The following is a 114021-nucleotide window of genomic DNA, read 5'->3' on the forward strand; positions in this document are numbered from 1 at the left end:
CTGCGCCCCGGCGGCACGGTCGTCGAGGCGACCAGTGGCAACACCGGTATCGCGCTGGCGATGGTGGGCGCCGCCCGCGGCTACCGGGTCATCCTGACCATGCCCGACACCATGTCCATGGAGCGCCGGGCCATGCTGCGGGCCTTCGGCGCCGAGATCGTGCTGACGCCCGGGTCCGAGGGCATGACCGGCGCGGTGAACAAGGCCCGGGCGATCATCGCCGAGACCGAGAACGCGGTGGCCGCCGACCAGTTCGCCAACCCGGCCAACGCCGAGATTCACCAGCAGACCACCGGCGAGGAGATCTGGGCCGACACCGACGGCGCGGTGGACATCTTCGTGGCCGGCATCGGCACCGGCGGCACCCTCACCGGCGTCGGCCGCGCGCTCAAGGCCCGCAAGCCCGGCGTGCAGATCGTCGGGGTCGAGCCCAAGGATTCGGCGATCCTGACCGGTGGAGCGCCCGGACCGCACAAGATCCAGGGGCTGGGCGCGAACTTCGTGCCCGAGGTGCTCGACCGCTCGGTCTACGACGAGATCGTCGACGTCGACGCCGACGACGCCATCGCGGTGTCCCGCGACCTGGGTACCCGGGAGGGCATCCTGGGCGGCATCTCGGCGGGCGCCAACGTGTGGGCGGCGCTGCAGCTTGCCGGCCGGCCGGAGAACGCCGGTAAGCTCATCGTGGTTATCATCCCGGACTTCGGCGAGCGGTACATCTCCACCGTTCTGTTCGACCACATCAGGGAGTGAATCGGATGTCTCTGCTGTCCGTGCTGCGGGAAGACCTGCAGAACGCGCGCAGTCACGACCCCGCCGCCCGCGGCGATCTGGAAAACGCCCTGGTCTATTCCGGCCTGCACGCCATCTGGAGCTACCGGGTGGCGCACCGACTGTGGGCGGTCCCGGCGCTGCAGGGGCTGGCCCGGGTGCTGTCGCAGCTGACCCGGTTCGCCACCGGCATCGAGATCCACCCCGGCGCCAGCATCGGCCGCCGGTTCTTCATCGACCACGGTATGGGTGTGGTGATCGGCGAGACCACCGAGATCGGTGACGACGTGATGATCTACCACGGCGTCACCCTCGGCGGGCGCAGCCTGAACAAGGGCAAACGCCATCCGACGCTGGGCAATCGCGTCACCGTCGGTGCGGGCGCAAAGGTGCTGGGCCCGCTGACCATCGGCGATGACAGCGCGGTCGGCGCGAACGCCGTGGTGACCCACCATGTGCCGGCCGAGTCGATCGCCACCGGCATCCCCGCGACGGTGCGGCACCGCACCGAGCAGCAGCGGGAGCCGGCCGTCGACCCAACCTCTTACATCGACCCGGCAATGTATATCTGAGCCCAATTGGTACAGCCGAGCCCAATTGGTACAGCTGAGCCGGATTGGCACAGCCGAGCCGGATCAGGCCGGCGCGGTGGGCGATTCGGGGTTGGCCGGGCGCGCGTAGCCGGGCAGCCCCAGGGCCAGCTCGGCGAACACCGCCTCGTTGAGCCGGAACGCCACCTTCACCTCATCGACGATCCGGGCGGCAACGTCGGCCGGCAGGTCCAGCGCGTCCAGTCGGGCGCGGTAGGCGTCCTTGTACGGCTTGGGCTTCGGGATCTGCGGGAAGTCGTAGAACGCCAGGCCGGCGCCGTCGAGTGCGAAGATCCGGTTCAGCGTCTTGCCGATCGCCCGGCCGCCGGACAGGTCACCCAGGTAGCGGGTGTAGTGGTGGGCCAGCAGCGCCCCGCCCCAGTCGGCGTCCCGCAGCCGGTCCGCGTAGGCCGCCGCGGCGACGCTGGTGGTTTCCAGCGGTTGCCCCGGCGCCCAGTGGTCCAGGTCGGCCTCCAGCGCGGCGCGCCGCTCCAGCGCGGGGTCATAGACCGCGGCGACCAGCGGATCATCGCGGTGCGCGAACACCGAGTCCTCCAGCGCGACGTAGACGGTGTGCAACCGGCGCAGGTAGGCGGCGTAGCCGGCCTCGTTGACCCGGCCGGCCAACAGTTCGGTGACAAAGCCGGAGTTCTCGGCGGACTCGTGCTCGGCGCGGGACCCCGTGCGCAGCGCGGCCGACAGCGGCTGCTGGGCGGATGCTGCGGTGATCGTCATCGGCGGCGCCACTACTTCTTGGCGCCCTTGTCAGCGGCCGCGTCGGTGGACAGCGCGGCGACGAAGGCCTCCTGCGGGACCTCGACCCGGCCGATGGTCTTCATCCGCTTCTTGCCTTCCTTCTGCTTCTCCAGCAGCTTGCGCTTGCGGCTGATGTCACCGCCGTAACACTTGCTCAGCACGTCCTTGCGGATCGCCCGAATGTTCTCCCGGGCAATGATTTTCGAGCCGATGGCGGCCTGCACCGGGACCTCGAACTGCTGACGAGGGATGAGTTCCTTGAGCTTGGTGGTCATCTTGTTGCCGTAGCCGAACGCCGAATCCTTGTGCACGATCGCACTGAACGCGTCGACGGCCTCGCCCTGCAGCAGGATGTCGACCTTGACCAGCGCCGCCGCCTGTTCGCCGGCCTCCTCGTAGTCCAGGCTGGCGTAGCCGCGGGTGCGGGACTTCAGCGAGTCGAAGAAGTCGAAGATGATCTCGCCCAGCGGCATGGTGTAGCGCAGCTCGACGCGCTCGGGCGACAGGTAGTCCATCCCGCCGAGCTCACCGCGGCGGGACTGGCACAGCTCCATGATGGTGCCAATGAACTCGCTGGGCGCGATGATCGTGGTCTTGACCACCGGTTCGTAGACGGTGCCGATCTTGCCCTCCGGCCAGTCCGACGGATTGGTGACGATCAACTCGGTGCCGTCGTCCTTGATCACCCGGTAGACCACGTTCGGCGAGGTGGAGATCAGATCGAGGCCGAACTCACGTTCCAGCCGCTCGCGGGTGATCTCCATGTGCAGCAGCCCCAGGAAGCCGCAGCGGAAGCCGAAGCCCAGCGCCACCGAGGTCTCCGGCTCATAGGTCAGCGCGGCGTCGTTGAGCTGCAGCTTGTCCAGCGCGTCGCGCAGGTTCGGGTAGTCCGAACCATCCACCGGGTACAGCCCCGAGTACACCATCGGCTTGGGCTCGCGGTACCCGGTCAGCGCCTCGGTGGCACCGTGGCGCGCCGTGGTGACGGTGTCGCCGACCTTGGACTGCCGGACGTCCTTCACCCCGGTGATCAGGTAGCCGACCTCCCCGACGCCCAGGCCCTTGGACGCCTTCGGCTCGGGCGAGACGATGCCGACCTCGAGCAGTTCGTGGGTGGCCCCGGTGGACATCATCGCGATCCGCTCGCGCGGGGTGATCTTGCCGTCCACGACGCGGACGTAGGTGACCACGCCGCGGTAGATGTCGTAGACCGAGTCGAAGATCATCGCCCGGGCCGGGGCGTCGGCGTCGCCGGTCGGCGCGGGCACCTTACGGACCACCTCGTCGAGCAGTTCGGCCACCCCCACGCCGGTCTTGCCGGAGACCCGCAGCACATCGGTCGGCTCGCAGCCGATGATGTGCGCCAGCTCGGCGGCGTAGCGCTCCGGGTCGGCGGCGGGCAGGTCGATCTTGTTGAGCACCGGGATGACGGTCAGGTCGCGGTCCAGCGCGAGATACAGGTTGGCCAGCGTCTGCGCCTCGATGCCCTGGGCGGCGTCGACCAGCAGCACCGCGCCCTCGCAGGCCTCCAGCGCACGGGACACCTCGTAGGTGAAGTCGACGTGACCGGGGGTGTCGATCAGGTGCAGCACGACCTCCTCGCCGGCCTGCTCGCCGGCCTGCACGGTCCACGGCAACCGCACGTTCTGCGCCTTGATGGTGATGCCGCGCTCGCGCTCGATGTCCATCCGGTCCAGGTACTGGGCGCGCATGGAGCGGTCGTCGACGACCCCGGTGAGCTGCAGCATCCGGTCGGCCAGGGTGGATTTGCCGTGGTCGATATGCGCGATGATGCAGAAGTTGCGAATCTGCGCCGGCGCGGTGAAGGTCTGGTCGGCGAAACTGCTGATGGGAATCTCCTGCTCAGGCGGGCGTCGTGCTGACCTACAGCGTATCCAGCCGGCGCGCCGCCGGCATAACGCGGCTAGTCTGAGTGCCATGGCATCGCAATGGAAGGCGATGCAGCGATTCGCCGAGCGTCTGGTGTTCGACGGGGCTCCCCGGCTCATCAAGCAATTGCAGGACCCGGCCCAGCTGCAGCGCAACGTTCGGCTCGGGCTGCAGCAGACCGCCGTACAGGCCCTGACGATCGGCATCGACGCGCTGGCCGCGTCGGCCCTCGAGCGGCCCGTCGCGCTCACCGCGGGCCGACCGGTCTCCCGCACCCTGGTGCCCACCGCGCACCGGGCCCGGCGGGTGGCCTACGCCCCCGACCTCGACGGCCGGGCCGATCCCGGCGAAGTGGTGTGGACCTGGGTGGTCTTCGAGGACGATCCGAGCCGCGGCAAGGACCGCCCGGTGCTGGTCGTCGGCCGGGACCGCGACACCCTGCTGGGGTTGATGCTCTCCAGCCAGGACCACCACGCCGACGATCCCAACTGGGTGCCGATCGGCGCCGGTTCCTGGGACTACGACGGCCGGCCCAGCTGGGTGCGGCTGGACCGGGTGCTCGACGTCCCCGAGGAGGGCATTCGGCGCGAGGGCGCCATCCTGGACCGGGTCAGGTTCGACACCGTCGCGGTGCGACTGCGCGCCGAATACTCCTGGTCCTGATCGGCTCCGCCCGGGTCCCGATCGCTATCCCTGGGTGATGTAGGCGTGCAGGTGTTCCTGGGCGGACTGCAGTTCCTCCAGCCGCGCCTTGACGACGTCCCCGATGCTGACGATGCCGGCCAGCCGGCCGTCGACCAGCACCGGGATGTGCCGGACCCGGTTGTTGGTCATCAGCTCGGAGAGCTCATCGACCGAGGACTCCATCCCGCAGCTGGCCACCACCGCGGTCATGATCTGGGCGACCGGAACGCCGAGCACCTCGGGCCCGTGCTCGTGCATCCGGCGCACCACGTCGCGCTCGGAGACGATCCCGGCGATCACCCCGGCCGAGCCCACCACCACCATCGCCCCGATGTTCTGTTCGGCCAGCCCGGCCAGCAGCTCGCGCACGGTGGCCTCCGGGCGCACCGTTGCGACGCCGGAGCCCTTGTTTCGCAGCACGTCTGAAATACGCATCGCCACCTCCGAAGTGTGATCCGGTTCACACCAGGGTAGGTCGAATCGAAGCTTTCCGAAAGCCCGTCCCCGCGCACCGGCGCCGTCGGGCCCGGCCCGCGACCACGGCCACATCCGGGCGATCACAGCCGCGCCCGGTCAGGCCAGCCGGGTGATTTCGACCATCACGTCCAGGTCGGTGGACCCCTCGCCGGAATAGATGCCCTTGAGCGGGGTGACGTCGGCGTAGTCGCGGCCGGTGCCGACGGTGGCGTGGCTCTGCCCCTCGACGGTCTCCCCATCACCGCATCGGGGTGCGGGTGCAGATAGCCCGACACCTAGCGGGCCAGGATGCCCATGCTGCGCAACAGGATCAACGTCAGGTGCGCGTAGTCCTGACAGACCGTTGCGGCGCGGTGGACGATGCTCGCGGGCTCACGGCGAATATGTTTCGGCGCAGGCCAGAAGCCTCAATTGGGCAGATCTCCGCCCGGCTGATAACCTGAACAACCGCTGCCCGTTTATCCGGGCGCCCGTATGCAACCCAGCTGAAATTCGCAAAGGAACTCACGCGTGGCCAACATCAAGTCGCAGCAGAAGCGCATCAAGACCAACGAGCGCCGCCGTCTGCGCAACCAGTCGGCGAAGTCTTCCCTTCGCACGGCTGTCCGTGGCTTCCGCGAGGCCGTCGATGCCGGCGAGAAGGACAAGGCCGCCGAGCTGCTGGTGTCGACCAGCCGCCAGCTCGACAAGGCTGCCAGCAAGGGCGTCATCCACAAGAACCAGGCCGCCAACAAGAAGTCCGCGCTGGCCCTGGCGCTCAACAAGCTCTGAGCCCCGGCTCCCGATAGGCCCCGCACCCGGGGCCTGGCACCGGCTCCCGGATCATCCGGTGGGCCGGTTTTCGGTTGTCGCGGCCCTCAGCGCTGCCCGCCGGCCGCCAGCTCGGCGACCCGGCGCACCGCCCGTTCCAGCGCGTAGTCGGCGTCGGCGGCCGCGCCCTTGACCTCGGCGTTGAGCGCAGCGACCAGCCGGATCGCCTCGGCGACGCTGTCCCGCGACCAGCGCCGGGCCTGCTGCTGCGCCTTCTTCACCCGCCACGGCGGCATGCCGATCTCCGAGGCCAGCCGGAACGGGTCGCCCCGGAGCGGACCGACCCGCGCGATCACGTGCACCGCCTCGGCCAGCGCATCGGCCAGCACCACCTGCGCCTCCCCGGCGAGCATCGCCCACCGCAGCGCCTCCGCGGCCCCGGCCACGTCGCCGGTGACCGCCATATCGGCGATGTCGAAGCCGCGCACCTCGGCCTTACCACTGTGGTAGCGCCGCACGGAGGCGGCGTCGACGCGGCCGTCGGTGTCGGCGACCAGCTGCGAGCAGGCCGCCGCCAGTTCCCGGATGTCCGAGCCCAGCGCGTCGAGCAACGCGGTGACGGCGTCGTCGGGAACCTTCACCTTCAGCGCCCGGAACTCCGCGCGCACGAACGCGGCGCGGTCGTCGGGCTTGGTGATCTTCGCGCACGGGTGCACCTCGGCGCCGAGGTCGCGCAGCGTGCTGGCCAGTGTCTTGGCCCGCCCGCCGCCGGAATGCACGACGACGAGCTCGGTGCCCGCGGGCAGGTCGGCGGCGGCCTGCGCGACCAGCGCGGCGGACTCCTTGCCGGCCTCCCCCGCGGCCTCCAGCACGACGACGCGCTCGTCGGCGAACAGCGACGGGCTGAGCAGTTCGGCGAGCTCGCTGATGCTGACCTCACCGGCCCGCAGCCGGTCCACCGGCACGTCGGGGGTGCCGGCCCGGTCCCGGGCCCCGCTCAGCACCCGGGCGACCGCCCGCTCGACGAGCAGCTGCTCCTCCCCGAGTACCAGATGCAGACCGGGGACCTGTTGACTCACCCCGCGATCGTGTCACGGCGTCCCGACAGCGCTCACACCCACCCGGCCACCGTCGCGGCGGCCAACACCACGCCGGTCGCGCCCACCGCCCGGGCCAGCCCGAGCCGCCGCCAGGCCAGCACCCCGGCCGCGGTGGCCAGTGCCACCAGGGCGAATCCGGCCGGCCCGGCGGGCACCGCGACAACCGCGCCGGGGACGGCGGCGGCGTGCCGGGCGACCCACAGCAGCGCCCACAGCAGCGGGCCGGTGAGCCGGATCAGCAGGTCCGCCGCCGGCGGCGACAGCCCGGTCAGCGCGGCCGCCGCGGTCCCGAGCACGGTGATCGGCGCGACGGCGGCGGTGACGGCGATGTTGGCGGCGACGGCGACCAGGCTCAGGGTGCCCATCGCCGCGGCGACCAGCGGCGCGGTGCACAGCTGAGCCGCCGCACACACGGCCAGCGCATCGGCCAGCGGTTTGGGCCAGCCGCGCGCGGTCAGCCGTCGCGACCAGGCCGGCGCGATCAGCACCAGCGCGGCCGTCGCAACCGTGGACAGCGCGAAGCCGATGTCCACGGCCAGGTGCGGCGCCACCGCCAGCAGCACCAGCACCGCGGCGGCCAGCGCGGGCAGCGCCTGCCTGCGCCGCGCCGTCAGCACCGCCAGCAGCCCGATCGATCCCATCACCGCGGCCCGCAGCACGCTGGCGCTGGGCTGCACGATCAGCACAAACCCCGCCAGCGCAGGCACCGCGGCCAGCACCGCCGTCCGGGGCCCGGCCACCCCGGCGGTCAGCAGCACCGCGCCGCACACGATGGTGACATTGGCACCGGAGACGGCCATCAGATGCAGCAGTCCCGCGGCCCGGAACTCGGCGACCCGCACCCCGGAGACCGCCGAGGTGTCACCGAGCACCAGGGCCGGCAGCACCGTCGCCTGATCACCGGGCAGGGCGCGGCGACAGGCCAGCGCGAAGCGGTCGCGGACCCGCTGGGCGAACCGCTGGGCCGGGGGTGCCCGGCCGGCTGTCGGGGTGCCGGCGACGGTCAGCACGGCCACGGTCAGGTCCGCGCGCATCGGCCGGGAAACCCGGGCCCGGAACGCCAGCGGCTGGCCCACCCCGTATTCGGCGAACGCCGCGGGCGCGAACACGGTGACCCGGCCGCCGGCGGCCGCGCCGCCGACCTCGCGCACCGTCGCCGGGATCAACAGCCGGGCGCCGCCGACCACGCGCGGGCTCTCCGAGGGCACCACCGTCACCGCGACGGTCTGACCGATCCGCCGGGTCAGCGGATGCTCGGCGATGGCGTCGGTGCGCAGCGTGACGGCGACCGCGAAGCCGGCCGCCACCGCGGCCGCGGCCGCCACCGCCCCGGCGATCGTCCGGCAGCCGGTGCTGCGCCGGCGCAGCACCAGGCAGCCGGGCACCAGCGCCGCCGCACCTATCGCCAGCACCGGCCCGCAGGACCACCGGATCCCCGCCGCGGTGACCGCCCACCCGGCCAGCGCGGCGGGCAGCAGCCGCACATCCAGCGCGGGCTCCCGGCCGTCCGGCGGCGGCGGGTCGGCGCGCGCCGGCGCGAGAGCGGTCACACCCGGACGAGGTCGCGCAGCCGGGACAGCCGGGCATCACCGATACCGTCCACCTCGGCGAGCTGGTCGACGCTGGCGAAGCCGCCGTTGGCCTCCCGCCAGGCGATGATCGCCGCCGCGGTCACCGGCCCGACGCCGGGCAGGGCGTCGAGCTCCTGGCTGCTGGCGGTGTTGAGGTTGACCGGCGCCGCCGGCGCCGTGGGCTTGGCCGGGGACCTGGGCTTGGCCGGCGTTTCGGGGGTGGTGCCCGGCGGTCCGGCCGGCGGTCCGGCCGGCGGGCCGGCGCCGACCGAGCTGCCCAGCGCGGCGGGGTGCCCGGGCGCCGCGGCGATCCCGACCAGCACCTGTTCACCGTCGGCCAGCCGGCGGGCCAGGTTCAGCCCGGTGGTGTCGGCCTTGGCCACCGTGCCGCCAGCCGCCGACAGCGCGTCGGCGACCCGGGCGCCGGGTGCGAGGGTCACCAATCCCGGGGTGTTCACCAGGCCGACGACGCTGACCACGATCGGGCCCTCGGGCGCGGCGCTGGTCCCCGGCGCGGAGCGCGGCCCCGGCGCGGCGGTGTCGGCCACCGGGGCGACCGGGGGCAGCTTGGCCGAGGACACCGGTGGGGTGTCCTCGCCCAGCAGGGTGAACACCGTCACCAGCACCGCCAGGGCCGCCACCGCGCCGAGCGCGATCAGCCCGGCCCGGCCCGGGTCCGCGCGCACCGACGCCAGCCACCCGGGATTCTCCGAGGTGTCCGGAAGCCAGTGCGGCAGCAGGGATCTCGGATCGTCGTCACCGGGTCCGGCTGCCGTGTCGGGGTCGGCTGTGGTGTCGAGTTCGGCCGCGACGTCGAGTTCGGCGCAGCCCGGCAGCGGGATCGGCGCGGTGTCGACGTCCGCACTCACCGGGGAGCCGGCGAGCCCGAGCCGCCGGCGCAGCCGGTCCGCGGTGGAGTCGGTCATGCCCCGACGCTAGGCCGACGGCGACGCGGCGCACCGCCGCCGGCGGGCGGGCTGTGCATGGATGCCGCGCTGTGCACAGCGCGCCGTGGTCAGCGCGCCGTAGTCAGCGCGCCGTGGTCAGCCCGCGGTGCTGACCACGACGCCCAGCGCCCCGGCGCCGACGTGCAGGCCCAGCACCGGACCGAGGTCGGCGATCAGCGCGGGCGGGCAGCCGGGGAGCCGCTCGGCCAGCGTCGCCGCGAGTTCGGCGGCCCCGTCGGGGTTCGCCACGTGATGCACCGCGAGGTCGGCGGGCCGGTCCCCGGCCAGCTCGCAGACCCGGTCGACCATGGTGGCGATCGCCCGGCTCGCGGTGCGGACCCGTTGTGCCAGCACGAGTTTGCCGTCCTCGACCTTGAGCAGTGGTTTGAGCGCCAGTGCGGTGCCCAGCCAGGCCGCGGCGCCGCCGATCCGGCCGCTGCGGCGCAGATTGTCCAGCCGCTGCACCACGATGAACCCGTGCGTGCGCGCCGCGACCGCCTCCGCCGCCGCGGCAACGGTGTCCAGGTCGGCGCCGGCGGCCGCGGACCGGGCCGCGGCCAGCACCGCGAAACCGGTTCCCATCGCGGTGGACCGGGAATCGAAGACCCGCACCCCGGCGCCCAGGTCGGCGGCGGCCAGGTCGGCCGCCGCGCAGGTGCCCGACAGCAGCCCGGACAGGTGCACCGCCAGCACGCCGTCCCCGGCACTGTCGGCCAGCGCCGCCCGGTAGGCCGCGGCCAGGTCGGCGGGGCTGGCCCCGGCGGTCGAGGCGTGCCGGTCGTAGATGTCTTCGGGGATCGGGTCGACGCCGTCGCTCAGGTCGGTGTTGTCGAGCAGGATGTGCAGCGGAACCACCCGGATGCCGTTTCCGGCGGCCAACTCCGCGGACAGTCCGGCCGAGGAGTCCGTGACGACGACGACGGTCATGGCTCAGTCGTCGCCGGGCACTGCGACTCCGGCCAGGCCCAGCGCCGTGAGCACCCGCGCGGCGACCGCGTCGTGCCCCTCGAAGTTCCAGTGGATCCCGTCCGGGTTCCCGCGGCCGGCGAAGATGTGCTCGGCGACCGCGGCCTTCAGATCGACCAGTGGCACGTCGTGTTCGGCACTCCAGTCGCTGATCGCGGCGACGGTGTCTGAGCGCCAGCGATGCGATCGGCCGTAGCTGTCGGCGATGTGCACGCTCGGCAGTGCGGCGACGACGGGAATCCCCGGCCGGTTGAAATCAATTGCGGCGCGGGTCATTTCGAGATATTCCGCGGTCAGGTGCGGCGGCAGCGCGGGCCGGGCCAGCGGCGAGAATCGCGGCTGCGCCCAGCCGTAGCCGTCGCGCACCCAGCGCCGCAGCCACGGCGGGCGGACGTAGCGGATCAGTTCGCGCACCGCGGTGGGCAGCGGCGAGGGCAGCGAATCCATCCCGCTGGTGGCGAAGATGACCGCCCCGGCGCGCGGCAGCGCGGCCCAGGACCGCGGGTCCTGGGTGGCCGCCCACCAGACGTCGCGGCTGGTCCAGCCGATCCGGCCGATCAGCTCCAGGTCCCAGCCGAGGCGCTCGGCGACCTGGTTCGGCCAGATCCGCGGGTCGTCGGACGGCAGCCCGCCGGTGGGTCCGTAGTAGGACAGCGAATCGGCGAAAACCAGCAGGGTGGGCCGCGCCGCGGACGGCGTGGGGTCAGCGGACGGCGTGGGGTCAGCGGACGCCATCGGTTCAGAGGACATCGTTGGCCACCTGCGCCGAGGCGTTCCAGACGTCGAGGCGCCAGGCGATGTCGTCGATCGCGGCCGGGTCACCGCCGACGGCGGTGTGCCCGGACAGCTGCACCCAGCTGGCGTTGCCCATGCTGCCCAGCGCCGGCCAGTTGTCCACCGGCAGCCGCAGCAGCCCGGCGGTCAGCGCCGCGATCAGCCCGCCGTGAGCCACCAGCACCACCGGCCGGTCCACGTCGTCGCGGCCCCACTGCGGCTGGGCGCCGACCAGCTCGGTCACCAGCGGAAGCACCCGTCGGGCGACGTCGACGCGGTTCTCCCCGCCGTGCGGCGCCCAGCGGGCGTCGGCACGCCAGGCCAGCCGCGCCCCGGGGGCCGCGGCGTCGACCTCCAGGTGGGTCAGGCCCTGCCAGTCCCCCAGATGGGTCTCGCGCAGCCGCGGGTCGATGGCCACCGGCTGCCCGGTGCGTTGACCGAGCGCCAGCGCGGTGTCGTGGGCCCGGCGCAGGTCCGAGGAGACGATGGCGATGGGCTGGCGCTTGGCCAGCACCGCGGCGACGGCCTCGGCCTGGGCCCGGCCCAGATCGGTCAGGTCGGTGTCGAGCTGGCCCTGCATCCGGCTGTCGGCGTTGAACTCGGTCTGACCGTGCCGCAGCAGCACGAGCCGACGAATCGTCATTCCCCGCCGTCCTCTGCGGCAGCGTCCGCTGCCCCGCCGCCCTCGGGTTCGGCCGGCACATCCTCGACGTCGACCGGCACCGTCGGGCAGTCCTTCCACAGCCGGTCCAGGCCGTAGAACTCGCGCTCCTCCTCGTGCTGGATGTGCACGACGATGTCGATGTAGTCCAGCAGCACCCAGCGGCCCTCCCGGGTGCCCTCCCGCCGGGCGGGCTTGTAGCCGGCCCGACGCATCTTCTCCTCGACCTCGTCGAAGATGGCGTTGACCTGCCGGTCGTTGCGGCCGGTGATGACGACGAACAGGTCGGTGATGGCCAGCTGCTCGGAGACGTCGATGACGACGATGTCGGTGCCGAGCTTGCCGGCCGCCGCGCGGGCGGCGACGGTGGCCATCGCCACGGCCTCGGGGGTGGCGCTCACTTGGTCTCCTCTTCGGGGATGGCGGGGTCGGCGCCCCGGGTGCGGTAGAGCCCGCGTTTGGACACGTACTGCACGACGCCGTCGGGCACCAGGTACCAGATCGGCCGGGAGTCGGCGGCGCGCCGCCGGCAGTCGGTGGACGAGATCGCCAGCGCCGGCACCTCGACCAGGGTCAGCGCGTCGGCGGGTAGTTCGGCCATCGCCTCGATGATGTGTTTGCCGCTCAGCTCGAAGCCGGGGCGGCTGACCCCGACGAAGCGGGCCATGGTGAACAGCTCTGCCCAGTTCTGCCAGGACAGGATGGCGCCGAGCGCGTCGGCGCCGGTGATGAAGAACAGCTCGGCGTCGGGGTGCTGGGCCCGCAGGTCGCGCAGGGTGTCCTTGGTGTAGGTCGCCCCGCCGCGGTCGATGTCGGCGCGGCTGACCGAGAACCGCGGGTTCGACGCGGTCGCGATGACGGTCATCAGGTAGCGGTCCTCGGCGGCGGTGACCCGGCGGCCGTGCTTCTGCCAGGGCTCGCCGGTGGGCACGAAGACCACCTCGTCCAGCTCGAAGCGGTCGGCCACCTCGCTGGCCGCGACCAGGTGGCCGTGGTGGATGGGATCGAAGGTCCCGCCCATCACCCCGAGCCTGCGTCGCTGTTTTCGCACGGTAGAGCAGCCTACTGGAGCCGGGATCGGTTCCTGCCGAACCGTCAGACCGGCAGCAGCCCGTCGATGACGGCGGCCAGCTGCTTGGCCGACCGGCACTCGTGCATCGGCAGCAGTTCGGCGTAGCGGGGCGCCGCGGAATCCCCGCTGCCCCACAGGTGCGCCGGTTCGGGGTTGAGCCAGTGCGCGTGCCGGCTGGCGGTCACCAGGTGCGCCAGCGCCCCCAGCTGCGGGTCCCGGTAGTTGGTCCGGCCGTCCCCGAGGATCAGCAGCGAACTGCGCGGTGAGAGCACCTGGTGGAAGTTGTCGGTGAACGAGGTGAACGCGTGCCCGTAGTCGCTGTGCCCGTCGCGGGTGTAGACGCCGGCCTCGCGGGTGATCCGCTGCACGGCGACGGCCAAGTCGGCCTCCGGCCCGAACAGGTGGGTCACCTCGTCGGTGGTGTCGATGAACGCGAACACCCGGACCCGGGAGAACTGCTGGCGCAACGCGTGCACCAGCAGCAGGGTGAAGTGGCTGAAGCCGGCGACCGAGCCGGACACGTCGCACAGCACGACGAGTTCGGGGCGGGCCGGGCGCGGCTTGCGCAGCACCACCTCGATCGGCACCCCGCCGGTGGACATCGACCGGCGCAGCGTCTTGCGCAGATCGATCTGCCCGGCGCGATGCCGGCGACGCTTGGCGGCCAGCCGGGTGGCGAGCATCCGGGCCAGCGGCGCGACGGTCTTGCGCATCTGCCGCAGTTGTTCGCCGGAGGCGCGCAGGAACTCGACGTTTTCGGACAGTTCCGGGATGCCGTAGGTGGCGACGTGCTCGCGGCCCAGCTGTTCGGCGGTGCGGCGCTTGGTCTCGGACTCCACCATCTTGCGGACCGCGGTGATGCGTTGGGCGGCAACGGCCTTGGCCAGTTCCTGCTGGGTCGGGGTGGGCGCGTCGCCGTACTGGGCGAGCAGCCCGGCCAGCAGTTTGCCCTCCAGTTCCTCCAGCGCCATCGCCCGCAGCGTCTGGTAGGAGGAGTACGACGGCCCGCGGCCGGACTGGTATTTGCCGTGCGCCTCGATGATCGCGGCGATCATCGCCAGCAGCCGGGAGTCCATCTCGGCGAGATCCTCGTTGGCCAACAGCAGGTCCGCCAGCATGGCGCGCATCGCCTCGAGGTCCTCGACCGGCAGCGCGGCGGGCCGGTCCTCGGCGTCGTCGTCGCCGGGCTCCTCGAGCACCATCCGCTCCCCGATCGCGGCCGGCCACCACAGGTCGAACAGCGCGTCGTAGGTGTCGCGGTGGTCGGCGCGGCGCAGCACCGCGCAGGCCAGGCCCTCGCGCAGCACCTCCCGGTCGCCGAGCCCGATGGTGGCCAGCACCCGCCCGGCGTCCACCGTCTCCGACGGACCGACGGCGATGCCGCGCCCGCGCAGCGCCTCGACGAATCCGACCAGGTGGCCGGGCAGCCCGTGCGGGGCGGCCGGTTGGGCGGGGCGAATGCGGCGGGCCGTCATGGCTAGTTGAGCCGCAGTTCCCCGGCGGCCCGGACCTGATCGGACTGGTGCTTGAGCACCACGCCCATGGTGGCGGCGACGGTGGCGTCGTCGACGGTGTCCATGCCGAGGGCCAGCATGGTGCGGCCCCAGTCGATGGTCTCGGCGACCGACGGCAGCTTCTTGAGCGCCATCCCGCGCAGCACCCCGATGATCCGGACCAGCTCAGCGGCCATCCGCTCGGGCAGCTCGGGCACCCGGGACAGCAGGATCTCGCGCTCCAGTTCGGCGTCGGGGAAGTCGATGTGCAGGAACAGGCAGCGCCGCTTGAGCGCCTCGGACAGCTCCCGGGTGGCGTTGGAGGTGAGCACCACGAACGGTTTGCGGGTGGCGGTGATGGTGCCCAGCTCCGGGACGGTGACCGCGAAGTCGGAGAGCACCTCCAGCAGCAGGCCCTCGATCTCGATGTCGGCCTTGTCGGTCTCATCGATCAACAGCACGGTCGGGTCGGTGCGCCGGATCGCGGTCAGCAGCGGACGGCTCAGCAGGAACTCCTCGCTGAACACATCAGTGCGGGTCTGGTCCCAGCCCTCGGCCTGCCCGGTCGCGGCGGCGTGCGAGCCGGCCTGGATCCGCAGGATCTGCTTGGCGTGGTTCCACTCGTAGAGCGCCCGGGCCTCGTCGACGCCCTCGTAGCACTGCAGCCGGACCAGTCCCGAGCCGGTTGCGGCGGCCACCGCCCGGGCCAGTTCGGTCTTGCCGACCCCGGCCGGGCCCTCCACCAGCAGCGGTTTGCCCAACCGGTCGGCCAGGAACACCGCGGTCGCGGTGGCGGTGTCGGCGATGTAGCCGGTCTCGGCGAGCCGGCGCACCACGTCGTCGATGTCGGTGAACAGTGGCGCGGTGGTGGCGGGGGTGTCCAACGGGTCTCCTGGCGGGCTGGGGCGGCGCGCGGCCGCCGGGGTCGTGCGGGGTGTCTAGACCGCGCGGATCTGGCCGTCGCCCCAGACAATCCACTTGGTGGAGGTCAGCTCGGTCAGACCCATCGGGCCGCGGGCGTGCAGCTTCTGGGTGGAGATGCCGATCTCGGCACCGAAACCGAACTGCTCGCCGTCGGTGAAGGAGGTTGCGGCGTTGACCATCACCGCGGCGGCGTCGACCCGGTCGGTGAACCGCTGGGCGGCGGCCAGGTCCCGGGTGACGATCGCCTCGGTGTGCCCGGTGCCGTACTCGTTGACGTGCGCGACGGCCGCATCGACCCCGTCGACGACGGTCACCGCGATGTCCAGCGACAGGAACTCCGCGCGCAGCTGTTCCTCGGTCGGCTCGGTGTGCACGGTGACCCCGGCGGCGGCCAGCGCGCCGAGCAGCCGGGGCAGCGCGGTGTCCGCGATCGCGGCGTCCACCAGCAGCGACTCGGCGGCGTTGCACACCGACGGGCGCCGGGTCTTGGAGTTGATCAGGATCCGCTCCGCGACGTCGAGGTCGGCGTCGGCGTGCACGTAGACGTGGCAGTTGCCGGTGCCGGTCTCGATGGTGGGCACCAGGGCGTCGCGGACCACCGCCTCGATCAGCCCGGCGCCGCCGCGCGGGATGGCGACGTCGACCAGGCCGCGGGCCTGGATCAGGTGCGTGACGGTGGACCGGTCGGCGGCCGAGAGCAGCGCCACCACGTCGGCGGGCAGGTTCTCCCCGACCAGCGCGTCGCGCAACGTGTCCACCAGCGCGGCGTTCGACGACGCGGCCGAGGAGCTGCCGCGCAGCAGCACCGCGTTGCCGGACTTCAGGGTCAGCCCGAACGCATCGACGGTGACGTTGGGGCGGCCCTCGTAGACGATGCCGACCACGCCGAGCGGAACGCGCTGCTGGCGCAGCCGCAGGCCGTTGGGCAGGGTCCGGCCGCGCAGCACCTCGCCGATCGGATCGGGCAGGCCGGCCACCTGGCGCAGGCCGGCGGCGATGCCGTCGACGCGCTGCGGGTTCAGCGCCAGCCGGTCCAGCATCGCCTCGGAGGTGCCCGCCGCCCGGGCGCGCTCCAGATCTTCGGCGTTGGCGGCCAGGATCGAGGCGGCCGCACCGAGCACGGCATCGGCGGCGGCGTGCAGCGCACGGTCCTTCACCGCGGTGCTCAGCGTGGCCAGCTCCCGGGATGCGGCGCGGGCCCGGCGGGCGGCGGCGTGCACCTGCTCGCGGAGGTCTGCCTGCTCGCGCAGGTCCACCTGCTCCCGGCGGTGCACCTGCTCGCGGCGGTCACTACCGGCGACGGTCTCGGCGTGGGCGGTCATCCTCGCAGCTTAGCCAATCAGGCGGGACGGTGAATGACCAGCGGGAGCACCGCGGCGGCCCCGCCGTCGCGCAGGTGCGCCGCGGCAACGGTGACCGGCCAGCCGGTCGAGCTGGAATCGGCGACCAGCAGCACGCAGCGGCCGGCGATCGCGTCCAGCAGCGCGTCGTCGACCCCGATCGCCGAGCGCCAGTGCGCGGCCTCCCCGGCCCCGGCGGTGTCCCGCCCGGGCGGGTCCCCGGCGGCGACCGGCATCCTCGCCCGGGCCAGCTTGCCGACCTCGGCGATCCGATCGGCGACCGGGCCGACCGGGGTGTCCGATCCGGTCAGCGACAGCGCGACCACCACCTCGGGGCGCGCGACCCAGTCCCGGCGCCACCGGCCGAGCGCACCGACCGCCGCCTCGGCGAGCTCACCGAGCGCACTCGCATCCCCGGCCCGGGCGGCCGGGATCACCCCGGTCCATTCCGGGGCGTCGGCGTGCACCAGCACCCGGCCCGGTTCGGCCGCCAGCTGCGCCGGGATCCGGCCGCGGGCGCCGAACGCGCCGCCGGGCCACATCTTGCGGGGCTCCAGCACCGCGGTGTTGGCCCGCAGCGCGCGGGCAACGGTGCGGGCGGTGTCCTCGCCGGCCGGTTCGCCCAGCGGGTCCGGGACGTGGCCCAGGCACACCGAGCATTTCCCGCACGCATCGGCCTGCGGGTCGTCGAGCGACTCGGTCAGCAGCGCCATCAGGCAGCGCCGGCCGCGGGTGTAGTCGGCCATGATGTCGGCCTCGCGGCGGCGGGTGGCGACGATTCCGGCGTAGTGCTCGGCGTCGTAGTGCCAGGGCTGGCCGGTGACCCGCCAGCCACCGTCGACCCGCTGCACCGCCCCGTCCACGGCGAGCTGCTTGAGCATCAGTTCGACCCGGGTGCGCCGGATCCCGGTCGAGGCCTCCAGCGCGACCGCCGAGGCGGGCTCCAGGCCGGAGGTCGATTCGTCGGCCAGCGCGCCGAGCAGGCCGGCCATCTGGTCGGGGTCGGGGATGGTGGCGGTGGCGAAGTAGTCCCACACCCCGGCGTCGGCGTCCGAGGGCAGCAGCGCCACCACCGCGTGGTCGATCGCCCGCCCGGCGCGGCCCACCTGCTGGTAGTAGCTGACCGGCGAGGGCGGTGAGCCGATGTGCACGACGAAGCCGAGGTCGGGCTTGTCGAACCCCATGCCGAGCGCGGAGGTGGCGATCAGCGCCTTGATCTGGTTGTCCCGCAACGCATCTTCGAGTCGGGCGCGGCTGTCCGCCTCGAGCTGGCCGGTGTAGGCGGCGACCTTGGCGTCCGGGTCCACCGCGTGGATGGCGTCGACGAGTCGCTGGGCGTCGGCGACGGTCAGCACGTAGACGATGCCGGAGCCGGGCAGATCATCGAGGTGCCGGGCCACCCAGGCGTAGCGCTGCAGCGGCGACATCGTCGGCAGCACGTTGAGCTGCAGCGAGCGCCGGGCCAGCGGTCCGCGCAGTACCAGGGTGGCCTCCCCCAGTTGGGCGGCGACGTCGGTGGTCACCCGGGCGTTGGCGGTGGCGGTGGTGGCCAGCACCGGGGTCTGCGGGTTGAGCCGGGTCAGCACATCGGCGACCCGGCGGTAGTCCGGCCGGAAGTCGTGTCCCCAGTCCGAGACCGCGTGCGCCTCGTCGATGACCAGCAGCCCCATGTTGCCCTCCAGCGCGGTCAGCACCCGAGCACCGAAGGCGGGGTTGGCCAGCCGCTCCGGGGACACCAGCAACACGTCGATCTCCCCCGCGGCCAGCTGCGCCTCGATGGCGTTCCACTCGTCGAAATTCGAGGAGTTCAGCGTGGCCGCGCGCAGGCCCGCTCGGCCCGCCGCGGCGACCTGGTCGCGCATCAGCGACAGCAGCGGGGAGACCACCAGCGCCGGGCCGGCGCCCTCGGCGCGCCGCAGCGCGGTCGCCACCCAGTACACCGCCGACTTGCCCCAGCCGGTGGCCTGCACCACCAGCACCCGGGCCCCGGGTTCCAGCAGCGCCGCGATCGCGCTGTCCTGGTCCGGCCGCAGCACGGCCCCGGGCCCGGCGAGGGCCTCGATGACCTCTCGGGACCGCTGCGCCCGGTCGCCGGTCAGGGTCTGCGTCATCATCTGCCTCCGCTCGGGGTGCTCGTGCACCACGACGGTATCGGCCGGCTCCGACACCGCGATCCGGGCCGGGGAACCCGCCCCCCACCCTCGGTCCGCTGGCTACGCTGAGCCGGTGCCGAGGGTCACCGTGGTGGGCAGCGTGAACATGGATCTGGTCTTCGACGTCGCCGAACTGCCCGGGCCCGGGCAGACGGTGCTGGCCACCGACCTGCGCCGCAGCCCCGGCGGCAAGGGCGGCAATCAGGCGGTGGCGGCCGCCCGGGTCGGCGCGACGGTCACCCTGGTCGCGGCGCTGGGCTCGGACGGCACCGGCGACGCGCTGGCCGCGCATCTGCGCGACAACGGGGTCGGGCTCGACGGGGTGGTGCGTCTGCCGCTGCCCAGCGGCACCGCGGCGATCCCGGTGTCCACCGCCAACGCGGAAAACATGATCGTCGTCGCCCCCGGCGCGAACGCCCACCTGACCCTTGACGATCCGCGGCTGCGGGAGATCGTCGCCGCGGCCGACGTGGTGTTGCTGCAGTTGGAGATTCCGGTGGCGACCGCGCTCGCGGCGGCCCGGCAGGCCCGCCACGCGGGCGCGGCGGTGATCCTCAACGCCTCCCCCGGCGGGGCCGACCCGGCGGCGCTGGCCGAGCTGGCCGCCGTCGTCGACGTGGTGGTGGTCAACGAGACCGAGGCCGCGCAGTGGCGGTGGCCGGTCCCGTATCTGGTCACCACCCGGGGCGCCGACGGGGTCACCGTCCTCAGCGACGCGCGGCGGTTCGAGGTGGCCGCGCCGCCGGTTGAGGCCATCGACACCAGCGGGGCCGGCGACGTGTTCGCCGGGGTGCTGGCGGCGAGCTGGTGTGCGATGACCCCGGAGCGCGCGGTGCGCCGCGCCGCGGCGGCCGGCGCGTTGGCCACCCTGGTTCCCAGCGCCGGAGATTGCGCGCCTACCGACGAGATGATCAAGGATGTGCTCGCCCGATGAACTACCCCGCGATTGCCGTCGTACTGTTGCTCATCTTCGGCGCCCTCGGCTTCGGGTGGCGCAGTTGGCGGCAGTTCCGCCGCACCGGATCGACCGGGTTCAAGGGCGTCAGCGGGTCGGTGGGCTCGGTCGAGTGGCTCGCCGGCGCGGGTTTTCTGCTGGCGATCCTGATCGCGGTGGCCGCACCGGTGCTGCAGTGGGCGCAGCTGCTGGCTCCGGTGCCGGCGCTGGTCGCCCCGTGGCTGCAGGCCATCGGGATCGCCCTGGCGATCGCCGGCAGCTGCGGCACCGTCTACGCGCAGATCGACATGGGCGACTCCTGGCGGATCGGGGTCGACCCAGGCGAACGCACCGCGCTGGTGCGCACCGGGGTGTTCGGCCGGGTCCGCAACCCGATCTTCACCGCGATGCTGGTGTTCGGTGCGGGCATCGCGCTGGTCACCCCGAATGTGTTGGCGCTGATCGGGTTCGCGCTGCTGCTGGTCACCATCGAGCTGCAGGTCCGGGTGGTCGAGGAGCCGTATCTGGCCCAGGTGCACGGCGAGCCGTACCGCGACTACACCGCCACCGTCGGCCGGTTCATTCCGGGCGTCGGGCGCTCCCCCAGCCGCTGAGCCTCAGGCCCCGCGCGGGATGTCCCGGTCGATCTCGGCCAGCCAGATCCGCGCGGACAGGTCCGAGGGCGCACGCCAATCTCCGCGCGGGGACAGCGATCCGCCCGCCGAAACCTTCGGGCCGTTGGGCAGGGCGGAACGCTTGAACTGGCTGAACGCGTAGAACCGCCGCGCGAACACCGTCAGCCAGTCCCGAATCTCGTTCAGGCCGTACTGCGTTCGCCGCTCCGGCGGGTAGCCGGGCGGCCAGTCGCCGGCCTCGGCGTCGCGCCAGGCATGCCAGGCCAGGAACGCGATCTTGGCCGGACCGAACCCGTGGCGCAGCACCTGGTACAGCGAAAAGTCCTGCAGCGCATAGGGCCCGACCGTCGCCTCGCTGCTCTGCACCGGCTCGCCCGCATCGGTGGGCACCAGCTCCGGGGTGATCTCGGTGTCGAGCACGCTGGTCAGCACCTCGCCGACCTCGGGGCCGAACTCGCGTTGGCTGATCACCCACCGAATCAGGTGCTGGATCAGGGTTTTCGGGACGCCGCCGTTGACGTTGTAGTGCGACATCTGATCGCCGACGCCGTAGGTCGACCAGCCCAGCGCCAGCTCGGAGAGGTCCCCGGTGCCCAGCACGATGCCACCGCGCTGGTTGGCCAGCCGGAACAGGTAGTCGGTGCGCAGCCCGGCCTGCACGTTCTCGAAGGTGACGTCGTAGACCTTCTCGCCGCGACCGAACGGATGGTCCATGTTGGCCAGCATCAGCGCGGCGGTGTCGCGGATGTCGAGTTCGGCGAAGGTCACCCCCAGCGCCTCGCTCAGCGCGATGGCGTTGTTCTTGGTGTGCTCACCGGTGGCGAATCCGGGCATGGTGAACGCCAGGATGTCGCTGCGGGGGCGGCCCTCCCGGTCCATCGCCCGGGCCGCGACGATCAGCGCGTGGGTGGAGTCCAGGCCACCGGAAACCCCGATGACGACCTTCGGATAGTTCAGTGCCCGCAGCCGTTGTTCCAGTCCGGACACCTGGATGTTGTAGGCCTCGTAGCAATCCTGTTGCAGCCGTGCCGGATCGGCCGGCACGAAGGGGAAGCGTTCCACCGCGCGGCGCAGCCCGATGTCGCCGTCCGGCGGGTCAAGGGTGAACTCCACCCGGCGGAACCCCGCAGCGGTGTCCGCCGCATGGGTGTCCGCCTCGTCGATGCCGTGCCGGCGGCGATTGTCGTCGAAGGTGCCCATCCGCAGCCGCTCGGAGCGCAGCAGCCCGGTGTCGATGTCGGCGACGCTGCGGGCCGCGCCGCGCGGGAAGCGCGCCGACTCGGCCAGCAGCCGGCCGTTCTCGTAGATCATCGTCTGACCGTCCCAGGCCAGGTCGGTGCTCGACTCGCCCTCCCCCGCGGCGGCGTAGACGTAGCCGGCCAGGCAGCGCGCGGAGGCCGAGGACACCATCAGCTTGCGTTGCTCGGCGCGGCCGACGGTGATCGGGCTGCCGGACAGGTTGGCCAGCACGGTGGCACCGGCCAGCGCGGCCCGCGCGCTCGGCGGGATCGGCACCCAGATGTCCTCGCAGATCTCCACGTGCAGCACGAAATCCGGCAGATCGGCCGCCGCGAACAGCAGGTCGGGCCCGAACGGCACCTCGGCGCCCGCCACCCGGATCGTCGCGCGAATGTCGTCGCCGGGGGCAAACTGGCGCCGCTCGTAGAACTCTCGGTAGGTCGGCAGGTAGGACTTGGGCGCCACACCCAGGATCCGGCCGCGGTGGATCACCACGGCGGTGTTGTAGATCCGGTGCCGAAAGCGCAGCGGTGCGCCGACCACCAGCACCGGACGCAGCTCCGCCGAGGCCCGCACCAGCTCCGCCAGCGCCGCCTCCACCGCGGTCAGCAGGGTGTCCTGCAGCAGGATGTCGTCGATCGAGTAGCCGGTCAGCGTGAGCTCGGGGAAAACCGTCAGCGCGACGCCGTCGTCGTGGCAGTCCCGGGCGGTGGCGAGCACCGCCGCGGCGTTGGCGGCCGGGTCACCGATGGTGGTGTGCAGGGTGCTGGCGGCGACCCGCACGAATCCGTGTCGGTAGGCGGAAAAGAAGTCCACCCGCAGATTGTCTCAAAGTGCCGGGGTGCCGGGGTGGCTGCGCCGGAAACGGCGGCCCGGCGCGCCGTTCAGCGGCCCGGGCTCAAGATCCCGGAACGCAGCGCCGCCCCGATGTTGGACATCACCCGGTCCAGCAGCGCCGAGTAGTCCGCGCCGTTGTCGAGGAAGCGGCGCATCCCGTTGCGGATCAGGTACGCGTCGACCCGGCGATCGATGGGCCAGTTCGCGTACGTGCGTCCGGTGAACTCCGAGCGCAGAAACTTCCACGCCACCTCATCGATTTCCCCTACCGGCATTGCAACCCCCTGCGCACTCGGCTGCCGACTCCCATACTGCCCTCGGCCCAGCCGCCATCCTAGTGACAAAAGTCATCACCGGACCAAATTGTGTCCCAACAAACAGCGGGTGGTTCAGTACGCAACGAGATCGTCGGCATGCACGACGGGACGTCGCAGCTCAACGGGCAGATCCGCGGTCGAGCGGCCCAGCATCAACGCCAATTCGGCGGCGTCGTAGGCCACCACGCCCCGGCCCACCACGGTCCCGTCGGGACCGCGCAGTTCCACCACATCCCCGCCGTGGAAATACCCCGCCGCCTCGGTCACCCCGGCGGGCAGCAGCGACCGGCGCCGCTGCCCCACCGCCCGGACCGCGCCCTCGTCGAGGGTGAGCGCCCCGGCGGCCTCCGCGGCATACCGCAGCCAGAACCGCCGCGCCGACATCCGGCGGCCGCGCGGGGCGAACACCGTGCCGACGGAGGCATCCGAGAGGGCGGCCTCCACCTGCGCGGCCGCGGCCAGCAGCACCGGCACCCCGGCATCGGCGGCCAGCAGCGCCGAGGACAGCTTGGAGACCATGCCGCCGGTGCCCAGTCGGCTGCCGGTCCCGGCGATCACGTCGGCGAGGTCCTGCGGCCCGGCGACCTCCGGGATGAATCGGGCCGGCCGATCCGCGGTGGCCTTGCGCGGATCCCCGCTGTAGAGCCCGTCGATGTCCGACAGCAGCACCAGCGCGTCCGCACCGACCAGGTGCGCGACCAGCGCGGAGAGCCGGTCGTTGTCACCGAACCGGATCTCGTTGGTCGCGACGGTGTCGTTCTCGTTGACGATGGCCACCGCGTGCAGCGCGCGCAGTCGGTCCAGCGTCCGCTGGGCATTGTTGTGCTGGGATCGCATCGCCACGTCGTGGGCGGTCAGCAGCACCTGCCCGACGGTTCGGCCATAGCGGTGAAAGGCCGCGCTCCAGGCCCGGATCAGGGCCACCTGCCCGACGCTGGCCGCGGCCTGCTTGGTCGCCAGATCCTTGGGCCGCTTGGACAGCCCGAGCGGCTCCATGCCCGCGGCGATGGCGCCGGAGGACACGATGACCACGTCCGAGCCTGCCGCCATCCGAGCCTCGATGGCGTCGGCCAGACGCTGCAGCCGGGCGGTGTCGAACTCGCCGGTCGGCGTGGTCAGCGCGGTGGTGCCGATCTTGACGACGACGCTGCGCGCGGTGCGGACCGCGGCACGATGCACGGATTCGGCCACCGGAACCTACTCGGCCTCGTCGTCGCGGGAGGCCCGGCGATCCCGGCGCGCGGCCTTACGCTCGGAGGCCCCGACCCGGTCGGTGCGCTCCAGCCGGGTGTCGGTGCCGCGGCCGGACGGCGTGACGTCGACACCGGCGGGGGTCTGCGGTTCCCAGTCGAAGGTCATGTCACCGATGGTGACCGTGCACCCCGGCCGCGCCCCCTGGCGCAACAGTTCGTCCTCGACACCGAGGCGGGCGAGCCGGTCGCCGAGATAGCCGACGGCCTCGTCGTTGTCGAAGTTGGTCTGCGCGATCCAGCGTTCCGGGCGCGAACCGCGCACCACGAAGCCACCCATACCGTCGGGCCGGACCTCGAAGGACTTCTCGTCGACCGGGATCGGCCGGATCACCGGCCGGCGCGCCACCGGCGGGGGCAGCTCGGCGCGGTAGGCCGACACCATCTCCCACAGCCCGAAGATGAGCGGCCGCAAACCGATTCGGGCCACCGTGGAGATCTCGTACACCGGCCAGCCGCGGGCCTCGATGTCCGCGCGGACCAGCTCGGCCATGTCCTTGGCATCGGGCACGTCGATCTTGTTCAGCACCACCGCCCGGGGCCGCTCGGCCAGGTCGCCGAGCACCGAGTCGCCCTGCAACGTCGGCTGATAGGCGGCCAGCTCGGCCTCCAGCGCATCGATGTCGGAGACCGGATCGCGGCCGGATTCCAGTGTGGCGCAGTCGATCACGTGCACCAGCACCGCGCAGCGCTCGATATGGCGGAGGAAGTCCAGGCCCAGGCCGCGGCCCTGCGAGGCACCCGGGATCAGCCCGGGCACGTCGGCCACGGTGAAGGTGTGTTCGCCGGCGGACACCACCCCGAGGTTGGGCACCAGGGTGGTGAACGGGTAGTCGGCGATCTTGGGTTTGGCGGCCGAGATCGCCGACACCAGCGACGACTTGCCCGCCGAGGGAAATCCGATCAGGCCGACGTCGGCGACGGTCTTGAGTTCCAGGGTGAGGTCGCGTTCCTCGCCCTTCTCACCCAGCAACGCGAAGCCGGGCGCCTTGCGGGCCCGCGAGGCCAGCGCGGCGTTGCCCAGCCCGCCGTGGCCACCGGCGGCCGCCTCGAATCGCGTTCCGGCGCCGACCAGATCGGCCAGCACCCGGCCCTGCGCGTCGACGACGACGGTGCCGTCGGGGACCCGGACCTCCAGGTCGGCGCCCGCCGCGCCGTCGCGGTTGCTGCCCTGGCCCTGCTTGCCCGAGGGTGCCACCACGTGCGGGTGGAAATGGAAGTCCAGCAGGGTGTGCACCTGCGGGTCGACGACGAGCACGATGCTGCCGCCGTTGCCGCCGTTGCCGCCGTCGGGTCCGCCGAGCGGTTTGAACTTCTCGCGGTGGACCGACGCGCAGCCGTTACCACCGGAACCGGCCCGCGCGTGGATCACGACGCGGTCGACGAACCGGGGCATGCCAGGTCCTTTCACCGGTAACGCCAGGGTCCGGATTCGCGTCGCAAATGCGCCCTGGCGTTACATTCGCGAAAAGGTCAGGCCTCGACCGGAAGGATGTTGACGGTCTTGCGGCCACGCTTCACGCCGAACTCGACCGCACCGGCGGCCGTGGCGAACAGCGTGTCGTCGCCACCGCGGCCGACGTTGACGCCCGGGTGGAAGTGGGTGCCGCGCTGGCGGACCAGGATCTCGCCGGACTTGACGACCTGGCCGCCGAACCGCTTGACGCCGAGTCGCTGAGCGTTGGAGTCGCGACCGTTCCGCGAGCTGGAAGCGCCCTTTTTGTGTGCCATTGCTAGCTCCTGTGAGTCTGTTCGAAGTCGGTGTGGGGCAGCCCGGGTGGGACTACTTGATGCCGGTGACCTTCAGCACGGTCAGCGGCTGACGGTGGCCCTGCCGCTTGTGGTAGCCGGTCTTGTTCTTGAACTTGTGGATCCGGATCTTCGGGCCCTTGGTGTGCTCCAGCACCTCACCGGTGACGGCGACCTTGGCCAGCGCGTCGGCGTCGGTGGTGACGGTGGCGCCGTTGACGACCAGCGCGACCGGCAGCGAGACCGAGCTGCCCGGCTCGGCGTCGAGCTTCTCCACCTTGACGATGTCACCAGCGGCGACCTTGTACTGCTTGCCGCCGGTCTTGACGATCGCGTACGTGGCGTTCTCAGTGGCCATCGAGCTCATTCCTTCGGTGCGTCTTCTCACGGGGCGCGCGCCACCCGGGGGCAGCGTGCGCGGGTCTTGGGGGTGCGGGAGCGGTTACCTCCCGCCGGCTGCGGGCCCAGGGCCTACAGACAACTGCTCAAGGTTACGTGACCAGCACGGAGGGGGGCAAATCGCCCCCGGTTCCGCTCAGCCGGCCGGCGGTCCGGCCGGCCGGGCGGCCGCCCGGCGGCGGGGCCGCCTGGTCACCGGGGCCTGCCGGGCCGGTTCCGGCGTCGGGTCGACGGCCTGCTCATCATCGTCATCATCGTCATCGTCGTCGTCATCGTCGTCGTCGTCATCATCGTCGTCGTCGTCATCGTCGTCATCGTCGTCATCGTCGTCATCGTCGTCGTCGTCATCGTCGTCGTCATCGTCGTCATCGTCGTCGTCGTCGTCGGAGTCATCGTCGTCGTCGGATCCGACGTCGATGCTGACGACCTCAAGCTCGTCGTCGTCGACATCCTCGTCATCCTCATCGAGGTCGACCTCGATGTCCTCGTCGGCATCGTCGCTGTCGTCGGCGTCGCTGTCATCGGCGTCGCTGTCATCGGCGTCACTGTCGTCGGCGTCGGAGTCATCGGCATCGGAGTCATCGGCATCGTCGAAGTCGGCGGGCTTCCCGTCCGACTCGACACCGCGCGCACCGTGCTGCTCGTCGGTGACGGTCTCGTCCTCGGCGTGCTCGTCATCGTGCTCGCCGTCGTGCTTGCCCGCGGCTGCCATCGCCTTGAACATCGGGTGCTCGCCGGCGGGATGCACCGGCACCTTGACGACCGCGGCCTCCTCGGGCTTGGCCGCGGCGGCCTTGCGCCCACGCTTGCTGCGCCGGCTGGGCTCGCTCTTGCGGGCGGCCGGCGCGGCGGAATCCACCGGATCGGCGTGCATCATGATGCCCCGGCCGGCGCAGTGCGTGCAGGTGCTCGAGAAGGCCTCGATCAGCCCGGTGCCCAGCCGCTTGCGGGTCAGCTGCACCAGCCCCAGCGAAGTGACCTCGGAGACCTGGTGGCGGGTGCGGTCCCGGCCCAGCGCCTCGGTGAGTCGGCGCAGCACCAGATCCCGGTTGGATTCCAGCACCATGTCGATGAAGTCGATCACCACGATGCCGCCGATGTCGCGCAGCCGCAGCTGGCGCACGATCTCCTCGGCCGCCTCCAGGTTGTTCTTGGTGACGGTCTGCTCCAGGTTGCCGCCCGCACCGGTGAACTTGCCGGTGTTGACGTCGACGACGGTCATCGCCTCGGTCCGATCGATGACCAGGGTGCCGCCCGACGGCAGCCACACCTTGCGGTCCATCGCCTTGGCGAGCTGCTCGTCGATCCGGTGCACGGCGAACACATCCGGCCCGTCCGGGGCGGCCGGTTCGTGCTTGGTCAGTCGCGGCAGCAGTTCCGGCGCCACCGATCTGACGTAGCCGTTGATGGTCTCCCAGGCACCGTCGCCGGACACCAGCAGGCCGGAGAAGTCCTCGTTGAACAGGTCACGGATGACCTTCACCAGCACATCGGGCTCTTCGTAGAGCGCCACGGCGGCGCCGGCGGCGTTTGCCTTGGTCTTGGCCGCGGTCGCGTCGATCTCGGCCCAGCGCTCCTGCAACCGGTTGACGTCGGCGCGGATGTCCTCTTCCTTGACCCCCTCGGAGGCAGTCCGGATGATCACGCCGGCGTCGGCGGGCACCACCTCGCGCAGGATCTCCTTGAGCCGCTGCCGCTCGGTGTCGGGCAGCTTGCGACTGATCCCGGTCGACGACGCCCCCGGCACGTAGACCAGGTAGCGGCCGGCCAGCGACACCTGGGTGGTCAGCCGGGCACCCTTGTGCCCGACCGGGTCCTTGCTGACCTGCACCACCACGTAGTCACCGGGCCGCAGCGCCTGCTCGATCTTGCGGTTCGCGCCGCCCAGTCCGGCGGCCTCCCAGTTCACCTCGCCGGCGTAGAGCACGCCGTTGCGGCCGCGGCCGATGTCGACGAACGCCGCCTCCATCGACGGCAGCACGTTCTGCACGATGCCGAGGTAGATGTTGCCGACCAGGCTGGCCGAGCCCGCCGAGGTGACAAAGTGCTCGACGACCACGCCATCCTCGAGCACCGCGATCTGGGTGTAGCGGGCGCCCTCGTGCGGCGGTTCGGTGCGAACCTTGTCGCGCACCACCATGACGCGCTCGACCGCTTCGCGGCGGGCCAGGAACTCGGCCTCGCTGAGAATCGGCGGCCTGCGGCGGCCGGCGTCACGCCCGTCGCGGCGGCGTTGCCGCTTGGCCTCCAGCCGGGTCGATCCGCTGATGCCCTGGATCTCGTCGTCGGAGCCGCCGCGCTGGGACCGGCGCGGGGCCCGCTCATGCACGACGGTGTTCGGCGGGTCATCGGGCGAGCCGGAGTCGCCGTCGTCGTCGGAGCCGCCGGTCTTGCGCCGGCGACGGCGGCGACGGCGTTTGCTGGCGCCCTCGCCGTTGCCGTTGGCCTCGCCGCCATCGCCATCGCCGTCGTCGGAGTCACTGTCGGCGGCCTGGGCGCCGTCCTCGGTCTGGGCGGCCTCGCCGTCCTCGGCGTCGGTGGCGTCGTCACCGCCGGCGGAGTCGCCGTCGGTGGAGTCGTCGGTGGAGTCGTCGCCGCCGCGTCCACGGCCGCGGCCACGGCGTCCGCGCCGACGCCGGCGGTTCGCGGGTTTGCCCTGGTCAGCATCCTCGTCGGAGCCGTCTTCATCACTGGCTGAGTCGTCACCGGAGGACTCGGAGGCGCCGGCGTCGGTGGAGCCGGCGTCCGCGGCGGACTCGTCGGTGTCGCCCTCGGAGTCCTCAGAACCATCGGCGTCCTCGGCGTCCGCGGGCTCGTCGTCGACGGCCCGGCGCTCGACGGGCTGCGGCGCCACGAACAGCGGCAGGTAGTCGGCCGGGGCGGCCTCGGCCGGCGGCGGGGTCTCCAGCATCAGCCGCGACTCGGGTTCGGCGGCAAGTTCGACGGCCGCCTCCGCGGCGCCTTCGACCGCGGCCTCGACGGCCGCGGCGGCCGCCGATTCGGCGGCGGCCAGCACGTCGCGGACCTTGAGTGCCTCGGCGCGGACCACACTGGAATGCGCGCTGCGGGTCCGGCCGTCGAGCTCGACCAGGGCGTCGAGCACCCGGCGGCTGGTGGTGCCGAGCACCCGGGCCAGGGAGTGCACCCGAAGCCGCTCGGGCAGCTCATCCTCCAGCGGTGCGGGTTGCTCCGGTGCGGCGCCGGCCTCGGGAGCTGTCTGCTCGGGAGCTGTCTGCTCGGACGCTGTCTGCTCGGACGCTGTCTGCTCGGACGCCGCCGCCTCGGGCGCTAGGTCTGCCTGCGGTGCGGCGTCGGTGTTGATGTCGTCGGGGGTATATGCATCGTCGTGCACGTAAGTCTCCTCTAGCCCCCGGGCGCGTCGAGGAGACGCGGCCGCGCGAGGGCCTGGCTGTGAGCCCGACCGGGAGGCCGGGCTTGTCGTGGTCTCGCCCCGGGCAGCTCTTGTGAAGCCCACCCGGTGCCTGGGTCGGGTGCAGGTCGTGACGGCCCGCGCCGCACCGCCGAAACGATGGTCGCGCTCGTCTGAACCTTCACTCGGGATTCCGCCGCCGGCCAGGATGTCCGGTAGCGACGTTCACCAACGCCCAGTATCCCACACCCGCGTCAGCGGATTGACCAGGCCGGGCCGAGACTAAAGCGCGGGGAACCAGAGCGCGATCTCGCGCGCCGCCGATTCCGGCGAGTCCGAGCCGTGGACCAGGTTGTACTGGGTCTCCAGGCCGAAGTCCCCGCGGATGGTGCCGGGCACCGCCTTCTCGACCGGATCGGTACCGCCGGCCAGCTGGCGGAACGCGGCGATGGCGCGCGGCCCCTCCAGCACAGCGGCCACCAGCGGCCCGGAGGTGATGAACTCCAGCAGGTCACCGAAGAACGGCCGCTCGGCGTGCTCGGCGTAGTGGGCGCGGGCCACCTCGTCGGCGACGTTCACCAGCTGCAGGGCAACCAGGGTGAGGCCTTTCCGCTCAATGCGGGCGAGGATCTCGCCAACCAGCTTGCGCTCGACGCCGTCGGGCTTGATCAACACCAGGGTCCGCTCAGTCACGGCGGAAAGCGTAAGGGAATACCGCCGCACCGCCAAACCGCGGGCGCCGGGCGCTACTGCGGGCGTTGCTGGCTGGGCAACAGGCCGAGCCGCTGCCGGCGCAGCACCTCATGCCGCAGGTAGCCGATCAGCAGCCACACCCCGGCGAACAGCAGGCCCATGAACCCGACGGCCGGGTAGATCAGCCAGCCCGCGATCAGCACGAGTTGCACCGCCAGGTTCGCCCAGAACGCCCACGGCTTGCCCTGGATGCCGGCCATCAGGAACAGCAGCACCGCGAAACCGATCAGGTACCACCGCGATCCGGCGGTCAGTCCCCCGCCCACGGCGCCGACCACCGGCAGTGCCAGCAGCACGACGATGGCCTCCAGGATCAGCGTGCCTGCCATCACACCGCGGAAGCTCTTCCACGGATCGGCGGCCGGCGGTGCGCTCGCCGGCTCGTCGCGGCGCGGTTGGTCAGCGGGGCCGGTCATGACGGATCCTTCCCGAACAGGGTGCGGGCGGCGCCCGCGGTCACCACCGAGCCGGTGATGACGATGCCGGCGCCGGACATCCCGGTGTCCAGGCCGGATTGCTCCACCAGGGCCGTCGCGGCCTCGATCGCGTCGGCCAGGCCCGGGGCGGTCAGCACCCGGTCGGTGCCGAACCGCTCGACGGCCAGCGCGGCCGCGTCGTCGATCGGCAGCGCCCGCGGCGAGCCGTTGCCGGTGATCACCACCTGGTCGAAGACCGGCTCCAGCGCCTCCAGGATGCCGGCGGCGTCCTTGTCGGCCAGCACCGCGATCACCCCGACCAGGAACCGGAAGTCGAACTCCTCGGCCAGCGTGGCGGCCAGCGCGGCGGCCCCGGCCGGGTTGTGCGCGGCGTCGATGAACACCGTCGGCGCGCTGCGCATCCGCTCCAGCCGGCCCGGGCTGCGGACCGCGGCGAACCCGGCGCGCACCGCGTCGACGTCGAGCTGCCGGTCGGCGCCGGCACCGAAGAACGCCTCCACCGCCGCCAGCGCGATCGCGGCATTGTGGGCCTGGTGAGCGCCGTGCAGCGGCAGGAAGACCTCGGAGTAGACGCCGCCGAGCCCCTGCAGTTCCAGCAGCTGCCCGCCGACCGCGGTCCGGCGGGCCAGCACGGCGAACTCCGAGCCCTCCCGGGCGACCGCGGCGTCGGCCCTGATCGTCTGGGCGAGGATCGCTTCCATCGCCGCCGGGTCCTGCTCGGCGATGACGGCGACGGTCTCCGGGCCGTCGGTGGCGGCGGCGATGATGCCGGCCTTCTCCGCGGCGATACCGGCCAGGTCCTCGCCGAGATAGTCCACGTGGTCACGCGAGATCGGGGTGATGACGGCGACCGGCGCGCCGATCACGTTGGTGGCGTCCCAGCGGCCGCCGAGGCCCACCTCGACCACCGCGATGTCGACCGGGGCGTCGGCGAAGGCGGTGAAGGCCATCGCGGTGAGCACCTCGAACTTGCTCATCGCCGGGCCCGGCTCCCCCAGCGCCCCGGACCGGGACTGCTCGTCGATCATCTGGACGTACGGCTCGATCTCCCGGTAGATCTCCACGTAGCGGGCCGGCGAGAGCGGCTCGCCGTCGATGGCGATGCGCTCCACCGCCGATTGCAGGTGCGGGCTGGTGGTCCGGCCGGTGCGCCGGTGCAGCGCGGTCAGCAGCGCGTCGATCATCCGGGCGACCGAGGTCTTGCCGTTGGTGCCCGCGACGTGGATCGCCGGATAGCCGCGCTGCGGGGAACCCAGCAGCTCCAGCAGCGCCGAGATCCGGGTCAGCGACGGTTCGATCTTGGTTTCCGGCCAGCGCTGGTCGAGCAGATGCTCGACCTGCAGCAGCGCGGCGATCTCGTCGGGGCTGGGTTCGGCGCGGGTCATCGCAGCGCGGCCAGCCTGGCGGTGATGCGTTCGACTTCCTCGACCGCCACCTCGTGCCTGGCCCGGATCTTGGTGACCTCGGATTCCGGCGCCCGGGACAGGAAGGCCTGGTTGCCGAGCTTGGCCGAGGCGCCCGCCAGTTCCTTCTCCGCGGCGGCCAGCGCCTTGTTCAGCCGGCGCCGCTCGGCCTCGACGTCGACCGAGCCGGAGGTGTCGAGCTCCACCAGCACGGTGGCGTCGGCGAGCCGGACCTCGATGGAGGCCGTCGGGGTGAAGGCATCGGCGCCGGCGGGTTCGGTCAGCCAGGCCAGCGCCGACACCGCGGGCAGCTGGCTGGCGATGTCGGCGGCCTCAATCCCGGAGAGCCGGGCCGGGACCTTCTTGCGGTCGGCCAGACCCTGGTCGCTGCGGAACCGCCGGATCTCGGTGACCAGGTTCTGCATATCCGAAATGCGTTTGGCGGCAACCGGATCCGACGGGATGCCGGAGGCCTGCGGCCAGTCCGCAACCACCAGCGACGGGCCCGCGTCGCCACGGGTCAGCGCCAGCCACAGCGTCTCGGTCACGAACGGCATCACCGGGTGCAGCAGCTTGAGCAGGGCGTCGAGCACCGTGGCCAGCACCGCGGTGGTGTGGTCGGACTCGGCGCGCCCGGCGTCGACCGCCGCGTAGATCTGCACCTTGGCCAGCTCGACATACCAGTCGCAGAACTCGTCCCAGGCGAAGTGGTACAGCGCCTCGCAGGCCCGGTTGAACTCGTAGGCCTCGAACGCCGAATCCACCTCGGCGCGAACCTCTTCGGCGCGTCCCAGGATCCACCGGTCGGCGTCGGTGAGCTCGGTCAGCGGCGGCAGCGGCGCCGGGGCCGCCCCATTCATCAGGGCGAACCGGGTCGCGTTGAACACCTTGGTGGCGAAGTTGCGCGACGCGCGGGCGTGGTCCTCACCGATGGACAGGTCCCCGCCCGGGCTCGCGCCGCGCGCCAGGGTGAAGCGCAGCGCGTCGGCGCCGAACTCGTTGACCCAGTCCAGCGGGTCGATGCCGTTGCCCTTGGACTTGCTCATCTTGGAGCCGTGCTCGTCGCGAATCAGCCCGTGCAGGAAGACATTCTCAAACGGCACCTGCGGGCGGCCGTCGGCGCCGGGGCCGGACAGCACGGCGTCGTCACCGACGAAGGTGCCGAACATCATCATCCGGGCCACCCAGAAGAACAGGATGTCGTAGCCGGTGACCAGCACGCTGGTCGGATAGAACTTCGCCAGCTCCGGGGAGGCGTCGGGCCAGCCCATGGTGGAGAACGGCCACAGCGCCGAGGAGAACCAGGTGTCCAGCACGTCGGGGTCCTGCTCCCAGCCCGGCGGCGGGGTCTCATCGGGTCCGACGCAGACCGTTTCCCCGTTGGGCCCGTGCCAGATCGGGATGCGGTGGCCCCACCACAGCTGCCGGGAGATGCACCAGTCGTGCATGTCGTCGACCCAGCCGAACCAGCGCGGCTCCAGGCTCTTGGGATGAATCACGGTGTCGCCGTTGCGGACCGCGTCACCGGCAGCCTTGGCCATCGACTCCACCTGCACCCACCACTGCAGGCTCAGCCGGGGTTCGATCGGCTCACCGCTGCGTTCGGAATGCCCCACGCTGTGCAGGTACGGCCGCTTCTCGGCGACCACCCGGCCCTGGGCGGCCAGCGCCTCACGCACCGCGACCCGGGCCTCGAAGCGGTCCATCCCGTCGAATTGGGTTCCGGTGTCGGCGATCCGGCCGGCCGCATCCATCATCGTCGGCATCGGCAGGTTGTGCCGCAGCCCGATCTCGAAGTCGTTGGGGTCGTGGGCCGGGGTCACCTTGACCGCCCCGGTACCGAACTCGGGGTCGACGTGGGTGTCGGCGACGATCAGGATCTGCCGGTCGGTGAACGGGTGCGCCAGGGTGGCGCCGACCAGGTGGCGGTACCTCTCGTCGTCGGGATGCACCGCGATCGCGGTGTCGCCGAGCATCGTCTCCATTCGGGTGGTGGCCACCACGATGTGCGGTTCGTCGTCGTTCATCGAGCCGTACCGGAACGACACCAGCTCGCCCTCGACGTCGGCGTAGCGCACCTCGAGGTCACTGATCGCGGTGCCCAGCACCGGCGACCAGTTCACCAGCCGCTCGGCCTGGTAGATCAGCCCGGCGTCGTAGAGCCGCTTGAAGATGGTGCGCACCGCCCGGGACAGGCCCTCGTCCATGGTGAAGCGGTCGCGGCTCCAGTCCACCCCGTCGCCGATCCGGCGCATCTGCTCACCGATGGTGCCGCCGGATTCGCGCTTCCACTCCCAGACCCGCTCGACGAACGCGTCGCGGCCCAGGTCCTGCTTGGACTGCCCGGCGGCGGCCAGCTGCTTTTCCACCAGGGTCTGGGTGGCGATACCGGCGTGATCCATGCCGGGCAGCCACAGCACCTCGAAGCCCTGCATCCGCCTGCGGCGGGTCAGCGCGTCCATCAGGGTGTGGTCCAGCGCGTGCCCCATGTGCAGGCTGCCGGTGACATTCGGCGGCGGCAGCACGATCGAGTACGGCGGCTTGGGGCTGGCCGGGTCGGCGGTGAAGTAACCGGCCTCGACCCAGCCGCGGTACAGCTCGGCCTCGACCGCCCCCGGATCCCAGGATTTGGGCAGGGACATCTCGGCGTCAGAACGGGCGCTGGTCACCGCTTGATTCTAGGAAGCCGGGCCGCGGGGCTGCCAAAGCCCCCGCTTCCGGGGGCTTTGGCGATGTCCGGTAGTGCTACTTCTTCCCGCCGAGCAGGCCGCCGAGGATCTCCCCGATGGCGTTGTTGGAACCGCCGCCGCCCAGCACGCTGCCCAGGATGCTGCCGAGCGGGTTGTTGGAACCGCCGCCGGCACCGGCGCCGGCACCACCGAGGATGCCGCCGAGCAGGTCGCCGAGGATGTTGCCCGAGCCCTGCGCCTGGTTGCTCTGCTGCCCGCTGTCCTGGCTGCCGCCGCGGTTGGCGAACTGCTTGCCGATGTAGGCCAGCACGATCGGGGCCAGCAGCGGCAGCAGCTGCTGGATCAGGCCGCTGTTGGTGCCGCCCTGGCTGGACAGCGCGGAGGCCACAGCGGTGCTGTCGTTGCCGCCGAAGATCTTGGCGACAATCTTGTCGCCGTCGGCGGCGTCGACGTCATCGACGGTGACACCGTTGTCGAGCAGGCCGCTGGCGGCGTGCTGCTCGGCGGCCGAGACGATGCGGTCGGCGTCGCCCTCGGCGGCGTTGACCTGCAGCCCGCCCACCATGGCCGGCACCAGGGCACGGATGGTGTTGTTGACCTCGCCCTCGTCGGCGCCCAGCTTGTTCGCGATGTCCGCGACCGGAATCTGCGCGAACAGATCATCGAGGTCTGCCATGAATCCACCCTTCGTCGCCCGGCCCCGCTCATCGGCGACCGTCATGGCACCGACCCTAGCCCGAGCCGTTCCGCGGCAGGCGGGTAACGCCTCAGTCGAGCCGCTCGACGTCCAGCCGCACCCCGGCCTCGGGCAGCCGGGTCAGCAGCGCGTCCCCCATCGCCGAGGCGGGGGTGAGCACGCCGCGCAGGTCCGACAGCGCGGCGCGGTCCAGGGCCAACGCCAGCCCGCTCTCCCCCAGCAGCACCGCGGTCGCCTTGTAGCCGGGGTCGCCCTGCTGGGCGACGGTGGCCCGGTAGCGTCGACCGCCGCTGGTCGCGGTGTAGGTCTCGATGGTGTAGTGGCCGTTTTCTCGGGCCGCGTCGCTGGGGCCGCTGCCGGGTTTGGGCATCACTCGGTCCACCAGCCCGCGCGGCAACCGGTCGAAGAATCGGCTGCCCAGGCTCATTGAGGCGGCCTGGACGCCGGTGACCACCGCCGCGGCCACCGGGGCCAGCACCGAGCGGCCCAGGCTCATCTGTTCGGCGTAGCCGAACCGGTCGCCGTAGGCGTAGTCGAGCAGCGCATTGCTGCGGCGGACCACCCGGGTGTTGGAGGGCGCCATCACGAACGCACCGGTCCAGTAGCCGGCGAGTTCGGGGGCGATCTCGGCGCCGCGGTGCCAGCGGGCGTCGGGCTGTCCGCCCAGTTCGGGCTCGGCGCCGCGGTCGGGGCTCAGCGTGTAGGGGTCGGCCAGGGCGCGCCGGAGTTCGGGATCCCGGGCGCAGGCGTCCATCATCTCCAGCGCGGAGGCCACCGTGCCGCCGGACACCCCGCCGGACATCGACCGCAACACCAGGTTGGTGTCCAACAGCTCGCCGGCCTGGTCGGCCTGGGCGCGGCGGTGCAGCGCGAACACGCCCAGGTCCGACGGGATCGAATCGAAGCCGCAGGCGTGCACGATCCGCGCGCCGGTGTCGATGGCCTGCTTGTGGAAGGCGTCGATGCTGTCCAGGATGAAGTTCGGTTCGCCGGTCAGGTCGGCGTAGTCAGTCCCGGCGGCCGCGCAGGCGGCCACCAGCGGCAGGCCGTAGCGGGCGTAGGGCCCGACTGTGGTGACCACCACCCGGGTGCGGGCGGCCATCGCGCGCAATGTGTCAGGCCGGTCGGCGTCGGCGATGACGATCGGCCAGTCGGCGGCCGCCGGCCCGAGGCCGTCGCGGACGGCGGTGAGGCGCTCGGCGGAGCGGCCCGCCAGCGCGATCCGGACCGCGCCGGAGCCGACGGCGGGGTGGCCGGCCAGGTACTGCGCGGTGAGCTTTCCGACGAAGCCGGTGGCGCCGTAGAGAACGATGTCGAATTCACGCTGCGGTTCGGTCACAGCTTCCGAACCTACGCCGAGCGCCGGCCGGGCGCCGGGGTAGGTTCGGCATCCATGGCCCCCGGTCCGGATCCGATCGTGGTGGTGGGTGCGGGCATCGCCGGGTTGGCGGCCGCGGCGGCCCTGCAGCGCCGCGGGTATCGGGTCCGCGTTGTCGAGTCCCGGCCCGACCCGTGCTCGGGCGCCGGTATCAGCCTGTGGCCCAACGCGCTGGCCGCCCTCGATCGGCTCGGTCTGGGCGACCAGGTGCGGCGCAGCGGTGGCCGGGTGACCGCGGGCGCGCTGCGCTGGTACGACGGCTCCTGGATCCGCCGCCCGGACCGTGACCGGCTGGTGCGCGCGCTCGGCGAGCCGCTGGTGGTGATCCGTCGCTCCCGGCTGCAGGAGGTGCTGGTCGGGGCGCTGGAACCGGGCACCGTGCAGTACGGCGTCACCGCGGCCGCCCCGGTCCGGCGCGGCGACGGGGTGGAGCTGGCGGTGACCGGGCCCGGCGGCGCCCACCGGTGGGCCGCGGCGGCGGTGATCGGGGCCGACGGCACCCGGTCGGTGATCGCCCGCGCCCTCAACGGCCCGCTGCCGGGCCGCTACACCGGGCACACCGCCTGGCGCGGGGTGGCCGAGACCGCCATCGACCCGGAGCTGTCCGGGGAGACGCTGGGGCCCGGGCTGCAGTTCGGGCACACGCCGCTCGGGCCCGGGCAGACCTACTGGTTCGCCGCCGAGCGGGCACCGCGCGGGCAGCGCCGCCCCGAGGGCGAGCTGACGTACCTGCGCCGACGGCTGGCCGGGTGGGCCGACCCGGTGCCGGCTCTGCTGGCGGCCACCGATCCCGCCGCGGTGCTGCGCCACGATCTGGAGGACCGGGCCACCGCGCCGGCGTGGTCGGCCGGCCCGGTGGTGCTGATCGGCGATGCCGCCCACCCGATGCGCCCGCACCTGGGCCAGGGCGGCGCGCAGGCGCTGGAGGACGCCGTCATCCTGGCGGCGTTCGTCGAGGGCCACCGCGACCTGGTCGCCGCGTTCGGTGCGTTCGCCCGCCACCGGCGGCGCCGGGTGCGGCGGGTGGTCGCCGAGGCCGCGGTCATCGGTCGGCTGGTGGGGCTGCGGCCGCCGGCGCTGGCCGCGGCGCTGGTGCGCGCCTCGGCCGCCGTGCCCGAGGCGGTGTTGACCCGGCACCTGGCGGGCATCGCTGCCCGCTCAGCGTTCGAGCTGCCCGGCGCCTGACCCCCGTCGACCCCGGAAAAACAGTTCGCGCGGCGATCCGGGTGGATCGCCGCGCGAACGGTGGTTGTGGTGCGGTGCGGGTCAGCCCCGGCGACCGCAGCTCGGCCAGGCGCCGATGCCCTGGGTGTTGAGAACGTTCTCGGCGACCCGAATCTGCTCTTCGCGGCTGGCGTTGTGCGGCGAGCCGCTGCCACCGTTGGCACGCCAGGTGCCCATGCTGAACTGCAGGCCACCGTAGTAACCGTTGCCGGTGTTGATCGCCCAGTTACCGCCGGACTCGCACGCCGCGACGGCGTCCCAGTTCACCCGGTCGGCATTGGCGGTCGCGGTGGACAGCGCCAGCGGAGCGGCGGCGATGGCGCCACCGAGCACGGCCATGCCGGCAGTGCGAGCAATCTTCGAGCGGAGGTTCTTCAACAGCTTTTCCTTTCGCCAAGCGCGCGCCACCACGGGCACCCACGGCACGGTGGGCGGCCCAGCGATCTGGATCAGGCGTTCACGGGGGCGTGCCGTCTCTGTCGGGCACACCAGGGGGACATCGATTACAGATGTCCGCCGCGCAGCGTTGGCGCGGCGGTCGTCGGGCCTAATCGGCCTCGCACGACCCCTCTCACACGCAGGGTTCATTCGTTTTGAGTTGTTGGTGTTCCCTCACGGAACGAAATTGACCGTACGGTAGGAAAACGCACCCCGTCATATCGGCGACACGCCAATATCGGTTAGATAACGGACCAATCACGACCGCGCCTGAGAAGCGTCTGTGCAGGTCAATAACGGATTCTTAAGGTCGGACCGCAGCACCGTTTTCCCAGCTGTACGTGAGGGACGTCACGACATTTTTGTGACCTGGACCATGCATTTTTCCCGGCCCGGACGCCGGTTCGCCCGCCCACGCGGCGTGACATCTGTTATCTACGGGACAGTTGAGACGTAACAAATACGGGTCGCGATGACCATTCACACCCATCCCGGATGCCGGAATTAGATTAGCTCCAATAAGCAATTTGCGAATTCGGCGCCATTGTTTCCGGCCGCATTTGCCGACCGCCGCCGCACACCACGAAAAAGGGCACCGGCCGCCGCCCCGCTGGGGCGACGGCCGGTGCCGAGGGTATGCGTTGGGGTCAGTCGACCGTCCAGGTGTCCCGGCCCCGCAGCAGCGACTGCAGCGCCGCGGTGTCGTGCGGGACGGTCTGCATCGCCTGGGCGATCTGGCCGCGGGCCTGATCGTTGTACACCGGCCGATCAACCTGCCGGAAGATGCCCATCACGGTGTGGTCCAGGTTCTGATCGGACAGCCGCGACAGCGCGAACGAGTAGGACGAATCCTGCTGAGCCGGATCGTGCACCACGATGTCGGACGCCGCGACGTCGGCGGTCTTGGCGACCTCCAGGCCGAACCCGGAGCGCACCACGCAGTATTCGCCGTTGGCGCCGAACACGATCGGCTGACCCGCGCTGACCTTGATCACCCGGTCCTCGGCGCCCTCCTTGCGCAGTGCGTCGAACGAGCCGTCATTGAAGATCGGGCAGTCCTGCAGGATCTCCACGATCGCGGCCCCACGGTGGGCGGCCGCCGCGCGCAGCACCTCGGTCAGGCCGGCCCGGTCGGAGTCCAGCGCCCGGCCGACGAACGTCGCCTCGGCGCCCAACGCCAGCGACACCGGGTTGAACGGCTCGTCCAGCGAACCCATCGGGGTCGACTTGGTGACCTTGCCGGTCTCCGAGGTAGGCGAGTACTGCCCCTTGGTCAGGCCGTAGATCCGGTTGTTGAACAACAAGATGGTGAGGTTCATGTTGCGGCGCAGCGCGTGGATCAGGTGGTTGCCGCCGATCGACAGCGCGTCCCCGTCACCGGTGACGACCCACACCGACAGGTCCTCGCGGGCCAGCGACAGCCCGGTGGCGATCGTCGGGGCACGCCCGTGGATCGAGTGGAACCCGTAGGTCTCCAGGTAGTACGGGAACCGGCTCGAGCAGCCGATGCCGCTGACGAAGACCATGTTCTCGCGCCGCAGGCCCAGCTCGGGCAGGAAGTTGCGGATGGTGTTGAGGATGACGTAGTCACCGCAACCGGGGCACCAGCGGACTTCCTGGTCGCTGGTGAAGTCCTTGCCCTTCTGCGGCACATCCGTGGTCGGCACACCGCTGGTCTTGGACAGACCGGCGGGGGTCAACTGAAGGTCCGTGCCGATCAGGTCAGTCATGCTTCGTCTCCCGCTCCCACCAAGGCCGCAGACAACCGGGCGACCATCGTCTTGTCATTCTCGATCTCCGCCAGCGTCCCACCGATCGCGGCGCGGATGACCCGGCCGATCTCATCGGCCAGGAAGGCCAGCCCCTGCACCTTGGTCACCGACTGCACGTCGACCAGGTACTTCGCCCGCAGCAGCATCGCGAGCTGACCCAGGTTCATCTCCGGCACGATCACCTGCTCGTAGCGGCCGAGCACCTCGCCGAGGTTGGCCGGGAACGGGTTCAGGTGCCGCAGGTGCGCATGGGCCACGTTGATGCCGCGCTTGCGGGCCCGCCGGCAGGCCTCACCGATCGGGCCGTAGGAACTGCCCCAGCCCAGGATCAGCATCTCGGCGGCACCGCTGGGGTCATCGACGTCCAGGTCGGGCACCTCGATGCCGTTGATCTTCTCCTGGCGCAGCCGGACCATCAGGTCATGGTTGACCGGGTCGTAGGAGATGTTGCCCGAGCCGTTGGCCGACTCCAGGCCACCGATGCGGTGCTCCAGACCGGGGGTACCCGGGATGGCGAACTGGCGGGCCAGCGTCTCGGGATCGCGCGCGTAGGGCTGGAACGGCTGCCCCTCCTCGGCGAAGGTGTGCTCGATCGGCGGATAGCTGGTGATGTCCGGGATCCGCCACGGCTCGGACCCGTTGGCGATCGCGCCGTCGGACAGCACGATGACCGGGGTGTGGTACTTGATCGCGATCCGCGCGGCCTCCACCGCCACGTCGAAGCAGTCCGACGGGGACTGCGGCGCCAGCACCGCCACCGGGGATTCGCCGTTGCGCCCGAACATCGCCTGCAGTAGGTCGGCCTGCTCGGTCTTGGTCGGCAGGCCGGTGGACGGGCCACCGCGCTGCACGTCGACGATGACCAGCGGCAGCTCGGTCATCACGGCCAGGCCGATGGCCTCGGACTTCAGCGAGATGCCGGGCCCGGAGGTGGTGGTGACGCCCAGCGCACCGCCGTAGGAGGCGCCGATCGCCGCGCCGATGCCGGCGATCTCGTCCTCGGCCTGGAAGGTCAGCACGTTGAAGTTCTTGTGCCGGGACAGCTCGTGCAGGATGTCCGAGGCGGGGGTGATCGGGTAGCTGCCCAGCACGACCTGCAGATCGGCCAGCTGACCGGCGGCGACCAGGCCATAGGCCATCGCGGTGTTGCCGGAAATCTGCCGGTACTCGCCGGCCGGCAGCTTGGCCGGGGCGATCTCGTAGGTGGTGCCGAACGCCTCGGTGGTCTCCCCGTAGTTCCAGCCGGCGCGCAGCGCCAGCACGTTGGCCTCGGCGATGTCGGGCTTGCGGGCGAACTTCTCCCGAATAAAGGTCTCGCTGGTCTCGACCGGGCGGCCGTACATCCAGGACAGCAGCCCGAGCGCGAACATGTTCTTGGCGCGCTGCCCGTCCTTCTTGGTGGCGCCGATCGCCTCGACCGCGCCGAGGGTCAGCGTCGTCATCGCGACCGCCTGCACGACGTAGTCCGACAGGCTGTCGTCCTCCAGCGGGTTGGCGTCGTAGCCGACCTTGGCCAGGTTGCGTTTGCTGAACTCGTCGGAGTTGGCGATCACCAGGCCGCCGCGCGGCAGGTCATCGATGTTGGCCTTGAGCGCCGCCGGGTTCATCGCGACCAGCACGTCGGGCCGGTCACCGGCGGTCAGGATGTCGTAGTCGGCGATCTGGATCTGGAACGACGAAACCCCCGGCAGGGTGCCCTGAGGTGCCCGGATCTCGGCCGGGTAGTTCGGCTGGGTCGCCAGGTCGTTGCCGAACAGCGCCGCCTCGGAGGTGAATCGGTCGCCGGTCAGCTGCATACCGTCGCCGGAGTCGCCGGCGAATCGGATGACGATCTGTTCCAGCTTCTGCCGAGGATGCGCGCTGGTTCCGTTGTTGCTCGGACCCACGTCCCCGCCTTTCTTAACGGTCTGTGTTCGCGGCCGGTTGACCGCCCCGTGCGTGTCGCGCGCGGCGGCGCGGTCCACAGGACGCGGCACCGGCGGAACGACGGGCGAGTTGACTGTCACTCGCAGTACCGATTATTGCACCTTTCTTAGGGACGCCTACTTCCGGGGGTGGCCCGACACGCCGCCGCAGTCCGGCGAAACTCCCAGGTCACCCCGGTGGCCCCGCCACCGGCGAGACAGGTTTGTGTTCTTCGTCACCCTTGGACGCGGGTGAAATCTAAGAACCGACGGTACCCGCAGGTCACATCGCTAAGCGACTGCTCAGCGCATGTTTTCGCGGCCCCACCGGCGCCCGACGCCCTACCATCACGGTCATGACATCCCCGGTGCTCCAGGTCGGTCCGCTGCCCCCGATGCTGGAACGGGCGCTGCAGAACGACCACGCCGCACACCGCCTGCCCGACGACCCGGGGGCCGTCGAAACGTTCCTCGCCGAGCACGCCGAAGAGGTGCGGGTGCTGGTGACGGCCGGGGTCGCCGGGGTCCGCGGCATCGACGCCGACCTGATCGCGGCGCTGCCGCGGCTGGCGGCGATCGCGCACTGCGCCGTCGGCTACGACAACACCGATCTGCACGCCGCGGCGGCCCGCGGGATCGCCGTCAGCAACACCCCCGACGTGCTGACCGACTGCGTCGCCGACGCGGCCGTCGGCCTGATGATTGACCTGCTGCGCGGATTTTCCGCCGCCGACCGCTATGTCCGGGCCGGGCGCTGGGCGACCGCGGGTCCGTTCCCGCTCACCCAGCGGGTCAGCGGCGCCCGGGTCGGCATCCTCGGGCTGGGCCGCATCGGCACCGCAATCGCCGATCGGCTGCGCGCCTTCGACTGCACCATCAGCTACCACAACCGCCACCCGGTGCCCGGGTCGGCGCACCGCTACCTGCCGTCACCGATCGCGCTGGCCCGCGCCGTCGATGTGCTGATCGTGGCGGCCCCCGGCGGCGCGGCCACCCACCATCTCGTCGATGCCGCGGTGCTGGCGGCGCTCGGCCCGCACGGCTACCTGGTGAACATCGCCCGCGGCAGCCTGATCGACGAGGGCGCGCTGATCCGGGCGCTGCGCGACGGCGGGATCGCCGGCGCCGGCCTGGACGTCTTCGCCGACGAGCCCAATGTGCCCGCCGAGCTGCGCAGCCTCGACAACGCGGTGCTGCTGCCACATCTGGCCAGCGCGACCGAGCAGACCCGGGCCGCAATGTCCGAGTTGACGCTGCGCAATGTGACCAGCTTCCTGGCCACCGGCACGCTGATCACCCCGGTACCGCTGCCCGGCGGCTGAAACCACCGGCCCGCGGCGGGCCGATCGTCGGTCAGGCGGTCTTGTCCCGGCGCTCCGAGCGCGACGCCTTGCGCGGCACGATCGTCGGCAGCACGTTGTCGTCGACGGTCTCCTTGGTGACGACCACCTTGGCGACGTCGTCGCGGCTGGGGATGTCGTACATCACCGGCAGCAGCACTTCCTCCATGATCGCGCGCAGACCACGCGCGCCGGTGCCGCGGTGGATGGCCTGGTCGGCCACCGCCTCCAGCGCCTCGTCGGAGAACTCCAGCTCAACGCCGTCCATCTCGAACAGCCGGGTGTACTGCTTGACCAGCGCGTTCTTCGGCTCGGACAGGATCTTCACCAGGGATTCCTTGTCCAGGTTCGTCACCGAGGCGACGACCGGCAGCCGGCCGATGAACTCCGGGATCAGCCCGAACTTGATCAGGTCCTCCGGCATCACCTCGGCGAAGTGGTCCTGGGTGTCGATCTCGGCCTTCGAGCGCACCTCGGCGCCGAAGCCCAGGCCGCGCTTGCCGACCCGGTCCGAGACGATCCGCTCCAGCCCGGCGAACGCTCCGGCCACGATGAACAGCACGTTGGTGGTGTCGATCTGGATGAACTCCTGGTGCGGATGCTTGCGCCCGCCCTGCGGCGGCACCGAGGCCTGGGTGCCCTCCAGGATCTTCAGCAGCGCCTGCTGCACGCCCTCGCCGGACACGTCCCGGGTGATCGACGGGTTCTCGCTCTTGCGCGCGATCTTGTCGACCTCGTCGATGTAGATGATGCCGGTCTCGGCGCGCTTGACGTCGTAGTCGGCGGCCTGGATCAGCTTCAGCAGGATGTTCTCGACGTCCTCACCGACGTAGCCGGCCTCGGTCAGCGCGGTCGCGTCGGCGATGGCGAACGGCACGTTGAGCATCTTGGCCAGCGTCTGGGCCAGGTAGGTCTTGCCGCAGCCGGTCGGGCCGAGCATCAGAATGTTGGACTTGGCCAGCTCGACGGTCTCCCCGGAGCGCGAGTCGCGGCTCTTCTCCCCGGCCTGAATCCGCTTGTAGTGGTTGTAGACCGCCACCGCCAGCGTTCGCTTGGCCGAGTCCTGGCCGATGACGTAGCCCTCCAGGAAATCCCGGATCTCGGCGGGCTTGGGCAGCTCGTCGAGCTTGACGTCGTCGGCGTCGGCGAGCTCCTCTTCGATGATCTCGTTGCACAGGTCGATGCACTCATCGCAGATGTAGACGCCAGGTCCTGCGATGAGCTTCTTGACCTGCTTCTGACTCTTTCCGCAGAACGAGCATTTCAGCAGGTCACCGCCGTCTCCGATGCGCGCCATGGGATGTGGCCCTACTTCCTGTCGCTGACGTATCAGGGTTTCCCCCGACGCTACCCGCAGTCCCGGTGCCGGGGCGACCGATAAGACGAATAGCGTCGGTGGGATTCGTGTGCGGAAAACATATCCCCTGCCGGGGCCCGCAGCGGTGCGCCACGCGCGTGGTTACCGAGCTGTTTTGCAGCGCGGCGCCGGGTCCGCTCAGTCCTTCTGGGCGGACAGCTTCCGGTACTCCAGCACGGTGTCGATGATCCCGTAGTCCTTGGCCTCGGCCGCGGTCAGGATCTTGTCCCGGTCGGTGTCCTTGCGGATCTGCTCCGGGTCCTTGCCGGTGTGCCGGGCCAGCGTGGTGTCCATCAGGGTGCGCATCCGCTCGATCTCGGCGGCCTGGATCTCCAGGTCGGAGACCTGGCCCTGGATCGCCCCGCCGACGGCCGGCTGGTGGATCAGCACCCGGGCGTTGGGCAGCGCCATCCGCTTGCCGGGGGTACCGGCGGCCAGCAGCACCGCCGCCGCCGAGGCGGCCTGACCCAGGCAGACCGTGGCGATGTCGGCGCGCACGTACTGCATGGTGTCGTAGATCGCCATCAGCGAGGTGAACGAGCCACCCGGGGAGTTGATGTACATGGTGATGTCGCGGTCGGGATCCAGCGACTCCAGCACCAGCAGCTGGGCCATGATGTCGTTGGCCGAGGCGTCGTCCACCTGCACGCCGAGGAAGATGATGCGCTCCTCGAACAGCTTGTTGTACGGGTTGGACTCCTTGACACCGAAGCTGGAGTGCTCGATGAACGACGGCAGGATGTAGCGCGACTGCATCGAGTTCACGCCGTGGGCGGAGGTGGTCATTCGGCACTCCCGTTCAGGTGGGCGCGGGTGATGATGTGGTCGACGAAGCCGTACTCCAGGGCCTCGGGGGCGGTGAACCAGCGGTCGCGGTCGGCGTCGGCCTCGACCTTCTCCAGGGTCTGACCGGTGAACTCGGCGTTGAGCCGGTTCATCTCCTTCTTGGTCAGCGCGAACTGCTCGGCCTGAATGGCGATGTCGGCGGCGCTGCCACCGATCCCGGCCGACGGCTGATGCATCATGATCCGGGCGTGCGGCAGCGCGTACCGCTTGCCCTTGGTGCCCGCGGCCAGCAGGAACTGCCCCATCGAGGCCGCCATGCCCATCGCGTAGGTGGCCACGTCGCACGGTGCCAGCACCATGGTGTCGTAGATCGCCATGCCCGCGGTGACCGAGCCGCCCGGGGAGTTGATGTAGAGGTTGATGTCCTTGGTGGGGTCCTCGGCCGCCAACAACAGGATCTGCGCGCACAGCCGGTTGGCGATGTCATCGTCGACCTGGGTGCCCAGGAAGATGATGCGCTCGGCCAGCAACCGTTCGTAGACAGAATCCGTGAGGTTGAGGCCGGACACGCCGGAACGCATGTTTGTCACGACCGGTACCTGCTTTCTCGTAGGTGGTTCACGCACGACACTAACCAAGCGAGGCGCCCGCGCAGTCCCCTGCCCGGGCGCGTTCGCTCACAGCGTCACTCGTCGGCGTCGGCGCCCAGCGCCTCGGCGGCGACGTCCGCGTCGGCCGCGGCGGTCTCCGGCTGCGCCGAACCGAAGAACTCACTGGTGTCGACGACGTTGCCGGCACTGTCGGTGACGGTGGCGGCCTCGACCACCGCGGCGACGGTCAGGCCGCGGCGGACGTCGGCGAAGATCGCCGGCAGCTGGTTGTTCTGCTGCAGGATGCCCATCAGCTGCTGCGGCTCGATGCCGTACTGGCGCGACATCAGCACCAGCCGCTCCATGATGTCGTTCTGGCCGACCTGAATGGCCAGGTCATCGGCGACCGCATCCATCAGCAGCTGGGTCTTGACGGCCTTCTCCGCGTTGCTGCGGGTGTCGGCGTCGAACTCCTCGCGGGAGCTGCCCTGCTCCTTGAGCAGCTCGGCGAACTTGTCCTCGTCGTGCTCCAGGTCGTGAATGGCGTTGTGCACGATGTCGTCGACCTGGGCCTGCACCACGTTCTCCGGCAGCGGCACCTCGACCTGCTCCAGCAGCGCCTCCAGCGCGTTGTCGCGGATCTTCTCGGCCTGCTGGATCCGCTTGAAGCGCTCGACCTGCTCGGTCAGGTTGGCCTTCAGCTCGTCGATGGTGTCGAACTCGCTGGCCAGCTGGGCGAACTCGTCGTCGGCGTCGGGCAGCTCGCGCTCCTTGACCGAACCGACGGTGACGGTCACCTCGGCGTCCTTGTCGGCGAACTCACCGGCGACCAGCTTGGTGGTGAAGGTCTTGGTCTCGCCGGCGGACAGGCCGACCAGCGCCTCGTCCAGGCCGTCGATCAGCTGGCCGGAGCCGACCTCGTGGCTCAGCCCCTCGGTCTTGGCGTCCGGCACGTCCTCGCCGTCGACGGTGGCCGACAGGTCGATGGAGACGAAGTCGCCCTCGGCGATCGGCCGCTCGACGCTGGTCAGGGTGCCGAACCGGGCGCGCAGCGAGTCCAGCTCCTTCTCCACGTCGGCGTCGTCGATCTCGATCGCGTCGACGGTGATCGTCAGCGCGGCCAGGTCCGGCAGCGCGATCTCCGGGCGGATGTCGACCTCGGCGGTGAAGGCCAGCTGCTCGCCGTCCTCCAGCTTGGTGACCTCGATGTCGGGCTGCCCCAGCGGCTTGAGGTCGGCGGCGCTGACGGCCTCGCTGTACCGGCTCGGCAGCGCCTCGTTGACGACCTGCTCCAGCACCGCGGCGCGGCCGACACGGGCCTCCAGCAGCCGGGCCGGGGCCTTACCCGGGCGGAAACCGGGCAGCCGGATCTGCTTGGCCAGCTCCTTGAAGGTGCGGTCGAACTCGCCCTTGAGCTCGTCGAATGGAACCTCCACACTCAGCCGCACCCGGGTGGGGCTCAGGTTCTCAACGGTGCTCTTCACGGGTGCTCCTTGCAGTCGGTTCGGGTCATGCTGGGTTGTCTGGACATGTTCACGCTGGTCGGGGTGACAGGATTTGAACCTGCGGCCTTCCGCTCCCAAAGCGGATGCGCTACCAAGCTGCGCTACACCCCGCGGCCGGCCTCCCCCAACAAAGGAGACGCGCCCCCGGCATCCTACGGCCCGCCGGCCGGTTGCGACCAAGGCAGGTGGGCGCGATGACACCCGGGTTGGCGTTGCACACACACGGGCCGTACAGTCTGGCGTCGAGCAGTACATGCGGGCGTAGCTCAATGGTAGAGCCCTAGTCTTCCAAACTAGCTACGCGGGTTCGATTCCCGTCGCCCGCTCCACAAGGACCAGCGCATACCTGGTAGCACAGGCGTTCGACCGGCTATCCGGTCCCGTTTCGGTCCCGTACCCGAGGCGGGCGCGTCGCGGCCGCAGCGATCTTGATCGACCGAATTGGGGTCTATCCCGACCGCACGCGATGTCATACTTTTCCGCACAGATCTTGGCCAGGGGAGCCGCCATGAAGTTCGGTGTGTGTGAACAGACATTGCATAGCCGGTTGGGGCCGATGGCAGTCGTCGAATCGGGCTATCGGACCGCCAAATTAGGCGGTGCAGATTCCTTCTGGTTGCCAGACCATCTCAACAACCTATTACCGCAATCGTTGATGACGACAAAGCACAGTGGCGCGGCGAAGTGGATACCAAACATCGACGCAGTAGTGGAACCGTGGACGGCGCTCGGGTACCTCGCCGGACGCCACCGGTACCAACGGCCGCTCTTGGGAACTGCGGTTACCGATACGGGTCGACGAAATCCGGCCGTGACCGCCCAGGCCGCGGCAACCCTGCATCTGATGACCCGCGGCCGAACGATTCTAGGAATCGGAACCGGCGAGCGCGAAGGCAACGAGCCATATGGTGTCGACTGGTCCAAGCCGGTAGCGAGGTTCGAAGAAGCCATGGCAACCATTCGCGCACTGTGGGACTCGAATGGGCAACTGGTAGACCGCGATTCAGAGTGGTTTCCTCTGAAAAACGCTTCATTCAGGCTGCCGCCGTACAAGGGCAAGTGGCCCGAAATCTGGATTGCCTCGCACGGCCCGCGAATGCTCCGCGCAACCGGTCGTTATGCCGATGCGTGGTTCCCGGTGGGAATTGTGAGCCCCGAACAGTACGGAGAAGGGCTGCAGAAGGTTCGGGAGGCCGCCGACGACGCGAACCGCGACCCACAATCGATCACTCCGGCGAACACCCAGTTCGTTGTAACCGGCCGCAGCTCCGATGAAGTCGATGAAGCGTTGAACTCGGTGCTCATACGAGCATTCGCCCTCAACATTCCCGCCTGGGCATGGGCCGAGCACGGCGTGCAGCACCCGCTTGGCGAGAACTTCGGAGGCTTCCAAGACATCTTGCCGCAAACCTTCGATGAGCAGAGCGCGCTGGCGTACGCGGCAGCAGTGCCGACGTCCCTGATCAAGCAGTTCGTTCTGACGGGGACGCCTGACGAGGTTGTGGATCGGATCTCCGTGTGGCGCGAGCACGGTGTTCGATATCCAGTGCTCATCAATGCAAGTAGTATGCAAGAAAAGCTGAGTCGGGGCCTCAAGGCGGCGCTGCCCTTCGTGCAGATACTGCGGCGAATCCGCAAGATGTGAGGATACCGCTTTTCGAATCTTTCTCCCTCCCAAAGATTTAGCCAGTCGTCGATCTCGGTTCGCCTGGCACCCCGGTTCGACACCGCCTAACCCCAGAGCGACACCACGTTCGGGCCGCATCTCGGCTCGGCCTCCATTGCTCCAAGTGCCGCCATCGCGTCAACGTGGCCGTCCTCGTACAAATGGGCGTAGACCCCGAGCGTCGTGGTGACCTTCGCGTGACCCATGAACCGGGCAACCTCCAACGGTGGTCGTCCCGCCGCGATCATCAGGCTCGCGTAGGTGTGTCGGAGCGCGTGCCACGTGAGCCCTGGGGGTGGTGCTGCGGCCTCATCCTTCAACCCCGTCGCGGCCCGAATAGCCCGCACTACCGCAGGCCGGAACACGGCCTTGTAGAAGGTGGCGTGCCGGTAGGGCTGGGTCCAGTCGAGCGTCAACCGCTCCCCTGCTTCCTGGACCGTGAGGTTGGCCAGGGCTGCCGCTTGGGTCGTTGCCGACGCGCCTACGGGGTTCTTGGCGCCGGTCTGTCGTTGCGCCTTCAAGACGACCGATGGGAACAACGGCGCGCTCGCCCCGAGCCAGGGCGGTCTCCGGAACCCGCACAGCAATGTCGCGCGCCCGCTGAGTCCGGTGCGCGGCCTCGCTGGGGCCGATGCCAGCCGAGCCGCGCACAAATGGGGCAAATTCTGGGGGTCCAGATGGATTATCCATTTGGACCCCACGAAAACTCCCCAATTGTGCGCGCTGCTCCGGGGCCCCCGTCGGCAGGCACCGGGACTACAGCAGCACCAGCACCTGGGCGGCGATCACCTTGATGATCATCGCCGCCGGGTACACCAGCGCGTATCCCAACGGCACCCGGGCGTCGTAGCCGGTGCGCTCGTTGGCGAAACCGAGGATGGCCGGCTGGGTCTGCAGCCCGCCGAGCACCCCGGCGCTGCGCACCCCGCCGAGCCGGAACGCCCATCGGGTCAGCGCATAGCCGCCGCCGGCGACCACCGTCGAGGCCACCGCGCCGACCGCGACCAGCTTCACCACCTCGCCGGAGCCGAACGCCACACCGATCATCGAGCCGGCCTTGCACCCGGCGTAGGCCAGAAACACCATCAGCCCGATCTCGGCGAGCACCGTCGCCGAGACGACCGGCATGGTCGTCAGCACCGGACCGATCCGGCGAATCCGGCCCATCACCAGCCCGACCAGCAGCGTCCCGGCGGCCGCACCGATCGAGACGGTCAGGCCGCCGGGCAGCGGAATCGGGATCAGCCCGATCGCCAGGCCCAGCGCCAGCCCGCCGCCCAGCGCCAGCGGGGCCAGCGTGGTCAGGCCGCGGCTGGAGTCGCCGAGCAGCGCGGTGACGGCGTCCATGTGCTCGGGCGGGGAGACCACCCGCAGCCGGTCCCCCAGCTGCAGTCGCAGATCCGGGGTGCTGACCAGATCGACGTCGCCGCGGCGCACCCGCGACACCGTCGCGCCGTAGCGGGCGACCAGCCGCAACCCGGCCACGGTCCGCCCCGCATAGCGCGGATTGGACAGGGTGATCCGGCGGAAGTCCAGCTCCGAGCGGTCGGAGGTCAGGTCGTGGTCGGAGCGGTGCCCGAGCACCGCGACGACGGCGTCGACGCCGTCGTCGGTGCCGATCACCGACACCAGATCACCAAGACCCAGCACGGTGTCGGGGGCAACGGCCTCGACGGTGGAGTGGCCCGCCCGGCACACCCGGACCAGCTTGATGTGTTCGCCGACTTGGCGGCGCACCTCGAGGGCGGGCAGCGGCCCGTCGCGGTCGACCCGGATGGTCACCCCGACCAACGGCTGCGGGGCGTCGGTGTCGGTGGGCGCCCGCTTGAGCGCCAGGGCGGCCGCCGCCAGCATGGCCAGCACGCCGAACAGGTAGGCGCAGGCGTAGCCGACGGTGGCCTCGGCCCCGCCGCCGACGGCCGCGAGCGCCGGGGTGTTGGTCTGCGAGCCGGCGAACACCCCGGCGATCGCCTGCTGGTCGAGGCCGAACAGCCGGCCGGCCCCGAGGGTCGCCGCGGCCGCGGCGAAGATGACCGCGGCCACCGCCAGCATCAGCGGCCAGGCGGTGCGGATCGCGGCGAAGAAACCGGGCCCGGAGATCACCCCGGTCGCAAACGCGAACAGGGCCAGTCCGAAGGAGCCGACGTTTTCCGGGATCGCGATGGTGATGCCGAGGTGGGCGCCCCAGGCCGCCACGCCGAGGGCCACGAACAGGATTCCGGCGGTGCCGAGCGCGACACCGCGAATCGACAGCGCGCCCAGTCCGGCGCCGAGCATGATGACCACGGCGATGGTGATCAGCGGCTGATCGGACAGGAACTGCAGCAGCGCGACCGTGGCGACCTCCCGGGTTCGGTTCTCGACCCTATCCCGCCCCCGCCGCATCGGTAGGCTCGAAGCCATGGGCAACGGGCTGGTTCTGCTGGTTGTGCTGCTGGTCGGAGCGGTGGCGCTGTGGATGTGGGCGTCGTCGCGGGCCGCCGGCCGCGCCGCGGTGCAGCTGGCCGACGCGCAGGCCGACGCTCGCCGGGTCATCGAACGCCTCGGCGGCCAGGTGCTCAACCTGACCGGATCGGACGACGCGTCCCGGCAGGCCCTGGCCGATGCCGCCGAACGGTTCACCGCCGCCTCGGCCCAGATCGACCGAGCCGACACCACCACCCAGGCGCAGCTGGCCAAGCAGAGCGCGCTGGAGGGGCTGTATTACGTGCGGGCGGCGCGCACCGCGATGGACATGGATCCGGGTCCGGAGCTGGAGTCGCTGAGCGGCCAGCACGGCGCCGGCGCAGTCACCGAGGAACGCGTCGTCGAGGTGGACGGTCATCGCATCGCGGCCTCCCCCCGGCCGTCGGCCCGCACCCCGAACTACTACCCGGGCGGTCAGGTGGCCGGCCGCCAGATCCCGGCCGGCTGGTACTCCGAACCGTGGTGGAAGACCGCGCTGATCGCCGGGGCGTGGGGCATCGGCTCGCTGGTGCTGTTCGACGCGCTGTTCTCCGGGATGCCCGGCACCGGTTACGAGCAGGGCGTCTCGGCCGGACTCGACCCGGACACCGACCCCGGCGCCGACCCGGACGGATTCGACGGCGAGGGGCTCGACGGCGGCTGGGACTTCGGCGGCGGCGACGTCGGGGACTTCGGCGACTTCGGCGGTTTCTGAGCCGGTCAGCTCTGGCAGCTCGGGCACCAGAACAGGTTGCGGCCCTCCAACTCGGTGGTCAGCACCGGCGATCCGCAGATCCGGCAGGCCTCGCCCGCGCGCCGGTAGACGTAGGTGCGTGGCCGGCCCGCCCGATAGGACGGCGCGCCGTGGTCATCTTCCGGCCGCACCACGACGATCTGGCCGCGCCGCTGCCCGATCTTCATCAGCGCGACCAGGTCGGCCCAGATCGCGTCGAACTCCGCGGCGTCGATCGAGGTGCCGGGTCGGGCCGGGTCGATGCCGTGCCGGAACAGCACCTCGCTGCGGTAGATGTTGCCGACGCCGGCGAACACCGATTGGTCCATCAGCAGCGAGCCGATGCTGCGCCGGGACCGGCCGACCCGGGTGCGGGCCGCCTCGGGGTCGGCGTCGGCGCGCAGCGGGTCGGGTCCGAGCCGGTCCAGTACGCCGGCGACGCCGCCCTCGTCGATCACCTCGCAGACCATCGGTCCGCGCAGGTCGGTGCCGTAGTCGGTGCCGAGCATCCGCATCCGCACCTGCCCGACCGGGTCGGGCGGCCCGTCCCCGTCGAGGCCGAACTCACTGAACGCGCCGTAGATGCCGAGGTGCACGTGCACCACCAGCCCGGGCTCGTAGTGGTGGAACAGGTGCTTGCCCCAGGCGTCGGCGCGGCGCAGCACCCGGCCGTCGACGGCCGCCGCGCCCTCGCTGAATCGGCCCTGCGGGCTGCCGACGCGCACCGGTTGGCCGCCGTAGCGCCGTTGGTGCAGCCGCGCCAGTCGGTGCAGGACGTGGCCCTCGGGCATGGCCTACCGCCGCGAGGTCAGGCGGGGGCGCCGGGGACCGGCGGGGCGATCCGGGTCTGGTCGTACTCCTCGAGGATGTCGATGCGGCGCTGGTGGCGCTCCTCGTCCGACCACGGGGTGGCCAGGAAGGTGTCGACGATGGCCAGCGCCTCCTCGGTCGAGTGCATCCGGCCGCCGATGCCGATCAGCTGGGCATTGTTGTGCTGGCGGGCCAGCGCCGCGGTCTCGGTGCTCCAGGCCAGCGCGCAGCGGGCGCCGGGCACCTTGTTGGCCGCGATCTGCTCGCCGTTGCCGGAGCCGCCGAGCACGATGCCCAGGCTGCCGGGGTCGGCGACGGTGCGCCGGGCGGCATCGATGCAGAACGCCGGGTAGTCGTCGACGGCGTCGTATTCGAAGGCACCGCAGTCGACGGGCTCGTGGCCGGTCTTGGTGAGGTGCTCGATGATGGCCTGCTTGAGTTCGTAGCCGGCGTGGTCGGCACCGAGGTAGACGCGCATGCGGGTAACCCTAACGCGCCGGGTTTGGCGGTCCGACGGGTCAGTCGAACTCGGGCGCCTCGCTGCGGGACCGCTTGAGTTCCCAGAAGTGCGGGTAGGAGGCAAACGTCACCGATGCGTCCCACAGTTTGCCGGCCTGCTCGCCGCGCGGGATCCGGGACAGCACCGGGCCGAAGAAGGCCACCCCGTTGACGTGGATGGTGGGGGTGCCGACGTCGGTGCCGACGGCGTCCATGCCGGCGTGGTGGCTGGTGCGCAGCGCCTCGTCGTAGTCGGTGACGGTGGCCGCGGCGGCCAACTCGGCCGGCAGGCCGGCCTCGGCCAGCGATTCGGCGATGACGGCGTCGAGGTCCTTGTTGCCCTGGTTGTGGATCCGGGTGCCCAGCGCGGTGTACAGCGGCGCCAACGCCTGCGGTCCGACGGTCTGCTCGGCGGCGATCGCCACCCGCACCGGGCCCCACGCGCGGGCCATCAGCTCCTGGTACTCCGGAGACAGCTCGCGGCCCTCGTTGAGCACCGCCAGGCTCATCACGTGGAAGCTGACCTCGATGTCGCGGACCTTCTCGACCTCCATGATCCAGCGCGAGGTGATCCAGCACCACGGGCACAGCGGGTCGAACCAGAAATCGGCGCGGGACTTCTCTGACATGGTCGCGATCCTCTCGGTGGCGGTGGCCTCAACTGTGCACAACTCGGGTCCGGCGGCCGATGTTCCCGCCCGGGGGCGGCACGGTCCCCCGCCCGCTCGTCCCCCGCGCTCGCGGCCCCGGGACAAGCGTGCGCGGAGATCAATCCGGCAACGAATCGGCTATCGTCGACACGCATTGTTTGCAAGACTCGATCAAATCGTGTTGTTCCTGTTACTTAAGCACGCCATTGTTACCGGAGCGACATCTGTTACCCGAGTGAGACCCCACCGCGTCCGGGGCCCGTGACAGACCCCGAGCCGCACGAGGAGACCCGCCCATGCCCGTTCTTCGCCGCACCGCCGCCCGCGCGCTGACCGCAACCGCGGCGCTGGCCACCGGTATCACCCTGCTGACCGCCGCGCCGGCGCAGGCCGACAACGAGAACGACCACGACTTTCTGGCCGCGCTGAGCAACGCCGGGATGGGCGCCCGCGACACCAACACCACCGTCGCGCTGGGCCAGTCGATCTGCCCGGCGCTGGTCAAGCCGGGCTCGTCGTTCGTCGAGGCCGCCGCGACGGCCCGTCAGGGCGGCGTGCCGCCGGCCCTGGCCGGTTTCTTCGCGGGCCTGGCCATCCAGCACTACTGCCCGCAGATGATCTCCCGGGTCGCCGACGGCTCGTTCGTCGATCAGCTCTCGATGCTGCGCGGGATGAACATCCCCGGCCTGTAGCGCCGGAATCCTCCCCCGGCCACGACTAGGGTGGGTCCCCGTGGCACTTCCCAATCTGACCCGGGACCAGGCGGTCGAACGCGCCGCACTGGTCACCGTTGACAGCTACCGCATCCACCTCGACCTGACCGACGGCGCCGGCGGACCCGGCGAGCACACCTTCTCCTCGGTCACCACCGTCGAGTTCGACGCGCTGCCCGGCGCCGACAGCTACCTCGACCTGGCCGCCGACACCGTGCGCGGCGCGACCCTCAACGGGCACCCGATCGACGTCTCGGGCTACGACGAGTCCACCGGCATCCCGCTGCGCGGGCTGGCCGCGCACAACGTCGTTGAGGTCCGGGCGGACTGCCGCTATTCCAACACCGGCGAGGGCCTGCACCGGTTCGTCGACCCGGTCGACGGCGAGGTCTACCTGTATTCGCAGTTCGAGACCGCCGACGCCAAGCGGATGTTCGCCTGCTTCGACCAACCGGACATCAAGGCGACCTTCGACATCACCGTGACCGCACCGGCGCACTGGCAGGTGATCTCCAACGGCGCGACGCTGACCGCCGAGCCCGGCGCGGCAGGCACCGTGCACACCTTCGCCACCACCCCGGCGATGAGCACCTACCTGGTCGCGCTGATCGCCGGGCCGTACGCGGTGTGGCGCGATATGTACCGCGACGCCCATGGCGAGATCCCACTGGGACTGTTCTGCCGCGCCTCGCTGGCGCAGTACATGGACCATGAGCGGCTGTTCACCGAGACCAAGCAGGGTTTCGGCTTCTACCACAGCAACTTTGGCGTGCCGTACGCGTTCGGCAAGTACGACCAGCTGTTCGTGCCGGAGTTCAACGCCGGCGCCATGGAGAACGCCGGCGCGGTGACCTTCCTGGAGGACTACGTCTTCCGGTCCAAGGTCACCCGGTATTCCTACGAACGCCGCGCCGAGACCGTGCTGCACGAGATGGCACACATGTGGTTCGGCGATCTGGTGACCATGCGCTGGTGGGATGACCTGTGGCTCAACGAGTCCTTCGCCACCTTCGCCTCGGTGCTGTGCCAGGCCGCCGCCACCGAGTACACCCAGGCCTGGACCACCTTCGCCAATGTGGAGAAGTCCTGGGCCTACCGCCAGGATCAGCTGCCCTCGACCCACCCGGTGGCCGCCGACATTCCCGATCTGCACGCCGTGGAGGTCAATTTCGACGGCATCACCTACGCCAAGGGCGCCAGCGTGCTCAAGCAACTGGTCGCCTACGTCGGGCTGGAGCCGTTCCTGGCGGGCCTGCGCAGCTACTTCGCCGACCACGCGTTCGGCAACGCGACGTTCGCCGATCTGCTTGGCGCACTGGAGCGTTCGTCGGGCCGCGACCTGTCCGACTGGGGCAGGCAGTGGCTCAAGACCACCGGGCTGAACACGCTGCGCCCGGTGTTCGAGCTCGACGACGACGGCCGGTTCACCCGGTTCGCCATCGAACAGGGCGGTGCGGCGCCGGGCGCCGGGGAGACCCGGGTGCACCGGCTGGCGGTCGGCGTCTACGACGACGACGGCTCCGGCAAGCTGGTCCGGGTGCACCGCGAGGAACTCGACGTCGACGGGCCGGTGACCGAAGTTCCTGCGCTGCAGTGGATTTCACGCGGGAAACTGATCCTGGTCAACGACGACGACCTGACCTACTGCTCGATGCGACTGGATCCGGGCTCCCTGGAGACGCTGCTGACCCGGATCGGCGACATCGCCGAGCCGCTGCCGCGCACCCTGGCCTGGTCGGCGGCCTGGGAGATGACCCGCGACGCCGAGCTCAAGGCCCGCGATTTCGTCGCACTGGTGACCGGCGGCATCGCCGCCGAGACCGAGGTGGGCGTGGCCCAGCGGCTGCTGTTGCAGGCCCAGACCGCGCTCGGGTCCTACGCCGATCCGCAGTGGGCCCGGGCCGAGGGCTGGCCGGCCTTCGCCGACCGGCTGGTGGCCCTCGCGCACACCGCCGGACCGGGTTCGGATCACCAGTTGGCGTTCATCAACGCGCTGTGCACCTCGGTGCTGTCCACCCGGCACGTCACGCTGCTGGCCGATCTGCTGGACTCCGACCCGGCCGATGCGGGCCTGGACGGCCTGCAGATCGACACCGACCTGCGCTGGCGCATCGTCACCGCACTGGCCGGCGCCGGTCACGTCGACGCCGACGGGTCGGCCACGCCGTTCCTGGACGCCGAGGCGGCCCGCGACGACACCGCGGCCGGCCGGCGCAGCGCCGCGGCGGCGGCCGCCGCCCGCCCGCAGGCCGAGGTCAAGGCGGCCGCCTGGACACAGGTCTTCGAGGACGACACCCTGGCCAACATCACCGCCCGCGCGATCATCGGCGGCTTCGTCGCGCCCGGGCAGGCCGAGCTGCTGACGCCGTTCACCGAGCGGTACTTCGCGGAGGTGGCCGGGGTGTGGCAGCGTCGCTCCAGCGAGGTGGCGCAGACCGTGGTGATCGGGCTGTATCCGTCCTGGGACATCAGCCGGTCCGGCCTGGACGCCGCGGACGCCTTCCTGGCCGACCCGGAGTTGCCGTCGGCGCTGCGCCGACTCGTGTCCGAGGGCCGCGCGGGCGTCGAGCGCGCGCTGCGGGCCCGCGCCGCCGACAGCGCACCCTGACCCCGCGAGCGCTCATCGGTGTACAGAAAACCGGCGCGTCGCGTACCGGGGTGAGCGCTCGGCGGCAGCAGAGCAAAAAGGGCGGCCCCACCGAATACGGTGGGGCCGCCCTTATGGCTTGGGTCAGGGGCGCGCGATCGCCGCCGACATCACCCGGATGGCGCTGACCAGACCGTCGATCAGGTTGCCCTCGGCGAAACCGCTCTTGGCAGCGGCGACGCCCAGGGTCGCGGCCTGCTCGGCGCCGCGGCCGCGCAGGTTCGCGCCGTAGACCACCTCGATGATCCGCTGGTTCGGCGACACCGCCAGCAGCAGCGCGTCGTCGGGGGTCGGAACCCGGCCCAGTGCCTTGCCGGCCGCGTCGGTGGGGTTGGAACCCAGGTTGCCGATGTACACCGCGAACCGGGCCTTCGACGCGCGGGTCCCCCACTTGAGGGCCTCGTCGAGCTTGATCCGATCGGCGATCGAGAACGGGTAGTTCTCGCACTGCTCACTGGGGTCGCAGACCCCGGAGATCCGGCCGCTGGAGGTCACCGCATAGCCCAGGGGCAGACCCTCGCTCGACGCGACGGGCGCGTTACCACTTGCCACTTGCGCTACCTCCCACGGTGTAGTCGTGCCCGCCGTGCCCATGCCCGTGTCCCGCACCGACGACCTCGTCGGTGGCGGCCCACAGAATCGGGCCGTAGGTCCACTTCTCGGACATCTGGTACTCGGGCACCCGCTTGGGCTTCTTGGCCCAGATCAGCAGGTACAACACGACGTAGAGGGCGACCGGAACGCCCCCGATGATCATGTGCGTCATTGCGGTGCTCACGGGCACAAATCTAACCCACGCCGGCCCGCCACCAGGCCAGGACCCCCAAATCGGCGGTCACGCCGCGCCGTCGCCCAGATAACGCTCCCAGGACGGGTCGAGCTCCTGCACCGTCGAGAGCAGCCGCCAGTGCTGGCCGGTCGGCGACCGCGGCACCGCGTGCAGCGTCCAGCCGATCTCCGATAGCAGCTTGTCGGCCTTGCGATGGTTGCACTTCGCGCAGCAGGCGACGCAGTTCTCCCAGCTGTGCTCGCCGCCGCGGCTGCGCGGCACGATGTGGTCGACGGTGTCGGCCCTGGCGCCGCAGTAGCCGCAGCGGAAGCCGTCGCGGCGCATCAGCGCGGCCCGGGTCATCGGCACCCGGGCCCGGTAGGGCACCCGGACGTAGACCCGCAGCCGGATCACCGACGGCATGGCGATACTGCGGGAGGCCGAGTGGATCAACGCGCCGCTGGGATCCTCGTGCACCATCTCGGCCTTGCCGCCGAGCAGCATCACCACGGCCCGGCGCAGCGGCAACGCGGTGAGCGGCTCGTAGGTGGCGTTGAGCAGCAGAACCCGCCGACGTCCCCACACCGCGGCGGGGTCGCGGGGCGGCGCAAGGTTGTCGGTCCGGTGCAGCACCGAGGCAGCCACGGGCCCGACGCGACTGACCGTGGCCCGGCGGACACGGCTGCGGTTCCGGTGCACCATTGATCCTCCGCCGAACAGTCCACCACGGATGCCCGCGCCGCGCACCCCAATTCCCGAGGGGTCCGCAGGTCAATCGGCTGAACATCGCGTGACGCGGGGACTGCGTTCCGGGCGGAAAACCCGCGCGGCCACAATGGAGCCGATGGAGCAGACACAGCAGTCCTTCTACGACGAGATCGGCGGGCACCGCACCTTCGACCGGATCGTGCACCGGTTCTACCAACTGGTCGCCGAGGACGACGTGCTGCACCCGATGTATCCGGAGGAAGACCTGACCGGCGCCGAGGACCGGCTGCGGATGTTCCTCGAGCAGTACTGGGGCGGTCCGCGAACCTACTCCGATCAGCGCGGCCATCCGCGGCTGCGGATGCGGCACGTGCCGTACCGGATCGGCTACATCGAGCGGGACGCCTGGCTGCGCTGCATGCAGACCGCCATCGCCGAGATCGACGCGGCCACCCTCGACGACGCGCACCGCGAGGAACTGCTCAATTACCTGACCATGGCGGCCGACGCGATGGTCAACGCGCCGTTCTGAGCGCAGCACCCCTCGGCGCAGCACCCCTGAGCGCTCAGCGCAGCACCAGTGCCGGGTCGCCGCGGCGCCGGTACACCGACCCGAACCGCGCGTCGATGCGCAGCCACAGCGGGGCGACCCGCACCCGGACCACCTCGCCGTCGTCGACCGGCTCGACACCGCCCTCGGCCGGATCGACGCCGCCGCCGTCCGCCTCCCCGGCCACGAAACCCATCCCGGTCAGCGCGAACACGCAGCGCATCGGGATCCCGACCGGCTCGGACTGCTGCGCGCCGGTGACGGTCAGAACGTCCTGGTCCAGCAGCGAGACCGGCGGGCCTGCCGCGCCGTGCTCGCTGGCCAGCGCCGCGCCGCTGCGGGCCAGCTCGCGCAGCACCGCGACCGGCACGTCGTCGAGGTGACCGAAGCCGTGCTCGGGCGGCAGCACGCCACGCCAGGCCGAGTCCATCGGGTAGCCCGGATCCACGTGCCCGTCGGCGCCGGCGCCGGCGAGCCCGGCCAGCAGCGCGTCGGCGCCCGCGCACAGGTCCGCCGGGCGGACCCGCCCGGCCAGCGTGCGGGCCGCCAGCACATCGAACCCGGTGGCCACCCAGGCCGCGACCCGGCCCTCACCGCGGGCCCGCAGCCGGATCACCGCGGCCGGGTCCAGCCGCAGCGCCCGCTCGGCGAACACCCGTAGGTCGGTGCGGTCGGCGGCCGCGGGCAGCCACAGCCCCCGTTCGGCTAGCGTGCCCACCGCTGCAGGAACTCCCGGTGATGCGGGGCCAGCCGCACCAGGCGCTGCTCCTCAATGTCGAACGCCGCCAGCTGGGTGCTGGCGATCACCGCGGGCCGGGAGTCCGGTTCGGCGTGCACCGAGCGCACCTCGTAGCCGAGGGTGAAGTCCACCGCGCGCAGCCGCTTGGTCCACATGGTGACCTGCAGCGGCGAATCGGTGAGCCGCAACTGCCCCTTGTAGGCCACGTTGACGTCGGCGATCAGCAGCCCGGTGGTGGCGATGTCGACGGCGAACGCCTGCTTGAGGAACACCACCCGGGCCTCCTCCAGGATGGTGACCATGGTGGCGTGGTTGACGTGCTGATACATGTCGATGTCCGACCAACGCACCGGCACCTCGGCGACGAACCCGGTCGCGGTCATCGGGACTGCCCCGACCGTGCCCGGCACTGACTCCTGCTCATCGCTACTGTCCCGTCCCACTCGAAATGGTCATGTTCCGGATCTGGCGCGCGGCCACCGACAGCGTAGCGAGATCGAATTCGCCGGCGGCGGCGATCTCGGCGAGGGTGCGGTTGGCGCGGGCCAGCCGGGCACTGTTGCCCTGGCGCCACTCGGCGATCTTCTGCTCGCCGGTCTCCTCCGGTTCGCCCACCGACAGCACGTCAAAGGTCAGTGCCCGGATCGAGGCGTAGATGTCGTCGCGCAGCGCCAGCCGGGCCAGCGCATGCCAGCGGTCGTCGCGCGGCAGCTCCGACACCGCGGTCAGCAGCCGGTCGGTGTCCAGGTGTGCCAGCAGCGCGAAATAGGTGTCGGCGACCTCCACCAGGTCCCGGTCGGTGATGTCGGCGATGTCGATGACGTCGAGCAGGCTGAACTGATAGAGATCGGTGGCGATGTTGTGGGCCAGGTCGGCGGGCACCCCGTCGGCGACCAACTCCCCGGTCTGCTTGGCCACGATGTCGGCGTCCAGACCGCGCAGCCATTCCGGCAGCCGCGGCCTCAGCGCGGCGACCTTGGCGGCGAACCGGTTGATCTCCGCGCCGACGGCCAGCGGTTGCGGGCGGTGGTTCACCAGCCAGCGCGCGGCCCGGTCGATCAGCCGGCGCAGTTCCAGGGTCATCCGGTCGGAGGTGTGCACCGGGATCGGGTGCGCCAGGCTGGCCGCCCGGATGCTGCGCCAGGTGCCGCCGATGCCGAAGATCGCGTCGGCGGCGGCGAACGCCCGCACCGCATCGACCGCGTCGACGCCGGTGTCCTCGGTGACCCGGTACGCGTAGCTGATGCCTGCGGTGTCGATCACGTCGTTGACCAGCTGGGTCGCCACGATCTCGCGGCGCAGCTGATGGTTGCGGATCTCGGCGGCGAACCGGTCGCGCAGCCGGGCCGGGAAGTACTCCGGCAGCCGGGCGGTGAACACCTCCTGGTCGGGCAGCTCGGTGGCCAGCACGTCGTCCTTGAGCGCGAGCTTGACGTGCGCCATCAGGGTGGCCAGCTCCGGCGAGGTCAGGCCCTGGCCGTTCTCGATCCGGCGGGCGATCACCTTGTTGCTCGGCAACGCCTCCAGCTCCCGGTTGAGGTCGCGGCGGGTCTCCAGTTCCTCGATCTGGCGGGCGTGCACGTTGAGCAGGCTGACCGCGCCGGCCCGGCTGGTGCCCATCAGGTCGTTCTGCGCCCGGTTGTCCTCCAGCACCAGCTCGCCGACCTCGTCGGTCATCGACTCCAGCAGCGCGGAACGCTCGGCCGGATCGACCTTGCCCTGGGTGACCAGGGCGTCGACCAGAATCTTGATGTTGACCTCGTGGTCGGAGCAATCTACGCCGGCGGAGTTGTCCAGCGCGTCGGTGTTGATCCGGGTGCCGCACAGGTTGGCCTCGATGCGGCCGCGGGGGGTGACCCCGAGGTTGCCGCCCTCCCCGATGACCCGGGCCCCGACCTGGTTGCCGTTGATCCGCACGGCGTCGTTGGCCCGGTCGCCGACATCGCTGTCGGCCTCGGCCTCGGCCTTGATGTAGGTGCCGATGCCGCCGTTCCACAGCAGGTCCACCGGCGCGGTCAGGATCGCCCGGACCAGCGCAGGCGGGGCCAGTTCGGTGACCGATTCGTCCAGTCCCAGCCGGGCGGCGACCTGCGGGCTGATCGGGATGGCCTTCTGCTGACGGCTGTACACGCCGCCGCCGGCGGAGATCCGGGCCCGGTCGTAGTCGTCCCAGCTGGATCGGGGCAGCGCAAACATCCGCTGCCGCTCGTCGAGCGAGTCGGCGGGGTCGGGGTCCGGGTCGAGGAAAATGTGCAGGTGGTTGAAGGCCGCGACCAGCCGGATGTGCTCGGAGAGCAACATCCCGTTGCCGAACACGTCGCCGCTCATGTCGCCGATGCCGACGACGGTGAAGTCCTCCCGCTGGGTGTCCTGGCCCAGCTCGCGGAAGTGCCGCTTGACGCTTTCCCAGCCGCCCTTGGCGGTGATGCCCATTTCCTTGTGGTCGTAGCCCACCGAGCCGCCGGAGGCGAACGCGTCGCCGAGCCAGTGCCCGTACTCGGCGGCCACCCCGTTGGCGATGTCGGAGAACGTCGCGGTGCCCTTGTCCGCGGCGACGACGAGGTAGGCGTCGTCGCCGTCGCGGCGGACCACCTGCGGCGGCGGAGTCACCGCGCCGGTGGCCCGGTCGACGTTGTCGGTCAGCTCCAGCAGGCCGGCGACGAACAGCCGGTAGCACCGCACGCCCTCGTCGCGGACGGCGTCGCGGTCGGCCGCGGCGTCGCCGGTGGGTGCGGGCGGGTTCTTCACCACGAAGCCGCCCTTGGCCCCGACCGGAACGATGACCGCGTTCTTGACCGCCTGCGCCTTCACCAGGCCGAGCACCTCGGTGCGGAAATCCTCCCGGCGATCGGACCAGCGCAGCCCGCCGCGGGCGACCGCACCGAACCGCAGGTGCACACCCTCGACCGACGGTGAATAGACGAAGATCTCGAACTTCGGCCGGGGCAGCGGCAACTCGTCGATCAGGGTCGGGTTCAGTTTGATCGCGAGCACTCCGCGGGTGCGGACCGAATCCGCCCGGGTGACGAAGTAGTTCGTCCGCAGGGTGGCCTGGATCAGCGAGGCGAACGCCCGCAGCACCCGGTCGATGTCCATGCTGACCAGGGCGTCGATGTCGGTGGCGACGGCGCTGGCGGCGGCCTGGGCCCGGGCGGCCCGTTCCTCGTCGGCCAGCGTCGGGTCGAAGATCGCCTCGAACAGCGCGACCAGTGCGCCGACGGTGTCCGGGTGGTGGGTGAGCACCGATTCGATGTAGCTCTGACTGTACGGAAATCCGGCCTGGCGCAGGTACTTCGCGTACGTCCGGATGACGACGACCTGCTGCCAGGTCAGCGCGGCGCGCAGCACCAGTTCGTTGAACCGGTCGGCTTCGACCCGGCCCTGCCAGATCGCGGTGACGGTGTCGGCGAAGCGGGCGTTCATGTCGGCCTCGCCCGCCCCGGCGATGTCCCGCGGCAGCGCGATGCGGAACTGGTAGATCCGCACCGCAAGCCCATCGGGCCGGGTGACGGCGAACGGCCGCTCGTCGAGCACCTCCACACCCATGCACTGCAGCATCGGCAACAGGTCGCTCAGCGACGCCGAGCGCCCGCCCAGGAACCAGGTCAGGGTGGCACCGTCCTCGTCGGAATCGGGTTCGCTGAGCACCAGCTTGACCGAATCGTCCTGCAGCCCTTCCACGATCGCGATGTCGGCGATCGCCTGGGCCGGGCTGACGGCCTGCCGATAGGCCTCCGGGAAGGCGTCGGCGTAATAGTCGGCACTGCCCTGGTCGATCTTTCCGTCGACCGCCGCGCGCAGCAGCCGGTCCCCCCAGGTGCGGGCCGCGGCGGTCAGCAGGTCCTGGATCCTGGTTTCGTTCTCCGGCGACACGTCGATGTCGCCGGGGCTCACTCCACCGGGCAGTCGCACGGTGAAATGCACCACCGCCCAGGGTGATTCGCTCACCCGGGCCGAGTATTCGATGCCGGTGCCACCGAACTCGCGGACCAGGATGTCCTGCATCTGCAGCCGCACCGCGGTGGTGTAGCGGTCCCGGGGCAGATACACCAGGCAGGACACGAAGTGCCCGAGCCCGTCGACGCGGGCGAACAGCAGGGTGCGCCGGCGAGAGCCCATCTCGATGACGGTGCGGGCCATGTCGTACATCTGCTCGCCCGACAGCGAGAACAGTTCGGGACGCGGAATGGTCTGCAGCACATCGAGCAGCAGCGCGCCGGGATTGTTCGGGTCGGCCTGCGCCAGCGCCAGCGCGTCGTGCACCCGGGTGGCGATCAGCGGAAGGTCGAGCACATCGGTGTTGACCGCCGTCACGGTGAACAGTCCGACGAACCGGTGCTCGACGGCGTGGTTGTCGGGATGTTCGCGGATCACCACGATGTAGGGCTGGGCGCCGTAACGCAGGTAACTCGGCACCGTCGCGTGCGCGAGCACCAGCAGCTCGTCGTTGGCGGTCAGCTGCGGCAGCACCTCGGTGCGCAGCCGCATGGTGCCCAGCCGGCTGCCCGCATCGACCGTCGAGCGCCCATCGCGCACCGGGCAGCGCTGATACCCCAGCAGCACGAAGTGGCCGTCGGCGAGCCAGCGCAGCAGGGCGGCCACGTCCGCGCGATCGGGCCCGGGGAACCGTGAGCCGTCGTCGAAGGCCAGCTCGCCGGACAGGTTCAGCATCGTCTTGCGCATGGCGTCGGCGTCCAGACCCGCCTGATGGGCGTCGGCCAGCACGCCGGGCAGCTGCGCGCAGGCCGCCGCCAGCGCCGACCGCGACGCGGTCGGCGAGAGCTGGACGTGGATCCACACCTCGTCGCCGGGGTGGCGACCGTCGACCGGGCCAAGCTCCAGCAGCTCACCGTCGGCATTGCGGCGCACCCGCAGCACCGGGTTCATGGTTGCCAGGTAGGCCACGCCGAGCCGGTGCAGCAGCACCCGCACCGAGTCCATCACCATCGGACCGGCGTCGGTGACCACCTGCAGTGCCGGCCCGAATCCGCCGGCCTGATCGGCGGGGTAGCTGCCGATCAGGGTCTGGCCCGGGCCGCGGCGGCGGCCGAGGTCAAACTGCGCGGCAGGCAGCGCGGCGGGCACGGTCACCGCCCCGGGGCGCTCGGCATCCTCGACGTCGATCTGCGGTGCGTCGCCCTGCGGGCCGCGGTAGGTCGCGGCGTAGGCGGCGGAAACGGCGGCGGCCGCGGCGGGCGCCAGATCGGACCAATCCTCGACAACGTGCGTCTGCGGATTCTCCGTCATGGCATCACCTCGAGTATGCGAGTACCGTCCGCCGTTGGACGGGGCCGCGAGTACGGCCCACGGGTACCCACGCAACCCTAATGCCGCCCCCTCGGGCGCCGGATCAGGAATCCCAAACCCGTGCTGCGGCAACCGCAGTTCCGCGTCGCGGCCGCAGCGGCGCTGTTGCGCCGGCAGCGCGCTGGCACCGACGGCGATGCTGCGCCCGCGGCGATACCGCCCCGAACAGCAAAACACCCCGGTCGCCGGGACCGGGGTGTCTGCTGTCGGGAGCTCAGTCGCGGGTGAGCCTGCGGTGGGTGACCCGGTGCGGCCGGGCGGCCTCGGCGCCGAGCCGCTCGACCTTGTTCTCCTCGTAGGCACCGAAGTTGCCCTCGAACCAGAACCACTTCGCCGGATTGTCGTCGTCACCCTCCCACGCCAGGATGTGGGTACAGGTGCGGTCCAGGAACCAGCGATCGTGGCTGATCACCACCGCGCAGCCGGGGAACTGCTCGAGTGCGTTCTCCAGCGAGCCCAGCGTCTCAACGTCCAGGTCGTTGGTGGGCTCGTCGAGCAGGATCAGGTTGCCGCCCTGCTTGAGTGTCAGCGCCAGGTTCAGCCGGTTGCGCTCACCACCGGAGAGCACCCCGGCCGGCTTCTGCTGGTCCGGTCCCTTGAACCCGAACGCCGAGACATAGGCCCGCGACGGGATCTCGGTCTGCCCGACCTGGATGTGGTCCAGCTTGTCCGAGACCACCTCCCAGACCGTCTTCTTCGGGTCGATGCCGGCCCGGTCCTGGTCGACGTAGCTGAGCTTGACGGTCTCGCCAACCCGAACGTTGCCGCTGTCGGGCTGCTCCAGCCCGACGATCGTCTTGAACAGGGTGGACTTGCCGACGCCGTTGGGGCCGATCACGCCGACAATGCCGTTGCGCGGCAGGGTGAAGGACAGGTCCTTGATCAGCTGCCGGCCACCGAAGCCCTTGTCCAGGTGCTCGACCTCGACGACCAGGTTGCCCAGTCGCGGCCCGACCGGGATCTGGATCTCCTCGAAGTCGAGCTTGCGGGTCTTCTCCGCCTCCGCGGCCATCTCCTCGTAGCGCTGCAGGCGGGCCTTGTTCTTGGCCTGGCGGGCCTTGGCGCCCGAGCGCACCCAGGCGAGTTCGTCCTTGAGCCGCTTCTGCAGCTTCTGGTCCTTCTTGCCCTGCACCTCCAGACGATCGGCCTTCTTCTCCAGGTAGGTGGAGTAGTTGCCTTCGTAGGGGTAGGCCCGGCCGCGGTCGAGTTCCAGGATCCACTCGGCCACGTTGTCCAGGAAGTACCGGTCGTGGGTGACGGCCAGGATGGCGCCCGGGTAGTTGGCCAGGTGCTGCTCCAACCACAGCACGCTCTCGGCGTCGAGGTGGTTGGTGGGCTCGTCGAGCAGCAGCAGATCCGGCTTGCTCAGCAGCAGCTTGCACAGCGCGACGCGACGGCGCTCACCGCCGGAGAGGTGGGTGACCGGCTCGTCCGGCGGCGGGCAGCGCAGCGCGTCCATCGCCTGCTCCAGCTGGGAGTCGATGTCCCAGGCGTCGGCGGCGTCGAGCTCCTCCTGCAGCCGGCCCATCTCCTCCATCAGCTCGTCGGTGTAGTCGGTCGCCATCAGCTCGGCGACCTCGTTGTACCGGTTGAGCTTGGCCTTGATCGGCACCCCCTCCTCGACGTTCTCGCGCACCGTCTTGGCGTCGTCGAGCGGGGGCTCCTGCAGCAGGATCCCCACCGTCGCGCCGGTGGCCAGAAACGCCTCGCCGTTGTTCGCCTTGTCCAGGCCGGCCATGATGCGCAGGACGCTGGACTTGCCCGCGCCGTTGGGGCCAACGACGCCGATCTTCGCGCCGGGCAGGAAATTCAGCGTGACGTCATCGAGGATGACCTTGTCGCCGTGGGCCTTGCGGACCTTTTTCATCGTGTAGATGAACTCAGCCATGCCGCAGTGTCGCCTTTCTCATGGGCAGGTGTGGTTGCACCCATCCTATGAGGACGACCCGGGCGGCCGGTCACCCGCCGCCAGCCCCGGCGCGATTCAGGCCGACTGCGGCTCCCGCTCGACCTCCGCAACGGTCTCCGGATCCTCGGGCTCGACGGCCTCCGGGCCCGGCGACGGTACGCACTTCTCCAGCCGGGCGATGTAGTGCGCCAGATCCGGGCCGACGGCGGTGGCGCGCAGTTCCAGGGAGGAGCGCGGCACGCCGTCGCGGTTGAGGTACTCATTGGTGTGCACGGTGCCGACGGCGATGATCGCGTCGCCCTTCTTCAGGCTGGCGGCCACGCCGGTGACCAGCCGGCCCCAGCAGTTGACGCTGACGAACAGCGACGAGGCGTCCTCCCAGTTGCCGTCCTCCAGCAGCCGCCGGCCGTTGCAGACCATCCGGAACCGGACGACGTCCTGGGTGCCGGCGGTGCGGCGGGTCGGGTCGGTGACGATGCGGCCGACGACGGTCAGGGTCATTTCCCCGTACATGGTGGTCCCTTCGGTGGTGCTTGCCGCCGCACCGGATCGATGCGGCCTGCCACCATTGACCACCAGCGGCCCGACAACCCGACGCGGCCGACGGCCACCGGGGCGCCGGGCTGTGCACGAATCCGCGCTTGGGGACAAACCCGCGCCACGACCGCCTGGTTCAGCGGGCCGCCGGATCCGACCGTCGGGCGGTGTCCCGGTCGGCGAACTGCCGGCGGGAGATCACGTGCAACCGGTCCATGTCGGAGAGAATGCCGCGCAGTTCGGCCAGGAACGCCGCGCGCCGCTCGGGCAGTTCGGGGTCCGCGGTCAGCAGGTTCTGGTCGGCCGCGACCTGCCGGGCCGTCGCGAACAGCAGTGCCGACACCGACTCGTTGCTGCGCACCAGGCGCTGCGCGGCGTACTGCCGCCCCACCCCGAGCGCCCGATCCAGCAGCTCCTTCTCCCCCACCTCGGCGGGGGCGTCACACAGCACGTCGGCGACGATCTCGTAGGCCTCGATGAACGGCCGCAGCATGGCGTGCGACATCAGCGGCTGCTTGGCGTACAGCAGCGCGTCGATGCTCGCCCCGCCCGCGGCCAGGTCATCGCGCCAGTCGGCGTGCCAACCCATCTCCTCGGCGAGGTGCTCGCGGAACGCCGCGGTGTCGGCGAAGTAGAAGTCGAACTTCAGCAGGTCCCGCAACCGCATCGCCTGGGACCAGAACGCCTCCAGCCGGTCGCCGTCGGCGCGCGCCGCGTAGGCGACCGCCAGCTCGGCGATCGAGGTTTCCAAGAAGGCGTGGATCAGGCTGTTGCGGTAGAACGCCGCCTGCAGCTCGTCCTCGGGCTCGATCCGCCAGACCGGTTCCCGGCCGCCGTCGATCCGGGTCAGCGGGTGCCCGCCGGACAGCGCGTCCAGGGCCGCCCGGACACCGTCGGAGGTCCGCAGTCGTTCGGCGCTCCCGGTGATCGGGGTCTGCTTGCGCTGCAGGTAATCCAGCGAGTCCTGCACGGTGTGGTGGACCTGGCCGACGGTCATCGCCAGTCCCCGGGCGGTCAGCAGCAGCGCCGACACCAGCGCCGAGGCGTTGACCGGGGTGACCCGCTGCACCCGCCAGGCCACTTCGAACGCCATCTTCTGCAGCGCCAGCCGCCGCGCCGAATCGTCATCGGCCAGCTCGCCGTGCGGCTCCCCGAGGTACTGGCGCATCGACACCGGCTCGGGAAACCGAACGTAGATCCGGCCGAAGTTGCGTTCGCCCTGCGCCTTGATGAAGTTGTACAGCCAGCCGAATCCCTCCGGGGTCTTCTCCCCGCCGCGGGCGTAGTCGGCGTACTCGGCGGTCTCGTGCAGCTGGTCGAAGCTGATCGACACCGGCTGCAGCAGGATGTCGTCGCTGCGGCCGTCGAGGTAGGCGTCGGCGACGTAGGTCAGCAGTCCCAGCTTGGGCGGCAGCATCTTGCCGGTGCGCGAGCGGGTGCCCTCGATCGACCAGGACAGGTTGAACCGCTTGGCCACCAGGTAGCCGACGTACTCCTTGAGCACGTACTTGTAGACCGGGTCGGATCCGACGTTGCGCCGGATGAAGATCACCCCGGAGCGGCGCAGCAACGGTCCCATGAAACCGAAGGACATGTTGACCCCGGCGAACACATGCGCCCGCGGCAGCTGATTCTCCTGCAGCGCGACGGTCAGCACCGCACTGTCCAGGTTAGACCGATGCGACCAGAGCATCACCGCCGGATGGGTTTCCAGCGCCGCCCGCATCTGCTCCACCTGCCCGGCGTCGTAGTCGATCTGCGGATCGAAGCCACGGCGGTAGAGGAACCTGGAGAACGACGGGATGAGGTCCACCGAGAATCGGCTCCAGCCGGTGGCCAGCTCGTCGAGGATGATCCCGGCGGCCTCCACGGTGGCGCCGGGCACCTTCTCCAGCCCGGCCCGAAACTTGTTGGAGGACAACATCTCCGGTTTGATCAGACGCGGCGACTTGTACTCCGGGCCGAGCAACCGGTACTCGATGCGTTCGACCGCGAGCTCGGCGCGGCGCAGCACGAAGCCGGCGAACTCGCGCGGATCACCGCCCACGGTGGTTTGGTCCCACTGGTCGTGCAGCTCGGAAACCTTAGCCGGTTCGCCTGCGACGACGCGGGCGCGAGAGGGATCGCGGCGCAGGATCCGGTGCTGCAGCTTCGCCGGCGGCCGGTAAGTGTCCCGGCCGGCCAGCAGACCGAGGACCTTGACCCGGGTGGGCAGCCCGGCGGCGGTCCAGAACACCCGGACCGGTACCACCGAACGGTCGCGATCGGCGCTGAGTTGCTCAACGACGGTGTCCACCACGGCCGCCGACGGCTCGGTCCGCGGCAGCCGCAGCACCTCGATCGCCGAACGTGGATTGGCCCAACGTTGTTCGGCGACCCAGTCGTTGAGCAGATCGAGTTCGGCCGGTGCGGACACCGCGGCCAGGATCAAGACGTCGCCGTCCAGGCGCAGGCTCGCCGAGCCCGGGAGCTCGGTCACGGCTGCTCACCGCCGTCGGCGGGGGTGTTCGGCACGGGTGCCTGCTCGGCCCGGGCCGGCGGCACGGCCTTCTTGACGGGGGCCTTCTTCGCGGGGGCCTTCTTCGCCGGCGCTGTGGCCGGTGCCTCTGCCGCGGTCTTCTCGGCCGCCGCCTTCTTCGCCGCCGGCTTCTTCGCCGCAGTCTTCTGTGCCGGTGCCTTCTTGGCCGGCGCCTTCTTTGCCGCGGGTGCAGCCGGTTTCAGATATTCGGCGATATCCGGAGGTTCATTGCCCTCTGGCCAGTTCGCCAGGGTGTCCAGGTAGAGCCGGCGGATGCCGTCGATGCGCTCGGCCAGGTCATCGACCGTCCAGTCGGCGACCGACACCGGCGGAAACACCGTGACGTCGACGCTGCCGGGGTTCATCGTGCTGGAGTCCCTGGCCGCGATCGCGTCGGCGTTGCGGATCACCACCGGCACGATGGGGACCCCGGCAGCCATCGCGATCCGGAACGGTCCCTTCTTGAACGGGCCGACCTCGACGGTGTCGTACCGGGTGCCCTCGGGCGCGATGATGATCGAAAGTCCCTTGTCCACCAGGGCTTCCACCTTGTGCAGCGATTCCACCGCGGACGCGGTGTCCTCACGGTCGATGAACACCGCATCCATCAGCTTGCCCAGGATGCCCGCCAGCGGATCGCGTTCGAGTTCCTTCTTGCCGACACTGGTGAAGTTGTCCCGTACCAGCGCCGAGGTGATGACCGGATCGAAATTGTTGCGGTGGTTGAAGATGAAGACCGCCGGGCGCGCTGCGCTGAGATTCTCGGCCCCGATCACGTTGAGCCGCACGCCGTTGGCGGCCAGCAGCAGCTGGGAGAAGTTGGTGGTGAAGAAGTTCAGGCCGCGGCGGCGACTGCGGGTCAGCAGGCCCCAGCCGATCGCCCCGGCCGCCACCGGGAACATCGTCGAGACCCCGGCGACGTTGCGCACCAGGCCGGACAGCCCGGAACCGCTGCGGCTGTTGAACTTCAGGATCGGCCAGCCGCGCTGCTTGGCGACCGTCGCCATCTTGCCCTCGGGGTTGGTCGGGCGCGGGTTGCCGACCAGGTACATCAGCGCTACGTCCTCGTCGCCGTCGGCGTAGAAGTAGCTGTCGGCCAGGTCGATACCCCGCTCCGAGGCAAACTTCTGGACGGCATTGGCCTTCCCCGGTCCCCACAGGATCGGCTTGACCACCTCGCCGGTCAGCAGGCCGTCGTCGTCGACCTCGAAGACGTTGGTCAAGGTGTTCGGGATGTTCAGGTATTTCGCCACCGGCTCGACCTGCAGGGTCAGCGCCGAGGAACTCAGGCAGACAGTGTGGCCGCGGTCCAGGTGCGCGCGGACGAGTTCCCGCATCTCCGGGTAGACCCGGGACCGGATGCGCTGGTGGAACAGTCGCTCGCCCATCTCGTCGAGGTCGCCCAGGGTGCGACCGCGCACCACCTGCGAGGCCTTGCGAATCAGCCCCTCGAACTCCAGTCGGCCGAGCTTGTGGTTGAGACCACCCTCGATCATCGAGATGAGACCGCCAAGACCGATCTCCCGACTCAGGAACTGTTCCTGGGCCAGGATGACCCCGGTGAAACCGGCCACCAGGGTGCCGTCGAGGTCGAAGAAGGCGCCGATATGCGGCCCGGCGGGACTCGCCTTGATCTCGGCGACCGATCCGGGCAGACGCATTTCCTTGGATTCACTCACGAACGCACCTCCGCTGAAGGTTCGGGCCGGGATGGTATCGACGCATCCCCGGACGGGTCCGCGGTGACGTCCGGTTCCGGGTCGAAAGACGCCGGACGGCAACGCGGTATGGGGTCACCGGCAAGTTCGAGCACCTCGTCGAACCCGGCCCGTAGGCAGTCGGCGAACAGTTCCGGATCGGTGATCGAGGCGCGGTCGTAGCGGGTGGTGATCGTGCAGTAGCCGCCGCGGGACACCAGCACCGCCATCATCGCGACACCCGGGAGCGGGCCGACAGCGTACTGCCGCAACACTTTTACCCCGGCGATGTAGGTGTCGCCCGGGTACACCGGCACGTTGCTGGCCTGGACGTCGGAGACGACCACCGAACCGGCCATCGATTCCAGCAGGACGTCGGGCAGCAGCGAGACCACCGGCGCGACAGCGCCGGTGATGTCCAGGGCGACCTCTTCGCGTCGCTTGATCATCTGGTTGCGGATCCGCCCGATCCGCCGGGCCGGATCGGCGGTGCCGATCGGCGCGGCGAGGTTGAGTCCGACGAAGCGATTGCCGCCGGCCGGATCGTCCTCCGAGCGCAGGTTCACCGGAACGGCGAGCGGCAGGGTGCCCACCGGCATGCCCATCGCCTCGTGGTAGCGCCGCAGCGCCCCGCACAGGCCGGCCAGATAGGCGTCGTTGATCGACCCGCCGGCGGCCCCGGCGGCCCGGTGCAGATCGGCAAGCCGGATGTCGATGGCCTCGGTGCGGCTGGACAGGCTGCGCCGGGCCAGCAGCGCCGAGTGCGGCGCGGCCGGCCGCATCACTCGGGCGCCGGAGGCGAGGTAGCCCACCGCCCCGGTCACGGTTCGCACCGGGTTGCCGAGCGCGCCTCGAACGACACCCGCCGTCTCGCCCAGCAGGGACGCGACCCCGCCGGCAACCGAGGCCGGCAGCCGCCACAGCCCCTCCCGCATCAACTCAATGGAGGACAAATCTTGTGGAATAGGCAGCGGCAGAACGGGTTTCGGGCCAGGTTCGGGCTCGATGTCGTAGATGCTGGCAAACATCTCCACCCCGCCCACGCCGTCGACGATGGCATGGCTCAGGTGCACGATGTGGGCGGCGCGGCCGCCGGCCAGCCCCTCAACCAGGGTGGCGCTCCACAGCGGACGGGAGATGTCCAGCGGTGACTGCAGCGCCACCTCGGCGATGTCGAGAACCTCGCGCAGCGTGCCGGGCTCCGGCGCGCGGAGCCGGCGGACGTGAAAGTCCAGATTGAAGTCGGGGTCGATCACCCAGCGCGGCGCGGTGGTCGGCAGCGTGGGCATCACCACCTTCTGGCGCAGTCGGGTGATCCGGCGCGAGGCGCTCTCGTAGGTGGCGCGGTAACGCTGCCAGTCCGGGGCCCGGTCGAAAATCTCGATGACCATGATGCCCGAGCGGGTGCGCGGGTTGGCCTCGCCGCGGTGCAGCAGCTGGTCGACGGCGCCGAGTTCATCGGGCAGCCCGGCCGTCACCCTGTCACTCACCGTGTCCCCTGCCCTTCATCCGGCCCGGCCGCGATCACCCGGGTACGCCCGCGGCAGCAACGCTAGTCGGCGGTGCCGTCTCACGCCGTCGATTGTGCCGAACGACGGGCCCGACCGCACCGGGAGGGGCGAGCGGCGCCGGTCAGCCGGCCGTGGCCGCCAGCGGCGGCTGCTGCAGGCCCGCGCGATGCCGGGCGTAGCTGATGCCCAGGAAGTTGGCCACCGCTTCGGCGGTGAGCTGCGAGCGCAGCGTGGCCAGCGCGTCGAAGGCATGGTGGGCGTTGGGCAGATCGGCGTGCACGACGGTCTGCGCCCCGGCGCCGCGCAGCGCGGAGACGAACGCCGAGGCCTGGCCGGCCGGGATGACGGCGTCGTTGCTGCCGTGCAGCACGAAGAACGGCGGCGCGTCACGGTGTACCCGGTGCATCGGCGAGGCGTCGCGAAACAGCTCCGGCCGGTCGCCGATGCGGGCGCGCATGACGAACTGCTCCAGGAAGGGCATCATCAGCGCGCACATGTTCGACGCATCGGTCAGGTCGTAGGCACCGTAGTAGGGCACCGCCGCCTGCACGCTGGTGTCGACGTGTTCGAAGCCCGGCTGCAGGGTCGGGTCGTCGGCGGTCAGCGCCGCCAGCGACGCCAGGTGGCCGCCCGCCGACCCTCCGGTGATGGCAATGAAATTCGGATCACCACCGTGACCGGCGATGTTGTCCCGGACCCAGGCGATGGCGCGCTTGACGTCGGTGATGTGCGCGGGCCACGCCGAGAACGGGCTGCGACTGTAGTTGATCGACACACAGATCCAGCCGTGCTGGACCATCCGCGCCATCAGCGGATAGGCCTGGCCGCGTTTCTCGCTGATCGCCCAGGCGCCGCCGGGGATCTGCAGCAACACCGGCGCCGCCGCATCGGCCGGCAGGTCCGGGGACCGCCAAATGTCGAGCAGATGGTCGCGCTGGTGCGGACCGTAGGAGATTTCGGTGGTCGAGGCCCCAAACCGCTTGCGGTGCTTGGTGGCGTGCCAGATACCGGCGACGCTGTGCCGCAGGTGCGAGGCGTCGAACGGATGCTGGGCCAGCTCACCGAAGTTGTCGCCGAACGCCGCGCCGAGCGCATCGGTCAGCACGTGGCCGGCGCGCTGGGCACCCCAGGAATTGGTCAGCCGCTCAAAGTGCGGCATCCCGACGGTGGACAGCGCGTGCCCGGCAACGGCGTGCGGGGTGAATTCGGTGGCCGCCCAGCCGGCCAGCCAGCCCGCCAGGGTGGGGGCACCGCGCAACAGCACCGATCCGGACCGCAACATATCCACGCGAGCGCTCATCTGTCGGCGAACTCCTCGAAGACCGGCGGGGGCGTCATTGCCCGACCGCGAGTTACATCAGACACCTGAAGTGTTGTGCCGACAGTCACATTAACCAAGTTATGGCCCCCCGTCGGCATTTCCGCCGGGCGCGCCGCGACGAGACGGCAGACGGTGGCCGCAACGGCGGCGCCGGTGGCCCCCCGGCGGTGCCCGCCACCCGGATAGACTGGCACCCGCGATGCCTCCGTAGCTCAGTTGGATAGAGCAAGGGCCTTCTAATCCCTAGGTCGCAGGTTCGATTCCTGCCGGGGGCGCTTTTTCATCATTGTCGCTGCTGGTCAGTGGTATCGATAGGCGCTGACGAGATAGCTGATCGCGGCGTTCGGGACTCGGCGCACAGCGTTCTCCGCTGCCGAATCGGTTGTCCGCCCCCCGCTGGTGGCGTAGTGTTCAGTTCAGGTTGAGTTCACAGCCGCTTGCAGCGTTCGTTGACAGCTGGGCAGAACTCCCGTCCGGCCCTTCAGCCTTCGCCGCAGGACGAATACATGTATTCCGACTGAGGAAGTAACCATGCCTGCCACCTCAATGATTGCCCCCACGTCGATTGCCCCCATGTCGCACACCAACGGGCCGATGGCCTCGTTCAGCACCACCTGGCTCTCGCCGACCACGGCCATCGTCAGCGTCTACGGTGAAATCGACGCGGCAAACGCCCCCGAGTTCGCCGCCCACGCCGGCGAACACACCGCCCGGACCGAACGACTGGTGCTCGATCTGTCCAAGGTCTCGTTCTGCGGCACCGCAGGCTTGGCTGCGCTGCAACAGCTCGAGGACCAGTGCGCCGCCGAGCGTGTCGCCTGGGGCATGACCGCCAGCGCGGCGGTGCACCGACTGGTCGGCATCTGCGACGTCACCTTGCCGATCCATCCGACGGTGGCGGCGGCCCTGGACGCGGTTCGCCGCCGTTCGGCCCGGTTATTCGAGCTGATCGCGTAGTCGCGCAAGCGATTTCGCCAACAACCGGGAGACGTGCATCTGAGAGACACCGATCCGCTCGGCGATCTGGGTCTGCGTCTGCGAGTCGAAAAACCGCAGCAGCAGCACCGTGCGCTCTCGCTCCGGTAGGGACGCCAGCACCGGCCGCAAGGTTTCGCGGTCCTCGATCTGCTCCAGCGCCGCGTCCACATCGCCGAGGGAGTCGGCGATCACCGGTGCATCCTCGTCACCACCGCCGCCACCTTCGATCGACAACGTGTTGTAGGAACTGCCGGCAATCAGGCCCTCGACGATCTCCTCGCGGGTCATGTCGAGTTCGTCGGCCAGCTCTGAGGCATTCGGCGCCCGCCCCAACCGCTGCGCCAGTTCGGCACTGGTGGATCCGAGCCGCAGATGCAGCTCCTTGAGGCGCCGCGGTACCTTCACCGACCAACTGTTGTCCCGGAAGTGCCGGCGCACCTCCCCCATGATGGTGGGGACGGCGAAGGATTCGAAGTCCGAGCCGGTCGACACATCAAACCGGTTGACGGCGTTGAGCAACCCGACCCGGGCGACCTGAACCAGGTCATCGCGTGCTTCTCCCCGTCCGTTGAAGCGGTGCGCGATGTGGTCGGCCAGCGGCAGGCATCGGCTGATGATGCGTTCGCGCTGCTCGGCGTGCGCCTCGGAGTCCTCTGCCAGCCCGTCGAGCAGCCGGAACATGTCCAGTACGTCAGCGTATTCCGACGTCACTGCAAATAACTCACTCGCCTGGTGACCAGCGTTACCCCCACCACGCCTGCGGTGTCCACACCGTCGCGCGGCGATTCGGCCAGCACCTCGTCGACCAGCGAACTCATCACATGCCAGCCGAAGCTGCCGGGTGCGATCGCGCTGCCGGTGCCGCTGGTGGTGGAGGCGTTGATGTGCAGCGCGTCGTCACGCGAATCAACCACCAGCACCAGATCGGCTCCCTCCAGCGACGACCGGATCAGCGCGGTGCATGCCTCATCGACGGCCAGTCGCAGGTCGGAGACGGAATCGAGATCGAGGTCCTCGAGGGTGGCGATCGCGGCGACGACGGCCCGTAGCGTGGCGAGGTTCTCCACCCGCGCCGGCACCTTGATCTCGACCGTCCGGGCACCGGCCCCCGGTGCGCCCGCCGTGACGTCGTCCTGCCCCATGAGACCTCCAACCAGTTTGACGGTCACGCTACTCCCACGACCATCGCGTTGAACCGGATGTCAATAGCAGTACCCGTGCAGGAATCAGCCAAACCGGGTACGCAGGTTCCATGACCGAAACGAGCCCGCACGATGCCGACCAGCCCAGTGGCCAACCCCGGCCCGGAGTCCGAACCGCGTGGAACTGGGCGCTGGCCCTGCTGACCCTGCCGGCCGCCGGCGCGGTGTACCTGCTCGCGATGGCCGGGGTGATGGGGCTGGCGGGGTGCACCGGCGGTGCCTGCGCCGACCGCGTGCCGAATGAATTCTGGTTCGGCGTGCTGGTGTACGGCGCACCGGTGATCGCCGTCGTCTGCGTCGCGGTGTCCGTGGTCACCGCCCGACTCCGCCGAGGGATCCTGGTGCCACTGACGGGGCTGGGTCTGCTGGCCCTCGACGCCGCTGTCCTGGTCACCGCCTTTGACTTCTGAGTGTGGCTTTGACCTTCTGATTGTGGCCTTCGCAATGCCGATTTCGCTGTCCTCGCCTCCTTGCCTCGTCACCCCGGCGGGCTGGCCGACCCGCCGGGTCGGCCAGCCATTCGGGCAGGTCGCGGAATCAGCTGTTGGGCGGCTGCCGGATCTCGCCGGGATGCTCGTCGTACCAACGGTCCTCGATCCGGCGCACCCGCCGATGCTCGATGCCCAGCCAGCCCAGCCCCAGCACGAGTCCTACCGCGGAGAGTCCCGCGAGCAGCGCCGCGGGCTGAGGATGACCGGTGGCGAAGGCCGCCAGGCAGGCGACGAACAGCACCACGGCCACCCCGACAACCACCAGGGCCGGCAGATTACGGGCGTTCTTGACCGTTTCGCCGGCATGCGGTCGGGTGGTGCGGGCATGGTCAACGGGGTCAACGGGATTCGTCACGTCCGAACCTTCCTATAAAGTCTGCGGGCTGGCCGGCGTCAGTACCAAGACCGGCGACCGGCGACCGGGCGCCCCATCATGCCGAGGAGCCAGAACACGGCACCGACGACAAGCAGGACCACCCCCAGAACCCAGAGGACATGGATGTTGAGCAGCCATCCGAGGACGAGAAGTATTGCGCCGACGACAATCATCGTGATCTCACTTTCTGTGTGGTGGGGAAAACGTGGGGGCACTGTGGTGGGAACGCGGGGAAACGCAGCGGGAAAATCGGGAAAGCGCAGCGAGTAATCCCTGCTACCGCGTGGCCCCTGCTACGGCATGGCGATGATCACGCCGCCGGTTCGGGAAGTCTGCATTCACCCACCTGCGGGTTGACGCCCATATAGTTCAGCGGCCCGGCCACCACGGTGAGGGCGATGTCTGCCGCGGTGCCGCAACTCGGTGTGCGCGAGGTGAAGTAGTCACGCTGCCACACCGCCAGCACACCGACGAGCAGCCAAATCATGGCTATCACTCCGAAGACTCGCGCGATTCTCATTCCGGCGGGGTACCCGGCCGGCGATCATTCAAACCCGTTGCCGCCGCGAACTCGGCATCTCCAACGCCCTCATCGAAGGCATCAACGCCAAGATCCGCCTCATCAACGCCCGCTGCTACGGACACCACTCCGCCCAAACTTTGACGTCAATGATCTACCTCTGTTGGGGAGGACTGCAGGTCACGCTCCCCGAGCCGCACATACGTACGAATATTCTGCGTGCCGCGGACCGGGCGAGACCCTCGCACCCCGAACGCACAATTTGTGACAGTCGAGCGCCATCGGGAACTCCCAGATCAGCGCCGCAGTTCGACGGCCCGGAACCCCACCCAGGAACCGGCGCAGCGGCGAATCAGGTTTAGCCTCGATCCGTGGATCGACCCGGTTGAGGTGTCTGGGGATTGATTTTTGCGGTGCTGTGGGTGGTGGGCAGCGTGTAGCTGCTGGTCTGTCCAGCTTTTCCTGTGTGCTCCGGTCGGGCCTTTCGGCGGGTGGTCAGGTGGGGATTGCCGCTGGTGGGCTGTATCCGATGGTGTTGCGCCACAGGGTGGTCCACGTTGATGCCCAAGGCCAGTGGCTGGGTAGGTGCAGTGTCGGCCGCCGTTGGGGTCGGGCAAGTCGGGCCGGAATGTTGACGATGCGGCGGCGCAGTGTGGATCCTCGCGCGACGGCGTTCGTCGCGCCGGCCAGGACACCGGCCGCGCGCAACAGATTGTGGGCGATCGCGGCGCACAGGATCCAAGCCGAGTTGGCCCCGAACCGCCCCGAAGGCATGTGCGCCAGGGGTCCGTCGATGAGGTCGGCGAACACGGTTTCGATGATGGCGTGGCGGCGGTGGGTGATGTCGGCGGCATCGATCGGTTCGTCGGTGTCGGTGAAGAACGGGTGGTACCGCCACACCGGGAACAGGGCGTCTGGGTAGCGGGCGTCTTTGACGCGGCGCACGATCAACCGTGCAGTGACCGGGTGATCGGTGGAACTGAAAGCGGTGTAGGTGGTTTCGGCGACTTCGGCGTCGGAGATCCATCCGCCGGTGTCGGGGTCGCGCACTGCGCCGGGGTAGTTGACCGGAATCCAGGCGTTGTTATCGATGGAGTCGATGGCCGCGGCCACGGCGGTTGACTTGGTCAGCACCAGCGAGAATCGGGCTCCGGCGCGGCGGCAGGCAGTCGCCACGGTGCTGTTGCCGTACGCCGAGTCGCCGCGCACCAGAATCTGCCCGGTAACACCAGCGGCACGTGCGGTCGCCACGGCCTGAGCGATCATCTGGGCTGCGCCCTTACCGGAGTTGGTCTTGCCTGCCCGCAACCGCGCACCGGCGATCACCGGCGCACCGCTGTCGGTGCTGATCGTGGCAACCAACGGCGACAGGCCCTTGCGCAGGATCTGCTTCCCGGCGATCTTGGTGTGCCCATACGAGGCCCCTTGTTTGGCGTGACCAAAGACCGGGCGCAGTAGCGAGTCGATGTCGACGAAGGCCCGCACGTCGGCGCCGGGGATCAGATCGACGCGCGAGCACAGCGCGGCCAGGTGCTCGCGCAGCACTGATTCGAGTTGGCGGGTGTGCCCGAAGGTGAACTCCCGCAACAGGGTTCCGATCGTCGATGATGCGTACACGCCGTCGAAGAGGGTCTTCATCCCGCCCGAGCGCACGATATCGAGGTCATCGATGCTGTCCGCGCCGGCACACATGCCGGCGATCAGGGTGGTCAGCTTCGGGGACGGATTGGCCGCACCAGATTTGATCCGCTCGCAGGTGAAACGAACCTTCTGCTCCAACAGCACCGAAAGGCGGCTCTGTTGAGCCAAGGTCATCACCGGCACCAGCCCGGCGCACGACACGAGATGCTCATCATCGAAGACCGCCGACGACGTGGTGAACCTGTGGGACACTTGCACCGGAAGTGCCTTTCTTGGGCTGTTCAGATTGTGGTGTGGTAACTCCAATCATCGCAGCTCAGAGGGCACTTTCCCTATTGCGACACCCGGTCACCCGGTCAATTCTTCGGTGGATCGAGGTTTAGCCCTGGCGGGCACGGGATAACCCCGAACTCATGAAAACCCTCAACTTGAAACCCAGAATTGTCCTTCGCGCTGCACCCCTGCTGGCGGCGGGTGCTCTGGTCTCGGCGTTCGGCGCGGCACCGTTGGCCGCCGCCAGTGTCGCCGAGGCGGCTTCGGCTCCCGCCGGTGTCACCACCACTCTCAGCGCATTCGAATTCCCGCTCAACGAACCGGGCGGTGGCGGCTGCGTCGGCGACACCTGTGGTTCCGGCGGCACCGACGGCGGGCCCGGTGGCGGGCCCGGCGGCCAGGGTTGCATCCCGACTGCGGGCGGCACCGCCTGCGGTTCCGGCGGAGTCAACCAGGGCCCGGGCAGCGTCCCCGGCGGTCAGGGCTGCATTCCCGGGGTCGGCTGCGGCTCGGGCCACGCTTGATCCACCAACACGAAGGGGTCACTCCAACCCGGGGTGGCCCCTTCGCCGTTGGCCGGTTCCGGCCGGCCGGCCAGCAGGACCGTAACGGCCCGCGCGGGGCGGGCCCGGCGATCAGACAGCCACCACCCGGACAGTGCACAACGACGGGTCTGCTGGGTCCGGCACATTCATCCCGGCCGCCACCCCGGTGCGCAGGTAGTCGATCACCGTGCGGGTCATCAGTTCGCCGGGAATCACCGCCGGAATGCCGGGCGGATATGGCGTGATCTGCTCGGCCGCGATGCGCCCCGGGGCCTGCTCTGCCGGGACCGTCTCGGTGGCCGAGAAGAACGCCTCGCGGGGACTCAGCACCGATTCCAGCTGCAACTGCTTGGGCTCGGGAAGCACGATCGGCTGCGGCGGCTCAAACCGGTCGGCCGCCCGCCGCCAGTCGCGCAGCGCGTCGAGCAACATGGCGACGGTGTCCTCGTCGTCGGCGATAGACAGCGTGGCCAGGATCCGGCGATGGTCGCTCATGCCCACATCGATGCCACGATGCTCGCGCAACCAGTCCGCGGCCTGGTACCCGGAGGTGGCGGTCCCCGCCACGTCGAGAAGCACCTGCAGCCGGTCCAGGTCGTGGGACGCTTCGACCCCCAGGAGTTCGTCCTCCAGCACCGTCACGTCGGGCAGCGACTGCAGCGCCGCGCGAACCTGCACCGCGCGGCTGAGAGCAACATCGAGCAACTCGGCGCCGTGTTGCACCATCTGGCGACGCCAGCCGTCAATCACCGCATAGATCGGCACGCTTGGGCTGGTTGTCATCAGCAGGTCCGCACAGGCCCACAACCGCTCCCGGTCAATGAGATCGCCCTGGACGTGGAACACCGAGCCCTGCTCAAATCCGACCCCCATCTTGTGCACGCTGACCACGCAGATGTCGGCGCCGGCATCCATCGCCCAGCTGGGAAGCCCGGGATGAAACGGCAGGTGCGCACCCCACGCCTCGTCCACGATAAGCGGCTTGGCCCGACGGTGGCACGCCTCAGCGATACCAGTCAGATCCGCGCACGTTCCGTACGGTGTCGGACTCACGATCAGCGCGCCGTCGGCGTCCGGGTGGCGCTGCCAGGCCTGCTCGACCTGGGCGGGCGACGGCGGGTGCGACAGATGCCGATCGGCGTCCCAGCGCGGGGTGATCCAGCGCGGTTGCAGTCCGCCGAAGATCAGCCCGGCGACGATCGACTTGTGACTGTCGCGGCTGACCAGCAGCCCGTCGCCGCGCCGCCCGCACGCCACCGCCATCATCGCGGCCTTCACCGACAACGAACTGCCGCAGGTGGAGAAGTAGGCCTCCGACGCGCCGACCGCATCGGCCATCAACTGTTCGGCGCGCATCAGGTAGCGGCCCTGCGCGCGCCGGTCATCGAGGCCGCCGGTAGCCAGCACGTCGGCGCGGAAGATGTCCGTGCCGAGCACTTCCAGCACACGCTCGTCGGCCGCGCGGCCCTGCCGATGTCCCGGCGGGGTGAATCCGTACCGGTGCCGACGGTGATAGCTCTGCAGCGCCTCGAGTAGCGGGGCGTCGTCATGTTCCACCACAGGGACGTAGCCCGTCGACAGGGTGGTCAAACCTGCGCTGCGCACCGTTTTGGCGACGCGCCGCTCTCGTCACAGGCGGTCCCCAGTGGCGAGCCAGCCGCTGGATCAGCGTCTCGTGGCGCTGTCCTGTCGCGCATCTCAGTCCTGATCGACCCCCCGGGCGTGATCGGTGATCCGTGTCATAACGCCACCTGGTCATAACGCCACCTGCCACCCGGCGCGTCCCCGACACCCGACTCACAGCGCCCGCGCGCCACTCGGCCGGGAGGACATCGCGCCGGCGGCCGCAGACGATTCGCCCGGGCCGCGTTTGCCGGGCGCGACCGCGGGTAACCAAAAGCATCCATGACCGGTACGAGAGGAACCGCTGTGAACGACCGCCCGGATCCCAAGCAACAGCAACTCGACGATGCGAGGGTCGCCGCCGACCGCGGCTTCCTGACCACCCAGCAGGGTGTCCGGGTGGACCACACCGATGACGCCCTGACCGTCGGTGACCGCGGCCCGACATTGCTGGAAGATTTCCACGCCCGAGAGAAGATCACCCATTTCGACCACGAACGAATTCCCGAGCGGGTCGTGCACGCCCGCGGCGCCGGGGCGTACGGCTTCTTCGAACCCTACGGAAACTGGCTCGCCGAATACACCGCCGCGAAGTTCCTCACCACCCCGGGCCGCCGCACCCCGGTGTTCGTCCGGTTCTCCACCGTCGCGGGGTCGCGAGGCTCGGCCGACACCGTCCGCGATGTCCGCGGGTTCGCCACAAAGTTCTACACCGACGAGGGCAACTACGATCTGGTTGGCAACAACTTTCCGGTGTTCTTCATCCAGGACGGGATCAAATTCCCCGACCTCGTGCATGCGGTGAAACCCGAGCCGGACAACGAGATTCCGCAGGCCGCCTCCGCGCACGACACGCTGTGGGACTTCGTCTCCCTGCAGCCCGAGACGCTGCACACCATCATGTGGCTGATGTCGGATCGTGCGCTGCCGCGCAGCTACCGGATGATGCAGGGGTTCGGGGTGCACACCTTCCGGCTGGTCAGCGAGTCCGGGCAGGGCACCTTCGTGAAATTCCACTGGACCCCGCGGCTGGGGGTGCATTCGCTGATCTGGGACGAGTGCCAGAAAATCGCGGGCAAGGATCCCGATTTCAACCGACGCGACCTGTGGGAGGCGATCGCCGCCGGCCAGCATCCCGAGTGGGAGCTCGGCGTCCAACTGGTGCCGGAACGCGACGAGTTCAAGTTCTCCTTCGATCTGCTCGATGCGACGAAAATCATTCCCGAGGAACTGGTTCCGGTCACTCCGGTCGGACGGATGGTGCTCAACCGCAATCCGGAGAACTTCTTCGCCGAGACCGAGCAGGTCGCCTTCCACACCGCCAACGTCGTTCCCGGAATCGATTTCACCAACGATCCGCTGCTGCAGTTCCGCAACTTCTCCTACCTGGACACCCAACTGATCCGGCTCGGTGGCCCCAACTTCGCCCAGCTGCCGGTTAATCGTCCGGTGGCCGAAGTGCACAACAATCAGCGCGACGGCTACGGACAGCAGCGGATCGTCGGCGGCACCACCAGTTACCACAAGAACAGCCTGGGCGGCGGCTGCCCGGCGATCGCCAACGCCGACGTGTTCCGGCACTACACCGAACGCGTCGAGGGACACACGATCCGGCGCCGCGCCGAGTCGTTCGCCGACCACTACAGCCAGGCCCGGATGTTCTGGCGGAGCATGTCCGAGGTGGAGGCCGGCCACATCGTCGCCGCCTATGCCTTCGAACTCGGAAAAGTCGGCGCCGAAACCGGCATCCGGGAACGGGTCGTCGGTGAACTCGCCAAGATCGACGGTGAGCTGGCCGAGCAGGTGGCTACCGAGTTGGGCATCAGCGCACCGGCCGCAGCCGAATTGTTCCCGGAGAATTCCCCCAATCCCTCACCGGCGTTGTCGCAGCTCGACAGCGGGGAGCAGACCATCATGTCGCGCCGGGTGGCTATTCTCGCCGCCGACGGCGTCGACGGCGTCGGCCTCACCCGCGTCGCCGAGGCACTGCGCGATCTCGGGGCGGTGCCCGAAGTGCTCAGCCTCCGGGCCGGGGGCAGCATCGCCGGCGTCGACGGCGACAGCGTCCCGGTCGACCGTGGCATCACCACCATGGCGTCGGTGCTCTACGACGCCGTCCTGGTGCCCGGCGGCTCGGCCTCGGCCGAGCGGCTCAGCCGCGACGGTTACGCGGTGCACTTTGTGGCTGAGGCCTACAAGCATCTCAAGACCATCGGCGCGTTCGGCGACGGAATGCTGCTGCTGCGGGCGGCGGGCATCGTGGCGGGGCTGGCCGAAGGCACCGCGCCGGCCGACGAGAACGGGGTGATCACCTCGATGGCCGCCGGCGCCGGGCTGCCCGAGGCATTCACCGCCGGCGTCGTTGCTTCTCTGCAGCATCACCGCTGCTGGGCGCGAACCACTACCGCCGTGCCGGCCTGAACCGCGCCGGCGGTTGGCGGTAGGCCACTGGGCCGATCTGGTCGCAGATCCGCACGGCGTCGGTGGCGATGCGATTCGGGTGTCTGGGGTTGCCGGGGAGACTGAGCGGGCTGGCGTGCTCGGACACCATTGCGATGTTCATTGGCGCCTCCCTCCGACGAGGGCGACCCAAGCCGCAATTTCGCCGAAGTGACGTACCCAGCTGCTCGTCCGGTAACACCGACCGCAGCCGGTGCGGCACCGGTCTGGCGGCGATCGGTGGGTGGCCGGTGGCACCCGGGTCGCCGACAGCCAAACCGCGGCCGTGTTTGCCGCGGCCGCGCCGGGGTACTCCTGCATCATGAGCACCCCGGACCTGCCCGATGATGTGCCCTTGGATGCCCTGGAGCAGCACCGCGTCGCCGACGCGGTCGCCGAGGCGGCGCAGCCCGGTCTGCCGGCACCGGAGAACACCGTGATCGGCTATCCGGGCCACACCGCCGACATGCCCAGTCAGCCAGACGACGAGATGCGCGGATACACCGGAACGGGACTGTTGGCGGGGAAACGGGCGCTGATCACCGGAGGCGATTCCGGGATCGGCCGGGCCACGGCGGTGGCCTTCGCCAAGGAGGGTGCCGACGTGGTCATTGCCTACCTGCAGGAGCACGGCGACGCCGCACACACCGCCGAACTGGTGGAGCGCGAAGGCCGGCGGTGCCTGGCACTTGCCGGGGACCTCGGCCAGGCTCAGCACTGCCGTTCGGTGGTCAGCAGGACCGCCGCGGCTCTGGGCGGCATCGACATTCTGGTCAACAATGCGGGCTATCAGAACCCGGCCGACGATCTCACCGACATCACCGACGAGCAGTGGCGGCGCACCTTCGCCGTCAACATCGACAGCTTCTTCCACGTCACCAAGGCCGCACTGGCCCAGCTGCCCGACGGCGGTGCGATCATCAACACCGCCTCGGTCAACGGGTTGCGGGGCAACAAAACCCTGATCGATTACTCGGCGACAAAAGGGGCGGTGATCGCGTTCAGCTACGCGCTCGCCCAGGCCCTGGCCGGCCGCCGGATCCGGGTGAACTGCGTGGCGCCAGGTCCGGTCTGGACGCCGCTGATCCCGGCGACGATGGACGCCGAACGGGTCAGCAGCTTCGGCGCCCACACCCCCTTCGGACGCCCCGCCCAGCCCGACGAGGTGGCGCCGTCATATGTGTTCTTCGCCGCCGATCGGCTCTCGTCCTATTACAGCGGCGAGGTGCTGGCGCCGCTGGGCGGCGAAACCCTACCCGGATGAACACCATCTTCGCCGGGCTCGACCGGCCGCCCACGCTCCCCCGCGCCGCGGGCCCCGCCTCGGCCTTGGTCATCGACGCCTTGGCCGGTCCGGCCGGGAAACGTTGCGATGCGCCCGGTCCCGTGCCGGCGGACTCCGACCCGTTCGGGCTTGACCTGCAGTTGGCTCTCTATCTCTGCTACGAGCTGCACTATCGGGGTTTTGCCGGCGTCGATCCGGACTGGGAGTGGAATCCCGCACTGATCGCGCTGCGTACCGACATGGAGCGAATCTTGCTCTCCGCGCTGCACCACAATCTCGGCCCGGCCGAAACCTCCATCACCGTGGCGTGCGAGCTGCGGCGCCTGTCGACCGGATCGGTGCACGGCAGCGGCATTGGTGCGCACCTGCGCGAGCACGGCACCTGGCCGCAGATGCGCGAGTACTTCGTCCACCGCTCGCTGTATCACCTCAAGGAGGCCGATCCGCACGCCTGGCTGATCCCCCGATTGACCGGCCAGGCGAAATCCGCCCTGGTGGCCGTGGAGTTCGACGAATTCGGCGCCGGCCACGCCAACCAGATGCATCAGCGGCTGTATGCCGACCTGATGACCGCGGCCGGTCTGGACCCGGCCTATCTCGGCTACCTGGACGCGGTCCCCGCGCCCGCGCTGCTGGTGGTGAACCTGATGTCGTTGTTCGGCTTGCATCGACGACTGCGCGGCGCGGGCGCCGGACAGTTCGCGGCCATCGAGATCACCTCGCCCCCGGGCTCGCAACGCATCGTCGACGCGCTGCGGCGAATGGCGGCCCCGCAGCCGTGCGTGCGCTTCTACGCCGAGCACGTCGAGGCCGACGCGGTGCACGAACAGGTCGTCCGGGGCCTCGTCGAGGCTCTGCTGGCCGCCGAGCCGGACCTGGCCGACGACGTCATCTTCGGGATTCGGGCGTGGGAATTCAGCGAGCAGCTGCTCGACGATCAGCTGCGGCGATGCTGGGCGGCCGGCCGCCCGTCGCTACGACGCGGGATCGGCTGAGCCGGCCCGCCGGCGGCTGCGGTGGCTGGTGTCGCACAGCGGATAGATCGCCGACCGGCGGCAGACGCACAGCGCGGTCACGAACCGATCCGACTCCAGCACCCGTCCGTCGGGGAGTTCGATGCGCACCGGCCCCTCGACCAGAATCGGCCCGCCGGCGGTCACCCGAATGGTGCGCGGCGTCCTCACGGCTTGTCCGCCCGGATGACTACCAGCCGTTCGCTGCGCCGACCGAGCGCCAGTCGGCCCGCCGACTCCAGGGCCCGGGCCTGGGACGACAACACCGGCCCGAAGGGAATCGATTTCGTCGCAATGATTTCGGCCCGAAGTCCGGCGTTGACTAGCCGGCGAAGGGATTCCTCGGCGCCTGCCAGGCTGGACTGGACCACAAACAGGGTTCCTCCGTCGCTGAGCAGGTCCGGCGCGGCCGCACACAGGGGGTCGAGCATCCGGCGGCCGTCGGCGCCGCCATCCCAGGACACCGGCGGCCCCGCGGACGCCGGGATCTCGGCGTCGTCGGGGTCGGTCAGCACCGGCACGTAGGGCGGATTGGACAGCACTAGGTCGAACGGCGCAAACTCCAGCGCTCGGGTCCACGAGCCCAGCCGCACGTCAACGGCAGCGTCCGCGGCGGCCACCTGGGCGCGCGCGCAGCGCACCGCGTTGGGACAGACATCGAAGGCGGTCACCGTACCGCCGAGGCCCGCGGCCGCGATCGCCACCACCCCGCTGCCGGTGCCCAGGTCGGCAACCCGGCGTCCCCGCAGCGGGCCGCCCGCGGTCACGGCGTCGATGAGCAACTGGGAATCCTGCTGCGGGCGATACACCCCGGCCGGCGCGGCGGTCATCTCGATCCTTTCCGTCGATGCGCCCGGGATACCCGCGCCGGCGGCAGATCAAACGGACATCGGGTGTCCCGCAGAGGGCTACCCCGCCGGCGGCACCCGCAAATGCGCGGTGAGCAATAACCGATCGAACACCACCCGGTCCGGCAGCACGTCGCCATAGTCCAGCGCGGCGATCTCGGTGGCGATCTGCTCGGCCAGCGGTCGCAGCTTGGTGTTGGTCTCCTGGGACCGCCACCGCAACAGATCGAAGGCGGCGTCGGCGTCGATCCGGTAGATCAGCATCAGCATGCCCTTGACCTGCTCGATCCCGCCGCGGGCCTCGGCGATCTCGGCGACCGCCTCGCTGAGTGCCGCCTGGTCGGCATCGGCCCGAGCGGGCGTGACGTCGATGTAGAAACCGTTCGTCCCGATCACCGCGCCGGCGTCGTCATGCAACTGGTCACCGACCACGACGACGTGGTGGACCGCGCCGGCGGTGTCGACGATGCGATGCCGGGTGCTGAACGCCGCGCCGGTGCGGCGCATCACCGCCAGGATGTCGGACACCTGGCCCAGGTCCTCGGGGTGTTTGTGCGAGAGCACCAGTTCGGTGGTCGGATTCGCCGTCCCGGCCGGATAACCGTGCATGCGCTCGACCTGCGCGGACCACTCCCAGCGCTCGCCATCGAGATAGAACCGGAACCAGCCGACCCGCAGCGGCTCACCGACCGACAGCGCGTGCTCGATCGAGGTCTGGTGTCCGGCGTCAACCGCGTCAGTGGCCATCGTGCCGAGTTTCCCCCGCATCGCCGCATTTGGAGCAGACGGCCCGACGGCCGATTCCCTGAGGATACGACACGACCGAGGCAAACAGGCATTTACTTGGACACTCGGTCCCGCTAAATTGGCCGCAACGATCCGCCGTCACCGATCCGTCAGGAGGCAACGATGCCGACCCTCGCATCCGCGGTAGCCACCCCCGCACCCGGTTACCGGGAACTGCTCGCCGTGCTGTCGGAGGGCTCGGTCCGCCGCCGCTTCGACCCCTACCTCGACATTGACTGGGACGCCCCGGAGCTCGCGCTGGACCCCGAGGACCCGCGCTGGGTGCTGTCGGGCACCGTCGACCCGCTCGGCGCCACCCGGTGGTACCAGGATCAGCCGCTGGAGCGCCAGATCGCCATCGGCCGGTGGCGCACGATGAACACCGTCAAGGTGGGTGCGGCGTTCGAAAGCATCCTGATCCGCGGGCTGATGGCCTTCATCATGGGTCTGCCGAACAACTCCCCGGAATTCCGCTACGCCCTGCACGAGATGACCGAAGAGTGCAACCACATCCAGATGTTCCAGGAGTTGGTCAACCGCTCCGGCGCCGACGTGCCGGGCATGAGTCCGCTGTTCCGCCGACTGTCCCCCTTCATCGGCCTGGTCGGCCACATCTCGCCGTCCGCGTTCATGGCCGGGATCCTCGCCGGCGAGGAGCCCATCGATCATTTTCAGAAGGCGCTGATCCGCGAGGACGCCAACCTCCCGCCCGCGGTGCTGCGAACCATGCAGATTCACATCGCCGAGGAGGCCCGGCACATCTCCTGGGCCAACGAGTTCCTCAAGACGTACTGGCCCGAGCGGTCGTGGCGGATGAAGGCCTTCGCCACCGTCGCGTTCCCGTTGTTGCTGCGCTACCTGGCCTACGAGATCATGACGCCGTCGAAGAAGATCTTCATGGCCGAATTCGACATTCCCGCGGAGGTGTTCCGCGAGGCGTTCTGGCGCGGGCCGCAGGCACGCCGGATCATGGCCGGGTACTTCCCCGAGATGCGTGCGCTGGCAGCCGATCTCGGCCTGATGAACCGCGTCGGCCGCCGGCTGTGGAAGATCTGCCGGATCGACGGCGACGCCGCCCGCTACCGCAGCGCCCCGAAACGCGAAGCGATTGCGATCGCCTGATGCCGCACGTCATCACCCAGTCCTGCTGCAGCGACGCGTCCTGCGTCTACGCCTGCCCGGTCAACTGCATCCATCCCACCCCCGACGAACCGGACTTCCTGACCGCACAGATGCTCTACATCGACCCGGTCGAGTGCGTCGACTGCGGTGCCTGCGTCACCGCCTGCCCGGTGGACGCCATCAAGCACGACGGCTCGCTGTCACCCGTCGAGCAGATCTTCGCCGACCTGAATGCCGACTTCTACGCCGCGCCGCGGCCCCGGCCGCTGCTGGCTCCCCCGGTTCCGGCGCTGCAGGTGCGCAACGGCGCGCAGCTGCGGGTCGCCATCGTCGGATCCGGCCCGGCTGCGATGTATGCCGCCGACGAACTCCTGACCATTCCCGGTGCGCGGGTACGCATTTACGAACGGCTGCAGACCCCGTTCGGGTTGGCCCGGTTCGGGGTGGCGCCCGACCACCAACGCACCCGCGGGGTGACCCGCCAGTTCGAGCACATCGTGTCCGATCCGCGGGTGGACGTGGTGCTCGGCACCGAGATCGGCGCCGCGCTCAGCCACCACGACCTGATGGCCGAGCACCACGCCGTCATCTATGCGGTCGGCGCCGCCACCGACCGGCGCCTCGACATCCCGGGTACCGAGCTGGCCGGCGTCGGGACGGCGACCGAGTTCGTGGCCTGGTACAACGGCCACCCAGACCACGCACACCGCAGCTATGACCTGTCCGGGCCGCGGGCGGTCATCATCGGCAACGGCAACGTCGCGCTGGACGTGGCCCGCATCCTGACCATGGACCCGGAGCTGCTGGCCGGCACCGACATCGCTCCGCACGCGCTGAATGCATTGCGCCACAGCGGGATCGAAGAAGTCGTGGTGGCCGGGCGGCGTGGGCTCGGGCAGGCCGCGTTCACCGTGCCCGAATTGGCCGGGCTGTGCTCGACGCCGGGCGTCGAGGTCGTGGTCGCCGACGAACACCTGGCCGCCCTGCCCGCCGACGACCCGCGGGCGCGGATCCTGCGCACCGCCCGGCGGCAGACCGGCGACCGGCGGATTGTGCTGGACTTCCTGCTCGCACCTTCGGGGCTGCTCGGCCAGCAGCGGGTGCAGGCCGTCCAGTTCGACGGCCGCGAACTGATCCCCGCACCGGACGGGTCGATGCGGGTCAAACCCAACGGCGAGCAACGCACCGTGCCGGCCGGCCTGGCGCTGACCTCGATCGGCTATCGAGGCCGGCCGGTGCCCGGGCTGCCCTTCGACGAGGCCACCGCGACCGTGCCGCACGACGCCGGCCGGGTCAGCGGTGTCCGCGGCGCCTACGTGACGGGCTGGATCAAGCGCGGGGCCACCGGCTTCATCGGCACCAACAAATCGTGCGCCCAGGAGACCGTCCGCAGCCTGGTCGCCGACTACAACGTTTCCGGGTAACCGTCTCCCGTTCATGCGCGCGGCAGGCCCGGTCAGCCTGGCGTCAGCGAACCGGTCAGCTCGGCGATCATCGCGGTGAACGGGACGTCCGGGCGCACCTCGATCCCGGCCGCGCGGGCGGCGCCGTCAAGCACATACCAGGCGTAGTCGGCCAGGTCCGAGATGATCTCGGCGCGCGACCGGGTCGGCGCGGCACCGCGGATCCAGGCCGACAGGGTGGCCTCGATCATCGTCACCACCGCGAACGGCACCGACCGGAACGAGGCGTCATCGGCGTTGAGCGCCGCGGCGAGCGCCCCGATGATGCCCTCCGCCTGGACCATCATTCGGTGCTTGAACTGACTGACCGCATCCAGCGAGCCGTCGCTTTCAAAGGTCGGCCCGCGCCGGACGAACTCGTTGAGCCGCGGATGATCGAGCATCCAGTCGGCGACCGCGGCGATGGTGCGGGTCAGGATCTCCCGCAGCGAGCCGTCGGCCAGGTCGAGCCGCTCATCGAGCACACCCGCGAGATCCTCAAAGGTCAGCGATCGCACTCGCCGTTCGAGTTCGTCCTTGTTGCCGAACTGCCGGTAGACCACGGACTTGGCCAGACCGGCCCGCTGCGCGACGTCGCGCACCGAGACATCGGCGTCGGCCGGGCCCTCCTCGATCAGCTCGATCGCCGCCCGCAGGATCCGGGTGCGCCGCTCGGCGTTGTGCTCTTCCCAGCGCGCCTCATACCCACTGATGGCCGGGACATCGGGGGCGCGGGACACCGCTCCGAGGCTACCGTTCGCCGGGACGCACCGGTACCCGGCGATGCGCCCCACACCGCTGCCAGCGGGTACCGTTTGGGCCATGGTGGGTCAACGGTGAGCTCCGGGCTGTTCGCGCTACTCGACGATGTCGCAGCGCTGGCGAAGCTCGCCGCCGCATCGGTCGACGACGTCGGCGCCGCCGCCGGTCGGGCCACCGCCAAGGCCGCCGGCGTGGTGATCGACGACACCGCGGTCACCCCGCAGTACGTGCAGGGCATCGCGGCCGAGCGCGAGCTGCCGATCGTCAAGCGGATCGCGATCGGATCGCTGCGCAACAAGCTGCTGCTGATCCTGCCGGCGGCGCTGCTGCTCAGCCAGTTCGCCCCGTGGGCGCTGACCCCGATCCTGATGCTCGGCGCCACCTATCTGTGCTACGAGGGCGCCGAGAAGATCTGGGGACGGCTGCGCGGCCACGAGCACAGCGCCGCCGCCGAAAGCGAGATCAAGGACCGCGACGCCGAGGAGAAGACGGTGGCCGGCGCCATCCGCACCGACCTCATCCTGTCCGCCGAGATCATGGTGATCGCCCTCAACGAGGTTGCCGCACAATCATTCTGGCCGCGACTGATCATCCTGGTGGTCGTCGCCTTCGTGATCACCATCGTGGTCTACGGGGTGGTCGGGGCGATCGTGAAGATGGACGACATCGGCTTGAGCCTGGCCCAGCGCAGCGGCCGGATGGCCCAGCGGATCGGCCGCGGTCTGGTCACCGGGATGCCAAAGGTGCTGGCCACCCTCTCGACGGTGGGCATCGTGGCGATGCTCTGGGTCGGCGGTCACATCCTGCTCACCGGCACCGACAAGGTCGGCTGGCACAGCCCGTACGCGATCGTGCACCACCTGGAGGAGCTGGTGTCCGATGCCACCGGTGCGGCCGGGCCGGCGCTGGCGTGGCTCACCAACACCGGCATCTCGGCGGTGATCGGCCTGGTCGTGGGCGGACTGGTCCTCGCGGTGCTCGCCATGCTGCCGTCGCGATCGGCGCAGCCGCACCAGTAGCCGGCCGCCGGCGCGGTAGCGTGCCGGTCATGAGCCCCGAACTGGTCCGCTACGACCTGACCGAGCCCTCGGAGATCGGCGGTCGGGTCGCCGTCGTCACGGTCAACGATCCCGACCGCCGCAACGCCGTCACCGACGCCATGTCCGCGCAGTTGCGCGCGGCCGTCGAGCGCGCCGAGTCCGATCAAGCGGTGCATGCCCTGGTGGTCACCGGGGCATGCACGGCGTTCTGCGCGGGCGCCGACCTGAGTGCGCTCGGTGCGGCCGCCGAGGACGGCCTGCTGCGGATTTACGACGGGTTCATGGCGATCGCCGGCTGCGCGCTGCCCACCATCGCGGCCGTCAACGGCGCCGCCGTCGGCGCCGGGCTGAACCTGGCGCTGGCCGCCGACGTCCGGATCGCCGGCCCGCGCGCCCTGTTCGACGCCCGCTTCCAGAAGCTGGGCATCCATCCCGGCGGCGGAGCCACCTGGATGCTGCAACGGGCGGTCGGACCGCAGGCGGCTCGGGCCGCACTGCTGTTCGGCATGCGGTTTGACGCCGACGCCGCCGTCGCCCACGGTCTGGCGCTGCGCACCGCCGACGACGCGCTCGCCGACGCCCTGCAGCTGGCCGGCGGCCCGGCGGCGGCGCCGCGGGAGGTGGTGCTGGCGACCAAGGCGAGCATGCGCGCGACCTGTCAACCCGGCGCCGCCGAGGCCGACCTGCACGACGCCGCGATGCGGATCGAGCTGGGGCCGCAGGCCCGGTCCATTCAGTCCCCGGAGTTCCAGGACCGGCTGCGCTCGGCGACCCGCCGCTGAACCCGGGCCTAGAGTTCCAGCAGGGCGGTCTCGGGCGCCTCGATCAGCGCGCGCAGCCCGACGAGGAACCCGGCGACCTGGGCGCCGTCGGCGACCCGATGGTCGAAGGCACAGGTCAGCTGCGCGGTGGGGCGGGCGGCAAGTTCCCCATCGATGACGACGGCGCGCGGCCGGATCGCACCCATGCCCAGAATGGCGGCCTCCGGGTGGTTGATCACCGGCACGCCGTCATCGAGCCCGAGGGCACCGAAGTTCGACACCGTGAACGTCGAGCCGGTCAGCGCGGCGGGCGCCAGGGCGCCGTCGCGGGCCGCGTCGATCAGCCCGGCGACGGCCTGCGCCAGCTCCCGGGTGGTTTTGGCCTGGGCGTCGTGCACGACCGGCACCAGCAGACCGCGCGGCGCGGCCACCCCGAACCCGAGATGCACGCCGCGATGGGTGCGGATCTGCGGGCCGTCCGGGCCGTCGACCCAGCTGGAGTTGAGGATCCGGTGCCGGGTCAGGGCGTGCACGACCAGCCGCAGGGTCAGCACGAACGGGGTGATCTCCAGCCGGCCGGCGAGCTGCAGCAGCCGCGCACAGTCCACCTCGATGCGGGCGTGCGCGTCGGGGATCTCCCGGCGTGCGGCGCTCATCCGCCGGGCCATCTCCGCCTGCACGCCGCGCACCGGTTGCAGTTCATCGGCGGCGGACTCGCCGGCGGACTCGGCCGCCGCCAGCACCGCGTCGCGGCCGACGATTCCGTCCGGGCCGGCCCGCACCGCGCCGAGGTCCACCTGCAGGTCCGCGGCCAGCCGGCGCACCGACGGTTTGGCCCGCGGCCGCGAGCCCGGCCGGCGCCGGCTGCGGTCGGCGCCGGCGTCGGCCCCGTAGCCCACCAGCACGCTGTCGCGGGCCGGCGCGGCGCTCTCAGCCGGCCGGGCGCTCTCGACCGGCCGGGCGGCCTCGGCCGGCGCGGTGCCGGTTGCCTCGAAGCGGACCAGCAGCGCCCCCACCGGCAGCACGTCGCCGACCGCGCCGCCCAGCGCGCGCACCCGGCCGGCGACCGGGCTGGGGATCTCGACGGCGGCCTTGGCGGTCTCCACCGTGCACAGCACCTGGTTCAGCGCCACCTCGTCGCCGAGGGCCACCTCCCACTGCGTCACGGTGACGTCCTCCAGGCCCTCCCCGAGGTCGGGCACCAGGAACTCCCCGCCGCGCGGCTCACCGGTCCCGGTCATGGTGCCTCCAAGGTCCGTTCGACGCAGTCCAGCAGCCGGTCGACCCCCGGCAGCCAGCTCGTCTCGAGCCGCGCCGGCGGGTAGGGGGTGTCGAAACCGGTGGCGCGCAGCACCGGCGCCTCCAGGTCGTAGAACAGTTCCTCGCTGAGGCGGGCGGCCAACTCGGCGCCGAACCCCAGGGTGCGTGGGCCCTCGTGCAGCACCACGGCCCGGCCGGTGCGGCGCACCGAATCCGCGACGGTGTCGAAGTCCAGCGGGTTCAGCGACCGCAGGTCGACGACCTCCAGGCTCCAATCATGTTCGGCGGCGGCCAGTTCGGCCGCCGCCAGCGCGGTGCCGACCAGCGGGCCGTAGCTGATGACGGTGGCATCGTCGCCCGGCCGGGCGATCACGGCCCGGCCGATCGGGGGCCCCGGGGTGGTCGGGTCGACCAGTCCGCGGCTCCAGTACCGGCGCTTGGGCTCCAGGAAGATCACCGGATCTGGGCTGGCGATCGCGTGCCGCAGCAGCCAGTAGGCGTCCGACGGGGTGGCCGGCACCACCACCTTCAACCCCGCGGTGTGCGCCCAGTAGGTTTCGGTGGACTCCGAGTGATGTTCCACCGCACCAATTCCACCGAACGACGGGATCCGGATGGTGACCGCCAACTCGATGTCGCCGCGGGTGCGCATCCGGTATTTGGCCAGGTGGCTGACGATCTGGTCGAACGCCGGATAGCTGAAGCCGTCGAACTGCAGCTCGGGCACCGGCACCAGCCCCCGGATCGCCATCCCGATCGCGATGCCGATGATCGCCGACTCGGCCAGCGGCGTGTCGAAACAGCGGGACGGCCCGAAGGTTTCGGCCAGCCCGTCGGTCACCCGGAACACCCCGCCGAGGGCGGCCACGTCCTCGCCGAAGACCAGGACCCGGTCGTCGGCGGCCATCACGTCGCGCAGCGCCCGGTTGATCGCGGCGACCATGGTGAGTTCGGCGGCGACGCCGGGGTTTTCGGCCGCGGGCGGTCGTGCGAAGGTGGCGGTCATCTCAGGTCTCCCTGACCAGTTCGGCGCGCAATTGCTCACGCTGGGCGGCCAGGTCCGGGGTGATGTCGTGGTAGACCGCGTCGAACAGCTCGGTGGGGTCGGGGTCGACGGCCCCGACGACCGCGGCCCGCAGCTCGTCGCACAGCCGCTGCGCGTGCTGCTCGCTGCGCTGCCGCAGCCGGTCGGTCCAGAGCCCGATGTGCTGTAGGTATTTTCGGAAGCGGTCCAGCGGATCGAGGGCCTGCCAGTGCCGAAGCTCGGCGTCGTCGCGGTAGCGGGTCGGGTCGTCGGAGGTGGTGTGCGGGCCCATCCGGTAGGTCAGCGCCTCGACCAGCGCCGGTCCCCCGCCGGCCCGGGCGCGGGCGGCGACCGCCGCCGTCACGGCGTAGCAGGCCAGCACGTCGTTGCCGTCGACCCGGATGCCGGGCATTCCGTAGCCGGCCGCCCGGCTCGCGATCGACGGCCCGCCGACCTGGCGGTGCACCGGAACCGAGATGGCCCACTGGTTGTTCTGCACATAGAACACGCACGGCGCGGCGAACACCGCGGCGAAGTTCAGCGCCTCGTGCACGTCGCCCTCGCTGGTCGCGCCGTCGCCGAGGAACGCCACCGTGACGCCGTCCTCGCCGAGGTGCCGGGCCGCCATCGCCGCGCCGACGGCGTGCAGCTGCTGGGTGCCGATCGGGATCGAGATCGGGGCGCAGTTGAACGCGGTGAATCCCAGCCCGCCGTGCCAGGACCCGCGCCACAGCGCACTCATCTGCGCGACGGTGATCCCGCGGACCAGCAGCACCCCCAGCTCGCGGTACTGCGGAAACAGCCAGTCGGTGCTCGGCAGGCAGGCCGCCGCGCCGACCTGGGCGGCCTCCTGGCCGCGGCAGGACGCATAAAGCGCCAGCTCGCCCTGCCGCTGCAGGTTGGTGAACTCGGTGTCCAGCGCCCGGGTGACCGCCATCATCTGGTAGAGCCGGTCCAGGGTTTCCCGGGGCAGATCCCGGCCGACCCGGTCCTCCTCGGTGGGGGTGCCGTCGGGCCGGATCAGTTGTAGCGGCGGGGATTCGGCTGCCGCCGGCGCGTCGAACAGCGCGGAGTGAACGGAACTCGCCATGGCGCCTCCTGCAGCCGCTGCCCGCATGTTCGGCGGGCAGTCAACGTTCGGTGCTGACCAGCGCGGGTTCACAGAGCGGCCCCGCTTGTGGCGGCACCGGCGGGCGTCCCGGGTCAGGGCGCGAGCGTGAGGATTCGCTCTGCTCGCCGTAGCACTGGCGCATCCACCATTATGCCCTCGAAACCGAACGCACCGCGTTGCGACGCGGCCGCATCGAGCACGCGTCGCGCCCACTGCAGCTGTTCGGCGGACGGCCGGTAGCCGTCCCGGATCACCGTCACCTGGGTCGGATGCAGCGCCACCTTGATGTCGAACCCGACCGCGACGGCGTCGTCGACCTCGCGGCGCAGCCCGTCGAGATCCTTGATGTCGATGTACACCGAATCCAGCGCCAGCTTGCCGAAGGCCTTGGCGGCCAGCAGCGACTGGGCGCGGACATGCTCGGCCACCTGCCGGTAGCTGCCGTCGGCGAACCGGTTGGCGGTCCCCCCGAGCAGCCCGAACAGGTCCTCGGCGCCCCAGAACACCCCGAGGGTGTTGGGCACGGCCGCGCACTCGGTCACCCGCAGCGCACCCAACGGCGTCTCCACGATGAACACCACCGCAAGCGGCGCCAGCGCGGCAACCTGCTCGGCCGCCTCGCATTTCGGCAGCATCACCGTGGTGTAGTCGGTGCGGCCCAACGCCTCCAGGTCGAGCCGCTGATCCTCGGTGCCGTGCGGGTTGATCCGCACCACGGTGCGCTCCGGGTCCAGCGCGGAGTTGACGACCGCCTCGCGGGCGGCGGGCTTGTCGCCGGCCCCGTCCTCCAGGTCGAGGATCACCACATCCCCGGCGGCGGCGGCCTTGGCGAACCGTTCGGGACGATCGGCGGGGCAGAAGATCCAGGCCGGGCCCGCGGTGTCCAGGCTCACCGGTTCTCCTCGCCACTCGGCCGCTTGCGCATCATGGCCTTTCGGGTCGCCGTCGCCACCACGTCGCCGTGCTGATTGCGTCCGGTGTGCACGAACGTGACGATGCCCTCGCCGGGACGGCTTTGGGATTCCCGCTTCTCGGTCACCACCGTTTCGGCATAGAGCGTGTCACCGTGGGACATCGGCTTGGGGAACGCGATGTCGGAGAAGCCGAGATTGCCGACGGTGGTGCCCTGGGTCAGCTGCGCCACCGACAGGCCCACCAGGGTGGACAGGGTGAACATCGAGTTGACCAGCCGGGCATTGAACGGCGGCTGGGCATCGGACCAGGCCGCATCCAGATGCAGCGCCTGGGTGTTCATCGTCAGCGTGGTGAACAGCACGTTGTCGGCCTCGGTGATGGTCCGGCCGGGCGCATGCACATATCGGACGTCGGGTTCGAGTTCCTCGTACCACAGGCCGCGTTGCCGAACCACCCTCTGCTCGCTCACGGTTTTTCAGACTCCCATCTGTCGCGCAATGATCATCAATTGCACTTCGGTTGTGCCCTCGCCGATTTCGAGGATCTTGCTGTCACGGTAGTGCCGGGCGACCGGGTACTCGTTCATGAAGCCGTAGCCGCCGTGGATCTGGGTGGCATCGCGGGCGTTGTCCATCGCCGCCTCGCTGGCCACCAGCTTGGCGACCGCGGCCTCGGTCTTGAACGGCTTGCCGGCCAGCATCAGCGCGGCGGCGTCGTAGTAGGCGGTGCGGGCCGCGTGGGCGCGGGCCTGCATGCGGGCCAGCTTGAACTCGATGGCCTGGTACCGGCCGATCGGCTGGCCGAAGGCGCTGCGCTGCTTGGCGTATTTCACGCTCTCGTCCACGCAGCCCTGGGCCGCCCCGACCGACAGGGCGGCGATCGCGATGCGGCCCTCGTCGAGGATCCGCAGGAAGTTGGCGTAGCCGCGGCCACGCTCGCCGAGCAGGTTCTGCTCGGGAACCCGGACGTCGTCGAAGCTCAGCGGGTGGGTGTCCGAGGCGTTCCAGCCGACCTTGTTGTAGGCCGGCTCGGGGGTGAATCCGGGGGTGGGCACCGGGACCAGAATGGCGCTGATCTCGGGCCGCTCCGGGGTGCCGCCGGTGACCGCGGTGACCGTCACGAGCTCGGTGATGTCGGTGCCGGAGTTGGTGATGAACTGCTTGGAACCATTGATCAGCCACTGCCCGTCGTCCAACCGCGCGGTGGTCTTGGTGGCGCCGGCGTCGCTGCCCCCGCCCGCCTCGGTCAGGCCGAACGCCCCCAGGGCCCGGCCGCTGGTCAGCCGCGGCAGCCAGTGCTGCTTCTGTTCCTCGGTGCCGAACCGGTAGACCGGCATCGCGCCGAGGGACACCCCGGCCTCCAGGGTGATGGCCACGCTCTGGTCGATCTTGCCGAGTTCCTCCAGCGCCAGGCACAGCGCGAAGTAGTCCCCGCCCATCCCGCCGTACTCCTCGGGGAACGGCAGGCCGAACAGGCCCATCTCGGCCATCCCGGCGACCACCTCGTAGGGGAAGGTGTGCTCGGCGTCGTGCTTGGCGGCCACCGGGGCGACCACCGACCGGGCGAAGTCGCCGACGGCGCCGACCAGTTGCGCGTAGTCCTCGGGCAGGTTTCCGGTCGACAGGTAGTCAGGCATCGGGCTGGCTCTCTTCTGCTGGGTGGGCGGTGATACGGGCCAGCGGCTGGCCGACCCTGACCTGCTCGCCGGCGGCGACGAGCAGCTCGACCACACCGTCGACCGGTGCGCTCAGTGCGTGTTCCATCTTCATCGCCTCCACGGCGACCACGACGGTGCCCGCGGTGACGGCCTGTCCGTCGGACACGTTCACCGCGACGACGGTGCCCGGCATCGGGCTGCACAGTTCGGCGTCCCCGGCGTGTTGGTCGTCGGCGCGCACCGGGGCCTCGCGGACCTCCTCCAGCAGGGCGACGCCGCGCTCGCCGGCCAGCCACACCTGCCCGGGCACCGCCGCGCACCGGTAGCGGCGCCGTCGGCCGCCCCAGCTGACGGTCAGCAGGTCCGCGGTCTGGTCGGCGGTCAGCGGCGCGGGCTGCCCGCCCTCGACGGCGGCGGTGGCCTCGCCCGGGGTGCCGGTGATCGCGACGTGCACGCTGCGCTCGCCGCCGCGCAGCCGGACCACCGTCGGCGCCGGCGTGCCGATCCGCCAGCCACTGGGCTGCGACCACGGGTCGTCGCCGGCGGCGCGCCACCGCTGCAGCCACAATTGCGTTGCGGCGGCGACATATTCGGCGTCGTCGACGACGGGCCTGCGGTAGTCGCCGACCCGGCGGTCCAGCAGCCCGGTGTCCAGCCGGCCGGCCCGCACGTCGTCGTCGGCCAGCAGGAAGCGCAGGAAGTCGATGTTGGTGATGACACCGAGCAGCTGGGTGCGCGCCAGCGCGCTGTCCAGGGCGGCCAGCGCCTGCGCGCGGTCGGCGCCGTGCGCGATGACCTTGGCCAGCATCGGGTCGTAGTCACTGCCGATGACGGTGCCGGCCGCCAGCCCGGAGTCCACCCGCACCGTCGCCGTCGGGTCGGCGCCGGTGCGGGGCGCCCCCGGCGCCGGCTCGCCGAGCGCCAGGACCGGGCCGCCGGTGGGCAGGAAGCCGTTGGCGGGGTCCTCGGCGTACACCCGGGCCTCGATGGCGTGCCCGGTCGTTGTCACGTCGTCCTGGGCGATGCTCAGCGCGGCGCCGGCGGCGATGCGCAACTGCCAGGCCACCAGGTCCAGGCCGGTGACCAGCTCGGTGACCGGATGCTCGACCTGCAGCCGGGTGTTCATCTCCATGAAGAAGAACTCGTCCGGGGTGTCGGCGGAGACGATGAACTCCACCGTGCCCGCGCCGACGTAGTCCACGCTGCGCGCGGTGTCGCAGGCCGCGGCGCCGATCCGGGCGCGGGTCGGTGCGTCCAGCAGCGGCGAAGGCGCCTCCTCGACGACCTTCTGGTGCCGGCGCTGCAGGCTGCACTCCCGCTCACCGAGATGGATGACGTTGCCGTGCGTGTCGGCGAGCACCTGCACCTCAATGTGCCTGGGCCGCAGCACAAACCGCTCCAGGAACAGGGTGTCGTCGCCGAATGCCGCACCGGCCTCGCGGCGGGCCCCGGCCAGCGCGGCGGGCAGCTCGGCGGGATCCTCGACCAGCCGCATGCCCTTGCCGCCGCCGCCGGCCGACGGCTTGACCAGCACCGGGTAGCCGATCTCGGCGGCCGCCTCGATCAGCTCCGGATCGGAGAGACCGGGCCGGGCGATGCCGGGCACCACCGGCACCCCGAACGCCGAGACCGTTGCCTTGGCGGCGATCTTGTCGCCCATCGTGGCGATCGCCGACACCGGTGGTCCGATGAACACGATCCCGGCCTCGGCCAGGGCCGCGGCGAATTCCGCGTTCTCGGAAAGGAATCCGTAGCCCGGGTGCACCGCCTGCGCGCCGGTGGCCACCGCGGCGGCGACCACCGCGTCGATGTTCAGATAGGACTCCCGCGCCGGGGCCGGACCGATCCGCACCGCATCGTCGGCCTCGGTGACGTGCCGGGCGGCGGCGTCGGCGTCGCTGTAGACCGCGACCGACCGGATGCCGAGCTCGCGCAGGGTACGGATGACGCGCACCGCGATCTCTCCGCGGTTGGCGACCAACACGGTCTGAAACATTGCGCCCCTCACATCCGGAAAACGCCGTAGCCGACCGGCTCCAGCGGTGCGTTCCCCGCCACCGAGAGCGCCAGCCCCAACACGGTGCGGGTGTCGGCGGGGTCGATCACCCCGTCGTCCCACAGTCGCGCCGTCGAATAGTAGGGGTTGCCCTGCTGCTCGTACTGCTCACGGATCGGCGCCTTGAACGCCTCCTGCTCCTCGGCGGTCATCTCGCCGCGGACGGTCGCCAGCACGGAGGCGGCCTGCTCGCCGCCCATCACCGAGATCCGGGCGTTGGGCCACATCCACAGGAATCGCGGCGAATACGCCCGGCCGCACATCGAGTAGTTGCCGGCCCCGAAGGAGCCGCCGATCACCACGGTGAACTTCGGCACCCGGGCGCAGGCCACCGCAGTGACCATCTTGGCGCCGTGTTTGGCGATGCCGCCGGCCTCGTAGTCCCGTCCCACCATGAATCCGGCGATGTTCTGCAGGAACACCAGCGGCACCGACCGTTTGTCGCACAGTTCGATGAAGTGCGCTCCCTTGAGCGCGGATTCGCCGAACAGCACGCCGTTGTTGGCGATGATCCCGACCGGATGCCCGTGGATGTGCGCGAAGCCGGTGACCAGGGTGGTGCCGTAGCCGGCCTTGAACTCGTCGAACTGCCCGCCGTCGACCAGTCGCAGCACCACCTCGTGCACGTCGTACGGGGTGCGCGGGTCGACCGGCACGACGTCGTAGAGCTCGCGCTGGTCGCAGATCGCCGGCACGCTCGGACGCACCGGCCAGGGCCGCGGCGCGACCGGCCCGAAGGTCCCGACGATCCGGCGCACGATCTGCAGGGCGTCGCGGTCGTCGGCGGCCAGGTGGTCGGCGACCCCGGAGACCCGGGTGTGCAGGTCCCCGCCGCCGAGTTCCTCGGCGGTCACCACCTCGCCGGTGGCGGCCTTCACCAGCGGCGGTCCGCCCAGAAAGATGGTGCCCTGGTTCGCGACGATGACGGCCTCGTCGCTCATCGCCGGGACGTACGCGCCGCCGGCGGTGCAGGACCCGAGCACCGCGGCGACCTGGGGAATGCCGGCGGCACTCATGGTGGCCTGGTTGTAGAAGATCCGGCCGAAGTGTTCGCGGTCCGGGAACACCTCATCCTGGCGGGGTAGGAACGCGCCGCCGGAGTCCACCAGGTAGACACACGGCAACCGGTTCTGCGCCGCGATCTCCTGGGCGCGCAGATGCTTCTTCACCGTGACCGGGTAGTAGGTGCCGCCCTTGACGGTGGCGTCGTTGGCCACCACCATGCATTCGCGTCCGGCGATCCGGCCGATCCCGGCGATCATCCCGGCGCCCGGACACTCGCCGTCGTACATTCCGTCGGCGGCCAGCGGCGCGATCTCCAGCAGCGGACTGCCCGGATCCAGCACGGCGTCCACCCGGTCGCGTGGCAGCAGCTTGCCGCGGTCGATGTGGCGTTGCCGGGCCCGCTCGGAGCCGCCGCGCGCGGCGGCGGCCAGCTTCTCGGCCAACTGCGCCACCAGGGCCAGGTGATCGGCCCGGTTCGAGGTCGTTGCCGGGGATTGCATGGGACCGCCCGTCGCTCGGCTGATGACAACGACCTCATGGTATTGCGCACGGCCGCCCGGCTTTCCGCGACCCGTCCCGCACCGGTGCGCCGCGGCGGAACGCCCAACCCGGGTGCACCGTTTTCAAACGCAGGTAGCCTGCAACCGGGAGGTGGAATGAGCGATCCACGTCGGCCGGAGGCACCCGACGCACGTCGGTCCGGCTCGTCACAGCCGGACACGTCGGCGGTCCAGGGTTACTACCCGCCGCCGGATCCGGCCTACGCCGGGCAGTACCAATACCCGGCATACCTCCCGTCGGGCAATGAGACCCGGCCGCTGCCGACCTACTGGACCCAAACCCAGCAGCCGATCCCGGCGGACACTCCGCAGGAGCCGCCGCCGGCGCCACGGCGGTCGCGGCGCTGGCTGTGGATCGGCGCGGCGACGGCGGTGGTACTGGTCGCCGGGCTGGTGATCGCGCTGGTGATCGCCAACGATTCGACCACCCGCGATGCGCTGACGGCCCCGATGCCGACCCCTCCGGACGCCACCAGCCTGCCGCGCGCGACGACGCCGCCGCTGCCCACGGTGCCGCGCACCACGACCCGGGCGCCGATCCCCATCCCCATTCCGCTGCCCATCCCCACCACCACCGCGCCGTCGCCGCCGGGCAGCACGCCCAGCAATCCCGGTGCCACCAACACCGTGGTGTATTCGGTCAGCGGCGAGGGCCGGGCGATCAGCATCACCTACATCGACGCCGGCGGCATCCTGCAGATCGAGTTCAACGTCCCGCTGCCGTGGAGCCGACAGGTCAGCCTGTCGCCGTCGGCCACCGAGACGGCGAGCCTGTCGGTGCTCAACGCCGGGCGCGAGGTGACCTGCTCGCTGACGGTCAACGGGAAGACCGTGCGTCAGCGCTCCGGCGCCGGCCTGACCATCTGCTCGTCGCGGCGCTGAGGTTCGACGCCGGTCACGCCGCGGCGCGGCGGTGTTCGGGAGCGCGCACGGTGACCAGCACCGCCAGGCCGGCGACCAGCACCACGATCAGGCCGCCCATCCCGGCGCGGACGGTGTCGAACACGTCGACGAACACCGAGAACAGCCAGGGCCCCAGGAAGGCCACCGCCCGCCCGGTCATGGTGTAGAGCCCGAACGCGACACCCTCGCGGCCCGCGCCGGACATCCGGATCAGCATGGTGCGCGACGCCGCCTGGACCGGTCCGATGAACAGGCACAGCGCCAAGCCCAGCACCCAGAACGCCGTCGGCCCCGAGGCCACCAGCAACACCAGGCCAAGGACGATCATGCAGCTCAGCGCGGTGACGATGACCGGCTTCGCACCGATCCGGTCATCGATCAAGCCACCGGCGGCCGCTCCGAGGGCGGCGACCACGCAGGCCGCCACCCCGAAGATCAGCACGTCGGCGGCCGAGACGCCGTACACGTTCACCCCGAGCACCGCGCCGAACACGAACACCCCGACCATGCCGTCCCGGTACAGCGCGCTGGCCAGCAGGAATCGCACCAGGTTGCGGTCGCGGCGCCGCTCGGCGGCCAGGTCGGTCCACACCTGCCGGTAGGCCCGGGCCACGCCGACCGGCGTTCCGCGGTCCGGATCGGGGGCACCGATCCGATGCGCCCGCAGCAGCAGTGGCAGCGCGAACAGCGCGAACCAGCCCGCGGTCACCAGCATCGCCATCCGCACGTTGGTGCCCTCGGCGGCGGGCAACCCCAGCAGCCCGCGGGTGTCTCCGCCCCCGGCGACGAACCCGACATAGATCACCAGCAGCAGCACCACGCTGCCGGAATAGGCGGCGGCCCAACCGAATCCGGATATTCGACCGGCGGTACGCGGGGTGGCGACCTGGGTCAGCATGGCGTTGTACGGGATGCTGGCCAGGTCGCTGCAGCCGGTCGCGACGGCCAGCAGCGCCAGGCCGGCGAACAGGTAGGAGCAGTCCGGGCGGATCAGGGCCATCGCGGCGGTCAACGTCACCGCCGCCGCGGTGAACAGCGTCAGCACCCGGCGCCGACGCCGGGGGTGCTGCACCCACACCCCGACCGCGGGCGCCAGCGCGGCGACGGTCAGCCCGGCCACCGTCAGCGCCCGGCCCAGCCAGGAAGCCGGGCTGGTGTCGCCGGTGCACCCGGCGCCGACGGCATTGGTCAGGTACACCGCGAACACAAAGGTCCCGACGATCGCGCTCATCCCGTTGCAGCCGGCGTCCCAGAGCGCCCAGACGACCACGTCGGTGCGTCGCGTCGCAGGCAGCGCCGGTTGCTGGCGCCCCGGCGGTGTCATGTCCGGAACCCTAAGCCCTACCATTGGCCCCATGCCCGTACCAGCGCCCAGCCCCGATGCCCGTGCCGTCGTCACCGGAGCCTCCCAGGGCATCGGCGAGGCACTGGCCACCGAACTCGCCGCGCGCGGTCACAACCTGATCATCACCGCCCGCCGCGGCGAGGTACTGACCGATCTGGCGGCCCGGCTGACCGAGCGCTACGGCGTCACCGTCGAGGTCCGCGCCGTCGACCTGGCCGACCCGGCCGCCCGCGCGCAGCTGTGTCAGGAGCTGGCCGAGCGCAACATCTCCATCCTGTGCAACAACGCCGGGACCGCGACATTCGGGCCGATCGCCGGCCTGGACCCGGCCGGCGAGCAGGCCCAGGTGCAGCTCAACGCCGTCGCCGTGCACGACCTGACCCTCGCGGTGCTGCCGGGCATGATCTCCCGGCAGGCCGGCGGCATCCTGACCTCCGGTTCGGCGGCCGGCAACTCCCCCATCCCCAACAACGCCAGCTACGCCGCGTCCAAGGCGTTCGCCAACACCTTCAGCGAGTCGCTGCGCGGCGAACTGAAGAAGGACGGGGTCCACGTCACGTTGCTGGCCCCCGGCCCGGTGCGCACCGAACTGCCGGAGGCCGCCGAGCAGTCCCTGGTGGAGCGCCTGATCCCGGACTTTTTGTGGATCAACACCGAATACACCGCCCGCAAGTCACTCGACGCGCTGGAGCACAACCGGATGCGCGTGGTGCCGGGCCTGACCTCCAAGGCAATGTCGGTCGGTGCGGGCTACACCCCGCGGGCCATCGTCACGCCGATCGTCGGGGCCATCTACAAGAAGCTCGGCGGGCAGTAACTCCGCCGTTCAGGGGCGTGGGGCGTACATGATGACGCCGACGCCGAGCAGGCAGATCAGCGCCCCACCGACATCCCAGCGATCCGGGCGGAAGCCGTCGGCGACCATGCCCCAGAGCAGGGATCCGGCGACAAACACCCCGCCGTAGGCGGCCAGGATCCGGCCGAAGTTGGCATCCGGTTGCAAGGTGGCGACAAAGCCGTAGGCGCCCAGGGTGAGCACCCCGAGACCGATCCACACCCAGCCCCGATGCTCGCGCACCCCCTGCCAGACCAACCAGGCGCCACCGATCTCGAACAGCGCGGCCACGGCGAACAACAGGATGGACTTCGCGACGGACATGCGCCAACGGTAGGCCGTCCACGGACGGTCACCGACCACCGTGGGACCCCGGTGACCAAGGTCACCGAATTGCGGCAGACCGTTCTCGCCGGCAAGGGATCGGTCGTCTCCGCGATACCATGGGACGGCCGTCTACCTTAGGGAATGTGAAATGTCGAGACGATTGACCGATCCGGAGATTCTCAGCGAGCTTGAGCCGATCGCCGAGAACCACCTCAACCGGCATTTGTCGGCGACCACCGACTGGCATCCGCACGACTACGTTCCGTGGGATCGCGGCAGCAACTTCGCCGCCACCGGCGGCAAGGACTGGTCCGAGGAGCAGTCCGAGCTCAGCGACGTCGCCAAGGCCGCGATGATCACCAACCTGCTGACCGAGGACAACCTGCCGTCGTACCACCGGCAGGCCGCCGAGTACTTCTCCCAGGACCGCGCCTGGGGCACCTGGGTGAACCGCTGGACCGCCGAGGAGAACCGGCACGGCATCGCCATCCGCGACTACCTGGTGGTGGCCCGCGGCGTCGACCCCATCGCGCTGGAGCAGGCCCGGATGGAACACGTCACCAACGGCTTCGCGCCCACCGACAAGGAGGAAGAGGCCTACAAGACCGACTTCCTGCTGTCGGTCGCGTACGTGACGTTCCAGGAACTCGCCACCCGGGTCAGCCACCGCAACACCGGCAAGGTCTGCGACGATCCGGTCGCCGATCGGCTGCTGCAGCGGGTCGCCGCCGACGAGAACCTGCACATGATCTTCTACCGCGACACCTGCGGGGCGGCCCTGGACCTGGTCCCCGACCAGGCAATCGACGCGATCGCGTCCTGCGTGGAGAACTTCCGGATGCCGGGTCAGGGCATGCCGAACTTCCGCCGCAACGGCGTGCTGATGGCCAAGCACGGCATCTACGACCCGCGCCAGCACCTGGAGGAGGTTGTGCGGCCGAACCTGCGCAAGTGGCAGCTGTTCGAGCGCACCGACTTCAGCCCGGTCGGGGAGGCGCGGCGGGACAAGTTCGCCCTCTTCCTGGAGGACCTGGAGCGACAGGCCACCAAGTTCGAGGAGCAGCGCGACCGGCTGCTGGCCCGCGAGGCCCGCAAGCTGGAGGCCGCGGCCGTCTGATCCGCAACCACCCGAGAAACGCCGCCCGTACGGGCGGCGTTTTTCGTTTCCGGCACCTCAGCGCTTCGGTGAAACCGCTCCGGGGAAATCCCGGTTCCTGCATGATCGTCTCTGGACAGAATTGTGCGGGGAGGGGGATTCATGGCAGCTCGCCTGACGCGGGAACAACGGATGGAACGGTTGGTGACGAAATGCCGCGAGCGTATTTCGGCGCTAGATTTCAATCCCAGCTCACTATCCCAAACCCCAGACAGCAAATTGGGACGGTTAGCGCAAGAGGCCGGCTACGAACGGGTTTCGACGCAGTTCTGTCAACTCCTCGACGCGCAGCTAGGCGCAGCGAACATCGGTACATACCCGGCGCTCACTGATCCGACGATCACTCGTGACACCAGGATTCACCTCTACGACCTCGATCACGCCGTGCCGCACCAGGAAGCCCGGGTTCTGTTTACCTCCGAAAAACAACTTTCGGAGTTCATGCAGCGGAATTTCGCGGCACTTTCGTACGTGAAAGAGCACCGCCTAAAATTTCGCAAACCCGAAGCTCGGATCGAAGGCTATCGATGTCGAGTAGACCTCCTCGCGGAGGACAGAAAGAACCATCTACTCGTGGGCTTCGAACTCAAACACGATGCACCAGGACGGGACCTCGTTTCCCAGGCCGGGGATTACATGGATGCGCTGCGCGCCTTGGCAGAAAAAGAGGGTTTGCGGGGCGCTCGTTTGGTGATCGTCACCGGACAGCCGGACCCCAACAGGCAGGCGCAGATCCAGGAATTAGCGAAGACACGCGGCGTGCAGACCACCTGGTTGCTCTATCGCCTCTCGATGAAGCTGACCGAGGCCTAAGAGACTTCTCCCCGGCTATGCGCGGCAGCTGACCCTCCGTACCCGCGAGAGCTCATACCGGGATTCAATGGCCCTTTCGATGACCTCGTCCACCACCTCGGTGTTCTCCAACATCCAATTGCTGAAGTGTCCGGCGAACCTGTTGGAGACTTCCGGGGCGATCTCGACTTCCCATCTCCACCGATCCAGCGCAAATCTCGGATCGGCCGTTCGAATCGAGATGACCAAGACGAGGCCTTCAGTCACATTGCCGTGTGTCAGCGGGTTGCCCGAGGTCAATCCTCGCCGAAAGATGTACTGGTTCAACCCGTCGATGATCTTACGAACAAAACGATCCTCGTATGCGGTCTCCCATGACATCCGCACGCCATCGATGAAAACACGGAAGTCGAGGCTGTATCGGCCGTTCCACTGCGCCGCGACCTCGGTCGTCGTGCCGCCGGCGACATCCCGGAAATGCAGCACACCACCATGCATCGGATTCCATATTCGATTGATGTACCAAATGTAGTCGAGGATGCCACGCGGATAGTGCAGCGTCAGTATCCGTTTGCTACCCAACTCCCCATCGCTACCCTGATCCCAGTCTTCGCTCACCGTGATCGTCAGCCCCGGATTGAGGAACGCCAGATCCCTGAGGGTCCCCAAGGCCGTTTCAAACAACTTACGGCCCCCCGTCATCAAGGCCGTCAGGCGCAGCGCCTCGTCCGCGGAGAGGATCAGATCTGGACCGTCAGACCGGTCCGAATGCAGCTCGAGAGTGCCATCCGGATCGAGTGTGGCGTCGATTCGGCTGCCGCCGGCGTGCGCAACCCCCTCCACGGCGCGGACCAAGCGCTCGTTCAGTTCCTCAAGGGCAGCTTCCTCGGCGTCCTCGGGGCTGATTTCCGGGTCGAGCTCAGCCACGGTCAGGGGCCAATCGGCGATGGACTCCTCCGGGTACTTCACCACGCAGTGGTGCGGCCCGCCCAGCCACGGAAACAGCGCGACCTCACAACATTTCCCGCAGACGGGCCAACTCAACCCAAAGGTTTTCACACCCCAATTTTACCGGCGAGGTACGACAAAACAGCTGGCCAAAGGCGTGCGGGAACCGTCAGCGGCGGCGCCCGGTGCCGAAAATGCTGCGGGTGATCTCCCGGCCGATGACGGTGCCCGCCGAACGCATGGCGCTCTTGAACGCCGGGTTGTTCATCATCTTGTCCAGCATGCTCGGCTCCTCCGGCGCGGGCTTGCCCGCCGGGGCCGGCATCGGCGGCGGGGTGCCTGCGTCCGGCACCGGTGCCGCTGCCGGGGGCGGCGGCGCCAGCCGGGCCGCCAGCCTCTCGTAGGCCGACTCCCGGTCGATGCTCTGGCCGTAGGTGGCCTGCAGCGGGCTGGCCGCCGCGGCCGCGGCGATCGCCTCCGGCCCGATGGTGTCCATCAGCGACCGGGGTGCACGCATCCGGGTCCATGCCACCGGCGTGGGCGCACCGCGCTCGGAGAGCACCGTCACGACGGCCTCCCCGATGCCGAGCGAGGTCAACGCGCTCTCCAGGTCGTAGACGCCGGTCTTCGGGTAGGTGCGCACCGTCTTCGACAGTGCCTTCTGGTCGTCGGGGGTGAACGCGCGCAGCGCATGCTGCACCCGCGCGCCGAGCTGGGACAGCACATTGTTGGGCACGTCGGTGGGCAGCTGGGTGCAGAAGAACACCCCGACGCCCTTGGAGCGGATCAGCTTCACCGTCTGCTCGACCTGCTCCAGGAAGGCCTTGGAGGCGTCGTTGAACAGCAGGTGCGCCTCGTCGAAGAAGAACACCAGCTTGGGCTTGTCGACGTCGCCGATCTCCGGCAGACCGGTGAACAGGTCGGCCAGCACCCACATCAGGAAGGTGGAGAACAGCACCGGGCGGGTGGCCTGGTCGCCGAGCTCCAGCAGCGTGATCACGCCGCGGCCCTGCGGGTCCAGCCGCATCAGGTCCTTGGGTTCGAGCTCGGGCTCGCCGAAGAAGGTGTCCCCGCCGTCGGCCTCCAGGTTGATCAGCGCCCGCAGGATCACCCCGGCCGTCGTGGAGGACACCGCGCCGAGCGCCTTGAGCTCGGCCTTGCCCTCGGCGCTGGTCAGGAACTGGATGACCGCGCGCAGATCCTTGAGGTCCAGCAGCGGCAGGCCCTGCTGATCGGCCCAGTGGAAGATCAGTCCCAGCGTCGACTCCTGGGTCTGGTTGAGGCCCAGCACCTTCGACAGCAGGATCGGGCCGAAACTGGTGATGCTGGCGCGAACCGGCACGCCGGTGCCCTGGGTGCCCAGCGACAGGAACTCCACCGGGTAGGCGGTCGGGGTCCACTCATCGGCGGTGTCGGTGGCCCGCTGGGCGGTGCGCTCCCCGGCTTCGCCCGGCCGCGACAGGCCCGACAGGTCGCCCTTGACGTCGGCCATCACCACCGGGACGCCGGCCGCCGAGAGCTGCTCGGCCAGCACCTGCAGCGACTTGGTCTTGCCGGTGCCGGTGGCCCCGGCGATCAGGCCGTGCCGGTTAACCGTGGCCAACGGGATGCGCACCCGGGCGTTGGGCGTCACCTCCCCGTCGACGACGACGGAACCGAGGACCAGTGCCGCCCCATCGACGGCGTAGCCGCCGGCAATGTGCTGCGCGGGGGTCATCGCCGAAGATGGCGCGCTCTGTTCGGTGCTCACGTGCCCGTCCTTTCAGGTGGTCCGGCCAGGCCCGAGACTACTTGGCGGCCGCGACCGCGGGCGGTCCGGCACTGCGCCGGGCCCCCGCCCCCGGGAGCCTGCTCCGGCAAAAGGGCGCCCTCGTCGTCTAACGTGGTCATCTTGTGAGCCCTACGCGTGACGAATTGGTGTGGATCGACTGCGAGATGACCGGGCTGGACATCGGCTCGGACAAGCTGATCGAGATCGCGGCCCTGGTCACCGACGCCGACCTCAACATCCTCGGCGACGGCATCGACGTGGTGATCCACGCCGAGGACGCGGCGCTGGACTCGATGATCGACGTCGTCACCCAGATGCACACCCGATCCGGCCTGATCAACGAGGTCAGGGCCTCCACCGTCGACCTGGCCAGCGCCGAGGCCGCCGTGCTGGACTACATCAAGTCCTACGTCAAGACGGCCAAGGTGGCGCCGCTGTGCGGCAACTCGATCGGCACCGACCGCGGCTTCATCGCCCGTGACATGCCGCTGCTGGACAACTACCTGCACTACCGGATGATCGACGTGAGCTCGATCAAGGAGTTGTGCCGGCGCTGGTACCCGCGGATCTACTTCGGCCAGCCGGAGAAGGGTCTGGCGCACCGGGCCCTCGCCGACATCCACGAGTCGATCCGCGAACTCAAGTACTACCGCCAGACCGCGTTCGTCGCCCCGCCCGGACCGACTACCAGCGAAATCGCCACGGTGGCCGGGGAGCTGGGCCCGCCGCCGGCGGCCGCGCCGGATACCGATTCGGCCTAGCGGGGTTTTCCGGCTAGTATCGTCTGCGCTGCGTGTGTCGGTCCGCCGACGAGGGCAGCGATGGTGGCTGTAGTTCAGTTGGTAGAGCACCAGGTTGTGATCCTGGCTGTCGCGGGTTCGAGTCCCGTCAGCCACCCGAGGTAGAAACACCGCCTCACCTGCAAATATGCGGGTGAGGCGGTGTTTTTCGTGGCCGTAGGTCACATCTCAGTGCTGCCCGCCCCGGTTGAGCCGGGCGATGTCCGCCGACATCACCGTCGCGAACGAAGTCCACGCCGGGTACGGCGCCAGTGCGGCACCGAGTTTGGGGTCGGCCGAGGCGGCGCGGCGGGCCAGGTCGGCGCTGCTGAGGGCCAGTACCCCGGCCAGCGCCGCAGCGGCCGGCAGCCGGTGCCATTTGAAGAACACCCAGCTCCAGGCGCCGTTGAGGACGTAGTTGGCGGCCAGGGCGCGCACGTAAGCGTCGGCCTCGGCGTCGCGGCCGTCGGCGCGCAACCGGTCGATGGCCTGCGCCGACGTCCCGGCGATCGTCGCGTACAGCACGTTCCAGGCAATCGGGAAGACCACGTTCGGTGGCACGTACCGCGGCTTTCGCAGCGTGGGGTACCAGGTGCCGATGCTGCTACGGGTGGCCAGGCCGCCGAGAGCGCCCGCAGCCGCGGCCCCCAGTCCGGTCGCGAGCAAGGTGCCGATACGCATGGCTTTGAACATACCCGCGCACGCCGGGATCGAAAGGCCACACTCTGATCATCGGCCGCGACCAGCCACCGCGCCCGCCGCCACCGTCCACTAGGTTA

At 70.3% G+C, this 114021-nt stretch carries 104 protein-coding genes, 4 tRNA genes and 2 pseudogenes (1 of these 110 cut by a window edge); 32 read left to right on the forward strand and 78 right to left on the reverse strand.

What is annotated here, in order from left to right; translation table 11 throughout:
- Positions 1–753, forward strand: partial view of a cysteine synthase A gene (gene cysK, locus G6N10_RS07245; RefSeq protein ID WP_085100436.1) — the 3' portion only. It extends 183 nt beyond the left edge of the window; only the last 753 of its 936 coding nucleotides appear in the window; its start codon lies beyond the left edge, outside the window; the stop codon is at positions 751–753.
- Between the two features lie 5 nt (positions 754–758).
- Positions 759–1343, forward strand: coding sequence for a serine O-acetyltransferase EpsC (gene epsC / locus G6N10_RS07250; RefSeq protein WP_085100432.1), 585 nt, complete (start codon positions 759–761; stop codon positions 1341–1343).
- A gap of 63 nt (positions 1344–1406) precedes the next feature.
- Here epsC and G6N10_RS07255 read toward each other — a convergent pair whose 3' ends face one another.
- Complete coding sequence (locus G6N10_RS07255; RefSeq protein ID WP_085100803.1) at positions 1407–2096, reverse strand: biliverdin-producing heme oxygenase; 690 nt, start codon at positions 2094–2096, stop codon at positions 1407–1409.
- Between the two features lie 11 nt (positions 2097–2107).
- The gene (gene lepA / locus G6N10_RS07260) at positions 2108–4057 is read right to left on the reverse strand and encodes a translation elongation factor 4 (protein ID WP_179962822.1); all 1950 of its coding nucleotides are present in this window, start codon (positions 4055–4057) and stop codon (positions 2108–2110) included.
- Here lepA and G6N10_RS07265 point away from each other — a divergent pair.
- On the forward strand, positions 4056–4670 hold the full coding sequence (locus G6N10_RS07265) for a type II toxin-antitoxin system PemK/MazF family toxin (RefSeq protein WP_085100428.1): 615 nt from the start codon (positions 4056–4058) through the stop codon (positions 4668–4670). The two genes, lepA and G6N10_RS07265, sit on opposite strands and share 2 nt — an antisense overlap.
- 24 nt (positions 4671–4694) lie before the next feature.
- Here the strand turns inward: G6N10_RS07265 and G6N10_RS07270 are convergent, their stop codons facing one another.
- Complete coding sequence (locus tag G6N10_RS07270) at positions 4695–5126, reverse strand: CBS domain-containing protein (RefSeq protein WP_085100797.1); 432 nt, start codon at positions 5124–5126, stop codon at positions 4695–4697.
- 138 nt (positions 5127–5264) lie between these two features.
- Positions 5265–5566, reverse strand: a pseudogene (locus tag G6N10_RS07275) (transglutaminase-like domain-containing protein); the annotation flags it as partial.
- A gap of 112 nt (positions 5567–5678) precedes the next feature.
- Here G6N10_RS07275 and rpsT point away from each other — a divergent pair.
- Positions 5679–5939 (forward strand): 30S ribosomal protein S20, encoded by a 261-nt coding sequence (gene rpsT / locus G6N10_RS07280; RefSeq protein ID WP_085100423.1) that lies wholly within the window; start codon positions 5679–5681, stop codon positions 5937–5939.
- 86 nt (positions 5940–6025) lie between these two features.
- On the opposite strand, the gene holA is transcribed toward rpsT, so the two are convergent.
- From holA to G6N10_RS07340, 12 genes are all read right to left on the reverse strand, one after another.
- The gene (gene holA, locus G6N10_RS07285) at positions 6026–6997 is read right to left on the reverse strand and encodes a DNA polymerase III subunit delta (protein ID WP_085100418.1); all 972 of its coding nucleotides are present in this window, start codon (positions 6995–6997) and stop codon (positions 6026–6028) included.
- 32 nt (positions 6998–7029) lie between these two features.
- Entirely contained in the window at positions 7030–8502 is a 1473-nt protein-coding gene (locus tag G6N10_RS07290; RefSeq protein WP_085100795.1) for a ComEC/Rec2 family competence protein, read from the reverse strand.
- A gap of 62 nt (positions 8503–8564) precedes the next feature.
- The gene (locus G6N10_RS07295; protein ID WP_085100414.1) at positions 8565–9515 is read right to left on the reverse strand and encodes a ComEA family DNA-binding protein; all 951 of its coding nucleotides are present in this window, start codon (positions 9513–9515) and stop codon (positions 8565–8567) included.
- 117 nt (positions 9516–9632) lie between these two features.
- The gene (locus G6N10_RS07300; RefSeq protein WP_085100411.1) at positions 9633–10463 is read right to left on the reverse strand and encodes a DegV family protein; all 831 of its coding nucleotides are present in this window, start codon (positions 10461–10463) and stop codon (positions 9633–9635) included.
- Positions 10464–10466: 3 nt separating this feature from the next.
- A complete protein-coding gene (gene octT, locus G6N10_RS07305; protein ID WP_085100409.1) occupies positions 10467–11237 on the reverse strand; it encodes a diglucosylglycerate octanoyltransferase in 771 nt (256 codons plus the stop codon).
- 4 nt (positions 11238–11241) lie between these two features.
- On the reverse strand, positions 11242–11919 hold the full coding sequence (gene gpgP / locus G6N10_RS07310) for a glucosyl-3-phosphoglycerate phosphatase (protein ID WP_085100406.1): 678 nt from the start codon (positions 11917–11919) through the stop codon (positions 11242–11244).
- Positions 11916–12338 (reverse strand): ribosome silencing factor, encoded by a 423-nt coding sequence (gene rsfS / locus G6N10_RS07315; protein ID WP_085100403.1) that lies wholly within the window; start codon positions 12336–12338, stop codon positions 11916–11918. The genes gpgP and rsfS overlap by 4 nt, the downstream gene beginning before the upstream one ends.
- Positions 12335–12988: a nicotinate-nucleotide adenylyltransferase gene (gene nadD, locus G6N10_RS07320; protein ID WP_263993358.1), complete on the reverse strand. Its 654-nt coding sequence runs from the start codon at positions 12986–12988 to the stop codon at positions 12335–12337. The genes rsfS and nadD overlap by 4 nt, the downstream gene beginning before the upstream one ends.
- A gap of 44 nt (positions 12989–13032) precedes the next feature.
- Complete coding sequence (locus G6N10_RS07325; protein WP_085100400.1) at positions 13033–14484, reverse strand: vWA domain-containing protein; 1452 nt, start codon at positions 14482–14484, stop codon at positions 13033–13035.
- Positions 14485–14486: 2 nt separating this feature from the next.
- Positions 14487–15386: an AAA family ATPase gene (locus G6N10_RS07330; RefSeq protein ID WP_085100397.1), complete on the reverse strand. Its 900-nt coding sequence runs from the start codon at positions 15384–15386 to the stop codon at positions 14487–14489.
- 54 nt (positions 15387–15440) lie between these two features.
- The gene (locus G6N10_RS07335; RefSeq protein ID WP_085100394.1) at positions 15441–16748 is read right to left on the reverse strand and encodes a glutamate-5-semialdehyde dehydrogenase; all 1308 of its coding nucleotides are present in this window, start codon (positions 16746–16748) and stop codon (positions 15441–15443) included.
- Positions 16749–16765: 17 nt separating this feature from the next.
- A complete protein-coding gene (locus tag G6N10_RS07340; RefSeq protein WP_109750635.1) occupies positions 16766–18877 on the reverse strand; it encodes a DEAD/DEAH box helicase in 2112 nt (703 codons plus the stop codon).
- A gap of 115 nt (positions 18878–18992) precedes the next feature.
- Here G6N10_RS07340 and G6N10_RS07345 point away from each other — a divergent pair, with 115 nt between their 5' ends.
- Both G6N10_RS07345 and G6N10_RS07350 read left to right on the forward strand, forming a co-directional pair.
- Positions 18993–19853 carry a PfkB family carbohydrate kinase gene (locus G6N10_RS07345; protein ID WP_263993357.1) on the forward strand — a complete coding sequence of 287 codons (861 nt, stop codon included), beginning with the start codon at positions 18993–18995 and terminating at the stop codon, positions 19851–19853.
- Positions 19850–20467 (forward strand): methyltransferase family protein, encoded by a 618-nt coding sequence (locus tag G6N10_RS07350; protein ID WP_085100383.1) that lies wholly within the window; start codon positions 19850–19852, stop codon positions 20465–20467. The genes G6N10_RS07345 and G6N10_RS07350 overlap by 4 nt, the downstream gene beginning before the upstream one ends.
- A 3-nt stretch (positions 20468–20470) precedes the next feature.
- Here G6N10_RS07350 and G6N10_RS07355 read toward each other — a convergent pair whose 3' ends face one another.
- From G6N10_RS07355 to G6N10_RS07415, 13 genes are all read right to left on the reverse strand, one after another.
- Entirely contained in the window at positions 20471–22543 is a 2073-nt protein-coding gene (locus tag G6N10_RS07355; RefSeq protein WP_085100380.1) for an NAD(+) synthase, read from the reverse strand.
- 68 nt (positions 22544–22611) lie between these two features.
- Positions 22612–22839, reverse strand: a complete 228-nt coding sequence (locus G6N10_RS07360) for a hypothetical protein (protein WP_085100377.1) — start codon at positions 22837–22839, stop codon at positions 22612–22614.
- A gap of 114 nt (positions 22840–22953) precedes the next feature.
- Positions 22954–24072 carry a glutamate 5-kinase gene (gene proB, locus G6N10_RS07365; protein WP_085100374.1) on the reverse strand — a complete coding sequence of 373 codons (1119 nt, stop codon included), beginning with the start codon at positions 24070–24072 and terminating at the stop codon, positions 22954–22956.
- Positions 24073–24078: 6 nt separating this feature from the next.
- On the reverse strand, positions 24079–25527 hold the full coding sequence (obgE, locus tag G6N10_RS07370) for a GTPase ObgE (RefSeq protein WP_085100371.1): 1449 nt from the start codon (positions 25525–25527) through the stop codon (positions 24079–24081).
- A 77-nt stretch (positions 25528–25604) separates the two neighbouring features.
- Positions 25605–25862 (reverse strand): 50S ribosomal protein L27, encoded by a 258-nt coding sequence (gene rpmA, locus G6N10_RS07375; RefSeq protein WP_085100368.1) that lies wholly within the window; start codon positions 25860–25862, stop codon positions 25605–25607.
- Between the two features lie 52 nt (positions 25863–25914).
- On the reverse strand, positions 25915–26238 hold the full coding sequence (gene rplU / locus G6N10_RS07380; protein WP_085100789.1) for a 50S ribosomal protein L21: 324 nt from the start codon (positions 26236–26238) through the stop codon (positions 25915–25917).
- Positions 26239–26415: 177 nt separating this feature from the next.
- The gene (locus G6N10_RS07385; RefSeq protein WP_234810701.1) at positions 26416–29454 is read right to left on the reverse strand and encodes a ribonuclease E; all 3039 of its coding nucleotides are present in this window, start codon (positions 29452–29454) and stop codon (positions 26416–26418) included.
- A 477-nt stretch (positions 29455–29931) separates the two neighbouring features.
- Positions 29932–30342, reverse strand: coding sequence for a nucleoside-diphosphate kinase (gene ndk / locus G6N10_RS07390; protein ID WP_085100365.1), 411 nt, complete (start codon positions 30340–30342; stop codon positions 29932–29934).
- A 53-nt stretch (positions 30343–30395) separates the two neighbouring features.
- The gene (locus G6N10_RS07395; protein ID WP_085100362.1) at positions 30396–30818 is read right to left on the reverse strand and encodes a DUF4233 domain-containing protein; all 423 of its coding nucleotides are present in this window, start codon (positions 30816–30818) and stop codon (positions 30396–30398) included.
- On the reverse strand, positions 30815–32224 hold the full coding sequence (gene folC, locus G6N10_RS07400; protein WP_085100359.1) for a bifunctional tetrahydrofolate synthase/dihydrofolate synthase: 1410 nt from the start codon (positions 32222–32224) through the stop codon (positions 30815–30817). The genes G6N10_RS07395 and folC overlap by 4 nt, the downstream gene beginning before the upstream one ends.
- Complete coding sequence (locus G6N10_RS07405) at positions 32221–34884, reverse strand: valine--tRNA ligase (protein ID WP_085100783.1); 2664 nt, start codon at positions 34882–34884, stop codon at positions 32221–32223. Before G6N10_RS07405 ends, folC begins: the two co-directional genes overlap by 4 nt.
- A 103-nt stretch (positions 34885–34987) precedes the next feature.
- Positions 34988–35608, reverse strand: a complete 621-nt coding sequence (locus tag G6N10_RS07410) for a DUF937 domain-containing protein (RefSeq protein ID WP_085100780.1) — start codon at positions 35606–35608, stop codon at positions 34988–34990.
- A gap of 91 nt (positions 35609–35699) precedes the next feature.
- On the reverse strand, positions 35700–36968 hold the full coding sequence (locus G6N10_RS07415; RefSeq protein ID WP_085100356.1) for a saccharopine dehydrogenase family protein: 1269 nt from the start codon (positions 36966–36968) through the stop codon (positions 35700–35702).
- A gap of 54 nt (positions 36969–37022) precedes the next feature.
- Between G6N10_RS07415 and G6N10_RS07420 the strand changes: the two genes are divergently transcribed.
- Positions 37023–38192 (forward strand): FAD-dependent oxidoreductase, encoded by a 1170-nt coding sequence (locus tag G6N10_RS07420; protein WP_085100353.1) that lies wholly within the window; start codon positions 37023–37025, stop codon positions 38190–38192.
- A gap of 81 nt (positions 38193–38273) precedes the next feature.
- On the opposite strand, the gene G6N10_RS07425 is transcribed toward G6N10_RS07420, so the two are convergent.
- From G6N10_RS07425 to G6N10_RS07435, 3 genes are all read right to left on the reverse strand, one after another.
- Positions 38274–38570, reverse strand: a complete 297-nt coding sequence (locus G6N10_RS07425; protein WP_179962881.1) for a transglycosylase family protein — start codon at positions 38568–38570, stop codon at positions 38274–38276.
- Positions 38571–39316: 746 nt separating this feature from the next.
- Entirely contained in the window at positions 39317–40399 is a 1083-nt protein-coding gene (locus G6N10_RS07430; RefSeq protein WP_085100349.1) for a 2-oxoacid:ferredoxin oxidoreductase subunit beta, read from the reverse strand.
- Positions 40396–42327 carry a 2-oxoacid:acceptor oxidoreductase subunit alpha gene (locus tag G6N10_RS07435; protein WP_085100346.1) on the reverse strand — a complete coding sequence of 644 codons (1932 nt, stop codon included), beginning with the start codon at positions 42325–42327 and terminating at the stop codon, positions 40396–40398. Before G6N10_RS07435 ends, G6N10_RS07430 begins: the two co-directional genes overlap by 4 nt.
- Positions 42328–42701: 374 nt before the next feature.
- Here G6N10_RS07435 and G6N10_RS07440 point away from each other — a divergent pair, with 374 nt between their 5' ends.
- Positions 42702–43667: a 2-hydroxyacid dehydrogenase gene (locus G6N10_RS07440; protein ID WP_085100343.1), complete on the forward strand. Its 966-nt coding sequence runs from the start codon at positions 42702–42704 to the stop codon at positions 43665–43667.
- Between the two features lie 31 nt (positions 43668–43698).
- On the opposite strand, the gene clpX is transcribed toward G6N10_RS07440, so the two are convergent.
- From clpX to G6N10_RS07465, 5 genes are all read right to left on the reverse strand, one after another.
- Positions 43699–44982: an ATP-dependent Clp protease ATP-binding subunit ClpX gene (clpX, locus tag G6N10_RS07445; protein WP_085100340.1), complete on the reverse strand. Its 1284-nt coding sequence runs from the start codon at positions 44980–44982 to the stop codon at positions 43699–43701.
- Between the two features lie 198 nt (positions 44983–45180).
- Positions 45181–45828 carry an ATP-dependent Clp protease proteolytic subunit gene (locus G6N10_RS07450; RefSeq protein WP_085100337.1) on the reverse strand — a complete coding sequence of 216 codons (648 nt, stop codon included), beginning with the start codon at positions 45826–45828 and terminating at the stop codon, positions 45181–45183.
- On the reverse strand, positions 45825–46409 hold the full coding sequence (locus G6N10_RS07455) for an ATP-dependent Clp protease proteolytic subunit (RefSeq protein WP_234810700.1): 585 nt from the start codon (positions 46407–46409) through the stop codon (positions 45825–45827). Before G6N10_RS07455 ends, G6N10_RS07450 begins: the two co-directional genes overlap by 4 nt.
- Before the next feature lie 104 nt (positions 46410–46513).
- Positions 46514–47902, reverse strand: coding sequence for a trigger factor (gene tig / locus G6N10_RS07460; RefSeq protein ID WP_163742316.1), 1389 nt, complete (start codon positions 47900–47902; stop codon positions 46514–46516).
- Between the two features lie 55 nt (positions 47903–47957).
- Positions 47958–48034: transfer RNA gene (locus tag G6N10_RS07465), tRNA-Pro, on the reverse strand.
- Between the two features lie 144 nt (positions 48035–48178).
- Between G6N10_RS07465 and G6N10_RS07470 the strand changes: the two genes are divergently transcribed.
- Both G6N10_RS07470 and G6N10_RS07475 read left to right on the forward strand, forming a co-directional pair.
- A tRNA-Gly gene (locus G6N10_RS07470) sits at positions 48179–48252 on the forward strand.
- Between the two features lie 179 nt (positions 48253–48431).
- On the forward strand, positions 48432–49568 hold the full coding sequence (locus G6N10_RS07475) for an LLM class flavin-dependent oxidoreductase (protein WP_085100774.1): 1137 nt from the start codon (positions 48432–48434) through the stop codon (positions 49566–49568).
- Positions 49569–49654: 86 nt separating this feature from the next.
- On the opposite strand, the gene G6N10_RS07480 is transcribed toward G6N10_RS07475, so the two are convergent.
- Complete coding sequence (locus tag G6N10_RS07480; RefSeq protein ID WP_234810687.1) at positions 49655–50110, reverse strand: tyrosine-type recombinase/integrase; 456 nt, start codon at positions 50108–50110, stop codon at positions 49655–49657.
- A gap of 235 nt (positions 50111–50345) precedes the next feature.
- Positions 50346–51974: an aspartate:alanine exchanger family transporter gene (locus G6N10_RS07485; RefSeq protein ID WP_085100326.1), complete on the reverse strand. Its 1629-nt coding sequence runs from the start codon at positions 51972–51974 to the stop codon at positions 50346–50348.
- Positions 51975–51990: 16 nt separating this feature from the next.
- Between G6N10_RS07485 and G6N10_RS07490 the strand changes: the two genes are divergently transcribed.
- Positions 51991–52749 carry a hypothetical protein gene (locus tag G6N10_RS07490; RefSeq protein ID WP_085100323.1) on the forward strand — a complete coding sequence of 253 codons (759 nt, stop codon included), beginning with the start codon at positions 51991–51993 and terminating at the stop codon, positions 52747–52749.
- 5 nt (positions 52750–52754) lie between these two features.
- Here G6N10_RS07490 and G6N10_RS07495 read toward each other — a convergent pair whose 3' ends face one another.
- The 3 genes from G6N10_RS07495 to G6N10_RS07505 are packed head-to-tail and all read right to left on the reverse strand — an operon-like array spanning position 52755 to position 54704.
- Positions 52755–53558, reverse strand: a complete 804-nt coding sequence (locus G6N10_RS07495; protein ID WP_085100320.1) for an Fpg/Nei family DNA glycosylase — start codon at positions 53556–53558, stop codon at positions 52755–52757.
- Positions 53559–53575: 17 nt separating this feature from the next.
- Positions 53576–54055, reverse strand: coding sequence for a ribose-5-phosphate isomerase (locus G6N10_RS07500; protein ID WP_085100317.1), 480 nt, complete (start codon positions 54053–54055; stop codon positions 53576–53578).
- A gap of 40 nt (positions 54056–54095) precedes the next feature.
- On the reverse strand, positions 54096–54704 hold the full coding sequence (locus G6N10_RS07505; protein WP_085100771.1) for a mycothiol-dependent nitroreductase Rv2466c family protein: 609 nt from the start codon (positions 54702–54704) through the stop codon (positions 54096–54098).
- A 317-nt stretch (positions 54705–55021) separates the two neighbouring features.
- On the opposite strand from G6N10_RS07505, the gene G6N10_RS07510 reads away from it, so the two are divergent.
- Positions 55022–55417: a DUF732 domain-containing protein gene (locus G6N10_RS07510; RefSeq protein WP_085100314.1), complete on the forward strand. Its 396-nt coding sequence runs from the start codon at positions 55022–55024 to the stop codon at positions 55415–55417.
- Positions 55418–55457: 40 nt separating this feature from the next.
- On the forward strand, positions 55458–58046 hold the full coding sequence (gene pepN, locus G6N10_RS07515) for an aminopeptidase N (RefSeq protein WP_085100311.1): 2589 nt from the start codon (positions 55458–55460) through the stop codon (positions 58044–58046).
- A gap of 123 nt (positions 58047–58169) precedes the next feature.
- Here pepN and G6N10_RS07520 read toward each other — a convergent pair whose 3' ends face one another.
- The 3 genes from G6N10_RS07520 to G6N10_RS07530 all read right to left on the reverse strand — a co-directional run bounded on the left by G6N10_RS07520 (position 58170) and on the right by G6N10_RS07530 (position 59556).
- A complete protein-coding gene (locus G6N10_RS07520) occupies positions 58170–58637 on the reverse strand; it encodes a DUF5130 family protein (protein ID WP_085100308.1) in 468 nt (155 codons plus the stop codon).
- Entirely contained in the window at positions 58624–58851 is a 228-nt protein-coding gene (ctaJ, locus tag G6N10_RS07525) for an aa3-type cytochrome oxidase subunit CtaJ (protein WP_109750645.1), read from the reverse strand. Before ctaJ ends, G6N10_RS07520 begins: the two co-directional genes overlap by 14 nt.
- A 69-nt stretch (positions 58852–58920) precedes the next feature.
- Positions 58921–59556 carry an HNH endonuclease gene (locus tag G6N10_RS07530; protein ID WP_085100302.1) on the reverse strand — a complete coding sequence of 212 codons (636 nt, stop codon included), beginning with the start codon at positions 59554–59556 and terminating at the stop codon, positions 58921–58923.
- A gap of 133 nt (positions 59557–59689) precedes the next feature.
- Between G6N10_RS07530 and G6N10_RS07535 the strand changes: the two genes are divergently transcribed.
- Positions 59690–60094, forward strand: coding sequence for a globin (locus G6N10_RS07535; protein ID WP_197745635.1), 405 nt, complete (start codon positions 59690–59692; stop codon positions 60092–60094).
- A 34-nt stretch (positions 60095–60128) separates the two neighbouring features.
- Here G6N10_RS07535 and G6N10_RS07540 read toward each other — a convergent pair whose 3' ends face one another.
- From G6N10_RS07540 to G6N10_RS07580, 9 genes are all read right to left on the reverse strand, one after another.
- Positions 60129–60830 (reverse strand): DUF8010 domain-containing protein, encoded by a 702-nt coding sequence (locus G6N10_RS07540; RefSeq protein WP_085100299.1) that lies wholly within the window; start codon positions 60828–60830, stop codon positions 60129–60131.
- Positions 60818–61234 carry an acyl-CoA thioesterase gene (locus G6N10_RS07545; protein ID WP_085100296.1) on the reverse strand — a complete coding sequence of 139 codons (417 nt, stop codon included), beginning with the start codon at positions 61232–61234 and terminating at the stop codon, positions 60818–60820. The genes G6N10_RS07540 and G6N10_RS07545 overlap by 13 nt, the downstream gene beginning before the upstream one ends.
- Positions 61235–61277: 43 nt before the next feature.
- Positions 61278–66098 carry an NAD-glutamate dehydrogenase gene (locus tag G6N10_RS07550; protein ID WP_085100293.1) on the reverse strand — a complete coding sequence of 1607 codons (4821 nt, stop codon included), beginning with the start codon at positions 66096–66098 and terminating at the stop codon, positions 61278–61280.
- Between the two features lie 274 nt (positions 66099–66372).
- Positions 66373–68046: an energy-dependent translational throttle protein EttA gene (gene ettA / locus G6N10_RS07555; RefSeq protein WP_085100290.1), complete on the reverse strand. Its 1674-nt coding sequence runs from the start codon at positions 68044–68046 to the stop codon at positions 66373–66375.
- Between the two features lie 96 nt (positions 68047–68142).
- Positions 68143–68580, reverse strand: coding sequence for a single-stranded DNA-binding protein (locus tag G6N10_RS07560; RefSeq protein ID WP_085100287.1), 438 nt, complete (start codon positions 68578–68580; stop codon positions 68143–68145).
- A 160-nt stretch (positions 68581–68740) separates the two neighbouring features.
- Positions 68741–71083 carry a glycerol-3-phosphate 1-O-acyltransferase gene (locus G6N10_RS07565; protein WP_085100284.1) on the reverse strand — a complete coding sequence of 781 codons (2343 nt, stop codon included), beginning with the start codon at positions 71081–71083 and terminating at the stop codon, positions 68741–68743.
- Positions 71080–72783, reverse strand: coding sequence for an HAD-IB family hydrolase (locus tag G6N10_RS07570; RefSeq protein WP_085100766.1), 1704 nt, complete (start codon positions 72781–72783; stop codon positions 71080–71082). Before G6N10_RS07570 ends, G6N10_RS07565 begins: the two co-directional genes overlap by 4 nt.
- Positions 72784–72797: 14 nt before the next feature.
- Positions 72798–74309 (reverse strand): wax ester/triacylglycerol synthase family O-acyltransferase, encoded by a 1512-nt coding sequence (locus G6N10_RS07575; RefSeq protein ID WP_085100281.1) that lies wholly within the window; start codon positions 74307–74309, stop codon positions 72798–72800.
- Positions 74310–74451: 142 nt separating this feature from the next.
- The gene (locus G6N10_RS07580; RefSeq protein ID WP_085100278.1) at positions 74452–75630 is read right to left on the reverse strand and encodes an alpha/beta hydrolase; all 1179 of its coding nucleotides are present in this window, start codon (positions 75628–75630) and stop codon (positions 74452–74454) included.
- A 222-nt stretch (positions 75631–75852) separates the two neighbouring features.
- Here G6N10_RS07580 and G6N10_RS07585 point away from each other — a divergent pair.
- Both G6N10_RS07585 and G6N10_RS07590 read left to right on the forward strand, forming a co-directional pair.
- Positions 75853–75926: transfer RNA gene (locus G6N10_RS07585), tRNA-Arg, on the forward strand.
- 298 nt (positions 75927–76224) lie between these two features.
- A complete protein-coding gene (locus G6N10_RS07590; protein WP_163742319.1) occupies positions 76225–76608 on the forward strand; it encodes an STAS domain-containing protein in 384 nt (127 codons plus the stop codon).
- Here the strand turns inward: G6N10_RS07590 and G6N10_RS07595 are convergent.
- Entirely contained in the window at positions 76588–77340 is a 753-nt protein-coding gene (locus G6N10_RS07595) for a SigB/SigF/SigG family RNA polymerase sigma factor (protein ID WP_272937774.1), read from the reverse strand. The genes G6N10_RS07590 and G6N10_RS07595 overlap by 21 nt on opposite strands.
- Positions 77337–77771 (reverse strand): ATP-binding protein, encoded by a 435-nt coding sequence (locus G6N10_RS07600; protein ID WP_085100269.1) that lies wholly within the window; start codon positions 77769–77771, stop codon positions 77337–77339. The genes G6N10_RS07595 and G6N10_RS07600 overlap by 4 nt, the downstream gene beginning before the upstream one ends.
- A gap of 110 nt (positions 77772–77881) precedes the next feature.
- On the opposite strand from G6N10_RS07600, the gene G6N10_RS07605 reads away from it, so the two are divergent.
- The gene (locus G6N10_RS07605) at positions 77882–78241 is read left to right on the forward strand and encodes a hypothetical protein (protein WP_085100266.1); all 360 of its coding nucleotides are present in this window, start codon (positions 77882–77884) and stop codon (positions 78239–78241) included.
- A 127-nt stretch (positions 78242–78368) separates the two neighbouring features.
- Here the strand turns inward: G6N10_RS07605 and usfY are convergent, their stop codons facing one another.
- The 3 genes from usfY to G6N10_RS07615 form a co-directional block, all read right to left on the reverse strand.
- Entirely contained in the window at positions 78369–78677 is a 309-nt protein-coding gene (gene usfY, locus G6N10_RS07610; RefSeq protein WP_085100263.1) for a protein UsfY, read from the reverse strand.
- A gap of 38 nt (positions 78678–78715) precedes the next feature.
- Positions 78716–78871 carry a DUF6131 family protein gene (locus G6N10_RS20020; protein WP_165757685.1) on the reverse strand — a complete coding sequence of 52 codons (156 nt, stop codon included), beginning with the start codon at positions 78869–78871 and terminating at the stop codon, positions 78716–78718.
- 137 nt (positions 78872–79008) lie between these two features.
- Positions 79009–79185, reverse strand: coding sequence for a hypothetical protein (locus G6N10_RS07615; RefSeq protein ID WP_308206148.1), 177 nt, complete (start codon positions 79183–79185; stop codon positions 79009–79011).
- An 80-nt stretch (positions 79186–79265) separates the two neighbouring features.
- Here G6N10_RS07615 and G6N10_RS20790 point away from each other — a divergent pair.
- Positions 79266–79409: pseudogene (locus tag G6N10_RS20790) on the forward strand (transposase); the annotation flags it as partial.
- 304 nt (positions 79410–79713) lie between these two features.
- Here G6N10_RS20790 and G6N10_RS07625 read toward each other — a convergent pair.
- The gene (locus G6N10_RS07625) at positions 79714–81117 is read right to left on the reverse strand and encodes an IS1380 family transposase (RefSeq protein ID WP_163742322.1); all 1404 of its coding nucleotides are present in this window, start codon (positions 81115–81117) and stop codon (positions 79714–79716) included.
- 155 nt (positions 81118–81272) lie between these two features.
- On the opposite strand from G6N10_RS07625, the gene G6N10_RS07630 reads away from it, so the two are divergent.
- Entirely contained in the window at positions 81273–81656 is a 384-nt protein-coding gene (locus tag G6N10_RS07630; protein WP_085097162.1) for a PE-PGRS family protein, read from the forward strand.
- A 111-nt stretch (positions 81657–81767) separates the two neighbouring features.
- Here G6N10_RS07630 and G6N10_RS07635 read toward each other — a convergent pair whose 3' ends face one another.
- Positions 81768–83234 carry an aminotransferase class I/II-fold pyridoxal phosphate-dependent enzyme gene (locus G6N10_RS07635; RefSeq protein WP_085097224.1) on the reverse strand — a complete coding sequence of 489 codons (1467 nt, stop codon included), beginning with the start codon at positions 83232–83234 and terminating at the stop codon, positions 81768–81770.
- A 348-nt stretch (positions 83235–83582) separates the two neighbouring features.
- Between G6N10_RS07635 and G6N10_RS07640 the strand changes: the two genes are divergently transcribed.
- From G6N10_RS07640 to G6N10_RS07650, 3 genes are all read left to right on the forward strand, one after another.
- Complete coding sequence (locus G6N10_RS07640; RefSeq protein ID WP_085097159.1) at positions 83583–85721, forward strand: catalase; 2139 nt, start codon at positions 83583–83585, stop codon at positions 85719–85721.
- Positions 85722–86205: 484 nt separating this feature from the next.
- Positions 86206–87003 carry an SDR family oxidoreductase gene (locus G6N10_RS07645; RefSeq protein ID WP_234810589.1) on the forward strand — a complete coding sequence of 266 codons (798 nt, stop codon included), beginning with the start codon at positions 86206–86208 and terminating at the stop codon, positions 87001–87003.
- Positions 87000–88019, forward strand: a complete 1020-nt coding sequence (locus G6N10_RS07650; protein ID WP_085097156.1) for an iron-containing redox enzyme family protein — start codon at positions 87000–87002, stop codon at positions 88017–88019. The genes G6N10_RS07645 and G6N10_RS07650 overlap by 4 nt, the downstream gene beginning before the upstream one ends.
- On the opposite strand, the gene G6N10_RS07655 is transcribed toward G6N10_RS07650, so the two are convergent.
- The 3 genes from G6N10_RS07655 to G6N10_RS07665 form a co-directional block, all read right to left on the reverse strand.
- Positions 87999–88208: a CDGSH iron-sulfur domain-containing protein gene (locus tag G6N10_RS07655; protein ID WP_085097153.1), complete on the reverse strand. Its 210-nt coding sequence runs from the start codon at positions 88206–88208 to the stop codon at positions 87999–88001. The two genes, G6N10_RS07650 and G6N10_RS07655, sit on opposite strands and share 21 nt — an antisense overlap.
- Positions 88205–88867: a HemK2/MTQ2 family protein methyltransferase gene (locus G6N10_RS07660; RefSeq protein WP_085097150.1), complete on the reverse strand. Its 663-nt coding sequence runs from the start codon at positions 88865–88867 to the stop codon at positions 88205–88207. The genes G6N10_RS07655 and G6N10_RS07660 overlap by 4 nt, the downstream gene beginning before the upstream one ends.
- A gap of 78 nt (positions 88868–88945) precedes the next feature.
- Complete coding sequence (locus G6N10_RS07665; RefSeq protein WP_085097218.1) at positions 88946–89632, reverse strand: PAS and ANTAR domain-containing protein; 687 nt, start codon at positions 89630–89632, stop codon at positions 88946–88948.
- Between the two features lie 162 nt (positions 89633–89794).
- Between G6N10_RS07665 and G6N10_RS07670 the strand changes: the two genes are divergently transcribed.
- Together G6N10_RS07670 and G6N10_RS07675 are read left to right on the forward strand one after the other, a co-directional pair.
- The gene (locus G6N10_RS07670) at positions 89795–90793 is read left to right on the forward strand and encodes an AurF N-oxygenase family protein (RefSeq protein WP_085097146.1); all 999 of its coding nucleotides are present in this window, start codon (positions 89795–89797) and stop codon (positions 90791–90793) included.
- The gene (locus G6N10_RS07675) at positions 90793–92217 is read left to right on the forward strand and encodes an FAD-dependent oxidoreductase (RefSeq protein ID WP_085097142.1); all 1425 of its coding nucleotides are present in this window, start codon (positions 90793–90795) and stop codon (positions 92215–92217) included. The genes G6N10_RS07670 and G6N10_RS07675 overlap by 1 nt, the downstream gene beginning before the upstream one ends.
- Before the next feature lie 32 nt (positions 92218–92249).
- Here the strand turns inward: G6N10_RS07675 and G6N10_RS07680 are convergent, their stop codons facing one another.
- Positions 92250–92975: a TetR/AcrR family transcriptional regulator gene (locus tag G6N10_RS07680; RefSeq protein WP_234810586.1), complete on the reverse strand. Its 726-nt coding sequence runs from the start codon at positions 92973–92975 to the stop codon at positions 92250–92252.
- Between the two features lie 96 nt (positions 92976–93071).
- Here G6N10_RS07680 and G6N10_RS07685 point away from each other — a divergent pair, with 96 nt between their 5' ends.
- Positions 93072–94016 carry a DUF808 domain-containing protein gene (locus tag G6N10_RS07685; protein ID WP_085097136.1) on the forward strand — a complete coding sequence of 315 codons (945 nt, stop codon included), beginning with the start codon at positions 93072–93074 and terminating at the stop codon, positions 94014–94016.
- 29 nt (positions 94017–94045) lie between these two features.
- Entirely contained in the window at positions 94046–94819 is a 774-nt protein-coding gene (locus G6N10_RS07690) for an enoyl-CoA hydratase (protein WP_085097133.1), read from the forward strand.
- Positions 94820–94827: 8 nt separating this feature from the next.
- On the opposite strand, the gene G6N10_RS07695 is transcribed toward G6N10_RS07690, so the two are convergent.
- From G6N10_RS07695 to G6N10_RS07730, 8 genes are all read right to left on the reverse strand, one after another.
- Complete coding sequence (locus G6N10_RS07695; protein WP_085097129.1) at positions 94828–96039, reverse strand: dihydrolipoamide acetyltransferase family protein; 1212 nt, start codon at positions 96037–96039, stop codon at positions 94828–94830.
- Positions 96036–97064 carry an alpha-ketoacid dehydrogenase subunit beta gene (locus G6N10_RS07700; protein WP_085097125.1) on the reverse strand — a complete coding sequence of 343 codons (1029 nt, stop codon included), beginning with the start codon at positions 97062–97064 and terminating at the stop codon, positions 96036–96038. Before G6N10_RS07700 ends, G6N10_RS07695 begins: the two co-directional genes overlap by 4 nt.
- Position 97065: 1 nt before the next feature.
- Positions 97066–98172 (reverse strand): pyruvate dehydrogenase (acetyl-transferring) E1 component subunit alpha, encoded by a 1107-nt coding sequence (gene pdhA / locus G6N10_RS07705; protein WP_085097122.1) that lies wholly within the window; start codon positions 98170–98172, stop codon positions 97066–97068.
- Between the two features lie 113 nt (positions 98173–98285).
- Positions 98286–99086 carry an HpcH/HpaI aldolase/citrate lyase family protein gene (locus tag G6N10_RS07710; RefSeq protein WP_085097119.1) on the reverse strand — a complete coding sequence of 267 codons (801 nt, stop codon included), beginning with the start codon at positions 99084–99086 and terminating at the stop codon, positions 98286–98288.
- Positions 99083–99577, reverse strand: a complete 495-nt coding sequence (locus G6N10_RS07715) for a MaoC family dehydratase (protein ID WP_085097115.1) — start codon at positions 99575–99577, stop codon at positions 99083–99085. Before G6N10_RS07715 ends, G6N10_RS07710 begins: the two co-directional genes overlap by 4 nt.
- A 6-nt stretch (positions 99578–99583) precedes the next feature.
- Positions 99584–100744, reverse strand: a complete 1161-nt coding sequence (locus G6N10_RS07720; RefSeq protein ID WP_085097112.1) for an acyl-CoA dehydrogenase family protein — start codon at positions 100742–100744, stop codon at positions 99584–99586.
- Positions 100737–102761: an acetyl/propionyl/methylcrotonyl-CoA carboxylase subunit alpha gene (locus tag G6N10_RS07725; protein ID WP_085097109.1), complete on the reverse strand. Its 2025-nt coding sequence runs from the start codon at positions 102759–102761 to the stop codon at positions 100737–100739. The genes G6N10_RS07720 and G6N10_RS07725 overlap by 8 nt, the downstream gene beginning before the upstream one ends.
- An 8-nt stretch (positions 102762–102769) precedes the next feature.
- Entirely contained in the window at positions 102770–104326 is a 1557-nt protein-coding gene (locus G6N10_RS07730) for a carboxyl transferase domain-containing protein (RefSeq protein ID WP_085097106.1), read from the reverse strand.
- Between the two features lie 156 nt (positions 104327–104482).
- Between G6N10_RS07730 and G6N10_RS07735 the strand changes: the two genes are divergently transcribed.
- A complete protein-coding gene (locus tag G6N10_RS07735) occupies positions 104483–105268 on the forward strand; it encodes an MmpS family transport accessory protein (protein ID WP_085097103.1) in 786 nt (261 codons plus the stop codon).
- Between the two features lie 13 nt (positions 105269–105281).
- Here the strand turns inward: G6N10_RS07735 and G6N10_RS07740 are convergent, their stop codons facing one another.
- Positions 105282–106613, reverse strand: coding sequence for an MFS transporter (locus G6N10_RS07740; protein WP_085097100.1), 1332 nt, complete (start codon positions 106611–106613; stop codon positions 105282–105284).
- Between the two features lie 31 nt (positions 106614–106644).
- On the opposite strand from G6N10_RS07740, the gene cmrA reads away from it, so the two are divergent.
- Positions 106645–107451, forward strand: coding sequence for a mycolate reductase (gene cmrA / locus G6N10_RS07745; RefSeq protein ID WP_085097097.1), 807 nt, complete (start codon positions 106645–106647; stop codon positions 107449–107451).
- Between the two features lie 9 nt (positions 107452–107460).
- Here cmrA and G6N10_RS07750 read toward each other — a convergent pair whose 3' ends face one another.
- Positions 107461–107793 (reverse strand): YnfA family protein, encoded by a 333-nt coding sequence (locus G6N10_RS07750; protein ID WP_085097094.1) that lies wholly within the window; start codon positions 107791–107793, stop codon positions 107461–107463.
- A gap of 151 nt (positions 107794–107944) precedes the next feature.
- Here G6N10_RS07750 and G6N10_RS07755 point away from each other — a divergent pair, with 151 nt between their 5' ends.
- Both G6N10_RS07755 and G6N10_RS07760 read left to right on the forward strand, forming a co-directional pair.
- Positions 107945–108913, forward strand: coding sequence for an acyl-ACP desaturase (locus G6N10_RS07755; RefSeq protein WP_085097091.1), 969 nt, complete (start codon positions 107945–107947; stop codon positions 108911–108913).
- Between the two features lie 141 nt (positions 108914–109054).
- On the forward strand, positions 109055–109765 hold the full coding sequence (locus tag G6N10_RS07760) for a PDDEXK family nuclease (RefSeq protein WP_133055150.1): 711 nt from the start codon (positions 109055–109057) through the stop codon (positions 109763–109765).
- Between the two features lie 15 nt (positions 109766–109780).
- On the opposite strand, the gene G6N10_RS07765 is transcribed toward G6N10_RS07760, so the two are convergent.
- The gene (locus tag G6N10_RS07765; protein WP_133055149.1) at positions 109781–110803 is read right to left on the reverse strand and encodes a DNA topoisomerase subunit B; all 1023 of its coding nucleotides are present in this window, start codon (positions 110801–110803) and stop codon (positions 109781–109783) included.
- Between the two features lie 58 nt (positions 110804–110861).
- On the reverse strand, positions 110862–112409 hold the full coding sequence (locus G6N10_RS07770) for a helicase HerA-like domain-containing protein (protein ID WP_163742659.1): 1548 nt from the start codon (positions 112407–112409) through the stop codon (positions 110862–110864).
- Positions 112410–112585: 176 nt separating this feature from the next.
- On the opposite strand from G6N10_RS07770, the gene orn reads away from it, so the two are divergent.
- Entirely contained in the window at positions 112586–113224 is a 639-nt protein-coding gene (gene orn, locus G6N10_RS07775) for an oligoribonuclease (RefSeq protein WP_085097082.1), read from the forward strand.
- A gap of 63 nt (positions 113225–113287) precedes the next feature.
- Positions 113288–113360 (forward strand) — tRNA-His (locus tag G6N10_RS07780).
- A gap of 71 nt (positions 113361–113431) precedes the next feature.
- On the opposite strand, the gene G6N10_RS07785 is transcribed toward G6N10_RS07780, so the two are convergent.
- A complete protein-coding gene (locus tag G6N10_RS07785) occupies positions 113432–113923 on the reverse strand; it encodes a TspO/MBR family protein (protein ID WP_085097215.1) in 492 nt (163 codons plus the stop codon).
- Between the last annotated feature and the right edge of the window lie 98 nt (positions 113924–114021).

Source organism: Mycolicibacterium fallax (assembly GCF_010726955.1).
In the GTDB taxonomy this organism is placed as follows: Bacteria; Actinomycetota; Actinomycetes; order Mycobacteriales; family Mycobacteriaceae; genus Mycobacterium; species Mycobacterium fallax.

Bases quoted from the DNA above. Each gene is read 5' to 3' on its own strand.
- G6N10_RS20020 (WP_165757685.1), bottom strand. From the start codon at position 78,871: ATGATTGTCGTCGGCGCAATACTTCTCGTCCTCGGATGGCTGCTCAAC.
- G6N10_RS07425 (WP_179962881.1), bottom strand. From the start codon at position 38,570: ATGGCCGTGCTCGGTGGCGCCATCGCCGCCGCTCCGCTGGCGCTGTCC.
- G6N10_RS07605 (WP_085100266.1), top strand. From the start codon at position 77,882: ATGACCGAAACGAGCCCGCACGATGCCGACCAGCCCAGTGGCCAACCC.
- G6N10_RS07490 (WP_085100323.1), top strand. From the start codon at position 51,991: ATGGGCAACGGGCTGGTTCTGCTGGTTGTGCTGCTGGTCGGAGCGGTG.
- obgE (WP_085100371.1), bottom strand. From the start codon at position 25,527: ATGCCCCGGTTCGTCGACCGCGTCGTGATCCACGCGCGGGCCGGTTCC.
- G6N10_RS07740 (WP_085097100.1), bottom strand. From the start codon at position 106,613: ATGACACCGCCGGGGCGCCAGCAACCGGCGCTGCCTGCGACGCGACGC.
- lepA (WP_179962822.1), bottom strand. From the start codon at position 4,057: ATGGCACTCAGACTAGCCGCGTTATGCCGGCGGCGCGCCGGCTGGATA.
- G6N10_RS07675 (WP_085097142.1), top strand. From the start codon at position 90,793: ATGCCGCACGTCATCACCCAGTCCTGCTGCAGCGACGCGTCCTGCGTC.
- G6N10_RS07590 (WP_163742319.1), top strand. From the start codon at position 76,225: ATGTCGCACACCAACGGGCCGATGGCCTCGTTCAGCACCACCTGGCTC.
- G6N10_RS07430 (WP_085100349.1), bottom strand. From the start codon at position 40,399: ATGACTGACCTGATCGGCACGGACCTTCAGTTGACCCCCGCCGGTCTG.
- G6N10_RS07510 (WP_085100314.1), top strand. From the start codon at position 55,022: ATGCCCGTTCTTCGCCGCACCGCCGCCCGCGCGCTGACCGCAACCGCG.
- G6N10_RS07660 (WP_085097150.1), bottom strand. From the start codon at position 88,867: ATGACCGCCGCGCCGGCCGGGGTGTATCGCCCGCAGCAGGATTCCCAG.
- G6N10_RS07535 (WP_197745635.1), top strand. From the start codon at position 59,690: ATGGAGCCGATGGAGCAGACACAGCAGTCCTTCTACGACGAGATCGGC.
- G6N10_RS07395 (WP_085100362.1), bottom strand. From the start codon at position 30,818: ATGACCGGCCCCGCTGACCAACCGCGCCGCGACGAGCCGGCGAGCGCA.
- gpgP (WP_085100406.1), bottom strand. From the start codon at position 11,919: ATGACGATTCGTCGGCTCGTGCTGCTGCGGCACGGTCAGACCGAGTTC.
- G6N10_RS07500 (WP_085100317.1), bottom strand. From the start codon at position 54,055: ATGCGCGTCTACCTCGGTGCCGACCACGCCGGCTACGAACTCAAGCAG.
- G6N10_RS07300 (WP_085100411.1), bottom strand. From the start codon at position 10,463: ATGACCGTCGTCGTCGTCACGGACTCCTCGGCCGGACTGTCCGCGGAG.
- G6N10_RS07570 (WP_085100766.1), bottom strand. From the start codon at position 72,783: ATGCGTCTGCCCGGATCGGTCGCCGAGATCAAGGCGAGTCCCGCCGGG.
- G6N10_RS07335 (WP_085100394.1), bottom strand. From the start codon at position 16,748: ATGACCGCCCACGCCGAGACCGTCGCCGGTAGTGACCGCCGCGAGCAG.
- G6N10_RS07360 (WP_085100377.1), bottom strand. From the start codon at position 22,839: ATGCCGGTAGGGGAAATCGATGAGGTGGCGTGGAAGTTTCTGCGCTCG.
- G6N10_RS07350 (WP_085100383.1), top strand. From the start codon at position 19,850: ATGAACTACCCCGCGATTGCCGTCGTACTGTTGCTCATCTTCGGCGCC.
- G6N10_RS07700 (WP_085097125.1), bottom strand. From the start codon at position 97,064: ATGACCGCCACCTTCGCACGACCGCCCGCGGCCGAAAACCCCGGCGTC.
- G6N10_RS07495 (WP_085100320.1), bottom strand. From the start codon at position 53,558: ATGCCCGAGGGCCACGTCCTGCACCGACTGGCGCGGCTGCACCAACGG.
- cmrA (WP_085097097.1), top strand. From the start codon at position 106,645: ATGCCCGTACCAGCGCCCAGCCCCGATGCCCGTGCCGTCGTCACCGGA.
- ettA (WP_085100290.1), bottom strand. From the start codon at position 68,046: ATGGCTGAGTTCATCTACACGATGAAAAAGGTCCGCAAGGCCCACGGC.
- G6N10_RS07630 (WP_085097162.1), top strand. From the start codon at position 81,273: ATGAAAACCCTCAACTTGAAACCCAGAATTGTCCTTCGCGCTGCACCC.
- G6N10_RS07785 (WP_085097215.1), bottom strand. From the start codon at position 113,923: ATGCGTATCGGCACCTTGCTCGCGACCGGACTGGGGGCCGCGGCTGCG.
- clpX (WP_085100340.1), bottom strand. From the start codon at position 44,982: ATGGCGCGCATCGGAGACGGCGGTGACCTGCTGAAATGCTCGTTCTGC.
- G6N10_RS07560 (WP_085100287.1), bottom strand. From the start codon at position 68,580: ATGTACGGGGAAATGACCCTGACCGTCGTCGGCCGCATCGTCACCGAC.
- G6N10_RS07615 (WP_308206148.1), bottom strand. From the start codon at position 79,185: ATGATTTGGCTGCTCGTCGGTGTGCTGGCGGTGTGGCAGCGTGACTAC.
- G6N10_RS07405 (WP_085100783.1), bottom strand. From the start codon at position 34,884: ATGTCCCTGCCCAAATCCTGGGATCCGGGGGCGGTCGAGGCCGAGCTG.
- G6N10_RS07695 (WP_085097129.1), bottom strand. From the start codon at position 96,039: ATGACCGGGACCGGTGAGCCGCGCGGCGGGGAGTTCCTGGTGCCCGAC.
- G6N10_RS07665 (WP_085097218.1), bottom strand. From the start codon at position 89,632: ATGGCCACTGACGCGGTTGACGCCGGACACCAGACCTCGATCGAGCAC.
- G6N10_RS07410 (WP_085100780.1), bottom strand. From the start codon at position 35,608: ATGGCAGACCTCGATGATCTGTTCGCGCAGATTCCGGTCGCGGACATC.
- rplU (WP_085100789.1), bottom strand. From the start codon at position 26,238: ATGGCCACTGAGAACGCCACGTACGCGATCGTCAAGACCGGCGGCAAG.
- G6N10_RS07690 (WP_085097133.1), top strand. From the start codon at position 94,046: ATGAGCCCCGAACTGGTCCGCTACGACCTGACCGAGCCCTCGGAGATC.
- G6N10_RS07670 (WP_085097146.1), top strand. From the start codon at position 89,795: ATGCCGACCCTCGCATCCGCGGTAGCCACCCCCGCACCCGGTTACCGG.
- G6N10_RS07255 (WP_085100803.1), bottom strand. From the start codon at position 2,096: ATGACGATCACCGCAGCATCCGCCCAGCAGCCGCTGTCGGCCGCGCTG.
- G6N10_RS07550 (WP_085100293.1), bottom strand. From the start codon at position 66,098: ATGACGGAGAATCCGCAGACGCACGTTGTCGAGGATTGGTCCGATCTG.
- G6N10_RS07770 (WP_163742659.1), bottom strand. From the start codon at position 112,409: ATGACCCCCGCGCAGCACATTGCCGGCGGCTACGCCGTCGATGGGGCG.
- G6N10_RS07645 (WP_234810589.1), top strand. From the start codon at position 86,206: ATGCCCAGTCAGCCAGACGACGAGATGCGCGGATACACCGGAACGGGA.
- G6N10_RS07735 (WP_085097103.1), top strand. From the start codon at position 104,483: ATGAGCGATCCACGTCGGCCGGAGGCACCCGACGCACGTCGGTCCGGC.
- G6N10_RS07485 (WP_085100326.1), bottom strand. From the start codon at position 51,974: ATGCGGCGGGGGCGGGATAGGGTCGAGAACCGAACCCGGGAGGTCGCC.
- G6N10_RS07295 (WP_085100414.1), bottom strand. From the start codon at position 9,515: ATGACCGACTCCACCGCGGACCGGCTGCGCCGGCGGCTCGGGCTCGCC.
- G6N10_RS07650 (WP_085097156.1), top strand. From the start codon at position 87,000: ATGAACACCATCTTCGCCGGGCTCGACCGGCCGCCCACGCTCCCCCGC.
- G6N10_RS07545 (WP_085100296.1), bottom strand. From the start codon at position 61,234: ATGACCGCGACCGGGTTCGTCGCCGAGGTGCCGGTGCGTTGGTCGGAC.
- G6N10_RS07475 (WP_085100774.1), top strand. From the start codon at position 48,432: ATGAAGTTCGGTGTGTGTGAACAGACATTGCATAGCCGGTTGGGGCCG.
- octT (WP_085100409.1), bottom strand. From the start codon at position 11,237: ATGGCGTCCGCTGACCCCACGCCGTCCGCTGACCCCACGCCGTCCGCG.
- G6N10_RS07420 (WP_085100353.1), top strand. From the start codon at position 37,023: ATGGCCCCCGGTCCGGATCCGATCGTGGTGGTGGGTGCGGGCATCGCC.
- G6N10_RS07750 (WP_085097094.1), bottom strand. From the start codon at position 107,793: ATGTCCGTCGCGAAGTCCATCCTGTTGTTCGCCGTGGCCGCGCTGTTC.
- G6N10_RS07455 (WP_234810700.1), bottom strand. From the start codon at position 46,409: ATGCGTTCCGGCGTGTCCGGCCTCAACCTCACGGATTCTGTCTACGAA.
- epsC (WP_085100432.1), top strand. From the start codon at position 759: ATGTCTCTGCTGTCCGTGCTGCGGGAAGACCTGCAGAACGCGCGCAGT.
- folC (WP_085100359.1), bottom strand. From the start codon at position 32,224: ATGACCCGCGCCGAACCCAGCCCCGACGAGATCGCCGCGCTGCTGCAG.
- pdhA (WP_085097122.1), bottom strand. From the start codon at position 98,172: ATGGCGAGTTCCGTTCACTCCGCGCTGTTCGACGCGCCGGCGGCAGCC.
- G6N10_RS07265 (WP_085100428.1), top strand. From the start codon at position 4,056: ATGGCATCGCAATGGAAGGCGATGCAGCGATTCGCCGAGCGTCTGGTG.
- ctaJ (WP_109750645.1), bottom strand. From the start codon at position 58,851: ATGACGCACATGATCATCGGGGGCGTTCCGGTCGCCCTCTACGTCGTG.
- G6N10_RS07270 (WP_085100797.1), bottom strand. From the start codon at position 5,126: ATGCGTATTTCAGACGTGCTGCGAAACAAGGGCTCCGGCGTCGCAACG.
- G6N10_RS07755 (WP_085097091.1), top strand. From the start codon at position 107,945: ATGTCGAGACGATTGACCGATCCGGAGATTCTCAGCGAGCTTGAGCCG.
- G6N10_RS07340 (WP_109750635.1), bottom strand. From the start codon at position 18,877: ATGACGCAGACCCTGACCGGCGACCGGGCGCAGCGGTCCCGAGAGGTC.
- rpmA (WP_085100368.1), bottom strand. From the start codon at position 25,862: ATGGCACACAAAAAGGGCGCTTCCAGCTCGCGGAACGGTCGCGACTCC.
- G6N10_RS07530 (WP_085100302.1), bottom strand. From the start codon at position 59,556: ATGGTGCACCGGAACCGCAGCCGTGTCCGCCGGGCCACGGTCAGTCGC.
- G6N10_RS07440 (WP_085100343.1), top strand. From the start codon at position 42,702: ATGACATCCCCGGTGCTCCAGGTCGGTCCGCTGCCCCCGATGCTGGAA.
- G6N10_RS07760 (WP_133055150.1), top strand. From the start codon at position 109,055: ATGGCAGCTCGCCTGACGCGGGAACAACGGATGGAACGGTTGGTGACG.
- G6N10_RS07725 (WP_085097109.1), bottom strand. From the start codon at position 102,761: ATGTTTCAGACCGTGTTGGTCGCCAACCGCGGAGAGATCGCGGTGCGC.
- G6N10_RS07580 (WP_085100278.1), bottom strand. From the start codon at position 75,630: ATGAGCGCTCGCGTGGATATGTTGCGGTCCGGATCGGTGCTGTTGCGC.
- G6N10_RS07720 (WP_085097112.1), bottom strand. From the start codon at position 100,744: ATGCCTGACTACCTGTCGACCGGAAACCTGCCCGAGGACTACGCGCAA.
- G6N10_RS07325 (WP_085100400.1), bottom strand. From the start codon at position 14,484: ATGACGGCCCGCCGCATTCGCCCCGCCCAACCGGCCGCCCCGCACGGG.
- G6N10_RS07505 (WP_085100771.1), bottom strand. From the start codon at position 54,704: ATGTCAGAGAAGTCCCGCGCCGATTTCTGGTTCGACCCGCTGTGCCCG.
- G6N10_RS07450 (WP_085100337.1), bottom strand. From the start codon at position 45,828: ATGACCACCTCCGCCCACGGCGTGAACTCGATGCAGTCGCGCTACATC.
- G6N10_RS07730 (WP_085097106.1), bottom strand. From the start codon at position 104,326: ATGCAATCCCCGGCAACGACCTCGAACCGGGCCGATCACCTGGCCCTG.
- G6N10_RS07640 (WP_085097159.1), top strand. From the start codon at position 83,583: ATGACCGGTACGAGAGGAACCGCTGTGAACGACCGCCCGGATCCCAAG.
- G6N10_RS07600 (WP_085100269.1), bottom strand. From the start codon at position 77,771: ATGGGGCAGGACGACGTCACGGCGGGCGCACCGGGGGCCGGTGCCCGG.